Raw genomic sequence first — 113,489 nt, forward strand, 5'->3', positions numbered from 1 at the left:
AGCGCAGATCGGTCGCCGTGGAGACTGCCGTGACATGCGAGCCCTTGCTGCCGGTCCGTCTCGACGAACTGGTCGGAGCCCAACCGTGACGCCGGATTTCACGAAGATCGCCTGGTCGACGCCCGCTTCCGTGCCGCGCGCGCTGAACCGAGCGGCTTGGCAGACGCCGGAGGGCATCGCCGTCCGGCAGGCCTATGGCGACGCCGACTTGCGCGGGCTGCCCTACCTCGATACCTGGCCGGGTCTGGCGCCCTACATCCGCGGCCCCTATCCGACCATGTACGTCCAGCAGCCCTGGACGATCCGTCAGTATGCCGGCTTCTCGACGGCGGAGGAATCCAACGCCTTCTATCGCCGCAATCTCGCGGCGGGGCAGAAGGGCCTTTCGATCGCCTTCGACCTCGCCACGCACCGCGGCTATGACAGCGACCACCCGCGCGTGGCGGGCGACGTCGGCATGGCAGGCGTCGCGATCGATTCCATCCTCGACATGCGCCAGCTCTTCGACGGCATCCCGCTGGACCAGATGACCGTGTCGATGACCATGAACGGCGCCGTTCTGCCCATCATGGCGCTCTACATCGTCGCGGGCGAGGAGCAGGGCGTCGCGCAGAAAGATCTCGCTGGGACGATCCAGAACGACATCCTCAAGGAGTTCATGGTCCGCAACACCTACATCTATCCGCCGAAACCCTCGATGCGGATCGTGTCGGACATCATCGCCTACACGGCGAAGCACATGCCGAAGTTCAACTCCATTTCGATCTCCGGCTATCATATCCAGGAAGCGGGTGCGACCGTCGACCTGGAGCTCGCCTACACCATCGCCGACGGCATCGAGTATGCCCGCGCCGGCGTGGCCGCCGGGCTCGACATCGACAAATTCGCCCCGCGTCTCTCCTTCTTCTGGAACGCCGGGATGAATTTTTTCATGGAGGTGGCGAAACAGCGGGCGGCCCGCATGATCTGGGCGCAGCTTATGCAGAAGAATTTTCAGCCCAAGGATCCCCGCTCGCTCGCGTTGCGCGCCCACACGCAGACGTCCGGCTGGTCGCTGACCGCGCAGGACCCCTACAACAATATCGTGCGCACCATGATCGAGGCGATGGCGGCGACGCAGGGCCATACGCAGTCGCTGCACACCAACGCCTTCGACGAGGCGCTGGCGCTGCCCACCGACCACTCGGCGCGCATCGCCCGCAACACCCAGCTTATCCTGCAGAAAGAATCCGGCACGACGCGGGTGATCGACCCCTGGGGCGGTTCCGCCTTCGTCGAGCGGCTCACCCACGACCTCGCGGCCCGCGCGATGCAGCACATCGAGGAGGTCGAGGGCCTCGGCGGCATGGCTGCAGCGATCGAGAAGGGCATTCCGAAGATGCACATCGAGGAGGCTGCCGCCCGCACCCAGGCCCGCATCGATTCCGGCGAACAGGTGCTCGTCGGCGTCAACGGCTACAAGCCGGAACGAGATATCGAGGTGGACGTGCTGAAGGTCGACAACGCCACCGTGCGCGCCCGGCAACTGTCGAAGCTCCAGCAGCTCAAGGGCACGCGCGACGTCGGCGCTGTCGAAAGCGCGCTCGACGCCCTGCACAAGGCGGCCGAGGGCAAAGGCAACCTGCTCGAATTCGCTGTCCGCGCCGCCCGCGCCAATGCAACGGTCGGCGAGATTTCGCTGGCGCTGGAGAAGGCCTTCGGGCGACACGTGGCCTCCGTTCGGACCATCTCGGGCGTCTATCGCAAGGCACTGGGCGAGAACCCGACCGTCGAGGGGGTGCAAGAGAAGGTCGAGCTGTTCCGCAAGAAGACGGGCGCGAAGCCGTGCATCCTCGTCGCCAAGATGGGCCAGGACGGGCATGATCGCGGCCAGAAGGTGATCGCGACCGCATTCGCCGATCTCGGCTTCGACGTGATCGTCGGCGCCATGTTCCAGACGCCCGAGGAGGTCGCCAGGCTCGCGCTGGACCACGGGGTCCACGTCGTCGGCGCCTCGTCGCTGGCGGCCGGCCACCTGACGCTGATCCCGGAACTGAGGGAGGCGCTGGACAAGCACGGCCGCGAGGACATCTTGATCGTCGCCGGGGGCGTCATCCCGCCCGATGACTTCGACGCGGTGAGGGCGGCCGGCGCGGCGGAGATATTTCCGCCCGGAACCGTCATCCCGGAGGCGGCAGAGCGGTTACTGGAGGGCTTGTTACAACGCACGTAATAACAAAGATTGCTGCCGGGTCGTCAACATGTTATACGGAAAGTTATAACATGCCGGAGAGCAGCCATGAACGTCACCGTGCGCAAGATCGGGAATTCCGAGGGCGTCATCCTACCGAAGGACGTGCTGGAGCGGATGAATGTAAAGGCGGGCGACCAACTGCAGGTGGTCGACACCGGCAAGGGCATCGCTCTTGAGCCGGTGGACGACGATTTCGAGCGGCAGATGGAGGCCGCCCGGAAGGTAATGGACACGTATAAGGTCGCTCTTCAGAAGCTCGCGGAATGAGCTGGGAGTTTCTGTCCCGCCGCACGGTCGAGGCGATGCACGTGGGGCAGGTGCGCCGTCATGGAGGCGCGGCCGGCCTTCGGGACGAAAATGCCTTGGAGCATGCGCTCGCCCGCGCCGAGAACAAGGCCGTGTACGGTGAGCCGGACGTCTATGAACTCGCTGCCGCCTACGTTATCGGCATAGCGCGAAATCACGCCTTCGTGGACGGAAAAAAGCGGACGGCCATCGTCGTCGCCGGCGCCTTCCTCGTGATCAACGGCCACATGCTCACTGCTGATCAGGGCACGCTCTATGAATTCGTGATGTGTGTCGCCCGGGGCAAAATCGACGAAGCCGGGGCCGCATCCTTCTTTCGTGATTACACGGAGCGCCGCGGCTGAGGCATCACACCCTCAGCCCGACGATCTCCCACTCCTTCCCGTTTACCGCGGCAACGTCGCCGACGCCCTTGCCGAAGAGTGCGAGAGCCATGGGAGACACATGGGAGATCTTGCCCTTTGCCGCGTCGGCTTCGTCCTCGCCGACGATCGTCCAGACCTGTCGCTTCCCGTCCCCGTTCTCGAGCTCGACGGTCATGCCAAAACGGACGACCTTGCTGTCCCGTTCCGGGACAGACACCTCCGCCGTCTCGCGGCGGGACGACCAATAGCGCAGATCGCGTGAGACGAGCGCGATGCGTTCGCGATTGGTCTCCCGTTCGGCCTTGGCGAACTCCTCGCGCAGCCGAGCGACTTCGGCATCTATCGTAGCGAGCCCGGCTTCGGTGACCAGATTGCGATGCTGGCTGACAGGACGTTCGCCGATGTCGGCGATGGCGGCGTCAGTATCTTCTTCCTTCGTGAAGGCGCGGCTCATGTCGGGAATGTAAGCCTTAGCCGGCATTACACAAGCGATTTCGGCGGCGTCCGCCCGGCGAATGGCACGCTTCATGCTCAAGGGAAGACAAGACTTGAACATGTGCCAATGTTGAACAGACGCAAACTGATCGCCTCGCTTGCCGCGGTTCCCGCGCTGGGCTTCGCCGTGCCTGCAATCGCCGCGCCCCGCCAACCCGGAATGCAGCTTGCCTCGATGCGCGGATCGATCGACGCGATGGAGTTCGGCGTGCGTCCGGGCGCGGCCGACGACCAGAGCCGCGCGTTCGAGCGCATGCTGCAAAGCTCATCCGACACCGACACGCCCGTCTTCCTGCCGGCCGGCCTCTACGTGGTCTCCAACCTCACCCTTCCCCCGCGGGTGCGCCTGTCCGGCGTGCCTGGAGCCAGCCGCATCGTCTACCGGGGCGACGGCCACCTCTTCCTTGCCGACCGCGCCGAGCGCGTCGAACTCAGGGGCCTGGTCATCGACGGTGGCAATCGCTGGCTGGCGGACCATGCCCAGGGCCTCGTCGATCTGCGCAATGTCGACCGCCTCACGATCGACGAATGCGAGATCCTGGGCTCGGCGCGAAACGGCGTGGCGCTGGAGCGCACTAGCGGCCGGATCGAGCGCTCCACGATCTCCGGGGCTGCCGATGCAGCCATCTACGCCGTCGAAAGCCGCGGGCTCGCGATCGACGGCAACAGCATCCGCGACTGCGCCAATGGCGGCATCCTGGTCCATCGCTGGCAGGCGGCCGACGACGGCGCCCTCATCAGCGGCAACCGCATCGAACGGATCGCCGCCCGCAACGGCGGTACCGGCCAGTTCGGCAACGGCATCAACATTTTCCGCGCCAATGGCGTCATCGTGTCCGGAAACTCGGTCACCGACTGCGCATTCTCGGCAATCCGCGCCAACAGCGCCAGCAACCTGCAGGTACAAGGCAATACCTGCCTGCGGTCGGGCGAGACGGCGATCTACGCCGAGTTCGCCTTCGAAGGAGCCGTCATCGCCGGCAACATCGTCGACGGGGCCGCCAACGGCATCTCGATCGTCAATTCCAACGAAGGCGGCCGCATGGCGACCTGCTCGGGCAACATCGTGCGCAACCTTTCCGTGACGGGGCCCTACCCGGCCGATGCCCCCGGCTTCGGCGTCGGCATCAGCGCCGAGGCGGACACTTCCGTCACCGGAAACGTGATCGAGGGCGCGCCCCGCTACGGCATGTCGATCGGCTGGGGACCGTTCATGCGCAACGTGGTCGCGACGGGGAACTTCGTCCGCGGCTCGGGCACAGGCATCGCCGTGTCGGTCGTGCAGGGCGTCGGGTCCGCCGTCCTCACCGACAACATCTTTGACGATACGCCCAACGGCGCGATCGTCGGTCACGAATGGGCAAGGGCTGTGACCGGCGATCTCGCGCTGGAGGGCGCTTCCGGCCACAGCAACCTCACGGTCGATCGCAATCGCGTGACGTCGTGAGGGGAAGAGGCCGGGGGGCGGCGCAGGGGACAGTGTGAGATTTCCGTGTTCAGACGCGACCTTCGAGAGCCGCGCGGACGGAAAACCTGCTGTCTCCTGCGCTCACATCAAAACGTCCGACGGGCGGAGCGACCCGACCTCGATGCCGTTCCAGTTGCTGAGCGTCGGGCTGGCGAGTTGGCGCAGGCGCTCCGCCAGGGCGGCGTCGCCTGAAAGCAGCTTCGCGAGCACCGTTGCGACCGCAACCTCCGCCGCCCGTCCTGCGCCGTCGTCGCACTTCAGCGCAATCCCGAGACCGAGTTCCGGCAGCGCGGCGCAATAGACCCCCTCGGCCCCTGTCTTGACGAAGATGCGCCCTGGCGCCGCCTGCATCAGGCGCGTGTCCATGCGGCCCGAACCCGACGTGTAGAAAGGGTGCGCCATGCAGGCCGCCAGCAGGCGGCGTGCAGCCTTGGCCCGCTCGACGCCGAGGCCCCGGCCCGTCGCCATCCTGGCGAACCCATGCGCCAGCCGTGACAGCGGAACTGCATAGGTCGGGATGGAGCACCCGTCCGTGCCGCGGTTGGCTTCGCCGTGCGGGGCGCCGGTGACCTCTTCCATCGCCACGCGCACATTCTCCTGCAGCCAGTGATCCGGCCGGATGTAGCCGCGGGGATCGACCTGCGCATGGCAGCAGGTGCAGATGAAGCCGGCGTGCTTGCCGGAGCAATTGTTGTGGAGCGCGAGCGGATTTCGCCCATCCCGCGCCAGCGTGACCATGGCGTCCTGGTCGCTCGGCCAGTGCGCGCCGCATTCCAGCGCGGCATTGTCCAGACTGACCTTGCCGAGCATCCCGCGCGCCAACTCGGCGTGTTCTGGCTCGCCGGAGTGGGAAGCGCAGGCGAGCGCAAGCTCGCGGTCGTCGAAGCCCAACGCGTCGGCTGCGCCGCTCTCCACAAGCGGCAGCGCCTGGATCGCCTTCACCGCCGATCGGGGAAAGACCGGCATCTCGATCTCGCCGATCGCAAGCACAAGCTTGCCGTCCGCATCGCACACGGCAACCGCGCCACGGTGCCGGCTCTCGACCATGCCGCCACGCGTGACTTCGACGAGAACCGGATCCGTCATGCCTGCACCCGCAACTGCTTCCGCCGACTTTCCCGAGGCGTATCGCGCGAGGGCGGACAACGCAAAGAAAATCGTCTGGTCCTGGCCGGGGAGCCTGAGGGGCTGAGGAATTAAGAGCCTAAGGAGAAGGCGGGCTTGCCTACTCCTCGATCTCCACGTCCTCGCCGACATGCGACAGCGACTCGCGCAAACCGTCCTGGAAATCGTTCACGCCATAGAGGATGTCGTCGACCATCAGCTTGCCTTCAACGAGAGCCAGTTTGACGCGGTCGGTCCAGTTCGCCTCTGGATCGTCGAACTTGTACTCGATATCGACTTCCGTGCCGTCGGCGGAAACTTTTCCGGCCACGCACTCCTTGGCCACGTCCGGGTAGGACTGGAACGGCACGCCATCACCCAGCGGCGGCTTTTCGCCGGGATGGGCCGTCTCCCAGACATCGTTCTTCTTGACCGCCTCGTCCATCGCGGCCTTCAACGAGGGCGTGAGGAGCGCCATCGTCGCCAATTCGGCCTCGGCCGTGCCTGATCGGTGGGTGTCGCAGAATTTCTGAGCGACCTGTGCCGGGGTGTCGTCGGTGGCGTCGGCAACCGTCGCCGTCACTGCGAACGCCGCGGAGACCGCCAAGATCGCAAACCACCTGGATTTCATCGGACAATCCCCTGCTGCTGCCAAACCGCCAGCCCCTCAGTCGTTCAATTCGGTCCGGGCGGCAAGAGTATGGCGCATCACAAAAACGAATGCGGCGGCCATCTAGGCCGCCGCGGAACATTCGAGAACGTAGGCCGCTGCCGGCGGCCTTACTTGATCCTCTCCAGGATCGAGACGTAGTTGGCGACGGCAGCGCCGCCCATGTTGAAGATGCCGCCGAGCTTGGCGCCCTCGACCTGGATCCCGCCGGCTTCGCCGGTCAGCTGCATGGCAGTCAGAGCGTGCATGGAAACGCCGGTGGCGCCGATCGGATGGCCCTTGGCCTTGAGACCGCCCGAGGGGTTGACCGGCAGCCGGCCGCCCTTTGCGGTCTGTCCCTCCATCGCGATCTTCGCACCCTCGCCGGGCTTGGCCAGCCCCATCGCCTCGTATTCGATCAGTTCGGCGATGGTGAAGCAGTCGTGGGTTTCGACGAAGGAGAGGTCGTCTAAGGTCACGCCGGCGTTCTTCAGCGCGCGCGTCCATGCCTGCTCGCAGCCCTCGAACAGAAGGATGTCGCGCTTCGACATCGGCAGGAAGTCCTGCACGTGCTCGTTGGCGCGGAAGGCCACCGCTCGCTTCATCGACAGCGCCGTGCCCACGTCGGCCAGCACGATTGCCGCCGCGCCGTCCGAAACCAGCGAGCAATCGGTGCGCTTCAGCGGACCGGCGACAAATGGGTTTTTCTCGCTTTCCTGGCGGCAGAAATCGAAGCCGAAATCCTTGCGCATCTGGGCGTATGGATTGTCGACGCCGTTCTTGTGGTTCTTCGCCGCGATCATGGCGAGCGCATCGGACTGGTCGCCGTAGCGCTGGAAATAGCCGTGCGCGATCTTGCCGAAGACGCCGGCGAATCCGGCCGGCGTGTCGCCCTCCTCCGGCAGATAGGACGCGCGCAGGAGGTTCTTGCCGATCTCCGGCCCCGGCGTGGTGGTCATCTGCTCGGCGCCCACGACCAGGACAACGCGGGCAGCGCGCGCATCGATGGCGCGGATGCCCTGGCGCACTGCTGCCGAACCGGTGGCGCAGGCGTTCTCGACGCGGGTCGCCGGCTTGAAACGGAAGCGGTCGTCCGCCTGCAGCACGAGGCTGGCCGTGAAGTCCTGGGCCGAGAATCCTGCATTGAAGTGGCCGAGCACGATCTCGTCCACATCGTCCGGACCGATGCCCGCATGCTCCAGGGCATCGATCGCGACTTTCGTGATCATGCTTTCAAGCGTCTCGCCTTCAAGCTTGCCAAAGCGCGAATGCGCCCACCCCACGATGCATGCGGTCATGGTAATCTCCTTCCACCCAATGCGCGGCTGCGACCAGTATAGCATAGCCCCTTTCTGTTCAAGAATGAACAAAAACATTCCGCCGACAACGCAGGCCAAACGCGGTTCTTGATTGATCAGTCAATAAAAAATATAGGTGACGAGGAGGATCGTCATGCCAAAGCTTGGAATGCAGCCGGTTCGCCGGCGCGCCCTGATCGAGGCCGCCATTGAAGCGATCGGCGCCCGTGGGTCACTCGACGTCACCATGTCGGACATCGCCAGCCGCGCCGGTGTATCCTCGGCGCTTGCCCACCATTACTTCGGCGCGAAGGAGGATCTCCTCCAGGCGACGATGCGGCAGCTGCTCGCCGATCTTGGCCTGGACTTCCTGAAGGCGCTCAGGAACGCGACGACGCCGCGCGGGCGGATCTCGGCGGTCATCAGCGTGAACTTCTCCGCCAACCAGTTCCGCCAGGAAACCATCCAGGCCTGGCTGGCCTTCTATGTGGAGGCGCAGAAATCGCCGCCGCTGCGCCGCCTGCTTCGCGTCTACGCCCGCCGGCTGCACTCCAATCTCATGAGCGGTCTCTCGTCCCTGATGCCACGCGCGCAGGCCGAGCCCACCGCGGAGTCGATCGCCGCCATGATCGACGGACTCTACATCCGGCGCGCGCTCCGCGACGGGCTGCCAAATCCAGCGAGTGCGGCCGCGCTCATCGAGGACTACGTCGACACGAAGCTGCGGCGAGAACGGCCGGCGAACGACGAGGAAACAGCAACTTATCGGCAAAGCGGGGGAGATGAACGATGATCACTGTCTGGGGACGGGCCACATCGTCTAACGTGCAGATGGTCATGTGGGCCATCGGCGAACTCCGGCTGGAGCACAAGCGGCTCGATGTGGGCGGCGCGTTCGGCGGCAACGACACGCCGGAATATAGGGCAATGAATCCCAACGGCCTCGTCCCGGTGTTCCGCGACGGTGAAGGGCCGATCCTGTGGGAGAGCGCGGCAATCGTCCGCTATCTGGGCGCGACGTATGGGGACGAGCAGTTCTGGCCTTCTTCGCCCGCAGCCCGCGCCGATGTCGACAAGTGGGCCGAGTGGATCAAGACGACATTCGGCCCCGCCTTCCTGCCCACGATCTTCTGGACATTGCTCAAGCCGGCCGACAAGCGCGACCACGCCGCGTTCGCGGCCGCCGAAAAACGCGTCAAGACGCTTGCCATCATGCTGGACGCCCGCCTCGCTGAAGGCGACTACCTTGGCGGCAGCGACATCTGCTTCGCCGACATCATCGTCGGCACCCTGCTCTACCGCTATTTCACGCTCGACTTCGACCGCGCCGACGCGCCGCATCTGCGGGCCTACTACGACCGCCTCACGGCGCGTCCCGCCTATGCCACGCACGCCATGGTTTCCTACGAAAGCCTGCGCGAGAAATGATCCCTGACTACGTTCTTGTAACGCAACGCGTCCGGGCGAGGCGTCTCCCGCTCGCGTGTTCGCCCGGCCGCCGCCATGCTTGAAGCCGACTTCGTCATCATCGGCTCAGGCTCCGCCGGCTCGGCCATGGCCTATCGCCTGTCCGAAGACGGCAAGCACTCCGTCATCGTCATCGAACACGGCGGCACCGACTACGGGCCGTTGATCCAGATGCCGTCCGCACTGTCGATTCCGATGAACATGCGCCTTTACGACTGGGGATTCTCCAGCGAGCCGGAGCCCCATCTCGGCGGCCGAAAGCTGGCCACTCCGCGGGGCAAGGTGCTCGGCGGCTCGTCCTCGATCAACGGCATGGTCTACGTGCGCGGACACGCCTGCGACTTCGACCACTGGGAGGATCAGGGCGCGGCAGGCTGGGGCTTCGCCGACGTGCTTCCCTACTTCAGGCGCATGGAGAACACGCAGGATCCGGAAGGCGGCTGGCGCGGTACGGATGGCCCGCTCTACGTCCAGCGCGGCCAGCGCGCCAACCCGCTCTACGACGTCTTCATCGAGGCTGGCCGTCAGGCCGGCTTCGAGACCACGGCAGACTACAACGGGGCCAAACAGGAAGGCTTCGGCCCGATGGAGCAGACCATCCACCGGGGCCGCAGGTGGTCCGTCGCCAACGCCTATCTGCGGCCGGCGCTCAGGCGAAGAAACGTACGCGTTGTCAGTGCCTTCGCACGAAAAGTGATGATCGAGAATCAACGTGCGGTGGGCGTCGAGATCGAAGCTCGCAAAAAGATTCAGGTCGTTAAGGCAAGACGTGAAGTGATCGTCGCCGCCTCCGCGATCAACTCGCCCAAGATTCTCCTACTCTCGGGCATCGGGCCTGCCGCCGAGCTCGCCGCGCTCGGGATCGATGTCGTCGCCGACCGGCCAGGTGTCGGACGCAACCTGCAGGACCATCTCGAGCTCTACATCCAGCAGGAATCGGTGAAGCCCATCACCCTGCACTCGGTGCTCAACCCCTTCTCCAAGGCGCTGATCGGCGCCCGCTGGCTGTTCTTCAAGAGCGGGCTCGGCGCCACCAACCACTTCGAGGCCGCCGCGTTCGTGCGCTCGGCCGCGGGGGTTCCCTATCCCGACATCCAGTACCATTTCATCCCCGCCGCGGTGCGCTACGATGGCAAGGCGGCGGCGAAGTCGCACGGCTTCCAGGCGCATGTCGGCCCGATGCGGTCGAAGTCGCGCGGCACCGTCGCGTTGCGCTCGCCCGACGCCTGGGACGCGCCGGCGATCCGCTTCAACTACATGTCCCACCCCGACGACTGGTCGGACTTTCGCCACTGCATCCGCATCACGCGCGAGATCTTCAGCCAGCCGGCCTTCGACGAGTTCCGCGGGCGGGAAATCTCCCCCGGCGGACACGTGCAGTCGGACGCCGAGCTTGACGATTTCATCCGCGCCCATGTGGAAAGCGCCTATCATCCGTGCGGCAGCTGCCGGATGGGACGCGCCGACGATCCGCTCGCCGTGGTCGATCCCGAGTGTCGCGTCATAGGCGTCGAAGGCTTGCGCGTCGCCGACTCCTCCATCTTCCCGCGCATCACCAACGGCAATCTGAACGCACCCTCGATCATGACCGGCGAGAAGGCGGCCGACCACATTCTCGGCCGTACCCCACTGCCCCGCTCGAACCTCGAGCCATGGATCAATCCGCGCTGGCGCGAAAGCGATCGTTGAGCATGATAAAGCGCAGTCTGACCGAATCCTAAGGAGCATGGCCCCATGCGCGCCCAGCCCAAAGCCTCGCACTACGTCAATGGCAGCTACCTGGACGACGCCCAGGGCGCAGAGCTGGCCAGCATCCATCCCGCCACCGGCGAGCCCATCGCGCTGCTGCGCGCCGCAACGCCCAACGTCGTCGAACTTGCGATGGAGGCGGCGCGCGCCGCACAGCCGGCCTGGGCGCGGCTGAAACCGGTCGAGCGGGGCCGCATCCTGCGCCGCGCGGCCGACATCTTGCGCGCACGCAACGACGAGTTGTCGCAGCTGGAGACGCTCGACACGGGCAAGCCCATTCAGGAGACGACCGTTGCGGACGCCGCATCTGCTGCCGATGCGCTTGAATTCTTCGCCGGCGCGATCGCCGTCTACAATGGCGAGATGGTCGATCTCGGTGGGCCATTCGGCTACACGCGCCGCGAGCCGCTCGGCGTCTGCGTCGGCATCGGCGCCTGGAACTATCCGATCCAGGTCGCAGGCTGGAAGTCGGCCCCGGCGCTCGCCATGGGCAACGCCATGGTGTTCAAGCCGTCGGAGAACACGCCTCTTTCCGCGCTGGCGCTGGCCGAGGTCTACTCGGAGGCCGGCCTTCCGGACGGCCTCTTCAATGTCGTGCAAGGCTATGGCGATGTCGGCTCGGCCCTCGTCTCGCATCCACTCACCGCAAAGGTGTCCGTGACCGGCTCGGTGCCTACCGGGCGAAAGGTGCTGGGCCTCGCCGGCTCGCAGATGAAGCACGCGACGATGGAATTGGGGGGCAAGTCGCCGCTGATCGTCTTCGACGACGCCGATCTCGAAAACGCCATCGGCGGCGCCATGCTCGGCAATTTCTATTCCTCCGGCCAGGTCTGCTCCAACGGAACGCGCGTCTTCGTGCAGCGGGGGCTTCACGACCGTTTTCTGGAAAGACTGGCGGCGCGTACCAAGAACATCCGGATTGGCGACCCGTTCGATCCGGAAACGCAGATGGGTCCGCTGATCAGCAAAGCCCAGCACGAGAAGGTGCTCGCCTACATCGAAACCGGCAAATCCGAGGGCGCCACGCTCGTCTGCGGCGGCAACGTTCCCTCGCTGCAGGGTTTTGAAGGCGGTTTCTTCGTCGAACCCACTGTCTTCTCCGGCGTCACCGACACCATGACGATCGCGCGCGAGGAGATTTTTGGGCCGGTGATGAGCGTGCTCTCCTTCGACGAGGAAGACGAGGTTATCGCCCGCGCCAACGGCACCGAATTCGGGCTCGCCGCCGGCGTCTTCACCCGTGACCTCCCCCGCGCCCATCGTGTCGTACGCGAAATGCAGGCCGGCACCTGCTGGATCAACGCCTACAACCTGACGCCGGTCGAGCTACCCTTCGGCGGCTACAAGCAATCTGGAATCGGCCGGGAGAACGCACTCGCCGCGCTCGGGCATTACTCGCAGGTGAAGTCGGTCTATGTCGAGACCGGAGACGTCGAGAGCCCGTACTGAGGCTCTCCGCGACGGCAATCTGCGCAGCCGCCTTCTCCACCCTTGTGGGGGAGAATGCGATTTTGGCATCTTGGGGAGCAGCCAAAGATTGTCCGCGAGCCAGATGCGAGAAATCGTGAGCGCCTGGCGTCAGACACGCCCCTTCGCGTCCACCGGCTCCGTCGCATCCAGATACTGCGTCAGCGCGCAGACCAGATGGTAGAAGATGCTGGCCGGCACCTCGCGCGCCTGGCTGCGCCCGCGCTCGTCGATCTGGTCGATCCAAAGCCCCATCGGCGCCGGATCGATGTGCCAACGGAACAGTCGCCCCACCCGCGCCTCGATCTCCGGCCCGAGGTCCGGCCCGCCGGTGCCGTCCAGTGCAGTGGCCGCCTTGATCGCCTCGGTCTGCGGCCAGCTGCGCGACATCCGGTCGAGCGGCAGGCCCTGGCGGGTCACCGCTCCGTAGGCCAGGCCGGTCGCGCGGTTGAGGCCGTTGGCGACCGCGGACGCATAGAGCTTTCGGGCGAATGCGAGCATGTCCGTCTGGCCGCTGGCGCGAGCGAAGTCGACGAGCAGCGAGGCCCACTCGAAGTGGTGCCCGGGCTCCGTCCACTGGCCCGCCTCGCCCGGTGCGGGCTTCCAGTTGTCGTCGAAGAATTCGCCCAGCGTCCAGGTGTCGGGATCGAAGAAGCTTGAGCGGAAAAGATCGATGATGCGGGCGGCGCGGCGCAGATAGCTACGGTCTCCGGTCGCCGCGTGCCACGCAAGGAACGCCTCGAGCAGATGCATGTGGGGGTTCGACCGCCGCACCCCTTCTCCGTCCGCAGTCTCCAGGAAGCCGGTAAGCCGGTGGTCCTCCAGGTGCTCGTCGAGGAACGCGAAGGTTTCCTGTCCAAGTGTCAGAGCGTCCCCATTGCCGCTGATATGGGCATGGGCCAGCGCGAGCAGAACGCAGGAATGATCATAGGCGTCCTCCACCGGATCGGCCACCGAGCCGTCGACGTTGAGTGCGCGCACCCAGCCTCCCCTCTCGGTGCGACCCGTGCGCACCATGAAATCGATGCCGTGCTGGATCAACTCCGCGGCGGGACCGGACCAGCCGCGCTCCTTCGCAACCGCGAAGGCATAGATCTGGCGCGCCGTCGTACGCATGCGCTTCGGCTTGTGGATCGGCTTTCCGTGGAAATCGAGAGCTTCGAAGAAACCGCCGTTCTGCCGATCGACGCCCGCAACCGACCACAGTGGCAGCGTCTCGTCGAAGAGCCAGTGATGGACCCGCTTGCGCCAAGCTCCTGGCACCAGCACGCGGTCGTCGGACGGCGTGAACTTCGTCTCCAGCCGGCCGCTTTTCTCGAGCTGCTCGACGATCTTCTTGACGTTCTGGCTGCGGTCGACCGGCGCCACGAATGTCGCGTCGCTGGTGGACACGATGGCCATGTCCTTGAGACCGATGGCCGAGAGCAGCCTGCCCTCGCTGCGGATGTAGGAATTTTCGCAATCGATGGCGACCACGTCGCCAACAATCACGTTGCCCTTGTCGTCCGAAGGGCTGACGTCGAGCAGCGACTGCCAGGAGCCGAGATCGCTCCAGCGGAACGTCGCCGGCACCATGGCGATTCCCTCGGCGCGCTCCATCACGGCATAGTCGATGGAGTTCGAGGGAATCGCTTCGTAGAGGTCCAGCGGCATGTAGACGCCCGAAAGGTCCTCGGTGGCGGCATCGTGGGCCGCCTCCGCCGCGCGCCAGATCGCCGGCTCGAACCTCAGGAATGCCTCACGCATCGCATTCGCGCTGAACAGGAAGATGCCGGCGTTCCAGTAGAAATTACCTGCGTCCACATAGGCTTGCGCGGTCTCAAGGTCCGGCTTCTCCACGAAACGGCGCACGTCGCTGACATCGGCGACGGCAGCCGAGTCGGCCTCGATATAGCCGTAGCCGGTTTCCGGTTGGCTGGGGCTGATGCCGAACACGACAAGCCGCCCGTCGCGAGCCGCCGGTACGCCGCGCTCGACAGTGCTCCAGAACTCGTCCACGGTCGTGATCTCGTGGTCGGAGGGCACGACGAGCACAAGGGAATCGCCGAATTTCCGCAACGTCTGCAGCGTTGCGATGGCGACTGCCGCCGCCGTGTTGCGCCCCACCGGCTCGAAGATCGCGCCGCCTCCGGCGAAGTCGATGTTGGCCACATCCGACCGCACGCGGTCGGCGTGACGTTCGGAAGCGATGAGGTAGACCGGCGTCTCGCCCGTGCGGCGTCCGGCCATGCGGCGCAGGGTCTTCACGAGCATCGAGCCGTCGCCGGCCAGATCGTGGAACTGCTTCGGGTTGTCCTCGCGTGAAAGTGGCCAAAGCCGCGAGCCGACCCCGCCGCTCATGACGAAACTGACGATCCGTTCGCTCATTGGGGTCTACCTAGAATGTCTGGTTATAGTCGCCCACTTCCGGGCTCTTGCGTAGCACGGCATCCACCGCCTCGAACATCTCGCGCCGACGCTCCGATGAAACCGGGCTTTCCACCACGACGACGAGCTCGGGCTTGTTCGACGAAGCCCGCACCAGGCCCCATGTCCCGTCTTCGGCGACCACGCGCACCCCGTTGACGGTGATCAGGTCCACGATCTTCTGCCCGGCGAAGATCTCGTCAGCGGCCTTCATCGCAGTGAAGTCCGCGACGACGCGCTCGACCACGTCGTACTTCACCGTGTCCCCGCAGTGCGGCGACATGGTCGGCGTGCCGAAGGTCAGCGGCAGGTCGCGGTAGAGGTCGGCCATCGACTTCTGCGGGTTGCGGTCGAGCATCTCGCAGACGGCGATCGCCGTGATGAGGCCGTCGTCATAGCCGCGTCCGATCGGCGGGTTGAAGAAGAAGTGGCCCGACTTCTCGAAACCGGCGATGGCCCTGAGTTCGGAGACCCGGCGCTTGATGTAGGAATGCCCGGTCTTCCAGTAGTCGGTGGCGGCCCCCTGGCGCTTCAGCACCTCGTCGGTCTTGAAGAGGCCCGTGGATTTCACGTCCACCACGAACTTCGCGCCCGGATGCAGCGCCGAGATATCGCGGGCTAGCATGACGCCCACCTTGTCGGCGAAGATCTCGTTGCCCTCGTTGTCCACTACGCCGCAGCGGTCGCCGTCGCCATCGAAGCCGAGACCGACGTCGGCGCCAGTCTCAAGCACCTTGTCGCGGATTGCATGGAGCATCTCCATGTCCTCCGGATTGGGATTGTAGCGCGGAAACGTGTGGTCCAGGTCGACGTCGAGCGGAATCACCTCGCAACCGACCCGCTCCAGCGCCTCCGGCGCGAACGCGCCTGCTGTGCCGTTGCCGCAGGCCGCGACCACGCGCAGCTTGCGCGTCAACTTCTTGCCCCTGGTGAGATCGTCCAGATAGACGCTACGGAAATCCGCAACTTGCTCGTAAGAACCGCCGCCCGTGAGGTCGAAGTCGCCGGAAAGGACGATCTCCTTCAGCGCGCTCATCTCGTCCGGCCCGAAGGTCAGCGGCCGTTGCGCGCCCATCTTGACGCCGGTCCAGCCATTTTCGTTGTGCGATGCCGTGACCATGGCCACGGAAGGCGTGTCGAGCGCGAACTGCGCGAAATAGGCCATCGGCGACAGAGCCAGCCCGATATCCTTCACGCGCGCTCCGCCGGTCTGCAGGCCGGAGGCCAGCGCCAGCTTGATTCCCATGGAATAGCTGCGGAAGTCGTGGCCGATGACGATATCCGGCCCGACGCCGAGACGCCTGATCAGGGTCGCCAGCCCCATGCCCAGCGCCTGCACGCCGAGCAGGTTGAGCTCCGGAGCCTTGTTCGATCCCGGATGGCCGAACCACCAGCGCGCATCGTACTCGCGGAAGCCGGTAGGGTTCACCAGCGCGCTCGTCTCGAAGGCGAATGTGTTGGGCTTGGCGTCCGCCACTGGCTTGATGTTCACCTTTTCCGTCCCCCACAAGAATTTTTTTCTCGCCAACCTGCCCCCGCAATTCCGCGGCGGCAGCGCTGCCGGCCTTGTGAACGCAGAGGTTTGAGCGGTCAATGGGCCGCAGCTTCTTGCGTCACTTTGCAAATTGCTGGCTGGAGGCGCTTGCAGGATGAAATCGCGGCGGTTATATGACCGCCGTCTGGTCACGGAGTGTAGCGCAGCCTGGTAGCGCACATCGTTCGGGACGATGGGGTCGCAGGTTCAAATCCTGCCACTCCGACCAGAAGAATCAAAGACTTGGTCTTGATCTCCAATCCCGCCCGCTCATTCTTCGCCTCTCACTCGAAGCGCGGTAGATCGCGGATTGTGCAGCGCGGCCCAAAGTCCAGAAGCTCGCCGCACCTTCTTCCTCCCGCATTTTCGTCCTTCGTGACAGGCTCAACCCGATCTCGTGTTCGGTTTCGGTTTCCGAATCGGACGCGCGATCACCTCGGTGCTCGGTGTCCGCCGGCCTTGCCTGAGGCGGCAGCCGTCTGCAGTTGGCTCCGTTCGCTGGTCAGGATGCCGGCGCTGCGTGCAAAGTCGGCAAACGCCAATCGGGCGAGTTCTCCATCGACTTCCCCGGTCAAGGCCGCACGACACTTGCTCAGGGCGACCTCGTATTCCGGCCCACGCTGGCTCGGCGGCCAGTCGGCAAGAACCGCATACGCGCGCGCAGCGCTGCCGATGGTGCTCGGAAATCCCAAGCCGACAAGAATCGTCACCGGTTTCGTGAACTGCATAGGCCTCCTCCATTGCTCACGCCGCGCCTTGAGAGCGCAGGTCCAACTACAAAGTCGGCAGATTTATGAATCTAGGCGCGAATCGCCGCGCAGCAAGGATACGGGACACAGAAAAAACGCCCGCCAGGTCAGTGGCGGGCAAGGGAATCCGCGGCCAGAGCCATAGGGAGAGCCATTGCATGGCCTGGCCGGCGCCGCCAGAAAAGCAGACTGCCACGGTTTACGCAGTGGTATTTGTCACAACTCGATACGCGCGAAGAGCGCCCCAAGCGGCGGCAGCGCGACGGCGGGACTGGAGACCTCGGCTGCGCCTGTCGGGAAATCAAGCGCTTCGAGCGCGCCGAGGTCGGACGGAAACGGCCAAACGGCCTCTTCGTCGGAAAAATTGAACAGGCAGAGGATCGACTCGCCATTCAGCGTCCGAACGAATGACAGAACGTGCTCATCCGCCTCGAGGAAGCGGATGCTGCCGCCGACCAGCGCCGGATGCGCCGCGCGGAAGGCCAGCGCTTCTCGATACCGGTTCAGCACCGAAGAAGGCCCCGTCTGTGTGTCGACCGCTTTCGCCCGATGCGCCTCGGGCACCGGCAGCCAGGACGCGCCCGTCGAAAAGCCGGCGTTCGGCTCGGCCGCGCTCCAGGGCATGGGCGTGCGGCAGCCGTCCCTCCCCTTGAAGCCCGGCCAGAACCTGATGCCGTATGGATCGCGCAGCTGCTCGAAGGTGAGCTCCGCCTCCTCCAGCCCGAGCTCCTCGCCCTGGTACAGGCAGATCGAACCCCGCAGCGCGGCGAGGACGGCGATCGCCAGCTTCGCGACGTCCTCCGGATCCTGCCCGTCCTTCGCGAAGCGGGATACGTGCCGCATCACGTCGTGATTGGAGAAGGCCCAGCAGATCCAGCCGTCCGCGACCTTATCCTCGGACGCCTCGACACATCCCCGGATATGGGCGGGCGAGAAATCCGGTCCCAGCAGGTCGAAGGTGTAGCACATGTGGAGGCGTTCGCCGCCGCCGGTATAGGCTGCCACCGTCTCCAGCGAACGCCCCTCGTCACCCACCTCGCCGACCGAGGTGCGGTTCGGATACTGATTCAACAGATCCCGAAAATCCTTTAGGAACGCTAGGTTTTCCGGCCTGGACTTGTCGAACAGATGCCACTGGTAGAGGTAGGGGTTGGTGTCCAGCGCCAGCCCCGCCACGCGGCTGTCGGTCGGCGGATTGTCGCGCAACCACAGGTCGTGGAAGTAGTAGTTCACCGTGTCGAGCCGAAAGCCGTCGACGCCGCGCTCCAGCCAGAAACGCGCGGCGTCGAGCAGCGCCTCCCGCACATCGGGGTTGTGGAAATTCAGGTCCGGCTGTGCCGCGAGGAAGTTGTGCTGGTAGTACTGCCGGCGCGTACTGTCCCACTCCCATGCAGGCCCGCCGAAGACCGAGAGCCAGTTGGTCGGGGCGGTGCCGTCAGGCCTTGCGTCCGCCCACACGTACCAGTCCGCCTTGGGGTTGTCGCGCGAGGCGCGGCTCTCGACGAACCATGGATGACGGTCCGAGCTGTGCGAGACCACCAGGTCCATGATGACCTTTAGCCCTAGCCGATGTGCCTCCGCGAGCAGCGCGTCGAAATCGGCCAGCGTGCCGAACATCGAGTCGACGTCGAGATAGTCGGAGACGTCGTAGCCCATGTCGGCCATGGGCGACCTGCAGAAGGGCGAGAGCCAGACCGCATCGACGCTGAGGGACGCGATGTGCGGCAACCGCCGCGTCACGCCCTTCAGGTCGCCGACGCCGTCGCCCGTGGTGTCCTGATAGGAGCGCGGATAGACCTGATAGATGACGCAGCCGCGCCACCATTCCGATTCAGCACGTTCGCTCATCCAGATCGCTCCCGCGTCAGATTGGGCGTTCCTCGAAGAACACGACGGTCCTGCCCTGCAGCAGGAACGAATTGTCCGCCGTCTCGCGCGGCGGATCCTCGGGCGGCGGTAGCAGCACGGACCAGCGCAGCCCCTCGCCAGCCGGTAGGCTGAACACGCAGGCGCGGCGGTCGCCGTTCACCACGACGCCCAACCTCCGCTCGCCCTGCTCTCGGCTGTCAGCGAGAACCATGGTCAACCGATGGCGCGACGGGTCCTCCCATTCGCGATGGCTGAGCGGGCCGCCGCGTTCGTTCAGCCAGGCGACGTCCTGCCGGTGCTGGCCGGGCGCCGGGTTGCCGGTGAGGAACTCCACCTCCCGCAGGGCGGGAAAGCGGTCGCGGACAGTCGCCAGCCCGGCGACATATTCTTCCCGGACGAGGTCGCGGCCTGCCCAATCGAGCCAGTTCGTCTCGTTGTCCTGGGCATAGGCGTTGTTGTTGCCGCGTTGCGTGCGGCCGAACTCGTCGCCGGCGGTGAGCAACAGCGTACCGCGCGAGGTGAACAGCGTCGCCAGCAGTGCGTAGGCGTCGCGGCGGCGCGCATGGCCGATCCTCTGATCGTCCGACGGGCCCTCCACGCCGTTGTTCCACGAGAAATTCTCGGCATGGCCATCGCGGTTGCGCTCGCCATTGGGCTCGTTGTGCTTGCGCTCGTAGGAGACGAGATCGGCCAGCGTGAACCCGTCATGGGCGGCCACGAAGTTCACGCTTCGCGTCGTGCCCGCGCCCTCGCGCTGGAAGACGTCGGACGATCCGGCGAGCCTCGTCGCCATTTCTCCGATCGTGCCGCGATCGGACCGCCAGAAGCGGCGCACGCCGTCGCGAAACTTGTCGTTCCATTCGAGCATCGGCGGGCGGAAATTGCCGAGCTGGTAGCCGTGTATACCGATGTCCCACGGTTCGGCGATCATCACGCGGTCGAAGAGGACCGGATCGGCGCGGAGCGCCCTCAGCACATCCGAATCCGGATCGAAGCGGTCGCCGTCGCGGCCGAGGATCGGCGCGAGGTCGAAGCGGAAGCCGTCGACGCCGGCGTGCAGGACGAAATGCCGGAGGCTGTCGAGGATCATGTCCCGGACGACAGGGCGGTCGCAGGCGAGCGTGTTGCCCGTGCCGGTGTCGTTGACCAGCCGGCCGCCGTCGTGACGGTAGTAGGCCTGGCTGTCCAGACCACGCAGCGAGAGCGTCGGACCGAACTCGTCGCTTTCCCCGGTATGGTTGAACACCAGGTCGAGGATCGTCCCGATGCCGGCGTCGCGCAGCGCCGCCACCGTCTGCCACAACTCGTCGATGCCTCCTGGCGCCAGTCGCGGATCGAGCGCCATGAAGGTGACCGGGTTGTAGCCCCACGCGTTCATCAGCCCCAAAGGCGGCAGGTGGCTCTCGTCGATCCAGGCGGTCACCGGCATCAGCTCGACCGCCGATACGCCTAGCCTTTGCATGTGTTCGATGATCCGCGGATGCGCCAGCGCTGCGACCGTGCCCCGCAGCCCTTCCGGTATGTCCGGGTGGCGCATGGTGAAGGCGCCGACGTTTACCTCGTAGATCAGGCCGCCCGGCCGGAACAGCGGCTCCTGTCTCGGAACGGCTGTCGGCGCGCTGACGATGGCCTTCGGGACCAGGGGCGCGGTGTCGGTGCCCTCGCCCCGCGGCGCTGCAAGCGCCGGATCGTAGCGGTAGGGTTGGTCGAGGTGGATTGCGTAGGGATCGACCAGAAGCTTTTGGGGATCGAACCAGAACCCCGCCGGCGGATCGTAGCGTCCGTCGGCGCGGTAGCCATAGCGGGTGCCTGCCGCCAGTCCGGGCACGGTCAGTTCGTGGACGTCGCCCTCCCCTCGGCGCAGTTCGTGCCTCGCGACCTCGGCATTTCCGTCGGCATCAAAGACAGACACCCAGACCCGGTCGGCCGTCGCTGACCAGACGGCGAACCGGACGCCGTCCGGCGTGGGGGTCGCGCCAAGCTGTGGGCGTGTCATGCGAGCCGGCGGCGGGGCGCTCTACCCTCCCCCTTGTGGGGAGGGTCGACGAGCAATTGGAGCGCAGCGGAAATTGTGAGACGGGGTGGGGGTGGTGAAGCGAATGGCGTCCGGTCGTTGCACATACGACGCGGCACGCAAGAACGGAGGCTTTTACCCCCACCCCGCGTCACTCGCTTTGCTTCACAAAGCTCGCTCCGCGACCCTTCCCACAAGGGGGAGGGTAAAGGCGCGCGCGCCTCCCTCACGTGATCACCGTCGGCTTGTCGCGCCCCGTGTGGCGCTTGATGCCCGCAATGTCGTCGGCGGCTGCGATGAGGTCGGCCAGCGCCGCCTGCGTGTCGAGGCCGTGGCGAGCGGGATCGGGCTCGTAGCGCTCTACATAGAGGCGCAGCGTCGCGCCCGAGGTGCCGGTTCCAGAGAGCCGCAGCACCACGCGCGAGCCCCCCTCGAACAGGATGCGGATGCCCTGGTTCTTCGAGACGGAGCCGTCGACGGGATCGTGATAGGCGAAGTCGTCGGCCGCTGCGATCTTCATGCCGCGCGCTTCAGTGCCGGCCAGCGTCGACAGCTTTGCGCGCAGTTCCTCGACCAGCCCGTTGGCGCGTTCGGTTTCCACCTCCTCGTAGTCGTGGCGGGAGTAGTAGTTCCGCCCGTATTGCGCCCAATGCTTCTCGACGATTGCCTTGGCGCTTTCCTTGCGCACGGCGAGGATGTTCAGCCAAAGCAGCACGGCCCAGAGTCCGTCCTTCTCGCGCACGTGGTCGGAACCGGTGCCAGCACTCTCCTCGCCGCAGATGGTGGCCATGCCGGCGTCGAGCAGGTTGCCGAAGAACTTCCAGCCGGTGGGCGTCTCGTACATGCCGATGCCGAGCTTTTCGGCGACGCGATCCGCTGCGCCACTGGTCGGCATGGAGCGCGCGATCCCCTTCAGGCCCGCCTTGTAGCCGGGCGCGAGATGCGCGTTGGCCGCCAGCACCGCGAGTGAATCCGAAGGCGTGACGAAGATGCCCTTGCCTATGATCAGGTTGCGGTCGCCGTCGCCATCCGATGCGGCCCCGAAGTCCGGCGCATCCGGGCGCATCATCTCGTCGTAGAGATGCTTGGCATGGACGAGGTTCGGGTCCGGGTGATGCCCGCCGAAATCTTCCAGCGGAACGAAGTTCCGGGCCGTGCCCTTCGGCGCGCCGAGACGGTTCTCCAGGATCTCCTTCGCATAGGGACCGGTCACAGCGTGCATGGCGTCGAAGGCCATGCGGAAGCCGCCCTTGAACATCGCCCCGATCGCGTCGAAGTCGAACAGGCGCTCCATGAGTTCGGCATAGTCCGCCACCGGGTCGATCACCGACACCTTCATGCCGGCGACCTCGCCTTCCCCGATCGTATCGATGTCGGGCGCGGCGGCATCCGCGATCCTGAACTCGGCGATCGTCTTCGAGTTGGTGAAGATAGCATCGGTGATCTTCTCGGGCGCCGGCCCGCCATTGCCGATGTTGTACTTGATCCCGAAATCCTCGTGCGGCCCGCCGGGATTGTGGCTGGCCGACAGAACAATTCCGCCGAACGCCTTGTATTTCCGGATGATGTTCGACGCCGCGGGCGTCGAGAGGATGCCGCCCTTGCCGACGATGACCTTGCCGAAGCCGTTGGCGGCGGCCATGCGGATCGCCTTGTCGATCACCTCGCGATTGTAGAAGCGCCCGTCGCCGCCGATGACCAGCGCCCTCCCCTGGAAACCTTCCAGCGAGTTGAAGATCGACTGGATGAAATTCTCGGCATAGTGCTCCTGCTGGAACACGGGCACCTTCTTGCGCAACCCGGAAGTGCCGGGTTTCTGGTCGTCATAGGGCTTCGTCGCGATTGTGCGGATCATCTAATCATGTGCCTTTCCTTGCCAGCAGAGATTTGTAGAGGTCGACATATCGGTCGGCGCTGCGGCTCCACGATACGTCGGACTTCATCCCCTGCTTCTGGATACCGCTCCATATGGTCGGATTCGCGTAGGTGGCAACCGCCCGGCGGATCGTCTGCATAAAAGCGTCAGGCGTCAGCGGCGAGAACTGGAAGCCGGTCGCGGCTCCCGCGGCGATCGCCGCCTCGTTGGCGTCGATGATGGTATCGGCGAGCCCGCCGGTGCGCGCCACGATCGGCACGCAGCCGTAACGCAGCCCGTAGAGCTGGGTGAGGCCGCACGGCTCGAAACGCGACGGGATGAGGATGGCGTCGGCCCCGCCCTGCAGCAGGTGCGACAGCGCCTCGTCGTAGCCGATGACGGTCCCGATGCGGCCGCGGTGGCGGGCAGCGCCCGCGAGCAGCGCGCCCTCCAGTCCGGCGTCGCCCGTACCCAGCACCGCAAGCCGTGCGCCCGCAGCGACGATCGGGTCCAGAATCGCGGCAAGAACGTCGATGCCCTTCTGCCAAGTCAGGCGGCTGACGACACAGAGCAGCGGGCCGTCGTCCCGGTCGAGCGCGAAGCGCTCCTCCAGCGCCCGCTTGTTGGCGGCCCTCGCCTTCAGGGCCTTCGCGGAGTAGGCGGCCAGAAGATGCGCGTCCGCTGCCGGGTCCCAGATGGCCGTATCGATGCCGTTGACGATGCCGAGCAGTTCGCCCGTCCGCGCATTGAGCAGGCCGTCGAGGCCCATGCCGAACTCGGGCGAACGGATCTCCTGCGCATAGGTCGGGCTGACGGTGGTGATCGCCCAGGCCGCCTGCAGCCCGGCCTTCAGGTAGCCGACGCCGCCATAGTACTCGACGCCGTCCAGCGCCATCGCCTCGCCCGGCAGACCCAGGCTGCCGAAGATGCCGGCGCCGAACTGCCCCTGGAAGGCGAGGTTGTGCACGGTCATCACCGAAGGCGTGTCCGGCGCCTTGCCGTAGCGCGTGTAGGCTAGCGTCAGCGCCGCCTGCCAGTCATGCGCATGGACGATGTCGGGCCGCCATCCCTCGACCCCGCCGGCCGCAATGTCGCCGCCGACCTGGCTCAAGGCCGCAAAACGCCGCCAGTTGTCCGGCCAGTCGATGCCCGTCGCATCGCCGTAGGGACCGCCGACGCGGTCGAACAGGTGCGGCGCATCCAGCACGAAGAGATCGAGCCCTGCGATCTCCACGGCGTGCACCCTGGCCGGGCCGCCCTGCAGCGCGACATATTCCATCACCGGCTTCGTCGGCGTGAACTTCTCCATCACCACCGTGTACCCGGGCACCAGGGTCCTGACGGCAACACCCTTGGGGGCGAGGGCAAGCGGCAACGCGCCGGTCACATCCGCCAGCCCGCCGGTCTTGATGAGAGGAAAGATCTCGGGCGTAACGGCTAGGATCTGCATTCGCGAGCGCCCCGGAACCAAGAAAATGCCCCCTCTCCGTCTCGCCCTGCGGGCTCGACACCTCTCCCCCACTTCGTGAGGGGAGAGGATTGGCGCCAGCCCAGCGGACGGTCATCCTCTCCCCCGTCGATCGGGGGAGAGGTGTCGAGGCGAAGCCGAGACGGAGAGGGGGTCGATTGATCCGCCAAGTCACATCCCCAGCTTGTCGATCATGGGCTGGGTGATGAGGCAGATGCCTTTTTCCGACACTCGGAAGCGCTTGGCGTCGAGCACCGGGTCCTCGCCGACGATGAGCCCTTCCGGAATCCGCACGCCGCTGTCGATCACGACGCGCTTGAGCCGGGTCTTCCGGCCGACCGTGCAGTCGGGCAGCATCACCACTTCCTCGAGCGTGGAGTAGGAGTTGATGCGTGCGCCGGTGAACACCAGGCTGCGCTTCAGCGATGCGCCGGAGACGATGCAGTCGCCCGAGATCAGCGACGACACTGCCATGCCGCGCCGCCCAGCCTCGTCATGCACGAACTTTGCCGGCGGCTTCAGTTCCGCGTAGGTCCAGATCGGCCAGTCGCGGTCGTAGAGGTCGAGTTCAGGCGTCACATCGGTGAGGTCGATGTTGGCCTCCCAGTATGCGTCGATCGTGCCGACGTCCCGCCAGTACGGGCTGGTTTCCATGCTCGAGCGGACGCAGGACTTGGCGAAGCGATGCGCCACCGCCTTGCCCGACTTCACGATCGCCGGGATGATGTCCTTGCCGAAATCGCGGCTCGAGGCCGGGTCGGCGGCATCCTTGCGCAAGAGGTCCATCAGGAACTTGGTCTTGAAGACATAGATGCCCATCGAGGCCAGCGCGAAGTCGGGCTTGTCCGGAATTCCGGGCGGGTCCGCCGGCTTCTCGACGAAGGCGATGATCTTGTCCGCCTTGTCGACATGCATGACGCCGAAGCCGGTGGCCTCCATCCGCGGCACCTCGAGGCACCCCACGGTGACGTCGGCGCCTTGGTCGACGTGCTGGCGCAGCATCAGCTCGTAGTCCATCTTGTAGATGTGGTCGCCCGCCAGGACCACCATGAACTCAGGCCCGTAAGACTCTATGATGTCTATGTTCTGGTAAACCGCGTCTGCCGTTCCCTCATACCATTGCGTCTCGGACACACGCTGGCTCGCCGGCAGGATGTCAAAACTCTCGTTGCGCTCGGGGCGCAGGAAGTTCCACCCGCGCTGCAGGTGCCGGATCAGCGAATGCGCCTTGTACTGCGTCGCCACGGCGAGCCGGCGGATGCCGGAGTTGAGCGCGTTCGACAGCGCGAAGTCGATGATGCGGGTCTTGCCGCCGAAATGCACGGCCGGCTTGGCGCGCCGGTCGGTCAGCTCCTTGAGCCGGCTGCCGCGACCGCCCGCCAGCACATAGGCCATCGCATCGCGCGCCAGCGGCTGGTTTCTGTTGACCTGCATGGACCCCTCCCAACCTAGAGACTATCTGCGGTGGCCGTTCCCGATGTGTATTCGAGCATGATGGTGGACAGGCCGGGCAGCAGCATCGTTCCGGCGATGCCGCCCTTGCCCTTCGCGGCCTCGATCCAGCCGCCGTTCCCCTTGCCGGAGCCGCCGTAGATCGCCGCGTCGGAGTTGAATATCTCGCGCCAGCGTCCGGCTTGCGGCAGCGGCACCTCGTAGAAGTCGCGCTGCACCGGCGTGAAGTTGGAGATCACCGCAACCGGGTTTTCGCCCGGCGCCTTGCGCAGCCAGGCGAAGACGGAGTTCCGCTTGTCGTCGGCAATCAGCCAGGTGAAGCCTTCCGGCTCGCAGTCGCGGGCATGCAGCGCCGGACGCGTGCGATAGAGGCCATTGAGGTCGGTGACCAGCCGGCGCATGCCGTCATGCGGAAGATGATCCAGCAGATCCCAGTCGAGCGCGCGCGCCTCGCTCCACTCGCTGCGCTGGGCGAATTCCTGCCCCATGAAGAGCAGCTTCTTGCCCGGGTAGCCCCACATGAAGGCGTAGTAGGCGCGCAGGTTGGCGAACTTCTGCCAGTCGTCCCCCGACATCTTGCCGAGAAGCGTACCCTTGCCGTGCACCACCTCGTCATGGCTGAGCGGCAGGACGAAATTCTCGCTGAAGGCGTAGAGCAGCCCGAACGTCAGGTCGTTGTGATGATACTGCCGGTGGATCGACTCGCGCGCCATGTACTGCAGCGTGTCGTGCATGAAGCCCATGTTCCACTTCAGCCCGAAGCCCAGCCCGCCCTCGTGCACGGGCTGCGAGACCTTAGGCCACGCCGTCGACTCCTCGGCGATGGTCATCACTTCCGGATGCGCGCCATAGACCACCTGGTTCATGCGCTGCAGGAAGGCCACCGCGTCCAAATTCTCGCGGCCGCCCTTCTCGTTGGGGATCCACTCGCCCGCCTTGCGGGAGTAGTCGAGATAGAGCATCGAGGCGACCGCATCCACGCGCAGGCCGTCGACGTGGTACTTCTCCGCCCAGTACATGGCGTTGTTGACGAGGTAGGAACTGACCTCGCGGCGGCCGAAATTGTAGATCGCGGTGTGCCAGTCGGGATGGAAGCCCTGGCGCGGGTCGGCGTGCTCATAGAGTGCCGTGCCGTCGAAACGTGCCAGCCCGTGCTCGTCGGTGGGAAAATGTGCCGGCACCCAGTCAAGGATCACGCCGATGCCGGCCCTGTGGGCGCCGTCGACGAAGCGGGCAAATCCGTCCGGATCGCCGAAGCGGGCCGACGGCGCATAAAGACCCGTCGTCTGGTATCCCCACGACGGGTCGTAGGGATGCTCGCTGATCGGCAGGAACTCGATATGGGTGAAGCCGGTCTCCACCACATACGGGATCAGCCTGTCGGCAAGTTCGTCCCAGCTGAGGAACGAGCCGTCCTCATGCCGCTGCCAAGAGCCTGCGTGCACCTCGTAGATCGACACCGGCTGCCGGCGCGGGTCGGCTCCTCGCCAGAATTCGCGGTGCGCCTGGTCTCCCCACTCATGCGAGAGCGGCGCGGCCGTCACCGACGCGGTCGCGGGCCGCAGCTCCGAATGGAATGCGAAGGGGTCGGCCTTCAGCGGCAGCCGCACGCCGTCCGCGCCGATGATCTCGAACTTGTAGGCTCGCCCTGCGCCGATATCGGGCGCAAAAATCTCCCAGATGCCGGTGTCCTTGCGCAGCCGCATGACGTGGCGACGTCCGTCCCAGTCGTTGAAGTCGCCGACCACGGAGACGCGGCGCGCGTTCGGCGCCCAGACGGCGAAATGCACGCCGTCCGCCCCGTCGTGGCGGATCAGGTGTGCGCCGAGCTTGTCGAAAAGCCGGAGATGCGAGCCTTCGGCGATGTAATAATCGTCCATCGGCCCGAGCACCGGCCCGAACGAATACGGGTCGGTCAGCCACCAGTCGCCGCCGGCATTGTGCGCATGATACTTCAGCGGCTGGCGCGCCTTGATCGACAGCTCGCCCTCGAAGAAGCCGGCGTCGTGGCGGCGCGTCAGCTCGCCCACCGCCTCGCCGCCAAGGGTGAACGCCTCAACCGACTCCGCATGCGGGATGAAGCAGCGCGCGACGAAGCCCTGGCCGGCCGCCTGCACGCCCAGCACGGCAAACGGGTCGTTGTGGGAACCGGCGACGATCGCCTCGATGGCCGACGGCGCGAGATTGCCCGGGGACGCCTTGCGCCCGGTCGCGGCTCCGGGCTCGGCCACGGCCTTGGGCAGCTCCTTCGGGACGGCAGCAGCCTTGGTCTTCTTCATGCTCCGGCGCTTCCTCCCGACCTCCGGAACCCCTACTACACGCGATAGGACGCGGCCTGTCTAGTCAGCACATTAGGCCACATGCACCGGCCTCGCGAAGCGAGCGAACTACCGCTGCTCCGCAACGAGCAACCGGTCTAGACCGGCACGCCCCATATCTCCTCTGCATACTGGCGGATCGTGCGATCGGACGAGAACCAGCCCATGCGGGCGACATTGTGGATGGCCTTGGCAGTCCAGCCAGGACTGTTGCGCCACATCTCGTCGACCTGGCGCTGGGCGGCCGCGTAGGCGTCGAAGTCTCCCGCCACCTGGAACCAGTCATGGTCGTAGAGGCCGCCGATAAGATCGCGGTAGCGGTCCGGCGCATCCGGCGAGAAGACGCCCGACGAGATCGCCGAAAGCGCCTGCGCCAGTTCCGGCGAGGCCTCGATGACGGCGCGCGGGTTGTAGCCGTTGCGCCGCCGCTCGGCCACTTCCTCGGCGGTTAGGCCGAAGATGACGATGTTGTCGTCGCCCACCTTCTCCTTCATCTCGACATTGGCGCCGTCGAGCGTGCCGATGGTGATCGCCCCGTTCAGCGCGAACTTCATATTGCCCGTCCCGGAGGCCTCCATTCCGGCCGTCGAGATCTGCTCGGACAGATCGGCAGCCGGCATCATCACCTCGGCGAGGCTGACATTGTAGTTCGGCATGAAGACGATCTTCAGCAGCCCGCGCACGGCCGGGTCGCGGTTCACCACGCGGGCCACGTCGTTGGCCAGCTTGATGATCAGCTTGGCGTTGGCATAGCTCGGCGCCGCCTTGCCGCCGAAGAATTTCACGCGCGGCAGCCAGTCCTTTTCCGGGTGCGACCGGATCTGGTCGTAGAGCGCCACCGCCTCCACGATGTTCAGGAGCTGGCGCTTGTACTCGTGGATGCGCTTGATCTGCACGTCGAACAGGGCGGAGGGATCGACCTTGATGCCCAGGCGCTCGCCGACGATGTTGGCCAGCCGCACCTTGTTGTCGCGCTTGACCGCCGCGAACCTCTCGCGGAAGGCCGCGTCGGAAGCGAAGGCGTCGAGCCCTGCAAGTTCGCCGATGTCGTCGAGGAAGCCGTCGCCGATCGTCTCGCGCATCAGCCCGGTGAGGCCGGGATTGCACTGGAAGAGCCAGCGCCGCGGGGTAATGCCGTTGGTCTTGTTGTTGATGCGCTCCGGGTAGAGCTTGTGGAGATCGGCAAACACTGTCTGTTTCATCAGTTCCGTATGCAGCGCCGAGACGCCGTTGACGGAATGCGAGCCGAAGAAGGCGAGATTGCCCATGCGCACGCGCCGCTCGCCGTCCTCCTGGATCAGCGAGATGCGGCGTATCCCGTCGTCATTGAACTTGTCGGACGCCCGCGCCTCCAAAAGCACCTGCGCGTTGATGGCGTAGATGATCTGCATGTGCCGCGGCAGCAGCCTCTCCATCAGCGGCACCGGCCAGCTTTCCAATGCCTCCGGCAGCAGCGTGTGGTTCGTATAGGCGAAGGTGCGCTTGGTAAGGTCCCAGGCGGTGTCGAAATCGATTCCCTGGATGTCCATCAAGAGCCGCAGCAGCTCCGGCACGGCGATCGCCGGATGCGTGTCGTTCATGTGGATGGCTGCCTTGTCCGGCAGCGACATCAGATCCCCGTACTGGCTGAGATGGCGCTGCAGGATGTCCTGCAACGAAGCCGAGGAGAAGAAATACTCCTGCTTCAGCCTCAATTCCTGCCCGGCGCGATGCGAGTCCGCCGGATAGAGGACGCGCGACAGGGCGTCCGCCATGTTGCTCTCGGCCAGCGCGCCGATGTGGTCGCCGGCGTTGAAGCGGTCGAGCAGGATCGGATCGACCGGGAAACCGGACCACAGCCTCAGCGTGTTGACCCGGTTGCCGCGCCATCCGACGACCGGCGTGTCGTAGGGCACCGCCAGCACGTGCTCGTTCGGCGTCCAGACATGGCGCTCGAGGCGGCCGCCCTTGGCCGTGATGGACTCGACGCGTCCGCCGAAGCCAATCTCGAAGGCGCGCTCGCGCCGCTCGAATTCCCATGGATTGCCGTGGTCGAGCCACGTTTCGGGCAGCTCGACCTGCCAGCCGTCGGAGAGCTCCTGCCGGAACATGCCGTTGACGTAGCGGATGCCATAGCCGTGCGCCGGGATGTCCACGGTCGCCATGCTTTCCATGAAGCAGGCAGCCAGCCTGCCCAGGCCGCCATTGCCGAGCGCGGCGTCGGGCTCCAGCCCGGCGATGACGTCGAGGTCCACGCCAAGCGACGCCAGTGCGTCCCGCATAGCCTCCATCATGCCGAGGTTCGAGAATGCGTCCCGCATCAGGCGCCCCATCAGGAACTCGAGGGACAGGTAGTAGACGCGTTTTGCCCCCTCGTCATAGGCCTCCTTGGTGGAGTCGATCCAGTGCTCGATGATGCGGTCGCGGACCACCTTTATCGAGGCCGCCAGCCAGTCGTGGGGCGTGGCGACGGTGGCGTCCTTGCCAACGCGGTAGCGGAGGGACTTCAGTATCTCCGCCGCCAGGGATTTCGTGTCGAAATCATCCATGGCGGGCTTTGGGAGTTCGAAGGTCATGGCGCCTGTCATCTCGGCCTCGACAATTTTTGCGGGAAAGCGTCTGGCAGACCCGCATGACAAGCTCCTCCCTTCCCTGTTCTAACCGGTCCGGTCTCGGATTCAATCGATTACAAAGTACAATGCCGAACCGCGTCGGCCCCGATCGGCGAAGGCGGAGCCGACGCCTCGTCAGGCCGCGAGCGCCTCCTCGGGCGGTTTCTTCGCGCCGGTCATCAGTGCGACGGCGTCCGACATTGAGATCTGCTTCGGATCGACGACGCACAGCCTTCGTCCGAGCCGATGGATGTGGATGCGGTCCGCGACCTCGAAGACATGCGGCATGTTGTGCGAAATGAGCACGATCGGCAGGCCGCGCTTCTTCACGTCGAGGATCAGTTCCAGCACGCGGCGCGATTCCTTGACGCCGAGCGCCGCCGTCGGCTCGTCCATGATCACCACCTTGGAACCGAAGGCCGCGGCACGCGCCACGGCGACGCCCTGTCGCTGGCCGCCCGACAGCGTTTCGACCGGCTGGTGGATGTTCTGGATCGTCATCAATCCCAGTTCGGTGAGCTTCTGGCGCGCGATCTTGGCCATCGCCGAGCGGTCGAGTTGCCGGAACCACGAGCCCGCAACCCCCGGCCTGCGGATCTCACGCCCCATGAACATGTTGTCGGCGATGGAGAGCGCCGGTGACAGGGCCAAGTTCTGGTACACCGTCTCGATGCCCGCCTCGCGCGCCGCCATCGGCGTCGTGAAGTGGACCGGCTTTCCGTCCAGCACGATCTCGCCCTCATCCGGCGTGATTGCACCCGATATGGCCTTGATCAGCGAGGACTTTCCCGCGCCGTTGTCGCCGATCACCGCAAGGATCTCACCGGGATAGAGGTCGAAATCCGCGTGGTCGAGCGCGGTGACGCGGCCGTACCGCTTCACCAGCCCGCGCGTCGTGAGGAGAGGTTCGGTTGCCATCAGCCCGCGACCTTTCTGATCCATTGATCGACTGCAACTGCGATGATGATGAGCACGCCGATCATCATGTAGGTGTACTGGGGGTCCGTCCCCAGCAGGCGAAGCGCCAGCGAGAACAACCCGACGATGAGGGCGCCGAAAATCATGCCCAGGATCGATCCACGGCCGCCGAACAGCGAGATGCCGCCGATCACCACGGCCGTGATGGATTCGATGTTGGCGAATGCGCCCGAGGTCGGCGAGATGGCGCCGACGCGGCCAATCAGCACCCACGCCCCGAAGGCGCAGATGACGCCGGCAAGCGTATAGACCTGTATCAGCACGCGCTGGGTGCGAACGCCCGAAAGCTCGGCCGCCTCCGGATCGTCGCCGACCGCATAGACATGGCGGCCCCAGGCCGTGTGGTTGAGCACGTACCAGAGCAGGATCGCCAGAAGCACCATGGCGATCACGCCGTAGGTGAACACCGCGCCCCCTGCCCGCAGATCATTGGCGAAGAATTTCAGGATCGGCGCGGTGGCGTCCACATCCTGCGAGCGGATGGTCTCGTTTGCCGAATAGATGAAATTGATGGCGAGAATGATCTGCCACGTGCCCAGCGTCACGATGAAAGGCGGCAGCTTCATCTTGGAAACGAGCATGCCGTTGACCCAGCCGCAGAACGCGCCGACGGCGAAGCCGCACAGGATCGACAGCACCGGCGGCAGCCCGTAGCGGAAGGTGAACTGTCCCATCACGACCGAGCTCAACACCATGATGGCGCCAACCGAAAGGTCGATGCCGGCGGTAAGGATGACGAGGGTCTGCGCCGCGCCTATGATGCCCGTGATCGCGACCTGCTGGAGGATGAGCGTCAGCGTGAAGGCCGAGAACAGCTTGCCGCCCAGTAGCACGCCGAAACCGATCAGCGAGATGACCAGCACGATCAGCGGGACGGCCGCCGGATTGGTGTGCAGGTAGTTCTGTATTTTCCTGACGACGCTGTTGCCGTGTTCCTCGAAGGAGGCCACCGACGTGTCGCTCTGGCTAAGTACGCTCTCGACCGTGTGGCCGCCTTCCGATGTGCTCATCGCGCCTATCCCACCTTTTCCGTGGTGCGGAGTTGGCCCCACTCTTCATGCGTCATGCGAGCGCCGCAAATGATCGCTTGCGATTCCGGCGCCAGGCGAAGAGCGTCGCTTCCCTCCGTGCCAGGGCAATCAATTCAAGATGACGAGGCCGCGTATCCGTCGGCCAACGCCGCAGCGTGTGGGAGAGCGGACCTTGCCGCCCTCCCCACTACGCTCCTTCAGTGCGACGGCATCAGCCCCAGCACTTGTCCAGGCCGGCCTTGGTGTCGATCGAGTCGACGCCGGATGCCGGCTTGTCCGTGATGAGGGTGACGCCGGTGTCGAAGAAGTCCTTGCCTTCGGTTGCCTTCGGCTTTTCGCCGGAGTCGGCGAACTTCTTGATCGCCTCGATGCCCATCGCCGCCATCACCAGCGGGTACTGCTGCGAGGTCGCGCCGATGATGCCTTCCGCGACGTTCTTGACGCCCGGGCAGCCGCCGTCGACCGACACGATCAGCACGTCCTTCTCCTTGCCGACCGCCTTCAGCGCCTGGTAGGCGCCCGCCGCGGCAGGCTCGTTGATGGTGTGGATCACGTTGATGTTCGGGTTCACCTGCAGCAGGTTCTCCATCGCACGGAGACCGCCCTGCTCGTTGCCGTCGGTGTAGTCGTGGCCGGCAATGCGCGGATCGTCCTCGTCGCCGATCTTGTTCTCGTCCTTCACATCAATGCCGAAGCCCTGCATGAAGCCCTGGTCGCGCAGGACGTCCACGGTCACCTGCGACGGATTGATGTCGAGGAAGCCGATGACGGCGTCCTTGGCCTTGTCGCCGAGGGTGGCGGCCGCCCACTTGCCGATCAGGATGCCGGCCTGGCGGTTGTCGGTGGCGAACGTCATGTCGGCCTCGGAGATCGGCTCGAGCGGGGTGTCGAGCGCGATGACCAGGATGCCGGCCGCACGCGCCTTCTGAACCGAGGGAACGATCGCCTTCGTATCGGAAGGAGTTATCAGGATGCCCTTGGCGCCATCGGCGATGCATGTCTCGATGGCAGCCACCTGGCTTTCGTTGTCGCCGTCGATCTTGCCGGCATAGGACTTCAGCGAAACGCCGAGTTCCTGCGCCTTGGCGGTGGCGCCTTCCTTCATCTTCACGAAGAACGGATTGCTATCCGTCTTGGTGATCAGGCAGGCACCGACCTCCTGCGCGGAGGCCGGCATCGAGATGGCGGCCAACGCGACTGCGGTCGCCGCAAAGACAGTTGATTTGAGAAGCGTTTTCCTGCTCACGACTATCCTCCCAGAAGAACAAGAACTCACGCCGGTAGCGCCTCCCGCACCGCCCGGCCGGCCGACCTTGGCCCGTATTCACCAACACCATTCTGGATCGCCTGTCAATAAATAAATCACTCTTATTTAAGTATTGACTTGCGATCCCGTCCCCCGCATGGTTTAGCGGTGCGACGACGATAGACTGGAGGATTTTGTGGAGGTGGGCAACCCCAGGCAGGGACCGTCCGAGCTTTTGGATAGCCGTATCCGCGGGACCAACCAGAGCGGAATGCGTGACTACAACGAGCGCCTCGCGCTCTCGCTCGTGCGCCAGCACGGGCCGCTCGCCAAGTCCGACATCGCGCGCACGACCGGGCTCTCGGCCCAGACCGTCTCCGTCATCATGCGAGAGCTGGAGGCGGAAGGGTTGTTGGTGCGCCAGGAGCCGATCCGCGGCCGCATCGGCCAACCCTCGGTGCCGATGGCGCTCAACCCCGACGGCGCCTATTTCCTCGGCCTGAAAATCGGACGCCGCAGCGCCGAACTGGTACTCATCGACTTCCTCGGCAACGTCCGCTCGATGCAGCAGTTTCCGTACCGCTATCCGGTTCCGCAAGCCACGGTCGAGTTCGTCCGCAATGGCATCGCCCGGGCGCGGCGTGAATTGACCGATGAACAGGCCACGCGCATCGCGGGCCTCGGCATCGCAATGCCATTCGAACTCTGGAATTGGGCGGACGCCATTAACGCGCCACGGGAGGCGATGACCGAATGGCGCGACCGTAACATCCAGGCCGAGCTGCGCGCCGAGTTCGACTTTCCGGTCTACCTCCAGAATGACGCCACCGCCGCCTGCGGCGCCGAACTGGTCTTCGGTGAAAAGACCGGCGTGCGCGACTTCGTCTATTTCTACATCGGCGCCTTCGCCGGTGGCGGCGTGGTGCTCGACGGACGGCTCTTTGACGGGCCGTCGGGTAACGCCGGCGCGCTCGGCTCGATGCCGGTCCCGTGCCGCGACGGGCGTATGCGCCAACTCATCGACATCGCCTCCATCGCGATGCTGGAGAAGATGTTGAACAGGCGCGGCGTCGACGGCTCGCATCTGTGGACTTCGCCGGAAGACTGGGGAGATGTCGGCGACGATCTGGAGGCATGGCTCGACGAGGCGTCCGAAGCGCTCGCCTACGCGATCGTGTCGGCCGCCTCGGTGATCGACTTCGAGGCCGCGGTCATCGACGGCTGGATGCCTGCCGCGATCCGCGCCCGGCTGGTGGCGGCCGTGAGCGGCGCCATCGCGAAGATCGATGTGGAGGGGCTGCGTCTACCCGTAGTGCGCGAGGGCACCGTCGGCATCCACGCCCGCGCGCTCGGCGCGGCCAGCCTGCCGCTGTCCGAACGCTTCCTGATCGGCGCCGGCCTGCTTGCCAAGCGGAACTGACCGATGCCGGCCGACGCCCCTGCCCTGCCACCACGAGACCGTTGCAACCGGCAAGCCGCCGAACTATGCGCTCGGAGCATGATGCTCGGGAACTGACAGGGGCACCCCACCATGATCATCTGCTGCGGCGAAGCTCTGATCGACATGCTGCCACGCGTGAGCACCCAGGGCGAACCGTCCTTCGCGCCCTATGCGGGCGGCGCCGTGTTCAACAGCGCGATCGCGCTCGGTCGCCTCGGCGCACCGGTCGAGTTCTTTTCGGGCCTGTCATCCGATCTGTTCGGGGAGCAGCTCCGCGAGGTGCTGGCCGCAAGCAATGTCGGCTCGCGTTACGCGCCCGTCTCCGACCGTCCGACGACACTGGCATTCGTGCGTCTGGTCGACGGCCATGCAACCTACACCTTCTACGACGAGAACACCGCCGGCCGCATGCTTTCGGAGGCCGACCTGCCGAGCCTCACCGAGCCCGTGCACGCCATGCTCTTCGGCGCCATCAGCCTGATCCCCGAGCCCTGCGGCTCCGCCTACGAGGCGCTGATGCGGCGGGAGCACGAGGCGCGCGTGATGATGTTCGATCCGAACATCCGCCCGAACTTCATCACCGACAAGGAGAAGCATCTCGGCCGCATGCGGCGCATGATGGCCATGGCCGACATCGTGAAGCTCTCGGACGACGACCTCGTCTGGTTCGGCGAGACCGGCTCACCTGCGGAGATCGCGGCGCGCTGGCTGGACAGCGGGCCCAAGCTCGTCATCATCACCGGCGGCAGCAAGGGCGCCACCGCCTATACGAACCAGCATGTAGTGACGGTCGCCGCCAAACGGGTCGAGGTGGTCGACACGGTCGGCGCCGGGGACACCTTTAACGCCGGCGTGCTCGCCTCCTTGAACGAACAGGGACTGCTCTCCAAGGATGCGGTCGCCGGGCTCACCGAAGGTCAGATCCGTGCCGCCCTGTCGCTCGGCGCGGATGCTGCCGCCGTGACCGTCGCGCGCGCCGGCGCCAATCCGCCGTGGCGCAAGGAACTCGCCTGAAACGCGCTGCGTTAGCGCCGCCATCCGATCAATTTATGTTGCCGAATGCGTGCGACCGCACTGCCGCGCCGGCAGGCGCCGCGTAACTCTCTGCAATTGAACAATTTTTTGCGAAAGCCGGCTTATATGCCGGTAACAGACGCGGGAGCTGCCTCAGCGGTGACCAAGCCCGCCGACCTATCTCGCCTCGTCCAACTCTGGTATCTCCCGCGCCAAATCGGGCTAGGCTTAGGAAGATTTCATGCAGTTCATCGACCTCGGGGCACAACGCGACCGCATTCGGGAAAAGCTGCGCGCAGCGATCGACAACGTTGTGGACGACGGCCGCTACATCCTCGGGCCCCAGGTCGCCGAATTCGAGAAGCAGCTGGCCGCCTATGTGGGCGTGAAGCATGTCGTGGCCTGCGCCAACGGCACGGACGCGCTGCTGCTCCCCCTGCTCGCCGCCGGCATTGGCCCGGGCGACGCCGTCTTCGTGCCCAGCTTCACCTTCGCCGCCACGGCGGAAGTCGTCGCGCTGGCACATGCCGAGCCGGTGTTCATCGATATCGATCCTGACACCTACAACATCGACATCGCCAGCCTCGAGGCGGCGATCGCCGCCGTGAAGAAGGAAGGCAGGCTGCGGCCAAAGGCGATCATCCCGGTCGACCTATTCGGCCTTGCCGCGGACTACGACGCGATTACGAAGATTGCGGAGCGCGAAAACCTGCTGGTGATCGAGGACGCCGCCCAGTCGATCGGCGGCAAGGCGCACGGCAAGATGTGCGGGAGCATGGCCCATGTCGGCTCAACGAGCTTCTACCCGGCCAAGCCGCTCGGTTGCTACGGCGACGGCGGCGCGATGTTCACCAATGACGACGCATTGGCGGACCGCCTGCGCTCCTTCGCCTTCCACGGCAAGGGCGAGACCCAGTACGACAACGTCCATGTCGGCCTGAACTCCCGTCTCGACACGTTGCAGGCGGCGATCCTGATCGAGAAGCTCGCGATCCTCGAGGATGAGATGATCGCCCGGCAGGAAGTGGCCAAACGCTATGCCGAGGGCCTCGGCGACGTCGTCAAGGTCGCGCATGTTCCGGCCGGCCACCGCTCCGCATGGGCGCAGTACGCCATCGAGACGTCGCACCGCGACGCGCTGAAGGCTCATCTGCAGAGCAAGCAGATCCCGTCCGTCATCTACTACGTGAAGTCACTCCACGAGCAGGTCGCGTACAAGAAGTACCCGCAGACGCCGACCGGCCTGCAGGTTTCCGAAACCCTGCCGTCGCGCATCCTCTGCCTGCCGATGCATCCCTATCTGTCGACATCCGACCAGGATCGCATCACCGACACGATCCGCGGCTTCCTCGAGACCCAGGCAGCGCCGATCGCGGCGGAGTAGCGCTGGCGCCTCGAGCCGTCGGCGAAGGCGGTTTCGGTTACCGGGATCAGAGGGGCTACAACCTCAAAAGCCAGGCCTCTACCTGCCCCTTGCCCTTGACTTGGACGGGACCGCGCGCCTCGAACACGAACTGATCCTTGAGTTTTTCATAGACGGCGCGTGTCACCTGAACCGCGTCGGGGATGCTGCCTGATTCCATCCGGCTCGCGAGATTGACGGTATCGCCCCACAGGTCATAGATGTACTTGCTCTTGCCGATGACGCCGGCCACCACCGGCCCGCTGTTGATGCCCACCCTGATCTTCATCGAGACGTTGTGCTCCATGGCGTGCTCGCGGGTAATGTGGACCATGCGGATGGCCATGCGCACCATGCGCTCGGCGTGGTTGGCCACCGGAACGGGCAGGCCACACACCGCCATATAGGCGTCGCCCACAGTTTTGATCTTCTCGATCCCGAGGTCGCTGGCGGCGACATCGAATCGTGTGAACAACCCGTTGAGAAACGTCACGACTTCGGACGGCGGCATCTCCGATGACAGCGCCGTGAAGCCGACCAGGTCCGCGAAGGCTACCGTGACCTCGGCAAAGCCGTCGGCGATCCCTTCCTCTCCACCGCGCAACCGGTTGGCGATCGGAGCAGGCAGGACGTTGAGCAGCAGCTCCTCGTTCTCACGGTTCTTGTTCTCGATCACGACATTCTTTTCGCGCAGATCGTCGACCATGCCATTGAAGGCTAGACAGAGCTGGCCAATCTCGTCGCGCGTGCGGACCGGCACGCTGGCCCCGTAGTCGCCGGCAGCGAAGCGTTTGACGCCTGCGGTGAGTTCGCGCAGCGGTCCGAGCAGCGCACGCGACAGCCAGGCCGCCGTGGCGACCACCATCAGCAGCGCCAGTCCCCCGACGACGAGCAGATCCCTGCGGAGCTGGGCGATAGGAGCGAAGGCCTCGGCACTGTCGATCTTGGCGACGAGCGCCCATTTGACGCCGGGAATCGCAAGTGGGCCCCACGAAGCGAGTGTCGGGACGCCACGGTATCCAATGATCTCGCCAGTACCCTCGACACCGGCGAGCGCAGCCCGGGTAGCCTGAGTGTCGATGCGCTGGTGGAGAACTGGAGTACCATACCGTTGAATGTCACTGATCTCCTCGTCCGAGCTGCCAACGGACTTGAGTTCGGCGAAATAGTCCTCCCGGTTTTCGTAGAACGTCCGCGGGGCAGAGCGCACCAGGTGGTCGGGTCCGACAAGGTAGGCCTCGCCTGTGTCGCCGAATCCTTCCTGCCGCCAACGGCGGCCGCCGGTGACGACATTGTCGATCTCATCGTTAGACAATTGCGCAATCAGCACGCCGATGACGACGCCCTGGTCGATGACAGGAGCACCCATGAATGCAATCGGTGCGCCGCCCGACGGTGCATAAGGAGCGAAATCCTCGAGACAGATGGCCGAGCGGTCGGCGATCTCCGCGCAGCGGGCGACGGCCGAGGCGGCGCTGGAGCGGCGGTAGGGACCGAATTGGAGGGACGTGGTGAAGTCGACCTCCTTCTGGACAGTGTAGATCAGGCGCCCGGATTTAGGGTCGGCGATCATGAAATCGAAAAAACCGACCGTGGTAGCCGCAGCGCGCATCAGGGGATGAAATACAGCGTGCAGCCTGCTGTAGTCGCTTCCGTCGCCGGCGTCGTCGAGGAGCTTGCGCCGCTCCGCCGGTTGTGGATTTTCCACAATGTAGTGATACTGCAGATAGTAGGGAGCACCACCGACCGGCAGGTAGTCCGACAAAGCTGGTTCCCTGCCCAGGATGCGCGTCATCTGGGGGATGAAGTTCGCCGCGTACCAGTCGCTGACCTTCTGCTGCAGCTCAGGCGGTGCGCCTGCCCGGTCGAGCTGGTCGACCGCTATCCGGAACTCGCGCGTTGCATCGACCACCATCTTGGAGGTGGCAAGCAGGCGCAACTGCGCCTGGATCGTACGGAAGTAGGTTTCAACCTGGCGCGTCTTAGTCTGACGGGCGGTGGTGAGTTGGTCGAAAACGGCCTTTTCGAGGGCGTCGCGGGCGCGGAAGTAGCCGAGCACTCCCGTCACCACGACCGCTATCGCTCCAAGCAGGGCGAGGGTTGCAAAGAGCTTCGCGGCCAAGCCCCAGCGCGCAGGTCGGGATGAGCCGGTCATGTCCGCGGAAGACATGAATCAACTCCAGCCGACAAGGCGAAATGCGGGGCAGCAACGCCGATGGTCATCCGAGTTCCGACACAACCCCTGCTGTTGACGACCGTTCGGCCGGCACGGACGACAGATGCTACTGCATTCGCTTCCTGACGGGGAGCGCAATCTTCAATCCATCGCGGAGGCCATTTGAACCAGAGATCAGTCCGCCGCCCACCCTGGGGTAACACGCCGAACACCGATCAGCGCGCCCGCGACCCTGACCCTTACAGCGGCGACTTGGCCAGTCTCCCGCAGGAAATGAAAGGCGGGTTGGCGAAATTCGCCTCCGTCTTGCCGTAGTTCAGGGGCGCTCCGTCGAGTGTCACCGTCGCACCGCCCGCCGCGCGCAGAACTGCGTCGCCGGCGGCAGTATCCCATTCCATGGTGCGTCCGAAGCGCGGATAGAGGTCCGCTTCCGCCGCGGCAAGGAGACAGAACTTCAGGGACGATCCGACGGAGATGATCTCGGCGGCTTCGAAGCGGCCGAGATAGGCCAGCGTCTCCTCGTCGATGTGGGAGCGGCTGGCGACGATGGTGAGCGGCGTAGCGCCTTCCCTGACATGGATCCGATGCCGGTTGAGGACGTCCCCGTTTGCACCAACCTCTGCGGCCTCGGCATGGTCGGACCGGCCCGAAAACAGGCGTCCGCTCGCCGGCGCATAGACGACGCCCACGACGGGCACGCCCTGTCTGACGAGCGCGATATTGACGGTGAAGTCGGCGTTGCGCCGGACGAATTCGCGGGTGCCGTCGAGCGGGTCGACCAGGAAAAAGGTGTCTCCCAGTTCGGTAGGGAGCAGCCCGCACGAGGCTTCCTCCTCAGCAACGCAGGGGATGCCGGGGAACTCGGTCCGCAGGCCTTCCAGGATCAGCCGCTCGCTGGCGCGGTCCGCTTCGGTGACGGGCGAGGCGTCGGCCTTCTGCTCGACCGCCATCGCGCCGTTGAAGACTTCCATGACGAGGCGGCCGGCTTCCAGCGCCAGCCGCTCGAAGGTTGCGACGTACAGGCCCTCGTCAGATGCCCCCGCCGCTGTCGTACTGTTCGTCGGCAAGGTCTTTCTCGCGCAGCCAGTTTTCGATCGCTTCCACCATCTCTTCGGGCGATTTGCCAGCAGTTTCAAGATGAATGTCGGGATTGGCGGGCGCTTCGTAGGGCGAATCCACCCCGGTGAAGTTCCTCAGCTCTCCGGCCAGTGCCTTCCGATAGAGCCCCTTGGGGTCCCTGCGCGCGCAATCCTCGAAGGGCGTGTCGACGAACACCTCCACAAACTCCCCGGACGCCATGATTTCTCTCGCATATCCGCGCTCGGCCCGGAACGGCGAGATGAAGGAGACAATGACGATCAGGCCAGCGTCGGACATCAGCTTGGCGACCTCCGCGACGCGGCGGATGTTTTCCACGCGGTCCGCCTCGGTGAAGCCCAGGTCACGGTTCAACCCATGCCGCAAATTGTCGCCGTCGAGCACGAAGGTGTGGCGTCCGCTGGCGTTGAGCTTCTTGTCGAGCAGGTTGGCGATGGTCGACTTGCCGGAGCCCGAGAGCCCGGTGAACCACAGGACCTTCGCCTTCTGGTGCTTCTGCGCGGCGCGCGCGCTGCGGTCGACGTCGAGGGCCTGCCAGTGGATGTTGCCAGCGCGACGCAGCGGATGCTGGATCATGCCGGCGGCGACGGTCGCATTGGTCAGCCTGTCGATCAGGATGAACGCGCCCGTCGCCCGGTTGTCCCGGAACCCGTCGAAGGCGATTGCGCTCTGGGCCGAGATATTGGCGACACCCACCTCGTTCATCTTGAGCGCCTTGGCCGGGCCTTCGCTCATGTCCTCGATGTTGACGCGGCGCTTGATCTCCGTGACCGTGGCGCTGACCTGATCGGTCTCGGTGCGCAACACGTAGGATCGCCCCGCGACCAGCGGGCTTTCGTCGAACCAGACGAGGCTTGCGGCGAACTGGTCGGCGACATGCGGACGGGCGTCGGCGGCGACCAGCAGGTTGCCGCGCGACACGTCGACCTCGTCCTCCAGCACCAGCGTCACCGCCTGGCCTTCCACCGCCTCGGCAAGGTCGCCGCCCTGCGCCACGATGCGCCTGATGCGCGAGACGCGGCCGGACTTGGCCACCACCACCGCATCCCCCGTGGCGATGCGGCCCGCTGCCACCGTCCCGGCAAAGCCGCGGAAGTCGAGGTTCGGCCGGTTGACGTACTGCACCGGGAAGCGGAACGGCCGCGCCGCGCCGTCGTCGTCGATGGCCACCGTCTCCAGGTGCTCGAGCAGGCCCGGACCGGCATACCACGGCGTGTTTTGCGAGCGCGCCGTGACGTTGTCGCCGTAGCGCGCCGACAGCGGCACCGCCTGGATCGAGGCGAAGCCGAGCTCCGCCGCAAACTCCCGGTAGGTCGCCACGATCCGCTCGAACACCGCCTCGTCGAAACCGACCAGGTCGATCTTGTTGACCGCCAGCACGATGTGGCGGATGCCGAGCAGCGAGGCGATGACCGAATGCCGCCTGGTCTGCGCCAGCACCCCCTGGCGGGCGTCGACCAGGACGATGGCGAGGTCCGCCGTCGAGGCGCCGGTCGCCATGTTCCGCGTGTACTGCTCGTGGCCGGGCGTGTCGGCGACGATGAATTTGCGCCGCGGCGTGGCGAAGAAGCGGTAGGCGACGTCGATGGTGATGCCCTGCTCGCGCTCCGCCTCCAGCCCGTCGACCAACAGCGCGAAGTCGATGTCGGCGCCGGTGGTGCCGTGCTTTTTCGAGTCCCGCTCCAGCGCCGACAGCTGGTCCTCGAAGATCAGCTTGGTGTCGTAGAGCAGCCGCCCGATCAGCGTCGACTTGCCGTCGTCGACCGAGCCGCAAGTCAGGAAGCGCAAGAGCGTCTTCTTCTCCTGCAGCGCCAGATAGGAGCGGATGTCGCCGACGACGTCGTCGACCGGCACGATGTCGGTGGCCTTGAGGTGCTGCATCAGAAATACCCCTCGCGCTTCTTCTTCTCCATCGAGCCCGCCTCGTCGCGGTCGATCAGCCGGCCCTGCCGCTCCGACGTCGTCGCCGTCAGCATCTCCGCGACGATGCCCTCGAGATCAGTCGCCTCAGAATCGATCGCCCCGGTCAGCGGGTAGCAGCCCAGCGTTCGGAACCGCACCAGCCGGTTCTCCAGTACCTCGCCGGGCCTCAGCGTCATGCGCTCGTCGTCGCGCAAGATCAGCATGCCGTCGCGCTCAACCACCGGGCGGCGCTTGGCGAAATAGAGCGGCACGATGGGGATCTTTTCCTGCAGGATGTATTGCCAGATATCGAGCTCGGTCCAGTTCGACAGCGGGAACACCCGGATCGACTCGCCCGGGTTGATGCGGGTGTTGTAGATCCTCCACATCTCCGGCCGCTGGTTCTTCGGGTCCCAGGCATGGACCTGGTTGCGGAACGAGAAGATGCGCTCCTTGGCCCGGCTCTTCTCCTCGTCGCGCCGCGCCCCGCCGAAGGCGGCGTCGAAGCCGTGCGCGTCGAGCGCCTGCCTGAGCGCCACCGTCTTCATGATGTGGGTGTACTTGTTGGAGCCGTGGTTGAACGGGTTGATGCCCGCCGCCACCCCGTCCTGGTTGGTGTGCACGATCAGGTCGAAGCCCAGCGTCGCCGCCATGCGGTCGCGGAACGCGATCATCTCGCGGAACTTCCACGTCGTGTCGACGTGCAGGAACGGGAACGGCGGCTTGGCCGGATAGAACGCCTTCATCGCCAGATGCATCAGCACCGACGAATCCTTGCCAACCGAGTACAGCATCACCGGCTTCGAAAACGTCGCCGCAACCTCCCGGAAGATGTGGATCGCCTCGGCCTCAAGGCGCTCGAGATGGGTGAGATGGATGGTCATGCGAACCGAACCTGCGCAACGTTCACTTACCCGCGACGCCAAATCGGCGCGCAGGGCAGACGCGGATCGGATTTCGGAGAGGCCATCAGCCCCAAGCGTCAATCGCTGTCCGCGCTTGAGTTTCTAGCGGTGAGCGCACGGCGCAACAAAGCAGACGCTGGCGCGCGATGACGCCGTTGGGAATGTTTATTCCATCGGGTTCAGGGGCCACGCAAAAATCGCCCGCCGTCCGAAAACTGCGGGCAGCGACGGGCTTTACGCACTCCTCGCAGACGCATTCGGCACCGAGGAGAGAGGCGCTCCCTCCGAGGCGGCGATCAGGTAGAAGACCAGTATGGCGTAGAGGGACGCGGTGAGGCTGAGGTCCATGACCGCCTCGGTCAGCCCGAACATCGCATAGGCGACGCAAGTCACCACGCCAAGGAGCGGCGCCAGCGCCGTACGCCGGAACTTGAAAGGGTGCCGCTTCAAAAAGAACCACAGCGGCATCAGCAGCATGGCGAGACCGCCGAGTGCGCGCACCAAGCCGCCCTTGGCGAGATCGTTGGCGTATTGATTGTGCGGCTGGTTAAAGGGCATGTCGAGCGCCACTCCTGGCGGGCTGGTGCGGATCTGGTCCGCGACCGCCTTGTCCCATCCGGTGCTGCCGACGCCTACCCATGGATGCGCCGAGAACAGGTCGGCGGAGAGGCGCAGCATCTCCACCCGGTCGCGGGTCGAATGCTCGCTCACCCGTTTGCCGGACACCACCGATTCGACCACTGTCTTCATGTTGGAGAGGCCGTAGCGCAGGGTGCTGATCTGCCAGAGACCAAGCGCAATCGAGAATATGACGAACAGGCCGGCCGCAGCGATCGCCACCCGCCGCGACCTGCGCCAGATGCGGGGGATGAGCAGAAGCAGCATGACCGGCAACGCGAGAACCGCCCCGCGAGATCCCGACGCGAACACGGCGAAGATCCCCGACGCGGCGGCGCAGGCCATGAACATGCGCTGCCCAAGCGGGATGCGGCCGAAAATGGCGCCGATCCAGCTGAACATCGCCAGCAGCACGGCGATCATGCCGAACCGGATCGCATTGGTGGGGCCTTCGGCTCTCGGCAGGTCAAGCACGACGATGTCGTGCAAGGCGACGACGCCGGCAAGAACACAGCCGACGGCCGCCCCCCATAGTATGATCTCGGGCGGATAGCGCCGGATCGTCAGAAGCACCGCCAGCGCGGCGACATACTGCTTGAGCTGGTTTTCGAATTCGCCGGTGGAATCGCCGTGATAGTAGATGAGGGCGAGTTCCAGCAGCGTCACCGCAAGGATGAGCAGATTGAGCGCAAAGGCGTCGGAGCGCAGCCACCCGGTGAAATAGAGGCGCGTGGCGTCGACGACCAGCTTCAGCCGGCTCGCGGCAATGCTGTAGAGCGCGCCCAACGCGACGATGCCGATACCGCCGAAGGGAACCGCCAGGCACAGCGCCAGAGTCAGGAAGACGAAGGCGTTGCCTTCCCGCACACTCTGCCGAGCAGCGTCGAGTGGTCGGCGCCACGCAGTCGCAAAGTGAGTTGATGTCGAATGCAAGTGGAGAGCCGTAAACCGTTGCGCCGCGACCGGCCTTCCGGGCGTAAGCCGATCGCCTCGCGTCCCTCTAAAGCAAATGCGATTTCTATCAAGTCTCTGGACGGCGGCAAACACAAAGGCTATGGACGGCCCCGCTGCGCGTTGGGGCGTCGCCAAGCGGTAAGGCATCGGTTTTTGGTACCGACATTCCCAGGTTCGAATCCTGGCGCCCCAGCCACCCCTTCCTTGTTCTTTTCCTCAATAACGCCAGCCAAATCACCAGAGGCCGAAGCGTTGCGGCTTCACGAACGGCGGAACGATGATGCGGATTTAGTGCCGCATCAAGGTCCCCCTCTCAGCATAGAAAAACCCGCCGATGAGCACCGGCGGGTTCTCCTGAAACCGTAAATCGCGACGCTGCTTACTCGGTGATCGTGTATTCGCCGAGTTCGCAGAGGTCCTGGGTGTCGGTCGTCGTGTCGAGTTCGTCGCCCTGGAACTCGAACTTCATGTCGTAGTCGCAGACCGAGCGGCCATCGGCGATCGTGATCTCCATCGATTCACCCGGGCCAAGTGCCTGGCGGCCGAAAATGTCTTCCTCCCAGTTGTTGACCCCCACCGGCGACGCATGGAAATTGTTGAGGACGGAATTCGTGCCGTTCTTGAGCGTGAATACAAGGTCCTCTGCTTGGGCGGCGCCAGCGGAAATGACAAGGCTGGCAGAGAGGACGGCGTATTTCAAATACTTCATATTAAACAGTTCCTTGCGGCCCAAAATTGGGCGCCCCAACTAGTGCAAATCGAGCCTGAACGCAAAATGAATAACAAGACGAACACAGGCCCATCCCGCTAAAAATGGCGCGCGCCGGTACTGCGGGCAGCCTCGTATCATTTCGGTGAGAATAGGCGGCCGGCCGTCCTTCAAGCCCCCTGTCCATTCAGGTAAATGGTGCGGCGACGCGCCCCGCTGGAGCAGACTTCGCCATTCCGCCTCTCCTGTTTTGACGCCATCCCCGCTGTTTTTGCTTCCAAAGGATGCAGCGAACGGCTAGGCCGCCAGTCGTCCGAGCCAAGGATGCAAGACCGGAATGGAATTCGACATGACATTCGAGGCTGCCTACGGAGAGGCGATCCAGGTCGCGCCCTGCGTGTGCAGGCTGACGGCGCCGAACCCCAGCCCCTTCACCTTTCACGGCACCAACACATACGTCGTTGGCAAGGACACGCTGGCCGTTATCGATCCGGGCCCGGACGACGACGCCCATCTTGCCGCCATCCTGGCTGCCATCGGGGGCCGCCCCGTCAGCCACATCTTCGTCAGCCACACGCACCGCGACCATTCCCCGCTGGCGGCGCGGCTCAAGGCAGAGACAGGGGCCGTGGTCGCTGCAGAGGGGCCGCACCGCCCTGCCCGCCCCCTCCGGATCGACGAGGCGAACGCGCTGGACGCCAGTGGCGACAAGGATTTTCGGCCCGATCTTGCATTGGCGGACGACCAGGTGATCGACGGCGACGGGTGGGCGCTACGGACGGTGCTGACGCCCGGACACTGCGCCAACCATGCGGCCTTCGCATTGGAGGGAACCGGCGTGCTCTTCTCGGCCGATCACGTGATGGCCTGGTCGACGACGATCGTGGCGCCGCCGGATGGCGCCATGTCCGACTACATGGCTTCACTCGACAAGCTGCTGGCCCGCGACGACCGCATCTTCTTCCCCGGCCACGGCGGCCCAGTGACGGACCCGCAGCCCTTCCTGCGCGGGCTGAAGGCGCATCGCAGGATGCGCGAGCGGGCGATCCTCGAACGCATCGCGGGGGGTGACCGGCTGATCCCCGAGATGGTCCGGGCGATCTACCGCAATACCGATCCGCGCCTGCACGGCGCGGCCGCGCTGTCGGTGCTGGCGCATCTCGAGGATCTGGTCGCGGGCGGAGCCGTGATGGTCGACGGCGAGGTCGCAATCGACAGCGCGTTCCGGCCGGCCTGACCGCCTTTCCCCGAAAACCGTTGCGTTCCGGCCTGGGACGACTGCCGTCGGTGCAACCCATCGCGTCGCCGTAGTGCGGATCGCGCTGTCAAACGCCGTGTGAGCACCCGCCTCCGCCAACATCCCGCCCGGACAAAACCGGCCATGCGCGGAAAAACGGAGAATTGCCAGCAGCGGACGCCGCTGTAGTCTGGCGACCGTCACGACGCCTGGTCCGACCACTGGAAATCGGCGGGCGTGTGAAGCAGTATGCCACGATCAGGCAACGACGGGGACTGGGGACAAGAAAGGAACCATCGCAACGCATCGGACCGTCTGGCAGGACCAGGCGCAACAGGAGGAAACTCATGAAATACCGTATGCTGTTTGCAGTCGCCGCAGCTGGGCTGCTGATTTCGGGCGCCGCGCCCGCACAGGACAAGAAACAACTCGCATTCGTGGTCAATGCTTCTTCCGATTTCTGGAAACTGGCCGAAGCCGGCGTCAAGAAGGCGCAGGGCGAACTGGCGAACTACGAACTCCAGTTCCGCTATCCCGCACAGGGCACAGCAGCCGCGCAGAATGCGCTGATGGACGATCTGGTCACGGCCGGCGTCGATTCCATCATGATATCGTCCGCCGATCCCAAGAACTCGATCGACGCGTTCAACCGGATCGCCGGCCAGGTGCCGCTGTTCACCACCGACTCCGACGCCCCGGCCTCCAACCGCATCGCCTATCTCGGCTCGTCCAACACCGACGCCGGCGTGCAGGCCGGCGAGGAGATGGTGAAGGCGATGGCCGGCAAGGAAGGCAAGTGCATGGGCTTCGTCGGCTTCCTCGGCGCCGACAACGCCGTCGAGCGCATCAACGGCTTCAAGCAGGCGATCAATGGCAAGGGCATCGAACTGGTGGACGTGCGCGGCGACGACGTGGACTTCACGAAGGCCCGCACCAATGTCGACGACGTGCTCGTCGCCAACCCCGAGATCAACTGCATGGTCGGGTTCTATTCCTACAACTCGCCCAAGATCTACGAAGCGCTGCAGGCTTCCGGCAAGCTAGGCCAGATCACCGTCGTCGCCTTCGACGAGGATCCGGTGACGCTGGGTGCGGTCAAGGAAGGCTCGTTCGTCTCGACGATTGTCCAGCAGCCCTTCGAGTGGGGCTACCAGGGCATGAAACTGATGGCCCAGTATCTCGAGGGCGACAAGTCGGGCGTGCCCGAGAACAAGCTGATCATCGTGCCGACCAAGATCATCAACAAGGACAACGTCGACGCGTTCGAGACCGACCTGAAGGCCAAGATCGCAAGCGCCGGCTGATCCTGCATCACCGATCCGGGCCGGCGCGGGCGCTCCCCGCCGGTCCGACACTGGGAACGCTGGTCTTCATGGACGCATCCGCAGCACCGCAGCCGCCAACTTCGACCGAGGAGCCATTCCTGCGGCTGACCGGGGTGCGCAAGTCCTATCCCGGCGTGCTCGCACTGGCGGGACTCGACATGGAGGTTCGCCGCGGCGAGGTGATCGGGCTGGTCGGCGAGAACGGCGCCGGCAAGTCCACGCTCATGAAGATCCTGGGCGGCGTGATTGCGCCTGACCGCGGCACGATCGAGGTGGACGGGGTATCCCATGACGCGCTCACCGTCGCGGGGTCGATCGGTGCGGGAATCGCCTTCGTGCACCAGGAACTCAACCTGTTCGACAATCTCGACGTCGCCGCCAACGTCTTCATCGGCCGCGAGCCGCGCAAGTACGGCCTGTTCAACCTCGTCGATAACGAGCGGCAGCGGGCCGCGGTGGCGCCGCTGCTCAAGCGGCTGGGCGCCAATTTCGGGCCGGAGGCGCCCGTCCGCAAGCTTTCGCTGGCCCAGCAGCAGCTCGTCGAGATCGCCAAGGCGCTCAGCTACGACGCGCGGCTGGTCATCCTCGACGAGCCTACCTCGAGCTTGCCGCTGAAGGAGACAGAGAAGCTGCTGGAGGTCATCCGCAGCCTCAGGTCGGAAGGCATCGCGGTGATCTTCATCTCGCACAGGCTGCACGAGGTGGAGCGCGCCTGCGACCGCGTGGTGGTGCTGCGCGACGGAATGCTGGCGGGGCGGCTGGATCGCACCGAGGTGACCCATGAACGCCTGGTCCGGATGATGATCGGCCGCGACCTCAAGACGTCCTATTCACCGCCGGCGACGAAGCGGCGAGACGTTGCGCTCGCCATGCAGGGAGTGCGCACGGCCGCCTACCCGCGCGAGCAGGTGGATCTCGAGCTTCACGGCGGGGAGATACTAGGGCTGGCAGGGCTCGTCGGCTCCGGCCGCAGCGAACTCGCCCGCACGATCTTCGGCATCGACGCTATCTATGGCGGCTCGCTGATCTTCGACCGGTCGCCGATCACCATCCGTAACACCGGCGACGCCGCTGCGCGCGGGATCTTCCTTGTGCCCGAGGACCGCAAGAGCGAGGGCATCTTCCTCGACATGTCGATCGCGCAGAACATCACGCTGCCGAACCTCGAAGCCTATGCGCGGGCGGGCATCGTCTCGCCGGCCGCCGAAATCCGCCAGGCCGAGCAAAGCAAGACCGAGCTAGACATCCGCACGCCCAGCGTGCTCGTGCGCACCGGTTCGCTCTCGGGCGGCAACCAGCAGAAGGTCGCGCTCGCCAAGTGGCTGGCCATGAACCCGCGGGTGATGATCCTCGACGAGCCGACACGCGGCATCGACATCGGCGCGAAGTTCGAAATCTACAGGCTGATGCGCGGGCTCGCCGATGCGGGCGTGGCGGTGCTGATGATCTCGTCGGACATGGAAGAAGTCATCGGCGTCTCGGACCGCATCGCGGTCATGCATGAAGGACGGATCTCGGGCGTGCTTTCGCGCGACCGGTTCAGCGAAGAGAACGTCATGATGCTCGCGGTCGGCCGCAGCGCGAACGGTGGAGGAATGCCGGCGTGAACAAGAAGGACCTCGGGCTGCTCGTCCTCATCCTCGTGGTCGGGGTCGGCGTCTACCTGCGCAACCCGCTGTTCCTGTCGCCCAACAACCTCGCAAACACGGCCAACCTGATCGGGCTGTTCGGGCTGTTCTCCATCGCGCAGGGCTTCGTCATCATAACCGGAGGCATCGAGCTTTCGGTCGGTTCGATGATCGCGCTGCTCGGCGTGCTGTTCGTGGACATGGTGGGGCGGCTGGGCGTGCCCTGGCCGATCGCGGCGGCCATCGTGATGGCGCTGGGCCTGCTGCTCGGGCTGGCGCACGGCCTCCTGATCACCAAGCTCAGAATGCAGCCCTTCGTCGTGACGCTGTGCGGCCTGCTGATCTACCGCGGCGCATCGCGCGGCTATACGGCCGACGCAACCGCCGGCTTTCCGTTCGGCAGCACCTATCCGGGCCTCGACTTCTTCGTGGCGCGCCCCTGGGGCATCCCGACTTCGATCTTCGTGCTGGCGGCCGTGGCCGTCATTTCGTGGATAGTGCTGCACCGCTCGGTGTTCGGGCGATACCTCTACGCCGTCGGCAAGAACGAGGAGGCGGCGAAATTCTCCGGCATCCGAACGACCGTGGTCATCACTGCGGCCTATGTGATCTGCGCCGGGCTGACGGCGATCGCGGCGATCTTCTTCGCCATGTACACGCGCTCTGTGTCGCCGTCCTCGCACGCCAATTTCTACGAGCTTTACGCCATCGCGGCTGCGGTGCTCGGCGGCTTCTCCCTACGCGGCGGCGAAGGATCGATCATCGGGGTTATCCTCGGCACGATCCTGCTCCAGATCCTGCAGAACCTAGTCAACCTGCTCGGCATCCCGTCGTCGCTGAACTTCGCGGTGATGGGCACCGTCATCCTGGTGGGTGTGCTGGTCGACCAGCAATGGGGATACTTCCGGGAGCGGCGGCGCACGATGGAGGCGGCGCGGCTCACACCGGAGCGTCAACCGGCCGAATAGCCGGCAGAGCGCGCGTGCCAGCAACTCGAACTGACGGCCTCAGTCGTCGGGCCGCGGCTGGGGCGCGGGCACGTCGACATCCGGGGCCAGGCCCTCCTCCTCGCCGGAGGGCGTCTCCGCCTCCTCCGCCTGGCCGGCGGGCACGACCCCAACCTGCGACGACATCGCCGCGTCGAGTTCGCTCAGGAAGTTGACGATGCGCGCAGCGTTCTCACCGAGGTCGTGGCGGCCGTAGCGGGAGACGGAGCGCATGTCGACGAAGGTCGACGGCCCCTCGTCCGTGAGCCGGATCGCAACGTCGGCAGGAAATCCCAGGAGGGGCGAACGAGCCACCGCCTCGATGCTCGTCTCGAAGGGCATGCCGACGCTGTCCCGGCTCGCCGTGACCTGCCAGCCGCGGCCGGCCAAAATGACGTCCACCGCGGCATGCACGCGATCGACGGGCAGCTCGTAGCGACGTCCCTCGATGAGCGGATAGCTTTCCGCCTGCAGGATGATGCTCTCCGGCGTCGGAGCGACGATCGGGTTCATCCCCGCTCCGCGCAGGCCCGCGGCCTCGGCCATCGCCGGCGGCGATTCGAGGTCCGTCGAGATGTCCGTCAGCCTGGGATAGGTGACATACCAGTAGCCGATGACAAGAAACGGAACGAGCGTCGCCAGCGACCAGAAGATGCCCCAGAAGATGTGGCGACCGCCGCGATCTCCCCAGTACCAGTAGCGCCGATGGGCGATCAGGCCGGCGACGAGCCCGCACGCCGCAATCGCCATCACCACGACGGAGAGGTTGAACAGATCGGCCGTCGCGACGAAGCCGAAGCGATGTCCCACGGCGACGGTGACCAGCAGGACAAATGAGAATGCGCCGAGCCGCCGTGACCACAAGGCGCCCGGCGACATCGGCCGCTCGATCCTCGTCGTCCTCAATCCTGTCGTCAGTCCGGCGCCAAGGGCCATGGCCACCACTCAACTCCGCTGCCGCTATTCCGTCGGCAAGCGATACCCCTTGAAGCGCTCCCGCAACACCGTTTTCTGAATCTTTCCAGTGGCGGTATGCGGGATCTCATCGACGAAGGCGATGTCGTCGGGCATCCACCACTTGGCCACCTTGCCGGTCATGAAGGAGAGCAGCTCCTCCTTGTCGACCTCCTTGCCGGGCTTGCGCACGACGACGAGCAGTGGCCGCTCGTCCCACCTGGCATGCGCGACGCCGATGGCGGCGGCCTCCGCAACGTCCGGGTGGCCGACTGCGATGTTCTCGAGATCGATCGTGGAGATCCACTCGCCGCCCGACTTGATGACGTCCTTGGCGCGGTCGGTGATCTGCATGTAGCCGTGCTCGTCGATATGGGCGACGTCACCCGTGTCGAACCAGCCGTCCTCGTCGAACTGCTCCTTGCCGGCGCCGCCATAATACGCCCGGGCGATGGCAGGGCCCCGCACCTTGAGCCGGCCGAACGTCTTGCCGTCCCACGGACGCTCGGCATTCGCGTCGTCCGTCACCTTCATCTCCACGCCGAACGGCGCAAAACCCTGCTTCTCCTGCAGTTTGAGCCGCCCCTCGCCGGCGAGCCCCTCGAACTCCGGCTTCATGGTGCCCAGCGTTCCGAGGGGAGACATTTCGGTCATCCCCCACGCGTGGATGACCTCGACGTCATAGTTGTCCTGGAATTTCTGGGTGATGACGCGCGGACAGGCCGATCCGCCGATGACCACCTTCCTGAGGTGTGGAAGCTTCTTGCCGGTCTCCTCCAGATGCTGCAGCAGCATCAGCCAGACGGTCGGCACGGCAGCCGAGAAAGTGACCTTTTCCGAATCGAGCAATTCGTAGATCGACGCGCCGTCCATCTTGCCGCCGGGCATGACCATCTTGGCGCCGATCATCGGCGCGCTCTGGCCGAGGCCCCAGGCGTTTGCATGGAACATCGGCACGACCGGCAGGATGACGTCACGCGAGGAAATGCCCATCGCGTCGGGCATGCAGGCGATCATCGCGTGGAGCACGTTCGAGCGGTGGCTGTAGAGCACGCCCTTGGGCTCTCCCGTGGTGCCCGACGTGTAGCACATGCCGGCTGCGGTGTTCTCGTCGAAGCTCTTCCAGGAGAAGTCGCCGTCCGCCTCGGCCAGCCACTCCTCATAGGCGGCGACGTTCGGCAGCGCCGTCGCAGGCATGTGCGCGGCATCGGTCAGCACGACGATCTTCTTCAGCGAGGGAACCAGCGGCGCGATCTTCTCGACGATCGGCATGAAAGTGAGATCGACAAAGAGCGCTCGGTCTTCGGCATGGTTCATGATCCAGGCGATCTGGTCCGGGAACAAGCGCGGATTCAGCGTGTGGTAGACGGCGCCGATGCCCATCGTGCCGTACCAGGCCTCAAGATGCCGCGCGGTGTTCCAGCCGAGTGTCGCGATACGGTCGCCGAGCTTGAAGCCCTCGCGTTCGAGCCGTTGCGCCACCTGCAGCGAACGCCTCCTCAGCTCCGTGTAGGTCGTCCGGACGATGGGGCCTTCGATGGAGCGCGAGACGATCTCGCGATTGCCGTGCTGGCGCGCTGCATTGTCGAGGATCTTGTGGCACAGAAGCGGCCATTCCTGCATCAAGCCAAGCATCTCAATCCTCCCTTTTGCCTGCAGATTGTGCGGTCGGCGCCGCGCTTGTCCAGCCCATTCGAGCATCTGACGTCACAAAGACGCCACGGTCGCCTACCACTTTAGTCGGTCGGGGCGGGCGCATCATGAGGAGGAGTTCATGGATACGCCGGCTGAGGTCATTGATACAGGCGACCGCGACGAGCTCGATACGCTGGGGCTCGAACTCGCCTTGCGCGACAGACAAGCGCTCGACGGCGATTTCGCCGGCTGCATCGTCACGGCGCTGGAAACCGTCAAGGGAACGCTGCTGTTCCAGATGCAGATCGACGCGGAGCCGGCGAAACGCAAGGTCGCCGCCGTCAGCGTCGGCCACGGCGAGACACGCGAGTATGCGCTCATCATCCTGCCGCAAGGCGCGGACGGGGTGCGCGTCGAGCGCGCTGCGGACAGCGACGATCCGCTGGCCGCCATCGCGCCCTCCTTTGCCGGGCTGATCGACGTCCTCGACGTCGCCGCTTAAGGCATGCAGCCTGGACCACGCGCTCGTCCGGCGCAGGCGTTTGTGTTGGCATCTGCGAAGGCCTAGCTTGATCTTCACGACGCGGAGATCAAACGAATGAACACGCAACCACCCCTGAGCAACCTTCAGACGCGCGACGTCGAGGCACTGCTCCATCCATACACCCCCCTGCACCGGCTGCGCACGGACGGGCCGACCGTCATCGAACGCGGCAAGGGCGTGTTCGTCTACGACACACAGGGACGCGGCTACATCGAAGGCATGTCGGGGCTGTGGTGCGCGGGCCTTGGCTTCGGCGACGAGGAACTGGTCGAGGCTGCCGTGGAGCAGTTGCGCACCCTGCCCTACTACCATCTGTTCGGCGCCAAGGGCATGGAGCCGGCAATCGAACTCGCCGAAAAATTGAAGGAGATCGCCCCGGTGCCGATCTCCAAGGTGTTCTTCACCTCGTCCGGCTCGGAGGCCAACGATACGCAGGTCAAGCTCGCCTGGTACATCAACAATGCGCGCGGCAAGCCCAACAAGAAGAAGATCATCTCGCGCATGAAGGCCTACCACGGCGTGACGGTGATGGCGGCGTCGCTGACCGGCCTGCCCGGCAACCATAATGGCTGGGACCTGCCCGTGGATCGCGTCGTGCATGCGGAGTGCCCGCATTTCTACCGCTTCGGCAAGGACGGCGAGACCGAGGACGAGTTCGTCGCGCGGCTGGCGCAGTCGTTGCGCGAGCTGATCGAGCGCGAGGGACCGGACACGATTGCGGCCATGATCGCGGAGCCCGTGATGGGCGCCGGCGGCGTCATCGTGCCGCCGAAGGGCTATTTCCCCGCCATCCAGGCGGTGCTCGACGAGCACGACATCATGCTGATCGATGACGAGGTCATCAACGGCTTCGGCCGCACTGGCAACTGGTGGGGCTGCCAGACCTTCGGGATGACGCCGAAGACGATCTCGACGGCCAAGCAGCTCACCTCCGCCTATGCGCCGCTGGGGGCGGTGATGGTGCCGGAAGACGTCTACCAGGCCTGCGTCGACCAGTCGGCCGCGCTCGGCAGCTTCGGCCACGGCTTCACCTATGGCGGCCATCCGCTCGGCTGCGCGCTGGGCGTCAAGGCGATCGAGATCTACCAGAAGCGCGACATCGTCGGCCATGTGCGCAAGATCGCGCCCGCCTTCGAAGCGCGCATGAGAAAGGTGGCCGAACATCCGATGGTCGGCGAGACGCGCTTCGTCGGGCTGGTGGGAGGCGTCGAGCTGGTCGCCGACAAGAAGACCAGGCGGCCCTTCGATCCGAAGTCCAGCGTCGGCGCGCAACTCGCCCGCTCCGCCGAGCGCCATGGCGCGATCCTGCGCGCGCTGGGCGACACGATCGCCTTCTGCCCGCCGATGATCATCTCGGAAGCCGAGCTCAACGAGTTGTTCGACCGATTTGAGAAGGCGCTGGCCGACACGGAAGCCTGGGTGGCGAAGGAGGGCGTGGCGAAAGCCGCCTGAACGCTCCGCTTCTAGGCCGCCGAGGAACGTGGCGCCTGCCGCCGCGTTCCTCACATTCAGATGCAGGGACATCACGGCCAGAAAGGAGGCGTTCCCATGAACTTCGCAGTGAACCCGTCACCCGGCTTCAGGGACCATCCCGAGCACAGGATCAGCGTGGAGCCGTTCGACGGTGTCGTCGTCGTCAGCTTCGGCGACGCGATCATTGCCTCGTCCGATCGCGCTCTCCTGCTGCAGGAGAGCAGGCACCAACCGGTCTATTATGTCCCGTTCGAGGACGTCTATTTCGAGTTCCTCCATCGAACCGAGACCAGGACGCACTGCCCGTTCAAGGGCGATGCCTCCTATTGGGGCGTGTCGGCTTCGGGTGAGGCGATGGAAGACGTCATGTGGGCCTACCAGGCTCCCTATGACGAGATGATGGCGATCAAGGACTTCGCCGCCTTCTATCCCGACAAGGTCCGCATCGAGGCGACGCCCACCGGCGGCAGGACGCGGGATATTTGAGTGAAAGGGACTGTGGAGCAAGGAGTTTGCGAGGCCCGGAGCGCCGCAATCTCACGTGGCCCCAAAGATTTCCGGCGTGATGGACAGGTTGACCGCCTTCATCCTTGTCAGGGAGGTTTCAATAGCTTCGCGCCAGGCATGCCCTCGGGCGAGAGCCTCCTCAAAAGCTGCGAATAGATCATCGCGCCGGCCCGTTTCAGTGAGCGCCTTCACCAATTCATCGGCCTGGCCAAGATCCTTGAGTTCCTTACCGCTGCCGGGTTTGCGCCGTGCGCTGACGATCAGCTTGTGAACTGCATAGCGGCAGGGGTCCGGCACAAGGACCGGTATCCCGCCCTTGTGCAGCATGACCGTGCGCACGGGTTCGTGGATGAGAAAATCCAGGAAACGCAGAGGTTCCGCCGCAGCGCCACCGAGAGACGGCATCCTGGCAGGTTTGCCCGCAAACTCATCGCCGCCGCGGTTAGGCGTCAAAAACTCGACGCGCAATCCGCCCTTCCCCTCGAATCTGGTCGCGCCCAGATTATCGTTTAGAGCGGGCACGGCATGGAAACTCTCATCGACGGCTTGCAGCACGTCGAGCACCGGAGGAATGGAGTCCTCAACGGCAACGGAAATGGAATGAAACTGCGCAAGGTCGATGTCGCCCGTCTGCATCGCGGTCCCGCCCAAGCGGTAACCTAGAACAGCGCCGTAGGTCTGATAGGCGACGGTGCCGATGAGGCAAGCCCTCAGCCGAAATACACCTGCCTTCCAAAATGCTTCGACCAGATCGCCGACCCGCTGTTCAGGACTGAAGAGGCAAGCCTCCCGGACAAGCGTCGAAACAATCTTTCGGCGTGCCTGAAAATTATTTTTCAATGTCCTGAAATTCTCGACGCGCTTGGAGATCTGCTCGTCTTCGGCAGGTCCGACATATTGCCGCTTGTCCACTCGCCCGTTTCGCAAGGAAGGCTTGTAGTACCAATAATCTCTGCCCTTTGCGGTGACCTTGATGAAGGCGCCGGCCTCATCGAACTCCATGTCGAATTGCGCGTCCAGTGCCCTCTCAAGCAGTTCCGCAATTAAGGTCGTGTAGGCGATGTCGAGGCGCTTGGACATTGGGTTATACCCATTCTGCAATTTGGGTATAATTACAGGATCAGGGCTGATAGATCAAGTTATACCCTTTTTGCGAACTGGGTATAACCTGACTACTCCGCTGGTGCCTTTAGCCAATCGAAATCCTAAGGATCCGAAAATCGGCCGCCCCCAAGAAAGGTCACGCCACCCTCAATGCTCACCCTCGCACCATTCATGATGAGCGAGCGCGCCGATGACGTAGCAGTCGCGCACCGAAGACCCTTCGCAACCGGACACGATTCGCTCCAGTTCGGCTTCCAGCCGCCGCAGCCGTGCGATCTTGTCGCGCACCTGGGCTAGCCGTTCGGAGGCGATGCTGTCGGCCTTCGCACAGGGTTTGTCCGGATGCCCGCTGAGGTCGAGCAGATCGCGGATCGCGTCGATCGTCAATCCGAGGTCGCGTGCGTGCTTGATGAAGACCAGACGATCGAGTTCGGCCTTCTCGTAGCGCCGCTGGTTGCCTTCGGAACGTTCTGCCGCGTCGAGCAGACCCATCTGCTCATAGTAGCGGATGGTCGGGACCTTCACCCCGGATCGCCTCGCCATGTCGCCGATCGAAAGCATCGAAAAAGCCTCTTGAACCTCTAGTTACTAGAGATTGTAGGAAGCTTCCTGACACCAATCAAGGAGACTTCCGAATGAGCGCCAGTTGCGGCCACAATCACGCCTTTGACGGCATGTCGGCCGATTTCAAGCGACGGCTGTGGATCGTCATCGCAATCAACGCCGGCATGTTCGCCGTCGAGATGTCCGCCGGCTATCTGGCACGCAGCCAGGCGCTGCAGGCTGACGCCATGGACTTCTTCGCCGACGCGCTGACCTACGGCATCTCGCTCGCCGTGATCGGCGCCTCGCTGAAGGTGCGCGCCACCGCTGCGCTCGCAAAGGGTCTCAGCCTGTTCCTGATGGGCCTGTGGGTGTTCGGCTCGACCGGCTATCGCGTCATCGTGCAGGGGGTCCCAGAGGCCGAGACCATGGGCGTCATCGGCGTCATGGCGTTGGCCGCCAACCTGATCAGCGTTGCGCTCCTCGTCCGCTACAAGGACGGCGACGCCAATGTGCGCTCGGTCTGGCTGTGCTCGCGTAACGACGCCATCGGCAATCTGTTCGTCATGGCAGCCGCACTTGGCGTATGGGGAACGGCCACCGGATGGCCGGACCTGATCGTTGCCGCCGTCATGGCCGGCCTGTTCCTCACCTCTTCCTACCAGATCCTGCGGCAGGCCTGGGCGGAGTATCGCCTGGAGTCCTCCGCGCTGCCGCACGCCCCCGCGCACACTCACGGCGACGCCTCACACGGATGCTGCGCGCATGATCATGCACATGCGGAGGCGCGGCACTAGCGCAGCGTCCCCAGCCGAATATGCGGCCGGCTGACTGGGGTCGGCCGGCGTCGGGGTCGCCTCGACAAAATTGCACCGGGGCGGATTCCATGGGATAATATTCTTAGCGCGCACGAACACCCGCCGAGGAGTTCGACCACGATCGCGCGGTTTCCTCGTCGGGTGTCGCCTTGCGCTGGCAGCCTAAGGAGACACTCTCATGGCAACGACTTATGGAATGAAGCTCGCGGAGCATCGGCGCTGGGAGGATATCCTGGCCATGGCTCTCGGAGCACTGATCGTCCTGTCACCCTGGATCCTCGCTACGCCGATGTTCAGCGGCATGGCAGGCAGCACCCAGGTTGTGTTCAACGCGGTCCTCACCGGCGCGCTCATTATCGCCGCGGGAGGGCTGGAACTGTTCTCCCGGCAACGTTGGGAAGAGATGCTGGCGCTCATCTGCGGCGTATGGCTGATCGTTGCGCCATATGCCCTCGGCTATGTCGGCACGTTGCGCGGCTGGCACATGGCCCTTGGCGCAGCGGTCACGATCCTTGCCGTCTTCGAGCTCTGGCAAGACCAAGGCCGGTCGACCTGAGCATGGCAGCCTGACGCTCCCTGGGCGTGCAACGCCTTCCGGGATAAGCGCCAAGGGTCGGCGCGTGGCCGGCCCAGCCCTGAGCGGCGGCTAGCGCTTCCTGACCGCTGCCTGAGCCGCCGCCAGGCGGGCGATCGGCACGCGGAAAGGAGAGCACGATACGTAGTCCAGGCCGACCTCCTCGCAGAAGCGGATGGAAGCCGGGTCGCCGCCATGCTCGCCGCATATGCCGAGCTTGATCCCGGCGCGGGTGGCCCTGCCCTTCTCGGCCGCCATGCGGACCAGTTCGCCGACGCCGTCGATATCGAGAGATACGAACGGATCCTGCTCGATGACGTTCTTCTGACGGTAAGACTCCAGGAAGGACGCGGCATCGTCGCGCGATATGCCGAACGTGGTCTGGGTGAGATCGTTGGTGCCGAAGGAGAAGAACTCGGCGGATTCCGCGATGACGTGAGCGCGGATCGCAGCGCGCGGCAGCTCGATCATGGTGCCGACCAGATAGTCGATCTGGGCGCCGCTCTCGGCCATTACCTCGTCTGCAACGGCATCGATTCGCGCCTTGACGAAGTCGAGTTCCTTCTTGAGCCCGACCAGCGGCACCATGACCTCCGGCACGACCGGATTGCCGGTCTTCTGCGCGGCCTCGACGGCCGCCTCGAAGATGGCCCGCGCCTGCATCTCGGCGATCTCCGGATAGGTGACCGCCAGTCGGCAGCCGCGATGGCCGAGCATCGGGTTGAACTCGTGGAGCGCCTCGGTGCGCTGGCGCAGCTTGTCGTCGGCCACGTTCATAGCCGCGGCGACCTCGGCGATCTCCTCCTCGGTCTTGGGCAGGAACTCGTGCAGCGGTGGGTCGAGGAGGCGGATGGTGACCGGCAGGCCGGCCATGATCTCGAACAGCTCGGCGAAGTCGGAACGCTGCATCGGCAGCAGCTTTTCCAGCGCGCCCCGGCGACCTTCCTCGGTGTCCGCCAGGATCATCTCGCGCATGGCGACGATGCGGTCGTCGTCGAAGAACATGTGCTCGGTGCGGCAAAGCCCGATGCCCTCCGCGCCGAAGGATCGCGCCATGCGCGCATCCGCAGGCGTCTCGGCGTTGGTGCGTACCTTCATGCGACGGATCTTGTCCGCCCATTCCATGATCTTGGCGAAGTCGCCCGAGAGCTCCGGCTGCAGCATCGGCACGGCGCCCTTCAGCACCTGGCCGTTGCTGCCGTCGATGGTGATGACGTCGCCAGGCTTCAGCGTCACGCCCATGGCGAGCAGCGTGCCATTGCGGATGTCGACACGCAGCGATCCCGCGCCGGAGACGCAGGGCTTGCCCATGCCGCGCGCCACGACCGCCGCATGGCTGGTCATGCCGCCGCGCGTGGTGAGGATGCCCTCCGCTGCGTGCATGCCGTGGATGTCCTCGGGGCTGGTCTCGACCCGCACCAGGATGACCTTGCGGCCCTGTGCCCTGGCTTCCTCGGCGGCATCGGACGAGAAGACGATCTCGCCGGTGGCCGCGCCCGGAGATGCCGGCAGGCCCATGCCGATGACGTTGCGCTCGGCCTTCGGATCGATGGTCGGGTGCAGCAGCTGGTCGAGCGAGGCCGGATCGATGCGCGCGACGGCCTCCTCCTCGGTGATCAATCCCTCGGAGGCCATCTCGACGGCGATCTTCAGCGCAGCCTTGGCGGTGCGCTTGCCGGAACGCGTCTGCAGCATCCACAGCTTGCCTCGCTCGATCGTGAACTCGAGGTCCTGCATGTCGCGGTAGTGCTTTTCCAGGCGCTCCGAGATGTCGACGAAGGCCTGGAACGCCTCCGGCATCAGTTTTTGCAGCGACGGCTTGTCTGAACCGGCGTCGATGCGCGCGCGCTCGGTGATGTTCTGCGGCGTGCGAATGCCGGCCACCACGTCCTCGCCCTGCGCATTGACGAGGAATTCGCCATAGAGCGCCTTCTCGCCGGTCGACGGATTGCGGGTGAAGGCGACACCGGTGGCCGAGGTTTCGCCCATGTTGCCGAACACCATGGCCTGGACATTGACTGCCGTACCCCAGCTCTCAGGGATGTCGTGCAGGCGCCGGTAGGTGATGGCGCGGTTGTTCATCCAGCTCGAGAAGACCGCGCCGATGGCGCCCCAGAGTTGCTCCTGCGGGTCCTGCGGGAAGGGTCTGCCCAGTTCCTCCTCGACCTTCGCCTTGTAGAGCCCGATGACTTCCTGCCACTCTTCCGCGGTCAGGTCGGTGTCGAGCTCATGGCCAAGCTGCGCCTTCTGGTCTTCCAGGATCTCCTCAAAAACCTCATGGTCGAGACCCATGACCACGTCGGAATACATGGTGATGAAGCGGCGGTAGCTGTCGTAGGCAAAACGCGAATCGCCGGCGTCCGCGGCCAGCGCCTCGACCGTCTCGTCATTCAGGCCGAGATTGAGAACCGTGTCCATCATGCCGGGCATCGAGGCGCGCGCGCCGGAGCGCACCGACACGAGCAGCAGCCTTGCCGGATCCCCGAAGCGGCGGCCGGTGAGCTTGGCGATGTGGTCGAGCGCCGCCGTCACATCCGCCTTCAGTGTCTCCGGATAGGCGCGACCGTTGGCGTAGTACCAGTTGCAGGCCTCGGTGGTGATGGTGAATCCGGGCGGGACCGGCAGCCCCAGGCTGCACATCTCGGCGAGATTGGCGCCCTTGCCGCCGAGCAGATTCTTGTCGCCCGCCCGCCCTTCCGCCGCACCGTCACCGAAGGTGTAGACCCACTTCGTCATCCGCGCCTCCGACAGCCCGTCTCCTGCCTTCCACTCCTGGAAGGCCAATAATAGGGGCGAGCGTTATGTTGCTGCAGTGCGAAAGGCAACAGGATTCCGAGCCGGCGAACGTTTGAATCGATTAGCCATAGATTCGCCTCCCCTGCTTGCGCCAGAGATCACGACGATATAGAACATACCATGAACAGCGATCTGTACGGCGTGAGGTGAAACATGAAGAAGACCGGCAAGCTCGACTATCTCGAACTCCCTGCCCTGGGCGGCACGCTCGACAGCGTAAAGGCGTTCTACAGTGCCGCCTTCTCCTGGTCGTTCACCGACTATGGACCAAGCTACTCGGCCTTCGACGAAGGGCTCGAGGGAGGTTTTCACACCGACGCGGCAGAAGGGCCGAAACAGCCGTTGCCAGTGCTCTATTCCGAGAATCTGGAGGCGACTTTGGCAGCGGTGGAGAACGCAGGCGGAACCATCGTCCTGCAGATCTTTTCGTTCCCCGGCGGACGCCGCTTCCATTTCAAGGACCCCGCGGGCAACGAACTGGCCGTCTGGGGCGAGTGAACCGAGTGGCGGGCCGGCGGCGGCTCCAGCGCGAAACGTCGCTGATGTTGGCCGGCGTGGCAAACATGCCACCCCTCCTCCTTGTGGGGAGGGTTTAGAGGTGGCTAGAGCGTCGGGCGTTCTGACTGAATCTAAGAGATTCTAGCAGCTGGGTTTTCGTGATTCACTTCGGTTGGAGGTGATTTGCGATGACCCGATCCTATTCGCTTGATCTTCGTGAGCGTGTTGCGGGCTTTGTGGGGCGCGGCGGGACGTGCCATGCGGCTGCGGCCCATTTCAGCGTTTCGGTGTCGTTCGTCGTCAAGCTGATGGCGGCGTATCGTGCGAGCGGCAGCCTCAAGGCAAAGCCGGAGGGCGGCTGGCGCTACTCGAAACTCGATCCGCACCGGGATTTCCTGGTGCGCCGGATCGCCGAGCAAGACGACATCACCATGCCGGAGCTGGCTTCCGAACTGGCCGGGCGAGACACGGTCGTCGCGCCGTCCTCGATCTCGCGCTGGCTGATCCGCAACGGCTACCGCTTCAAAAAAAACGCTGTTGGCCAGCGAGCAGGACCGGCCCGACGTCGCAGCCGCGCGCCAGGAGTGGGTCGCCCGCCAGCCGAGGATGCGGCTTGAACCCCATCGCCTGGTGTTCATCGACGAGACCGGAACCACCACAAAGATGACGCGCCTGCGCGGCCGATGTCCAAAAGGCCAGCGGCTGCGCTCGAAGGCGCCGTTCGGGCACTGGAAGACCCAGACCTTCATTGCCGGGCTGAGATGCTTCGGCCTGACTGCGCCCTTCGTCGTCGACAGGCCGATGAACCGCTGCATCTTCGAAACCTATGTCGAGACCCAACTCGCACCGACGCTGTCCAAAGGCGACGTCGTCATCCTCGACAACCTCGCCGCCCACAAGAGCCCAAAGGCGCAGGCCGCCATCCGGGCGCGTGGCGCATGGATGCTGTTCCTGCCGCCCTACAGCCCCGATCTCAACCCCATCGAGATGGCCTTCTCAAAGCTGAAGGCTCACCTCAGGACGCGCGCCATCCGAACCATCGACCGCCTCTGGCAGGCCATCGGCGACATCTGCACCCTCTACCCATCAACCGAATGCCAGAACTACTTCAAGGCCGCCGGGTATGCCTGAATGCACGCCGCTCTAGTCTCTTCAAGGCGATTGCCTTTGCGGGCAGCGAAGACGCTTTGCACCCAGTCCGTGTGTAATTGTATGCTGCTCGCCGCGCCACCACTAGGCGCCGGCGAACGGGCTACATGGAACAATCTGCGCATCTCACCTGGCTGACATTCGGATCCCTGCTGATCCTGCAACTCTATTTCACGGTGCGTGCCCTGTTGCGGCCGCACCGCGAGCCCGCGTCGCGGCTCGCCTGGGTGGTCGTGATCATCGTCGCGCCGCTGGTCGGCATCGTCGCCTACCTGCTGTTTGGCGAGGCCAACATCGGGCGCCATCGCGTCGCGCGGTTCCGCCGGGCGCTCGGGCGTCTGCCGGCGATCGATGAACTCGGCGCCGACATCCGCGAGGCCTCGATCCCGGAGCGTTACGTCGTCCCCTTCAAGGTCGGGCATTCGATCAGCGGCTATGCGCCGACGGCCGGCAACAGCGCGACGCTGCTCCCTGATTCTGACGCGGCGATCGACGCCATGGTCGCCGACATCGATGCCGCGTCCGAGCACGTGCACCTGCTCTTCTACATCTGGCTGACGGACACCAACGGCTTGAAGATGATCGAGGCGGCCAAGCGCGCCGCCCGGCGCGGCGTGGACTGCCGCGTCATGGTGGACGACCTTGGCTCGCGCGCCCTGATCCGATCCCCTCACTGGCAGGATATGGGGGACGCCGGCGTCCGCCTGGCGCGCGCCCTGCCCATCGGCAACCCCCTGCTGCGGCCGTTCAGGGGGCGCATCGACATGCGCAACCATCGCAAGATCGCGGTGATCGACAACCGGGTGACCTATTGCGGCAGCCTGAATTGCGCCGACGCCGCATTCGCGATCAAGGCGCGCTTCGCGCCCTGGGTGGACATCATGCTGCGCTTCGAGGGCCCGGTCGTGCGACAGAACCAGCACCTGTTCGCAGGCGACTGGATGGCGCATGTCAAGGAAGACCTCGCCCCCTTGCTCTGGGAGCCGGCAAGGCATGTGAGCGACGGCTTCATCGCACAGGTGATAGGGACAGGCGCCATGGTGCGCTACTCCGCGATGCCCGAGGTGTTCGTGTCGCTGATGAACGCCGCCAAGCGCGAACTGGTCATCACCACGCCCTACTACGTGCCGGACGAGCCCATCCAGGCGGCGCTGTGCGCCGCCGCGCGGCGCGGGGTTGCGACCAGCATCATCTTTCCCCGGCGCAACGATTCCTGGATCGTGGCGGCCGCCAGCCGCAGCTACTACAAGGACCTCCTCGATGCAGGCGTGCGAATCCACGAGTTCGAGCCCGGGCTGCTCCACGCAAAGTCGCTGACGGTGGACGGCGAAGTGACGCTGATCGGCTCCGCGAACATCGACCGGCGCAGTTTCGAGCTCAACTCGGAGAACAGTATCCTCCTGATGGACGCCGGCGTCACCGGCGCAATCCGCGCGAGACAGCACAGCTACATCTGCCAGTCGGTGCGCATCGAGGTCGGCGCGGTGGCGCAATGGAGCACGCCGAGGCAACTCTGGAACAACACCGTCGCCATGCTGGGGCCGGTGTTGTGAGAGGGTCTCAGCTCGCCTCGCGCATCTGCTCTGCCGCCTGAAGGTCCACGGAGACCAGCTGGCTCACCCCCTGTTCGGCCATGGTGACGCCGAACAGGCGGTTCATGCGCGCCATGGTGATCGGGTTGTGGGTGATGATGACGAAGCGCGTCTCGGTGGTGCGCGCCATCTCGTCCATCAGGTTGCAGAAGCGCTCGACATTGTGGTCGTCGAGCGGGGCGTCGACCTCGTCCAGCACGCAGATCGGCGCGGGATTGGTGAGGAAGACCGCGAAGATCAACGCCATGGCCGTCAGCGCCTGCTCGCCGCCGGACAGCAGGGTCATGGTCTGCGGCTTCTTGCCGGGCGGACGCGCGAGGATCTCCAGGCCGGCCTCCAGAGGGTCCTCGGACTCGATCAGCTGGAGTTCGGCGGTGCCGCCTCCGAACAGATGCGTGAACAGGCGCTGGAAGTGGCCGTTGACCACATCGAAGGCCGCGAGCAGCCGGTCGCGGCCCTCGCGGTTGAGGCTCTGGATCGCCTGCCTGAGTTTTCGGATCGCCTCGATCACGTCCTCGCGCTCCGAAACGATGGTCTCGAGCCGCTCGGAGAGTTCGCGCTGCTCCTCTTCGGCGCGCAGGTTGACCGCGCCCAGACGCTCGCGCTCGACCTTCAGCCGGTCGAGGTGACGTTCGACATCGGCCACTTCGGGCATCGCATCGTCGGGCCCCAGCCCGGTGTGGCGGACGACCAGGTGTGGCGGCACGTTGAGCGCCTCCTGGATGCGCGCCTCCACCTCGCGCCGGCGCTCGTCGGCGGCGGTGAGCCGCTCCTCGGCGCGGGCGCGGCCCTCACGCGATTCCGACAGCGCCTGGATCGCCGCGGTGGCTGCCTTGTCGAGAGCCGACTGGCGCGTCTCCGCCTCCTGCAGCCTGTCGGCGGCTTCCTTGCGCAGGTTTTCCGCCTGGCCGAGCTGCGAAAGCAGCGCCCGCCGGCGTGCTTCGATCTCGTCCGGCGTGTCCTCAAGCGACTTGCGCTCGGCCTCGGCCTCCGCCTTGCGCTCCGAAAGCGCCGCCATCTGCCGATCCGCATTCTCCGCGCGGCGCACCCAGGTCTCGCGTTCCTCCAGAATATGCTTGAGACGACGCTCGCGCGCCTCGGTGTCTCGCTTCAGCCCATCATGGGCGGCGCGCGCGTCTGCGACTGCCGCCCGGTCGCGGGCGACCTCGGCGGCGAGTTGTTCGAGATGCGCCTGCAACTCGGTGACATCCGGCGCGGCTGAGAACTGCTTCTGCGCGTCCTCGTGGGCGGCGGCGGCCTCGCGCTCGCTCTCCACGATGCGCGCCCGCGCTTCGTCGAGGGCGGCGCGGCGGCTGACCAATTCGCCAGCGGCGCGCTCGGCCCTGGCAAGCGCGTCGCGCGCAGCACTCACGGCGTGCTGGGCGTCGCGCCAGGCCTGGCGCGCAACGCGTTCGGCCTCCACCCGTTCGCGCACCGCCGCTTCAGCGGTCGAAAAACTCTCCTCGGCCGTGCGCAATCGGCTGCCCGCTCCGACCGCCTCGGCCTCCAGCTCGGCCAGCCTGTTTTTCTGCGCCAGGCGAAGCGCGGCCGCCGTCGGCGCATCGGCGCTGGCAGTCAGGCCATCCCAGCGCCAGAGTGCGCCGTCGCGCGTGACCAGACGCTGCCCCGGCGAAAGCAGCTTCTGCAGCCGCGGTCCTTCGGCGGCGTCGACGATGCCGACCTGCGCCAGTCGGCGGGCTAGCTCGGCCGGCGCGCGGACGACACTGGCGAGGCTGCGGACACCCTCCGGCAGGGCCGGATCGTTTGTCGCCGCACCGCTCTCGCCCCAGTGGACAGGCGCGGAGCGGTCGAGCGGCACCTCGAGGTCGTCGCCGAGCGCGGCGCCCAGAGCGGTCTCAAAACCGCGGTCGACGGAGATTTTTTCCAGCGCGGAAGCGAAGCCGTCCGCGCTCGTCGCGGAAAGAAGCTTCGCCAAGGTCCGGGCCTCGGTCTCGATGCCGGCGAGTTCGGCCTTGGCCTCCTGCACGGGCGGTCTCGCGGCCGTTTCCCGGGCTCGCGCCTCGGCGACCGCCTTCTCGGCCGCCGTCGCCGCTGTCTCGGCATCGGCTAGCGCCTGTTCGGCGGCATCGACCAGGAGCTTCTTTTCCGCTGGATCGGCGAGAGCTGCGATGCGCGCGGCGATGTCGCCCGCCTCGCGATCGACCTCGGCGAGCTGCCTCACGAAGCGGTCCCGGCGCTCGGCGGTGTCGCGCATCTGGCGATCGAGCTGCGCGCGCTGGGCGACGGCCTCGGCCCGCTCGGAGGTGAGTTTCGCGAGCGCCGATTCGCTGGCGGCCAGCGTCACTGCCGCCGCCTCCAGCGCAATGCGGGCGGCCGCCGCGCGCCCATCAGCGCCGGCGTTCTCTTCGGTCAGCCTGGCCTCCTCGGAGAGGAGCCGCTGCAGGACATCCGCATTGTCCTTCAGCATCTGGTCCTCGCGGACGAAATCGGCCTCGAGCTGCTGTAGGCGGCGGTCGAGTTCGGCCTGCCGCTGACGCATGCGGTTTGCCTCATCCTCGATCTGCGCTTTAGCGATCGAGAGGCGCTGCAAGGCTGCGGCCGCACTCGCCTCGGCCTCGCGCAAAGCCGGCAGATGGTGGGCGCCGACCGCCTGGTCCTTTGCGGCGTTCATCTGTTGCTGCGCCCGCTCTCCGACCAGACTGGTCGCGGACGAAAGAGCCGATTGCGCTTCGGCCTCCTGGGCTTTCGCAAGCGTCCAGCGCAGGTGGAGCAGCGTCGCTTCCGCCTTGCGGATATCGGCGGAAAGGTTCTTGAAGCGCGACGCCTGCCGGGCCTGACGACGCAGGTTGTCGATCTGCTGCTGCAGCTCGCCGACGACGTCGTCGAGGCGTTCGAGGTTCTGTTCGGCGCCGCGCAGTCTAAGCTCGGCCTCATGGCGGCGCGTGTGCAGACCGGAAATGCCGGCTGCTTCCTCGAGCAGCGCGCGGCGGGCCTGAGGCTTCGCCTGGATCAGCTCGCCGATGCGCCCCTGCCCGACCATCGACGGAGAGCGCGCGCCGGTCGACTGGTCGGCAAAGAGAAGTTGCACGTCCTTGGCCCGCGCCTCCTTGCCGTTGATGCGGTAGGTGGAGCCCGCCTCGCGCTCGATGCGGCGTGAGACCTGGAGTTCGTCGGCGTCATTGAACGCGGAGGGCGCGGTGCGGTCCTGGTTGTCCAGGAAAAGCGTGACTTCCGCCGTGTTGCGCGCCGGGCGCGCGCCGGAACCCGAGAAGATGACGTCGTCCATGCCGGACGCGCGCATGTTCTTGTAGGAGCTTTCGCCCATGACCCAGCGCAGCGCCTCGACGAGGTTCGACTTGCCGCACCCGTTCGGTCCGACAATGCCCGTCAGGCCTCGCTCGATGATGAACTCGCCGGGTTCTACAAAGGACTTGAAGCCGAGCAGTCGCAGACGGGAGAATCTCATGCCCGGCGCCCTTTTGCCTTCGCCCCTCGCGATGCCTGAAGCAAGGGCGAGACGACTGGCTCGTCCCAGGCGAAGCGTCGACCCGAATCCGGGACGACTCCGAGGCGTCGGCCGGAGCGCAACGCCTCGTATCTCGCCTCGTTTTTCATCGATCGCCTGGTCCCGGCCCTGCTGCACAAGGCCGAAGGCGACGCCTTCTCCCGCAAGGGGAGAAGGAACGCAGCATCACAGCATGCTGTCGATGACTGCCGATATCTCCGCAATCGACAAGGCTCCCTTGTATTGCTGCCCGTTGATGAAGAAGGTCGGCGTCGAGTCGACCTTGAACTCGTTCGAACCCCGCGTGCGCACAGCCCTGATGTCGTCGAGAAGCTTCTGGTCCGTCAAGCATTCCTCGAATTTCTGCTGTGAAAAACCGGCAAGCTTGGCGATCTGCAGCAGCGCATCGCGAGCATTTTCGACGGCGGCCCAAGTTCCCTGCTGCTTGAACAGCACGTCGATCATCGGGAAATAGTTGTCGCCTGCGCAACGCGCCAGCATGAAGCCCGCCTCGGCGCGTGGGTCGAAGGGAAACTCCCTGAAAATCAGCCTCACCTTGCCGGTGTCGATGTACTTCGTCTTCAGCTCCGGCAGCGTCTTTTCATGGAACGTCGCGCAGTGCGGGCAGGTCATCGAGGCATATTCGACGATGGTGACCGGCGCGTCTTCCTTGCCCAGCGTCATTTCCGGCAGCGAACCCGGCTCGATGAGCTTGGCGACGTCCGCCGAACCCTGCGCCGGCGGCGCGTCCACCTTGGCGGGGGTAGTCGAGGCGGTCGAGGTCGGAGCCGCTTCGGCCGGCGTCGCGGTCTCGGCCTTGGGCTGCTCGGCAGTGTCGCTGCAGCCGGCGAGTACGGCCGCCGAGGACACGGCGGCGAGCGAGACGATCATCTGTCGGCGCGATATGGAACGAAGCATCGAATCACCTGAATTCTTCTGGATGTTGCAACGGGAAGCCACACAAAGGCGAGATGTCGCGCGAATTAAGGCATCTGCGCACCCAATCCAATCACCCGAATGGTGAAAATCGTTCACGAAACGGGGAATTTTTCAGTGCTTGCGACGCCTTTCCCCAAGAACGGAGCGGCCGAGCCGCTCCAGTGACGCCCGCAATTCCTCGTTTTCGATGGCAGACACCTTGCCGCTCAGCTTCGCCGCCTCGGCTTCGCTCAACGGCTTGAGACGCGGTCGGGGAGGAATGGCTGCCGTCCGCACCGGCTTCTGGACGATCCTGATGCGGCCGATCGCGTTGTAGCCGAGGAAGGCGTTGACGCGACCGATGATCTCGGAGGTCTCGTGCTGTATGTGCAGCGCCGCCATGCCCTCGCAGGCAATGACCAGCACCGCCGGCTCGAAGGCGTCTTCGTCGTGCCGGTTCGGCCACTGGATCTTCTGCGGCCGGGAGATCACTGCGAGGCGCGGGCCGACGACCTCCTCCCAGGACTGCACGAGGCCGACCGAAATGCCGGCGCGCTTGCGCAGCACCGGATCGAGGAGATCGGAAACGAGGTCGCTGACCGGAACCGGGCGATTTGGCGTGAACTTGGCCATGGGGGTTGCTTACACCACCAGGATTGAAAGCGGCAAATCAAACGGACCAGGCGCATCGATTGATGCCTCATAGAGCATATGTTATGAAGGACATATGCCAAAACGCGCAAGGCTCCTCAGGCGACGGAAGTTCGATCTGGGGAGAGGTTACATTGCGCAGGTCACGATCTGGGAGTTGCCTCTCAGAACCGAAGAACGCCCACACGGGCTAAAATACTCGCTCTTTTTCGGGCGGTATGGCGAGCGTATTATCGGCTACGACAATGAAGCAGGCAAGGGCGACCACCGGCACTACCGCGAACGGGAAGAGCCCTACCGATTTCATTCTATGAAGCAACTCCTAGCCGACTTTTTTGCCGATGTGAGAAAGGAACTCGACAGTGAATGAGGTAAGGCTTTACGTCGATACCTTTGAAGGTTTCGTCAAAGACACTCTCCGCATGGCGGAGAAGCTGGATGCTGGCGATCGAACAGTCGAGCCCGCCTCTTTCGGCTTCGCCAAGGCGGAGATGCTGTTCGCACTGCTTACGCCCAAGCGGTGGGAGCTGCTGAGAGCATTGAGGGCAAGCGGCCGCTCATCCATCCGCGCCCTGGCGAAGGCCCTTGGGCGCGATTATCGCGGCGTGCACGCAGACGTGACCGCGTTGATCCATGCCGGGCTAATCGAGCGCGACGACAACCGCCTCATCCGCGTGCCCTGGTCGAAGATCACCGCCGAAATGGACGTTGAAGCGGCGGCCTGAACTCGCTAGTGCGGCGGGCATGGCCACCTGCCGTTCGCTCCCGTCCCGCCTGCTCGCCTGGTACGACCGCCACCACCGCTATCTCCCGTGGCGCGTCCCGCCTGACCGGATCGCCGCCGGCGTAAGGCCCGACCCCTACCGTGTCTGGCTTTCGGAGGTCATGCTCCAGCAGACGACCGTCGAGGCGGTGAAGCCCTATTTTCGGACCTTCGTCGAGACCTGGCCGACAGTCGGCACGCTGGCCGCATCCGAGCAGGAAGACGTGATGAAGGCCTGGGCCGGCCTCGGCTACTATTCACGGGCGCGGAACCTCAAGAAATGCGCCGAAGCAGTCGCGACCACCCATGCTGGGTTATTTCCGTCGAGCGAGGAAGGGCTGCGCACACTCCCGGGCATCGGTCCCTACACGGCGGCCGCGATCGCGGCGATCGCCTTCGGCCGCCCCGCCGCGGTGGTGGACGGCAATGTCGAGCGGGTGATGTCGCGGGTCTTCGCCATCGATCGCCCGGTGAGCGAGAGCAAGCCGCAGATCCGCGCGCTCGTGGAAACGCTCGTGCCGGTGGACAGGCCTGGAGACTTCGCGCAGGCGATGATGGACCTCGGCGCGACGATCTGCTCGCCGAAGCGGCCGGCCTGCATGATGTGCCCGATCCGCGACGACTGCGCGGCGCTGGCAGGCGGGGACCCGGAGAGATTCCCGGTGAAGACGGTCAAGGCCGAGCGGCCGACACGCCGGGGCGCAGCCTTCGTGGCGGTGCGGGCGGACGGCGCGGTGCTGCTCCGGAAGCGAGCGGAAAGCGGGTTGCTCGGCGGCATGACGGAGGTGCCCGGCACTGGCTGGACGGCACGCGCGGACGGCGAGACCACCGCAAAAGCTGCGCCTTTTGCGGGAAATTGGACCTTTGCGGGACAAATTGTCCACGTTTTCACGCATTTTTCACTGGAACTGGACGTCTTTCGTTCCGATATGGACGGCCACACCCCTCCGCCCGGGACATGGTGGTCTGCACCATCTGATCTTCCCGGCGAGGCTTTGCCGACCGTGATGAAAAAGGCTATCGAGGCAGTTCTTCCCGGCGCAACGCGCAAGAACTCCGGCCCGAGACACAGATGACCGACATCCGCCATATCGTCTTCGACATCGGCATGGTGCTGATCCACTACGATCCGAACCTCCCGTTCCTTCGCTTCATCCCCGATCCGGCGGAACGCAAGTGGTTCTTCGAGAATGTCTGCACGCACGACTGGAACATAGAACAGGACCGCGGGCGGACGTGGGAGGAAGCCGAGGCGCTGCTGATCGCCGACTACCCGGAGCACGAAGAGAACATCCGCAACTTCCGCCGCTACTGGCACGAGATGCTTCCCCATCCGATCGACGGTTCCGTCGCGCTGATGGACAGGCTGATCGATGCCGGCCACGACGTGACGATGCTCACCAACTGGGCTGCGGATACCTTCGTCGAGGCGCGCGGACGCTTTGCGTTCCTCGATCGGCCACGGGGCGTGACGGTGTCCGGCATGATCAAGCTGATCAAGCCGGAGCCGGCGATCTACGAGCATCACGCCAAGGCGTTCGACCTGGACCCTGCCGCAACACTGTTCATCGACGACAATCCTAAAAACGTCGATGCCGCACGGGATGCGGGCTGGCGGGCAATCCGGTTCACCAACCCCGCCGCGCTCGAGGACGCGCTGGCAGAACATGGAATAAGAGCATGAGCATTTCCGCAACCATGCGGGCGGCCGAGCCCGGCATCGTCGACATCGTCGCGCGCTACCACGCAGCACTTGCGGCGCAGGACTTCGAAGCGATCGAGACCTTCCTGACGGACACCGTCGTCTACATTTCCGACGGGATCGGCGTGCACGAAGGCCGCGAAGCGGTGCTGAGCGGCATCCGCACCTATTTCGCCGAGTTCGGCGACCATGCCGCAGAGGACTTCGAGATCGAGGCCATCTCGGATCGCGCCGTCCGGTCCGTCTGGAAGGTGACCGCGACGAGCGCCAGGAACGGCCGGAAGATCGAGCGCCACGGAGAGAAGACCGCCTTCCTCGACCGCGACGGTTTCATCGAGAAGATCATCGTCAGGGACCGGACGCCGGACACCGCGGCATAGTCGCGACCGGCTTTCCGGGCTCCGCGAACCTCTCCCGAAAGCCCTTGCATCCGATAGCGCCGTCCGTATTCCTCTCACCCATGCGAGAGGACAGGGTATTCCACACCGCCTGGATCAGCAGTGACGGCAGCGAGGGCTTCTCGGGCTCACCTGCCGGCCTGTTCCCGTGGTGGAGTTTTACCAAGACGGCGCTGGCGATATGCGCGCTGCGCCTCGTGGAGGACAAGCGCCTCGACCTGGATACGCCAAGGCCCGGGAAAACCTTTACCCTAAGGCAACTTCTGCAGCATCGGGCCGGAGTGCCGGACTACGGCTCCCTGAACGCCTACCATGACGCTGTCGCCCGGAACGACGCAGCCTGGTCTCGGGCGCATCTCCTGGAGGCCGCGGGTGCAGACCGGCTCGACTTCTCACCCGGAACGGGCTGGGCCTACAGCAACATAGGCTATCTGTTCGTTGGCGACGCCATTGAGGACGCCAGCGGACTCGACCTTGCGACAGCTCTCCGCGTTTTCGTGCTTGAGCCGTCAGAGGCCGTTTCAGCAAGTCTCGCGACAAAACCTGCCGACTTCCGACAGATTTTCTGGCCCGCCCTTCGCACATATGACCCTAGATGGGTCTACCACGGCTGCCTGATCGGCACTCCGATGGATGCGGCCAGGGTGCTTCACGCCTGCCTCGGCGAACGGATCCTGCGGCCCGACACGTTACACACAATGGTCGCGGCACATGAATTGGGCGATGCGCCGCCCGGCAGGCCATGGACCGGCACCGGTTACGGGCTGGGCCTGATGTCGGGCAGGATGGGCGCTGCGGGCCGCGCGATCGGACATTCGGGCGGCGGCCCGGGCTGCGTCAACGCTGTCTATCACTTCCCCGACGCGGCGGATCCGATCGTGGTCGCGGCCTTCACCGATGGCGACGATGAAGGACTGGCCGAATTCGAAACCGTATCGATTGCTCGGCGCGCACCTGCCGCCCGATGATGATGTCCGGCGGGCGGCCCGGCTCAGGCCCCTGCCCGCTCCATGCCGAGCCGCGCGATCCGGCGCAACTCGTCGATCGCGGTCAGGCCGCCATTGCGCTCGTAGTGCCAGAAGGTCCAGCCGTTGCAGGCCTCGAGGCCCTGCACTTGGGCGCCGAGACGATGGATCGAGCCAGCCGAGGTGCCGGTCGCGAGCGTGCCGTCGGCGCGAACCTTGGCCGCCCAGCGCTTGCGCGAATCGTAGAGTGTCGTGCCCGGCGCGATCAGGCCTGAATCCACTAGGCTGCCGAACGCCACGCGCGGTTCGGCGCGCTTGCCCGACATGACGCTCAGTTCAGCCGCACCGAGCGGCTGTACTGCCGCAATGCGTGCGGTGGCGGCGTCGATATAAGCCTGCTCGCGCTCGACGCCGATGAAGTGGCGGCCCAGGCGCTTGGCGACGGCGCCCGTGGTGCCGGAACCAAAGAATGGATCGAGGATCACGTCGCCGGGCTTGCTGGAGGCGAGCATCACGCGCGCCAGCAGCGCCTCCGGCTTCTGGGTCGGGTGCAGCTTGTCGCCATTGGCGTCACGCAGGCGCTCGCCCCCCGTGCATATCGGGAACAGCCAGTCCGAACGCATCTGCACGTCGTCATTGGCCGCCTTCATGGCGTCGTAGTTGAAGGTGTATCCCTTGGCGTCGCGGTCGCGCGAAGCCCAGATCATCGTCTCGTGCGCGTTCTGGAAGCGACGCCCGCGAAAATTCGGCATCGGATTGGTCTTGCGCCAGACCACGTCGTTGAGGATCCAGTAGCCGAGATCCTGCATGATCGCGCCAACGCGGAAGATGTTGTGGTACGAGCCGATCACCCAGATGGTGCCGTTCGGCTTCAGCACGCGGCGGGCGGCGAGCAGCCAGGCGCGAGTGAACGCATCATAGGCCTGGAAACTATCGAACTGGTCCCAGTGGTCGTCGACCGCGTCGACCTTGGACTGGTCGGGGCGGTGCAGATCGCCATCGAGCTGCAGATTGTAGGGCGGGTCGGCGAAGACGATGTCTACCGACTTTTCCGGAAGCCGGTTGAGGGCCGCGACGCAGTCCCCTTTCAGGATGGTATCCATCCACTCGGCTTTTGGAGACACAAGGAAATCGTCGTCGGCGAGACGCAAGGCAGACATGGCACAACCCGGAGCACGCGTTACTGTTTACGAGCCGTTATGGTTACCGATCAGCGTAAACAATCGGTGAAGCCGGCCTGAAATTTGCGGTTCGGGTGCCGATGGTGTAATGGGCCGGCCTTGTTTCCCGCGGCAACTCCTCCCCGAGGCCGCCAATCTTCACCGGATTTCCATGGACGACATCGATCTCGTTATTTTCGACTGCGACGGCGTGCTCGTCGATTCAGAGGTTATCGCCGCGCGGGTCGAGGCCGACCTGATCACCAAGGCGGGCTATCCCATTAGTGCTGCCGAGATCTCGGAGACCTATGCCGGCCTGACCTTCCGCGACATCCTGCTGCGCGTGGAGAAGGAAGCGGACATGCCCTTCCAGGCCACGCTGATCGAACAGGCCAGAACCGAGATGGAGCGCGAGCTGCGTCGCAGCGTGCAGGCGATCGAAGGCGTCCACGAGGCCGTCGCCGCCGTCGAGACCAAGCGCTGCATCTGCTCGAATTCACGCAGCGACATGCTCGACATGATGCTGACCAAGACCGGCATCAAGCCGCTCTTCGGCGCCGACATCTTCGCCGCGCTGGAGACACCGACGGCCAAGCCGAAGCCCGCGCCCGACGTGTTCCTCTTCGCCGCCGAGAAGATGAAGGCAGACCCGCGCCGCACCTTCGCGATCGAGGATTCAGTACATGGCATCCACGGCGCCAAGGCCGCTGGCATGCGCGTCATCGGCTTCACGGGCGGCTCGCACAGCTACCCGGGCCACGGCGACCTCCTGATGGAGGCCGGGGCCGAAACCGTCATCCGCCGCTGGGCGGAACTCAAGGGCGTGCTCGGCGCGCTCGCGAGCTGGTCGGAGATTGCCTGAGCACCGTGCGGGACGGCGCTCGCCTCAACGGAGCGATGCCGGCGTCACTGACGCTTCGGCGGCCCCTCGTCGTAGCCGGCGAAGACCTGGACGCGCCGGTCCGCGGGCAGCACGAACGAGACGTTCGGATCGTTGAAGACGAACTGGGTGGCCGCCGAGCCGTCGGACACGCTGACCTGATGCCTGTGCAACTGCGAGTAAAGGACGTCGTCGCCGTGCGTCACCACGATGCGGATCGGCATGTTGATGGAACCCGGCGAGAAGGCCGGACCGGGCACGACCCTGCCGGCGACGGCGACGTTCATCGTCATGGCGCCGTCAGCGCTCGTCGTGCAGGTGCGCGTCACCTCGCCGATCGAAGCCTGATGGACGACCTTCGTGGCGTCCCCGTCCCCGCCTTTCGCGTAGTTGTTGAAGTAGGCGGTGCCGTCGCGCAAGGTGACGCGCGGGCAATAGGCGCGCAACTCGGCCTCGGTGACCTTCTGCTCGGCGGGCTTGGCGCCGTCGCCGACGGCCAGTGCACCGGCGCTGTCGCCGGACTGGCAGCCCGCAACGCCCAAGATAATGCCCGAAAGAGCAGCGAGCGGCAGAAAACGGCGATCGGGCAAGCGTGACCTCATGAACCTCAAGCTGAAAAATCCCCCCTTGGCAACGAAGGCGCTCTATAGCAACCGGGCGGCAAAAATGCGACTGACTGACCCGCGTTTTCCACGAACTGGCCACAAGTCTGTCGCCTAAGCCCATGAAAGACCAATGATACGTTACGTCAGCACACGGGGCGAAGCCCCCGCCCTCGGCTTCTCGGACGCAGTGCTTGCGGGTCTCGCGCGCGACGGCGGGCTCTACGTCCCTGAAGAATGGCCCACGTTCAGCGCCGCCGACATACGCGGCTTGCGCGGTCTCTCCTATGCCGACGCCGCGATCCGCATCCTGACGCCCTTTCTCGGCGGCGAGGTTTCCGCTTCGGTGTTCGAACGCCTCGTCCGCGAGGCCTACGCCACGTTCCGCCATGACGCCGTCTGCCCCCTGGTGCAGATCGACGCGAACCGCTTCGTTCTCGAGCTCTTCCACGGGCCGACGCTCGCCTTCAAGGACGTCGCCATGCAGCTGCTGGCGAGGCTGATGGACCACATCCTGGCCGAACGCGGCGAGCGGGCGACCATTGTCGGTGCGACCTCGGGCGACACCGGCGGGGCGGCGATCGAGGCCTTCGCCGGGCGCGACCGCACCGATATCTTCATCCTGTTTCCGCACGGGCGCGTATCGCCGGTGCAGCAGCGCCAGATGACCACGCAAGCGGCGGGCAACGTTCACGCACTGGCGATCGAAGGCAACTTCGACGACTGCCAAAGCCTCGTGAAGGACATGTTCAACGATCATCGCTTCCGCGATCGCATGTCGCTGTCGGGCGTGAATTCGATCAACTGGGCGCGGATCATGGCCCAGATCGTCTACTACTTCACCTCGGCTGTCTCGCTCGGCGCGCCGGACCGGCCGGTGTCGTTCACCGTGCCCACCGGCAATTTCGGCGACATCTTCGCCGGCTACGCGGCCAAGCGCATGGGATTGCCGATCGAGCGGCTGGCGATCGCCACCAACGACAACGACATCCTGGCGCGCACGCTGGCGACCGGCGAGTACCGGATGGAGGGCGTGGTCGCGACGACTTCCCCGTCGATGGACATCCAGATCTCGTCCAACTTCGAGCGGCTGCTGTTCGAGGCGTCGAAGCGGGACGCGGCGACTGTGCGGCGCTACATGGCCGGGCTCAAGCAGTCGGGCGGCTTCCGCATCGAAGACGGCGCGGTCGAGACCATCCGGCGCGAATTCGACGCCGGGCGTGCGACCATGGCGGAAACGGCCGCGACCATCGCGACGACGCTGAAATCCAGCGGCTACCTGCTCGACCCGCATACCGCGACCGCCGTGCATGTATCCGAAGCGGCCGACCAAAGAACGCCCATGATCGTGCTCGGAACTGCGCACCCCGCGAAGTTTCCCGACGCGGTGGAGGCAGCAAGCGGCGTGAAACCCCGACTGCCCGAATGGTTGGCGGACTTGATGGAACGTCACGAAAAGTTCACAGTGCTCCCCTCCGACCTCCAAAAGGTCGAAGAGTACATTGGCCGCCTGTCGCGCGCGGCGCTCTAAGGAGAAGTAGCTAGATGGGTGTAGAGGTAAGCCGTCTGTCGAACGGCCTGACGGTCGCCACTGAAACCCTGCCCAGCGTTGAATCCGTCGCCCTCGGCGTGTGGGTCAAGTCGGGCGCGCGCAACGAGCGCGACGACGAACACGGGATCGCGCATCTCCTCGAGCACATGGCGTTCAAGGGGACCGGCAGCCGCACCGCATTCCAGATCGCCTCGCAGATCGAGAATGTCGGCGGGGAGATCAACGCGGCGACGAGCGTGGAGACGACGTCGTTCTTCGCCCGCGTACTGAGCAAGGACCTGCCGCTGGCGATCGACCTGCTGGCCGACATCCTCACCGATTCGAATTTCGACCCCGCCGAACTCGAGCGCGAGCAGCACGTCATCCTCCAGGAGATCGGCGCAGCGCACGACACTCCTGACGACATCGTCTTCGACCGTTTCACCGAAACGGCCTTCAGGCACCAGCCGATCGGGCGCTCGATCCTGGGCACGCCGGAAACCGTGCGCTCGTTTACGTCGCGACAGCTGCATTCCTATATGGAGCGGCAGTACGGGGCCGATCGCATGGTGGTGGTGGCCGCCGGCGATGTCGACCATGACACCTTCGTGCGGGAGGTCGAGAAGCGGCTCGGCGGCTTCCGCGCCACCTCCGACAACGTCGCGCCACAGCCGGCAAGCTATTTCGGCGGCGACTTCCGCGAGGACCGCGACCTGATGGACGCGCAGATCGTGCTCGGCTTCGAAGGCCGCGCCTACCACGTGCGGGACTTCTATGCCTCGCAGGTGCTGTCGATGATCCTCGGAGGCGGCATGTCGTCCCGCCTGTTCCAGGAAATCCGTGAAAAGCGCGGCCTGTGCTACTCGGTCTACGCCTTCCACTGGGGTTTTTCGGACACCGGCATCTTCGGCGTCCATGCAGCCACCGGCGAGAGCGACATCGGCAAGCTGGTGCCGGTGATCGTAGAGGAACTGCGCCGCTCCGGCGAGACGATCCTTCCGGAGGAACTCGACCGCGCCCGTGCGCAGTACCATGCGGGACTGGTGATGTCGGCCGAAAGCCCGGCCAGCCGCGCATCGCAGATCGCCAGGCAGCTGCTGCTGTTCGGCCGCCCGATCCCCCGTGAAGAGCTGGTCGACCGGCTTTCGAAGCTGACGACCGAACGGCTGACGGATCTCTCGCAGCGTCTTTTCTCCACCACGCCCACGATCGCGGCCATCGGCCCCGTCGGCTCGCTTGCCTCCTACGACCGCATCAGCGCGTCGTTGCCGCAATACGCGCCCGCCGAGCAGAAGCTGGCGGTCTAAGCCCAGGGCAGCGGCGCGGCCATGCTGGCGCTCCCCTTTGTCAGGCGGGATGCTCCATGCCTGCGCGGAGAGCGCGTCACGCTGCGCCTCCCGGTCCGCGGGGACTATCAGGAATGGGCAGCCCTACGCGCCGAAAGCCGGGCTTTCCTGGAGCCCTGGGAACCGCGCTGGGCGCCGGACGAGCTGGAACGCGCCGCCTGGCGCCACCGCCTCAACAAGTACCGCGAGGATTTTGCGCGCGGGTATGCCGTACCCTTCTTCCTCATCGAGAACTTCGGTGGAAAACTGGTCGGCGGGATAACCCTCGGCAACATCCGCCACGGAGTGTCGCAGAGCGGCCAGATCGGCTATTGGATCGGCGAGCGCTATGCTGGACAAGGCCTCATGCTTGAGGGCCTGCGGCTTCTGACGCGGCATGCGTTCGAGACGCTTCGGTTGCATCGCGTCGAGGCAGCCTGTATCCCCGACAATACGCGATCTGTTCGCGTGCTTGAAAAAGCCGGATTTCAGCGCGAAGGACTGCTCCGATCCTATCTACGCATCAACGGGGCCTGGCAGGATCACTACCTTTACTCGCTGATCGCGACCGATGCTCGCGGGAGATGAAAGAGACCCTTTCTTGACGCCGCACAAACGACCCGCACTCGTCTCCCTCTTTCTCCTGACGCTGCTCGCCATGATCTTGACGGCCGGCGGGGCCTCAGCCGTCGAGGCGATCAAGATCTCGCGGGACGACGTTGCGCTCGACCTTTCCGGCGCCCTCGAGATCCACCGGAACCAGGGCGAGAACTTCCAGGTGTCCACCGCGCCCGGCCCCGACGGCATCGTGCGCCGCATCGAGGTGGAAGCGAACAAGGATCGTTCGAGCGGCGACTGGGCGGTATTCGCCCTGGCCAACACCACGGACCAGCAGCTCGACCGGCTGATCGTCACTCCGCACTTCCGGCTGGTAGGATCCGGCCTCTTCTGGCCCGACCTCGGCGCCAGCCGCATCGCGGCGATCACGCCCAGCGAGGGCTTTGCGCTCGACCGCCAGGCGAGCCCGGATTCCGACGTCTTCCTGGTCACGCTCAACCCGGGCACGGTGATCACGTTCGTCGCCGAACTCGCGTCGCCTAAGCTGCCGCAGGTCTACCTGTGGGACCCGGAATCCTACAAGGACACGGTCAACTCCTATACGCTGTACCGCGGCATCGTCATCGGCATCGCCGGCCTGCTGGCGCTGTTCCTGACCATCCTTTTCGTCGTCAAGGGCACCTCGATGTTCCCGGCAACGGCGGCACTCGCCTGGGCGGTGCTGGCGTATATCAGCGTCGACTTCGGCTTCCTCAACAAGTTGATCGCCATTTCGCCCGGCAGCGAGCAGATCTGGCGGGCTGGCACGGAGGTGGCGCTTGCGGGATCGCTAGTGGTGTTCCTGTTCGCCTATCTCAATCTCAATCGATGGCACGGCCATTTCAGCTACGGCGCGGTGGTCTGGGTGCTCGGTCTCCTGGCCATCGCCGGCGTGGCCGTCATCGATCCGGCCGTGGCGGCGGGATTGGCGCGCGTCTCGTTCGCGGGCACCGCCGTCATCGGCCTGATGCTCATCGTCTATCTCGGCATCCGCAGCTACGACCGCGCCGTGATGCTCATCCCCAGCTGGATGATGGTCATGGTCTGGGTGCTCGGGTCGTGGCTCGCCATCACGGGCTCGCTCGACAACGACATCGTCCAGCCGGCGCTGGGCGGCGGCCTGGTTCTGATTATCCTTTTGATCGGCTTCACCGTGATGCAGCACGCCTTTGCCGGCGGCGCGCTCAACCACGGCCTGTTCAGCGATCTCGAACGCCAGGCGCTGGCGATCGTCGGCTCCGGAGACACCGTGTGGGACTGGGACGTGGTGCGCGACCGCGTCGTCACCCGGCCGGACATCAGCGTGCAGCTGGGCTTGGCGCCGAACAGTCTGGGCGGCCCGGCGCGCAACTGGCTGCCGGTCCTCCACACGGACGACCGCGACACCTTCCGCACCACCCTCGACGTCGTGCTCGAACACAGGCGCGGCAAGGTCGCCCAGAACTTCCGGCTGCGCGGCTCCGACGGGCATTACCACTGGTTCGCGCTGCGGGCGCGGCCAGTCGTCGGCTCCGACGGCGAGGTCATCCGCTGCGTCGGCACGCTGGTCGACGTCACCGAGCAGAAGAAGGCCGAGGAGCGTCTGCTGCACGATGCCGTGCACGACAACTTGACCGGTCTGCCGAGCCGCGAGCTGTTCATGAACCGGCTTGACGCGGTGGTCTCCATCGCCAGGTCGGAAGACACGGTCCGGCCGACGATCTTCGTCATCGACATCGACCGCTTCAAACAGGTCAATGACGGCCTTGGCATCTCGGCTGGCGACACCATCCTGCTTACCATCGCCCGGCGCCTGCACCGGCTGCTGAAGCCGCGTGATTCACTGTGCCGGATGGGCGGCGACCAGTTCGCTCTGATGCTGCTCTCCGAGCAGGATCCGGCCCGCATCGCCAGCGTCGCCGAGGCGGTCAAGAAGGCGATCCAGACCCCGATCACCTTTGCCAAGCGCGAGATCGTCCTCACCGCCTCGATCGGCCTGATCAGCTGGACCGCTGCAGGCTCGACGGCGGAGGAGCTGGTGAAGGACGCCGAGCTCGCCATGCACCAGGCGAAGCGCTTCGGCGGCGACAGGATCGAGCCGTTCCGGCCGGCGTTCCGCACCGTCGGCACCGACCGGCTGCAGCTCGAATCCGACCTGCGCCGGGCCGTGGAGCGCAAGGAGATCACGCTGGCCTACCAGCCGATCGTCCGGCTCGAGGACCGGACCGTCGCCGGCTTCGAGGCGCTGCTGCGCTGGGAGCATCCGCGCCGCGGCATGATCCCGCCGTCAGACTTCATTCCCGTGGCGGAGAACTGCGGTCTCATCGTTCAGCTCGGCCTCTTCGCCATGCAGCAGGGGGCTGAGGACCTGGCCCTCTGGCAGAAGCAGACGACCGACGTGCCGCTGTTCCTCTCCGTCAACCTGTCCAGCCGGCAACTGCTGCGCCGCGACCTCGTCAGCGACGTCCGCTCGGTCGTGGCGCGCGCCAACCTGAAGCCGCGGAGCTTCCGCCTTGAGCTAACCGAGTCTTTGGTGATGGAGAACCCGGAGCAGGCGACACACGTACTCAACCGCCTCAAGAAGCTCGGGATCGGCCTCTCCCTCGACGATTTCGGGACCGGCTATTCGTCGCTCTCCTACCTGACCCGCTTCCCCTTCGACACGATCAAGATCGACAAGAGCTTTCTGGACGACAAGACGCCCAAGCGCACCGTGCTGGTGCGGTCCATGGTGAACATGGCGCATGAACTCGGCCTATCCGTGGTCGTTGAGGGCGTCGCCGACGAGAACGATGCGCTCGAACTCAGGCAGATGGGCTGCGAATACGGCCAGAGCTTCCTGTTCGGCGCGCCGATCAACGCCGACGCAGCATTGAAGCTGCTGAAAGACCAGTATCAGCCGGCAGATACATGAGGACGGTTGAGGTCAGGCGTGGCCGGCGGAAACGCTGAGATGCGCCAGATCGATGCCGATCGAAGCGAGGATGCGGTCGTATTTGCGCTCGATGTCTGCGTCGAACAGCATGCCCATGTCGGCGGGGCACGTCAGCCAGCCGTTCTCGGCGATCTCGCTCTCAAGCTGCCCGGCGCCCCAACCGGCATAGCCCAGAGCCATCAGCGCGTGACGCGGGCCGCGCCCGGTCGAGATGGCCCGCAAAATGTCCACGGTGGCGGTGAGGCAGATCTCCTCGGATACGGGCAGCGAGGATTCCACGCGATAATCGTCGGAGTGAAGGACAAAACCGCGGCTGCGGTCGACAGGGCCGCCGTTTCGCACGACGAAATCGCGCGCCGTGGCCGGGAGCCGGATCACCTCGTGCTCTTTCATGATGCCGAGTTGCACGATGAGATCGGGGAACCGCATCTTCTGGGCCTGGTTGATGATCAGCCCCATGGCGCCTTCTTCACTATGCGCGCAGACGTAGATCACAGAGCGAGCGAAGCGGTCATCCTTCATGCCGGGCATGGCGATGAGGAAGTGGTCGTCCAGAAAACCCCGGGCGCCCGCCGAGGTCTTTCGCCGCAACAGATCCATGACGCAAACGTAACGCGTTTCCGTCGGCGTTTGAAGGCCGCGAGCGACGAAACTTCCTGCCTGAGGCGTGATTTGTGCATGCACTTTGGTGACGACTCACGCAGTTATGATGGCAGGAGTCGCTTCGTGCGTTGCAAAAGCGCTCCTTTCCACACAAAGAGGCTCGCATGCGCCTGCCGCTCCTCTCCATTTCGCTGACCCTGCTGGCCGGCTCGCCGGTGCTGGCGTCTTCAAGCGCGTGGCACGAAGCCGAGGGTGTGCGCCTTCGCCTTGTCACCAGCGGGCAGGCGGATGCGAGCGGAACGCTCAAGGGCGCGCTGCAGATCGACCTCCACCGGGAGTGGAAGACCTATTGGCGGGATCCAGGCGGATCCGGCGTTCCACCCAGCATCGACATCTCCGGTAGCGCGAACATCGCGTCGCTGGACATCGGATATCCTGCGCCGACGCGCTTCAACGACGAATCCGGCCCGTGGGTGGGCTACAAGCACTCCCTTGCATTGCCGGTGACGTTCCGTCTCGCAGCGCCCACTGAGCCCGCCAGGATCGTCGCCGAGGTCTTCATTGGCGTCTGTGAAACCATCTGTATCCCGGTGCAGGCTCGCTTCGAGGTCGACCCGGCGAGCGACCCCGGCAACCCTGAGGACGCAGCCCTGGTCGAACGGGCGGGAGCCGCGCTGCCGAGCGCCCCGCAGGAAGATTTCGGCGTGGAGCTGTTGTCGGCCGGCGAGGACCAACTCGTGGTGGAAGCGGCATTCCCCGGCGACGCCGCGGCCGTGGATCTCTTCCTCGCCGGAACCGAGGGCTACTCCCTCGGCCGACCCCACAAGGAGATCAGGGACGGCAAGGTCACCTTTGCGGTGCCGATCATAGATCGCCCGGCCGAGAAACCGGTTGGCGCGGGGCTTCCGTACACGCTCGTCACGCAGGCGGGCGCGGTCGCCGGCTCCATTCCCTTTCCATGAACGGCGGGCGCGCGCCTAGGCCGAATTCGCTGATGCCAGTCGATGCCGCCCCTTGCCGCCGGGGGACGGGCACTCTAACTCGGCAGGGACTGACGTAGCCAACATCCGAGAGGCAAGCATGACGATTTCCGTAGGCGAGAAACTGCCGGACGCCACCTTCAAGACCATCACGCCTGATGGCGCCAAGGACCTGACGACGGCCGACATCTTCGCCGGCAAGAAAGTGGTGCTGTTCGGCGTACCGGGCGCATTTACGCCGACCTGCAACAACAACCACCTGCCCGGCTATCTTGAGAACCACGAGGCGCTCCTCGCACGCGGCGTCGACACCATCGCCGTGGTGGCGACGAACGACCATCACGTGATGGGCGCCTGGGCACGCTTCACCGGCGGCGAAGGCAAGATCCTCTACCTCGCCGACGGCAATGGCGACTTCATCACGAAGGTCGGGCTGGACGCTGATTTCACCGCCCATGGCATGGGCCTTCGCTCCAAGCGCTTCTCGATGATCGTCGACGACGGAAAGGTCGTTGCCGTCAATGTCGAGACCAAGCCCGGCGTCAACGAATCCGGCGCGGCGCACATGCTGGAGCAGCTGGGAGCCTAGCTCCCGGCGCGAAGACGGCGCAGCGATGCTCGACATCGGCTGCGCCCTCTATCGGAGGCCGGACGGCAGTTCACAACTGAAGTCGTCACCTCGCGGCGCGCGGATCAGTTGCCCGGCGCGCCATTCCGCCCCTTCTTGAACGGCGCCATGCCCAGGCGCGCAAGCTCGTCGGCGCGCTCGTTCTCGATATGGCCGGCGTGGCCCTTGACCCAGTTCCAGGTGACCTTGTGACGCCGGTTGGCCTCGTCCAGCGCCTGCCAGAGCTCGCCGTTCTTCACCGGCTTCCTGTCGGCGGTTTTCCAGCCGTTCTTCTTCCAGCCATGGATCCACTTCGAGATACCGTCCATGACGTATTTGCTGTCGGTGTGAAGGTCGACCGTCACCGGCTCCTTCAGCGCTGACAGCGCCTGGATGGCGGCCATCAGCTCCATGCGGTTATTGGTCGTCACGGCCTCGCCGCCGGAAAGCTCCTTGGTCGTGCCGTTGAAGCGCAGGATGGCGCCCCAGCCGCCCGGCCCCGGATTGCCCGAGCACGCTCCGTCGGTAAAGATTTCAACTTTCTTCATGCCAGTCCGTACTCTGCCGCCGAGCGGATGCTGCGATGGAAACGAAGCTTGCGCACGAACTCCATCGGATCGCGCTTCTGGACCAGGGCGCCGTCGGGAATCGTCAGCCAGTCGTAGAGGCGGGTCAGCGTGAAGCGCAGCGCCGAGCCGCGCGCCAGAACCGGCAGCGCCGCCGCCTCCTCAGCCGTCAGCGGACGCACGGATTGATAGCCCGCGAGCAGTGCCTGCCCCTTGGTCAGGTTGAAGGATCCGTCCTTCTCGAAGCACCACGCGTTGAGACAAGTCGCCAGGTCATAGGCGTAGAGATCGTTGCAGGCGAAGTAGAAATCGATCAGACCCGAAAGCCGGTCGCCGAGGAAGAATACATTGTCCGGGAAGAGATCGGCATGGATGACGCCCGACGGCAGGTCCGCCGGCCAGCTCTGCGCCAGCACGCGAAAGTCCTCGTCCATCTCGCCCTGAAGGCTGGGCTCCACTTCATGCGCACGTTCGCGCGCCCCATCCCACAGCGCGCGCCAGCCCTCGAAGGCAAGCGCATTGGGCCGGGAGAGAGGGAAATCGCGGCCGGCAATGTGCAGTCCGGCGAGCGCGCTGCCGACCTCGCCGCAATGCCTGGCCGTCGGCCGACGAAGCCACATGCCTTCCAGGAACGTGATCAGCGCGGCCGGACGGCCGGCCAGCGTGCCGATAACCTGTCCGTCACGGCGATGCACGGGAAGCGGGCAGGAGATGCCCTTCTTCGCCAGATGCTCCATCAGTCCGAGGAAGAAGGGAAGGTCGTTCTTCTCGACCCGCTTCTCGTAGAGCGTCAGGATGAAAGAGGCTTTCGACGTGTGAAGGAGGAAGTTGGAATTTTCCGAACCCTCGGCGATGCCCTTGTAGGAGAGCAGGTCGCCGACCTCGTACTGCCGGAGGAACTCGCCGAGTTCGACCTCGGTGATGTCGGTGTAGACGGCCACGCTCACCTCGTCCCGTTCACGAACGCCATATCGGCGGAGGTCAGTTCCACGTCGCGCAGGACGCGCATGACCGGAAACTCCTCCGTCTCGGTGGCCGTGACGGCGAGATCGACGGAAACGTCGAAGCGGCTGCGGAACGCGTCGATGATCTCGTCGACGATGATCTCCGGCGCGGATGCCCCGGCGGAGAGGCCGAGGACGCGGATGTCGCCGATGTCGTCCCACGGGATCTCTGATGCGCGCTGAACCAGCAGGGACATCTTGGCCCCTGCCCGCTCGGCAACCTCGACCAGGCGGCGCGAGTTGGAGGAGTTGGGCGCGCCCACGACCAGGAACAGGTCGGCCCCGCAGGCCGTCTCCTTCACCGCCTCCTGGCGGTTGGTCGTCGCGTAGCAGATCGATTCCGCCGCGGCCGCCTGCATCTCAGGGAACCGTTCCTGCAGGACGCGTATGATGCCTGCCGTATCCTCGACCGAAAGCGTGGTCTGGGTGACGAAACCGAGCGCCGTGGCATCGGCGGGCGCGAAGCTGCGGGCGTCGGCTTCCGTCTCGATCAGCGTGACCGCGCCCTCCGGCAACTGTCCCATGGTGCCTATCACCTCGGGATGACCGGCGTGGCCGACCAGCAGGACGTGACGGCCTAGCCGCTGATGACGCATCGCCTGCTTGTGGACCTTCGAGACTAGCGGGCAGGTCGCGTCGAGGTAGAAGAGCTGGCGTGCCTGCGCGTCAGCCGGCACGGATTTCGGAACGCCATGGGCGGAGAACACGACCGGGCACTCGCGGTGGTCGGCCGGGATCTCGTGCAGTTCCTCGATGAACACCGCCCCGAGATTCTGCAGCCCTTCGACCACATAGCGGTTGTGCACGATCTCGTGGCGCACATAGACGGGCGCGCCGTACTTCTTTAGCGCAAGCACGACAATCTGGATCGCGCGGTCGACGCCGGCGCAGAAGCCGCGCGGCTGGCAGAGCCTGATCGTCAGGGGAGGTTTGGGAGCGAGCATGGAATCCTGAGCCTTCGACGCAGCCGACATGCGCATCGCCGCGGGCGGTGTCAAGGGCGCGCCGCCGCGCGACGCCGCCACGCCAGCACACCGAACACCGCGACCAGCGCGCCGGCCAGCCCGTACCAGGTCACCGCGTACTGCAGGTGATTGTTCGGAAGATCGAACATGGTGACACCGCCTTCGGGCAGCCCACCGGGATTGGGCGTGGCGTCAGCATCGATGAAGAATGGAACAACCTTGGTCGGATCGAGCCCGGCATTCGCAGCCATGGCGGTCAGATCCTTCCAGTAAAACACGTTCTTTGCAGGCTCGTTGTCGGGCACCAGCGACGACGGCTTGCCGGAGAGAGGATTGCGGGCCAATCCCGTGACCGTCACCTCTCCCGCAACCTGCCCCTCGGTGCGTGTCGCCGCTTCCTTCCGGTCGTAGGGCACGAACCCGCGATTGACCAGCGCGACGTGGCCGTCCGCCAACTCGAGCGGCGTGTAGACGTAGAAGCCCGCACCTCCCTTCCAGGTGGCAAGAAAATGCTGTTCCCGATCATGGAGGAACGCCCCGGCGACGCGAACCGGCTGGTAGTCGACGTCCGCCGTTTCGGCGAACCGCGCCTCGACCTCGGGCAGCGACAAAGGTTCGGAGGTGCGACGCGTCTCTATCGTCGCCAGCAGACCTTCCTTCCATTGCAGGCGCTCGACCTGCCAGGTGCCGAGTGCAAGGAGGATGGCCAGGCAAACCGCGGCGACTGCATAGCTGCGCCAGCCAAGCGGCTGACTGGCCTTCTCGGCTTCCGAGCCGCCCCTACCTGTCATGGCCGCGATCCAGCCGCCCCTCGGCGGCCTTGTTGGCATATTGCAGCGTGATGAGGACGCCTTTCATGAGGCGCAGCGGCACCAGGCAAAGGACAATCGCCAGAGGTATCCAGAGCAGGAAATGCAGCCAGAGGGGCGGCGCGTAGCTGAGTTCCAGCCACAAGGCGAGTCCGACCACGACGAAGCCCATGATCAGCATGACGAAGACCGCCGGCCCGTCGCCGGCGTCCGCAAAATCGTTCTCCAGGCCGCAGACCCCGCAACGCTTGGCAACCGTCAGGAAGCCCGAGAACAGACGGCCCTCCCCGCAGCGCGGACAACGGCCCTTCAGGCCAGCCGCGATCGGCTCCACGGGTGGCCAGGTCGCTTTGTCGTCCATCAGTCTGCTCCAAACGCAACGGGCGGCCGCGTCACCACGGCCGCCCGCAATACTACCACTCGAAACGGTCAGTGACCGGCCGCAATCGTCGCGCCAGAGGAAGCCCAGACGTAGATAGCGGCGAACAGGAACAGCCACACCACGTCGACGAAGTGCCAGTACCAGGCGGCGGCCTCGAAGCCGAAGTGCTGCTTCGGCGTGAAATCGCCAGCCATCGCCCGCAGCAGGCAGACCAGCAGGAAGATGGTGCCGACGAAGACGTGGAAGCCGTGGAAGCCGGTCGCCATGAAGAAGGTGGCGCCGTAGATGGAGTCCTTGAAGGCGAACGGAGCGTATACGTACTCGTAGGCCTGCACGAACGAGAAGAGCACGCCGAGCGCCACGGTGATCGCGAGGCCCCAGACCAGCCCCTTACGGTCGTTGTGCAGCAGCGCATGGTGCGCCCAGGTCACGGTGGTGCCCGACAGCAGCAGGATGATCGTGTTGTAGAGCGGCAGATGGAAGGGATCGAGAACCTCGATGCCCTTCGGAGGCCAGACGCCGCCGGTGTAGGCAGTACGAGCAACCTGCTCGGCATCGCCGGGGAACAGGCTGGCGTCGAAGAAAGCCCAGAACCAGGCCACGAAGAACATCACCTCGGAGGCGATGAACATGATCATGCCGTAGCGCAGGTGCAGCGACACGACGCGGGTATGGTGTCCCTGATGAGCTTCCTTGATCGTATCCGACCACCAGCCGAACATCGTGTAGAGCACGAGCAGGATGCCGATGACGAAGATCCAGGGGCTGGCGATGTTGACCCCGAAGAGGTTGAACTCGTTCCCCTTCAGATACTGCATGTAGGCGACGCCGCCGAGCGCCATGACGAACGCGCCCAGGGAGCCAAGGAAGGGCCAAGGGCTCGGATCGATGATGTGGTAGTCGTGATTCTTGGCGTGTGTGTCTGCCATTTTAGCCCCCGATGCTCTTACCGGCCTTGATTGCGTCCCCCCCTTCCACCGCCGCAGGCGCGTCGGCGACGGGCTTGGCGCCGTCGATCGGGAAGAATGTGTAGGACAGTGTGATTGTCTTGATGTTCTTCAGGTCCGGCAAATCGACGATGTCCGGATCGACGTAGAACACGACCGGCATGTCCATCGTCTCGCCGGGCTTCAGCGTCGTGTCCGTGAAACAGAAGCACTCGACCTTGTTGAAGTATGCGCCCGCCAGCTGCGGGGTCACATTGAATGTCGCGCGGCCGGCTGACGGCGTGCTGAAGACGTTCTTGGCCTCGTAGGCGATCTGCGCCGTCTCGCCGATCTTGACCGTCACGTCGCGCTGAACCGGCTTGAACTCCCAAGGCAGGCCACCCGAAACGTTGGCGTCGAAGCGGATCGTGATGTCCCGATCCAGGATGCGGTCGGAATACTGGTCGACGCGCTGCGTTGTGCCGCCATAGCCGGTAACCCGGCAGAACAGGTCGTAGAGCGGCACCGCCGCGTAGGCCATGCCGACCATGCCGGCGAAGAACGCGACGCATGCGCCCGCCATGACGCGGTTCGACTGGCGCGTCTTTGGATCGGTAACGGGGGTCGGATTGTTCATCGCCCCCTCACATCGCCCGGTCGAGAATGGACGGGCCGAGCTTCACGATGCTGACGATGTAGACCATGACCACGAAGATGATCAGCGCGACAGCGATCGCCACGGAGCGGCTGCGCTGCGCCTTCTTCTGCGCGTCGGTCGGCTTGACTGTCTCGATATCCACCGTGCTCACGCTCCACCCATGGCAAAGGCCCGTTCGAACACTGCGTCAGCCATGTAGGCAGCGAAGATCGCAAACAGGTAGAGCAGCGAATAGGCGAACAGCGCCTTGGCAGGCTTCATCTCACGGTCACCGTCCTGCATGCGCAGAACCTTCCACGAATACCAGACGAAGCCGGCGCCCAGACCCACGGCCACCACGCCATAGCCGGCGCTCGTGTAGCCGAGTGTCCAGGGGAGCACGCCGACCACAGCCACCACGACGGCATAGGCGAATATCTGCCGACGCGTCGATGCCTCGCCGGCCACATTCGGCATCATCGGGATGCCGACGCGGGCATAGTCGTCCGACTTGAACAGCGCCAGCGCCCAGAAATGGGGCGGCGTCCAGAGGAAGATGATCAGGAACAGGATGACGCTCTCGAGGCTGACAGCGCCCGTCACGGCCGCCCAGCCGATAACCGGTGGGAATGCCCCTGCCGCGCCGCCGATGACGATGTTCTGCGGCGTCAGGCGCTTCAGCCACATCGTGTAGACGACGGCGTAGAAAAAGATGGTGAAGGCGAGCAGCGCCGCCGACAGCCAGTTGACGAAGACGCCGAGCGTCATCGTCGAAAGTGCAGAAAGCACAAGACCGAAGCCGAGCGCCTCGCCGGGTTGGACACGGCCCGCCGGGATCGGACGGCTCCGGGTTCGCGTCATGACCGCGTCGATCTCCGCGTCATACCACATGTTGAGCGCGCCGGACGCGCCAGCTCCGACCGCGATGCACGCGATGGCTACGATGGCGATGAAGGGGTTCACCGTTCCCGGGGCTGCGACCAGCCCCACGAACGCCGTGAAGACGACCAGCGACATGACCCGCGGCTTCAGAAGCTGGATGAAATCGCCAGCGGTCGCCTCGGAGAGGCGATAGCCTGCGCTTTCAAATTGCTTGTTGTCGGCCATAGCCATTGCGTCAGTAATCCAGTCCATTTCGCCGAGGCCGCCGCTTGGGCGGCGACCTCTGTTTCAATCCACTGCCTACTTGATCTTCGGCAGCTGTTCCCACTGGTGGAACGGCGGCGGCGAAGGCAGCTGCCACTCCAGCGTCGTTGCGCCCTCGCCCCACGGATTCGCACCCGCCAAGCGCTTCTTCGAGAAGGCCTCGAAGACACCATAGAGGAACACGAACACGCCGAAGAAGGATAGGTACGAGCCGTAGGAGGACACCAGGTTCCAGCCGGCGAACGCATCCGGATAGTCAATGTAGCGGCGCGGCATTCCGGCGAGGCCGAGGAAGTGCTGCGGGAAGAAGATGATGTTCACGCCGATGAAGGTGATCCAGAAGTGCGTACGGGCGATGAGCGGCGAGTACATGTAGCCGGTCATCTTCGGGAACCAATAGTACCAGGCCGCGAAGATGGCGAACACGGCGCCCAGCGACAGCACGTAGTGGAAGTGCGCCACAACGTAATAGGTGTCGTGCAGCGAGCGGTCGAGGCCCGCATTGGCGAGCTGAACGCCCGTCACGCCGCCCACGGTGAACAGGAAGATGAAGCCGATCGACCACAGCATCGGTGTGCGCATGGAGATCGAGCCGCCCCACATGGTGGCGATCCACGAGAAGATCTTCACGCCCGTCGGCACCGCGATGACCATCGTCGCGAAGACGAAGTAGCGCTGCGTGTCGACCGAGATGCCGCTGGTATACATGTGGTGCGCCCACACGATGAAGCCCACGACGCCGATCGCGACCATCGCATAGGCCATGCCCAGATAACCGAAGATCGGCTTGCGCGAGAAGGTCGAGACGATGTGGCTGACAATGCCGAAGCCCGGCAGGATCAGGATGTACACCTCGGGGTGACCGAAGAACCAGAACAGGTGCTGGTAGAGGATCGGATCGCCGCCGCCTTCCGGCGCAAAGAATGCGGTGCTGAAGTTGCGATCGGTGAGCAGCATGGTGATGCCGCCAGCGAGGACCGGCAGAGACAGCAGGAGCAGGAAGGCGGTGATCAGCACCGACCATGCGAACAGCGGCATCTTGTGCAGGGTCATGCCCGGCGCGCGCATGTTGAAGATGGTGGTGATGAAGTTGATGGCGCCGAGGATGGACGACGCGCCGGCGATGTGCACCGAGAGAATCGCGAGATCCATGGCGGGACCAGGCTGACCCGAGGTCGCGAACGGCGGGTACATGGTCCAGCCGCCACCGGTGCCCCAGCCGCCGGCGGGACCCGGCACAAACAGCGACATCAGCAGAAGCAGGAACGCCGGCACCAGCAGCCAGAAAGAAATGTTGTTCATGCGCGGGAACGCCATGTCGGGCGCGCCGATCATCAGCGGCACCATCCAGTTGGCGAAGCCGCCGATCAGCGCCGGCATCACCATGAAGAAGATCATGATGAGGGCATGCATCGTGGTGAACACGTTGAACATGTGCTTGCCGGCGTCGAGAGCGGCATCGCCCTCCACGCCGTAGGTCATGGCGGCGAGACCATGGAAAATCTGAATGCCCGGCTCAGCCAGCTCCCAGCGCATCATGACGGACATGAGTCCGCCGATGATGCCCGCCATGATCGCGAAGATCAGATAGAGCGTGCCGATGTCCTTGTGGTTGGTCGAATACACCCAACGAACCCAGCCCCGCGGCTTGTGGTCGTGATGGTCATGAGCTGCAGCGCCTGCCATGTTCCCGCTCCGTAATCCTTATTCTACTCTCGTCGGCATCAATTGCCGGCGGCCGCAACTTTGCTCGTAGCTTCGATTTCAGCCATCAACGCCTTGTTGGCGCCAGGCAGGTCCGCCTTCGCGGCAGCGAACCAGGTGTCGTACTGGGGCTGAGACACGACCCGTATGGCGATGGGCATGAAGGCATGGTCCTTGCCGCAGAGCTCGGAGCACTGGCCGTAGTAGAGGCCCTCCTTCTCGGCATTGAACCAGATCTCGTTGATGCGCCCGGGCACCGCGTCGGTCTTGACGCCAAACGCCGGCATGGCGAAGGCGTGGATGACATCGGACGCCGTGACCAGCACGCGCACCTGCGTATTCACCGGAACGACCATCTCGTTGTCGACGGCGAGCAGACGCGGATAGGCGGCGCGATCTTCCTTGCCCGCCGCGGCGCGATCGGCGTCGGCCAGCATGGCGGAGTTGAAGGAGAGCGGGTCCTCGACCTGGTATTCGTAGTCCCAGTTCCACTGGTTGCCGGTCGCCTTCAGCGTCAGCTTGGCGTCCTCCGGCGGGCTATACTGAGCCGTCAGCAGCTGGAACGAGGGAATGGCGATCGCCAGCAGCGCCACGACGGGCGCAACCGTCCAGATCACCTCGATCATGGTGTTGTGGCTGGTTCGCGACGGAACGGGGTTAGCGCTCGCGCGAAACCTGATGATGCAATAGGCGAGCAGCACCAGCACGAGAAGCGTGATCGGGATGACGAACCAGAGGGTGTAAACCTCGAACCATTCGATCCCTTCCATGATCTTGGTCGCAGCAGGCTGAAAGCGCCACTGCCAGGGTTCCGGCTGCGCGCCAAAGGCGGCGGCAGTGGAGAGGAAGGTGGCAACGGCCGCGCCGCCCGCAACTAATTTTCTCATCGCCCTCGTGATCTCCCGAATTCTCCGGCGCGCCGCGAAATCAGCAGCCGCTTGCAGGCCAAAGAACAGAATCCCCAAGCCTTGCAGCGCGTTCAAACCATACTCTTTTACCGACCGCAAGAAAGGACGCCCGGCCCTCATGCGGCATTTTTGCGCGCGCACGGCATCTTGCACAACGTACGCACGTCGGCTTCCCCGAGAGCTTTCACCGACGGTGGCCTGCAACCCAATCGCCGCCCGGCGGCTCGCCCATGCAAGGCGCAGTCGCAATTCGGGCCAAATTCGGGGCAATTGTCCTTGAAATTGACGAATTCGACTGGTCCGGCAGGCGTTCATGACATCTACTAACAGCCTGACGGCTTCGCGCGCCGTGATTCGCTAAGGAATGGTAATGGGCTTGGGACTTTCGAAATCCTTGTTTGCAACGGCGCTGGCGGCCGCGGTTCTCGCTTCGCCGCAGGCAGGCGCCCAACAGACCGGCAAGGTGCGTTCGACCCATGGCGCATGGTCGATCATCTGTGACACGCCGGCCGGCGCCACTGCCGAACAATGCGCGATGATGCAGAATGTCGTCGCCGACGACCGGCCCGAAATCGGCCTTTCGGTGGTGGTGCTGCGCACTGCCGACAACAAGGCGGAGATCCTGCGCGTGCTGGCCCCGCTCGGCGTGCTCCTGCCCAACGGTCTCGGCCTCAATGTGGACGGCAAGGACATCGGCCGCGCCTATTTCGTGCGCTGCTTCCAGGACGGCTGCTATGCCGAGGTGATTCTCGAAAAGACCCTGCTCGACACTCTCTCCACCGGCAAGGCGGCTACCTTCATCGTCTTCCAGACGCCGGAAGAAGGCATCGGCATACCCGTCGACCTGAAGGGCTTTGGCGAGGGTTTTGCGGCCCTGCCGAAGTAAGCGACCGACCCGCACCGAGGCAGCGCTTTCGCGAGCGCCTTTCGAGGACAGGCCCTGCCCCCGATCTCTCCCGATGGCGGCTGCCAATGGTGATGGCCGGGGTCGCATTTTCCGCAACTGCGCCTGCACTGACGATCAGCCGAGGACGGCGGCGCGATTTTTCAGCTCGACCATGACCTACGCTGCCTCGAACAGCTCCACGACGTTGCCGGACGGATCCTCGCAGAGAATCTGGCGGCCACCGGGTCCCTCGACAATGTCATTCCTGAAGGGCACGCCATTGGCGCGTAGCGCCTCGACCACAGAGGGCAGATCGTCGACCTCGATGACGAATCGGTTCCACCCGCCGGGCTCGGGACGGCGTCCGTTTGGCATGGGGCGCGAGGCCGATGCCTGCGGCCCTGCAAGCCACAGCGTCATGCCCTCTCTCTCCAGGATGGCGATGACAGCTCCGAACTGCTGTTTCACCTTGAAGTCCAGGTGGCGCGTGTAGAATTCGATCGCTGTCGCGACATCATGAGCGAAGTAGCGGACTGTCGTCATGGTTCGGCCTCCTCTCCTTGCCGATCTAGTCCACGGCGGAACGTTTCCAAGTGGAAACCGCGAGGCAAAGCGCCTAGATCAGCAGCGATCAACACGAGACGCGCCATGCCCTCTTCCCTCATCCAGCAGTTCGACATTTCCGAAAACCGGCTGAAGGACCTCGTTGCCGACACGCTGCGCGGCGCCGATGACGGTGAGTTGTTCCTTGAATACAGCGAGGCGGAATCGCTGGTCTTCGACAACGGACGGCTGAAGACGGCCAACTTCAACACCGACCAGGGTTTTGGACTGCGCACCGTCGCCGGCGAGGCGACCGGCTATGCGCATTCGAGCGAACTGTCGGAGGCCGCCCTGCTGAGGGCGGCGGATGCGGTCTCGGCCGTCAAGGACGGCTATTCCGGCACGCTCGCTCACGCTCCGGCTCGCACCAACACGCATCTCTACGGCGAGGACAATCCGATTGCGGCGCCGGGCTTCGAGGCCAAGGCCAAGCTGCTGCAGGAGATCGACGCTTTCGTGCGCAACAAGGATCCGCGCGTGCGACAGGTCACCGCCTCGCTCGCCGCCTCGTGGCAGCATGTCGAGATCGTGCGCGGCGACGGCCAGATGGTGCGCGACATCCGTCCGCTTGTGCGCATGAACGTATCGGTGGTCGTCGGCGATGGAGACCGCCAGGAAACCGGCTCCTACGGCACCGGCGGACGCAAGAGCTTTGGCGAATTCCTCGCCGAGAGCAGCTGGCAGTTCGTCGCCGACGAGGCGCTGCGACAGGCGCTGGTCAACCTGCAGGCGGTGCCCGCCCCTGCCGGGACGTTCGACATCGTTTTGTCGGCCGGATGGCCGGGAATCATGCTGCACGAGGCCGTCGGCCACGGGCTGGAGGGTGACATCAATCGCAAGAAGACTTCTGCCTTCGCGGGCCTGCTCGGCCAGCAGGTGGCCGCCAAGGGCGTCACCGTCGTCGACGACGGCACCATTCCCGAGCGCCGCGGGTCTATCACGGTCGACGACGAGGGCACGCCGTCTGCGCGCAACGTGCTGATCGAGGACGGCAAGCTCGTCGGCTATATGCAGGACCGGCAGAACGCACGCCTGATGGGCATGAAGGCGACCGGCAACGGCCGCCGCGAAGGCTACGCGCACCAGCCGATGCCCCGCATGACCAACACCTATATGACCGGCGGCGACATAACGCCCGAAGAGATCATCGCCTCGGTCGACAAGGGCATCTACGCCGTCTCCTTCGGCGGCGGCCAGGTGGACATCACCAGCGGCAAGTTCGTGTTCGGCTGCACCGAGGCCTACATGATCGAAAACGGCAAGGTCACGCAGCCGATCAAGGGCGCCATGCTGATCGGCAACGGGCCGGACGCCATGCATCGCGTGTCTATGATCGGCAACGACATGAAGCTCGACCCCGGCATCGGCACCTGCGGCAAGGCCGGCCAGGGCGTGCCGGTCGGCGTCGGCCAGCCGCATCTCAGGATGAACCAGATGACTGTCGGCGGCACGCAGGCTTGACCTGCGCAGCAGCATGATCGGTCCTTTCTCCATCGTCGTGCTCACCGGCGCCGGCATCTCCGCCGAATCCGGCGTCGACACGTTCCGCGACACGGACGGCATCTGGTCGAAGGTGAACATCGAGGATGTCGCGACGCCGGAAGGATACGTCCGTGACCCCGAACGCGTGCACGCGTTCTACAACGACCGCCGGCGCGGCTTGCCGGGTGTTGTGCCGAACGCGGCCCATTTCGCTCTGGCGAAGCTCGAGCGGGAGTTTCAGGGCGAGTTCCTGCTGGTGACGCAGAACATTGACGACCTGCACGAGCGGGCCGGTTCGGCCAAGCTCATCCACATGCATGGCGAGCTTGTGAAGGCATTCTGCGACCGCTGCGGGCACAAGCTGGAATGGCGCGCCGATTTGTCGACCGGCGACGCATGTCCCGCCTGCCACGGCCATGGACGGCTGCGGCCGGACGTCGTGTGGTTCGGGGAAATGCCGTACCAGATGGACCGTATCTACGACGCGCTCGCGAAATGCGACCTGTTCGTCTCGATCGGCACCAGCGGCAACGTCTACCCTGCGGCCGGCTTCGTCGCGGAAGCGCGGGCGGCAGGTGCGCGCACCGTCGAACTCAATCTGGAGCCTTCGGAAGGCGCAAACCTGTTCCACCATGCGGTGCACGGCCCGGCGACGAAGATCGTGCCGGACTTCGTGGAGAGCGTGCTGCGCGGATAGGCGGCGCGGCCGATCCGACCCGGCCGCCCGCTTGACCCTTCACCTTCTCCGCTTGGGCTTCTCCAGCAGCGCCACCGCCTCGACGTGCGGCGACCACAAGAACTGGTCGACCGGCGTGACGGCCTTCAACTGGTAGCCGCCGGAAAGAAGGATCTCCAGGTCGCGGGCGAGCGTCGTCGGGTTGCAGGAGACCGCCGCCACTTTCGGCACCTCCGATTTCGCGATCTGCTTCGACTGATCCTCGGCGCCTGCGCGCGGCGGGTCGAACACGACGGCGTCGAAGGCGTTCAGTTCCTTGAAGGTCAGCGGGCGCCGAAACAGATCGCGCTTCTCTGGCGTAACGCGTTTCAGGCCGGTCGCCGAACGAAAGCCGCGGTCGAGCGCGGCAAGCGCCGGCGCGTCGCCCTCCACGGCGTGGACTTCGGACTGGCGGGCGAGGCGCAGGGCAAATGCCCCGCTGCCGGCAAACAGATCCGCCACACGCTTGGCCTTCGCAAGATGTGCGAGCACCAGCCCGGCCATGGCGTCCTCGGCGGCAGCAACCGCCTGGAGGAACCCGCCGGGCGGGGGCGTCACCACCGCACCGCCGAAATCCACCTGGGGCTTCCGCGGCTCCACGATGATCTCGCCATCGGTCGAGAGTCGAGCGCCGCCCTCGCGGATGATGAAGTCGGCCGCCGTGCGCCGCGCCGCCTCGGAGAGCTTCCCGCTGCCTTCGGCTGCGATGTCGAGGCCCGAGGCGGTGGCCGTGACCGTCATGTGAAAGGCCTGCGGCGTCGCGGCGATCAGCTTGGCAAGTTGGCGCAGCATCGGCAGCGCCGCCTCGATGGCTGGCACGGCGATCGGGCATTCGGCGATGTCGACGATCTCGTGCGAGAGCGCGCGGTTGTATCCAAGGAGCATCCCGGCTTCCGTGCGCCGCGCCGACAGCACCACCCGGCGGCGGGAGCGTTCCGGGCATGCAACCGTTTCCGCCACCGGCGCGTCGATGCCGCGCGACTTGAGCGCCTCGACCACCTTCGCGCGCTTCCAGGCGAGATAGGCCGAATGGTCCATGTGCTGCAGGGCGCAGCCGCCACAGACGGTGAAATGCCGGCATGCCGGCGGAACCCTCAAGGGCGAAGGCTCGATGACCGAGATCAGTTCTGCCCGGTCTTTTATACGCGCGGCGGTCACCACCTCGTTCGGCAGCACGAAAGGTATGAAGACGGGCTGGCGCTCGACATGGGCAATGCCGTCGCCCTGGGAGCCGAGGCGGTCGATCCGGTAGCGTGTCGTCACTGGTCTTTCACCCCTGCCAGCAGGAATTCGCGATTTCCGTCGCCACCTTCGATCGGCGACGGGCACCACCCGACGGCGCGCCAGCCTGGCTGGGCATCGAGCCAGGCGCTCAAGTCTTCGGCGATGCGCGGCGCGTCGTCTGGGTCGCGCAGCAAGCCACCCTTCCCGATCGCCTCGCGCCCGGCCTCGAATTGCGGCTTCACCAGAAACAGGCCGCGCGCGCCGGAGGCTGCCAGCACGAGCGCGTTTGGCAGCGCGAGTTTCAGGGAGATAAAGCTGACGTCGCAGACGAGGAAATCGGGAGCTTCCGGTACATGCTCGGCGCCAAGGTCACGGGCGTTCAGCCCTTCGAGCAGGGTCACGCGCGGATCGTCCGCAAGCACCTTCTCAAGTTGGCCGTGGCCGACGTCGATCGCCGTCACCTGCGCTGCGCCGCGCTCAAGCAGCACCTGCGTGAAGCCGCCGGTGGAAGCCCCGATATCGATCGCCCGGCAGCCGGCAGGGTCGAAGCCGAAATGGTCCAGACCGGCGATCAGCTTGAGCGCCGCGCGCGAGACATAGCGCTGCGCGGGATCGTCGATCGCAATCACGACTGTTTCGGGAACTCGAAGGCCGGGTTTGCCGGCAGGCCGTCCATCCACTGTCACGGTGCCGCGTTCGATGGCGTCACGGGCCCGCGAGCGTGTCGCGAAGTCGCCGCGGCTGACGAGCAGTTCGTCCAGGCGCGGGCGCGCTGTCGAGGGCGTGTCGGGATTCATCGGCCCTCATTGGCGAAAGCCGGTGCGGAACGCAAGCGGCAGCATCGGCAGGCCACCCGCCAAGGAACAGGAACGGGCGCGGCCGCGATCAGAAGATCCGGCGCGTCGCCCTGCGCTCGGTTGCAAGCGACAGCGTCCCACCTGCTCCGCTGTCGATGCTTTCCGGTTCTGCAGTCGCTACCGACGCGGGGAACTCCGCCTCGGGCAACCGCAAGAACACGGCTGCCTGACCGTGGTCGAAGCCGGCGCGGATCGCGCCGATCCTTGCCGCGACCTTCGCCTTCACGGCCGCCTCGAGCTTCCTGTCGTAGCGCATCTCGGCAACAGCCGAGGTCGCGAACGCGGCGAAAAGCGCCGCGCAAGCCAACATGGTCTTCATTTTCCCGCAGTCTCCCTGCCCACGGCGGGTTCTAGACGGGGCGGGCTAAAAAAGGCGCAAGGGAGACGGTAAGCAAACGCCCAAAGGAGAGCGTAAACAGGCAGTTAGCGAGCGCGGCCGAAATCTTGATTCAAGCCGGACGGCTCGCTTTCACCGACACAATATGCGCCAGTCCGAGTGGCGTCAGTCGACGCAAGCGGCGCACGTGGCGAGCCGCCACAGCGCTGACAGCAAAGGTTCGAAGTGCAACCAGATCCCGTCGGGGGAACGCGGCCAAGGTCAGGCGCGCGCGGCCGTGACTTCCTGGCCGAGGGCCGCGAACACCGTCGTCACGATGCCGGAAGCGTCGAGGCCGGCGTCGGCATACATCTTCTCGGGCTTGGCGTGATCGGTGAACTCGTCAGGCAGCACCAGCGGACGGACCTTGAGGCCACTTTCGAGCAGCCCTTCGCGCGCCAGGAAATGCAGCACATGCGTGGAGAAGCCTCCGATGGCCCCCTCCTCCACCGTTACCAGCACCTCGTGCGAGCGCGCGACGCGGCGGATCAGATCCTCGTCGAGCGGCTTTGCGAAGCGCGCATCGACGACGGTGGTAGAGAGCCCTGCGGCGCCCAGTTCCTCCGCAGCTGCGAGGCAATCCTGCAGACGCGTCCCGAACGAGAGCAAGGCGACCTTGCTGCCTTCGCACATGACCCGCGCCTTGCCGATCTCCAGCACGGAGCCGCGGTCTGGCATGTCAACGCCGACGCCATTGCCGCGCGGATAGCGGAAAGCGATCGGACCTTCGTCGTAGGCCGCTGCGGTCCGCACCATGTGCCGCAACTCCGCCTCGTCGGCCGCAGCCATCACCACGAAGCCGGGCAACGAGGCCAGGTAGGTGGTGTCGAACGCGCCGCAATGCGTCGCGCCATCGGCGCCGACATAGCCGGCCCGGTCGATCGGGAAGCGGACAGGCAAATTCTGGATGGCGACGTCATGCACCACCTGGTCGTAGGCGCGCTGCAGGAACGTCGAGTAGATCGCGCAGAACGGCTTCAGCCCCTCGGTCGCCATGCCGGCGGCGAAAGTCACCGCATGCTGCTCGGCGATGCCCACGTCGAAGATGCGGCTTGGAAACGCCTCGCCGAACAGGTCGAGGCCGGTCCCTGACGGCATGGCCGCGGTGATGGCGACGATCTTGTCGTCCGCGCGCGCCTCCTGGATCAGGCTGTCGGCAAAGACGCGCGTATAGGCCGGCGCGTTCGCAGGCGCCTTGGCCTGCGCACCGGTGATCACGTCGAACTTGTTGACGCCGTGATACTTGTCGCTGGCTTCCTCGGCCGGACCGTAGCCCTTGCCCTTCTTGGTGACGACATGGATCAGCACCGGACCGTCGTAGTTGTCGCGGACGTTCTTCAGCACCGGTATCAGATGCTCGAGATTGTGCCCGTCGATCGGCCCGATGTGATAAAAGCCCAGTTCCTCGAACAAGGTGCCGCCGGTGACATAGCCGCGCGCATGCTCGACGGCGCGGGTGATGGCGCGGTCGACACGGGTTCCGAGATAGGAGGTGAGCTTCTTGCCGAAGTCGCGCAGGCCCAGATAAGCGCGGCCCGAGGCCAGGCGCGCCAGATAGGCGCTCATTGCGCCGGTCGGCGGCGCAATCGACATGTCGTTGTCGTTGAGGATGACGATCAGCCGCGCATCCAGCGCACCGGCGTTGTTCATCGCCTCATAGGCCATGCCGGCGGACATGGCGCCATCTCCGATGACGGCAATCACATTGTTTCTGCCACCGGCGAGGTCGCGCGCAGCCGCCATGCCAAGGCCTGCCGAGATCGACGTCGACGAATGGGCCGCGCCGAACGGATCGTACTCGCTCTCGGCCCGTCTGGTGAAGCCGGAGAGACCGCCCTCCTGCCTGAGCGTGCGGATGCGGTCGCGACGACCGGTGAGTATCTTGTGCGGATAGGCCTGGTGGCCGACGTCCCAGATCAGGCGGTCGTCCGGCGTATCGAAGATATAGTGCAACGCGACCGTCAGCTCGACCACGCCGAGCCCTGCGCCGAGGTGCCCCCCGGTCTGCGAAACAGCATCGATGAGCTCGGCGCGCAGTTCGGCGGCGAGTTGCGGCAGTTCGCTCTCGTTCAGCGCGCGAAGGTCCGCAGGTATGCGGACGCGGTCGAGCAAGGGGGTCTTGGGAGCGGAGGGCACTGTTCTGGCGAACGATCCAATTGAAAGATTGATTCCGAGATAGTGGGCAAGCCCATGAAAGTAAATGCGCTGCCGTGACGCGCTGCCGTGCGGCGCTGCGAATTCAAGCCTGCGGGAGGGGAACGAACTCCTCTTCATCGCCGGGCACGATGTCGAAGCGGCCGGTGCGCCACTCTTCCTTGGCCTGCTCGATGCGCTCCTTGGAGGATGACACGAAGTTCCACCAGATATAGCGCTTCGAACCCAGGGATGCGCCGCCGAACAGCATGAAATGCGCGCCCTCTTCCGATGACACGACGATCTCGTCGCCCGGCCGGAAGACGAGAAGCCGGTCCGACGGAAAGCGGTCGCCGGCGATCACCACGTGGCCGGAGAGAACATAGATCGCGCGTTCTTCCGCATTCGCAGGAATCTGGACACTGCCGCCCGCATCCAGACGGACATCTGCATAAAGGGTGTCGGAGTACCCCTTCACTGGCGAGGCGAGCCCCTGGAAAGCGCCCATCACGAGCCGGCCTGAGGCGCCGTCGCCGTCGAACACCGGCAGGTCGCCGCGAACGGTATGCTCGAAGACGGGCGCCATTTCTTCCTTGCTGTCCGGCAGGGCAAGCCAGGTCTGCAGCCCGGAAATGGACATAGGATGGCCGCGCAGCTCCTCGGGCGAGCGCTCCGAATGGACGATCCCGCGGCCGGCCGTCATCAGGTTCACGTCGCCCGGCTCGATCACCATCTCCGTTCCCAGGGAATCGCGGTGCCTTATCTTGCCGTCGAACAGATAGGTGACGGTGGCGAGACCGATGTGCGGGTGCGGGCGCACGTCGAGCGCCTGGTCGGCGCGCAGGATCGCAGGCCCCATGCGGTCGAAGAAGATGAAAGGACCGACGAGCCGACGCCGCGCCGTCGGCAGCGCGCGCCGGACCTCAAAGCCGCCAATGTCCCTGGCGTTTGGAATGACCATCAGTTCGATGGCGTCGCACGAGAATGCGTCACCGGGCTCGGGATCACGGGCGGGGAAGAAACTCATTCGAACACGATGACCGGTTGTCTGGCGAAGCGCAATGCCGAACGTGCGCGGGCTTTTGCCGCGACTTCGTCGCGGTCTTTCGGCGGCTGATCGGTTTCCAGCGAGCCGAGCAGCAGGGAGGCTGCGGCCGCGACCTGATCCACGGCGCGATCGAACGACTTCCGGTTGCGTTGCGACGGCGCGTTGAAGCCCGAAAGCTTGCGCACGAACTGCAGGGCGGCGTCACGGATCTCCGCGTCCGTCGCCGGCGGCTCGAAATTGAACAACGGCTTGATGTTGCGGCACATGGGCGGACCTCCCCTGCCAGCTATCCTGCTTCCGGATCGCGCCCGATCCTCAACGTCGCCCCATCTGAACGGGTGACTTCGATGATGGTTTCAAGGCGGACCAGCCGGCGGTCGTGAGCGTCGACTTGCCCCGTGAGTCTGTCGACATTCCGCTCCAACCTTTCGACCTTGCCGGTCAGTTCCACGACTGTCTTGAGGCCAGCCATGATGTCGCCAAGGGCACTCATGCGCGCCGCCGCGCGGAAAGCTCCTGCAGCGTTTTCTCAATCTTTGCGTTGGTGCGGTCGACGGCGCGTGATGCTCTTTCCGCGCTGAGCCTGAACTCACGCGCCAGAACAGCGAGTTCCTCGAGCTGGCGCATCTCTTCCGGATCGTAAGCCTCCACCGATCGGCGAACGACTTCACCGACCGAGAGCCCGGCCTTGCGGGCCTTTGCCTCGAGATTGGACTTTTCGCCGGGGGTCATCAGCGTAACCACCCGCGCAGTCGCGGCTTCACGGCCAACATCCATGCCAGCCTCCTATGCACATGACATTATCATAGTCATCTGCGGGTCGGCATGCAAATTCACGGTGCGCCGGTTTGTGGCCAACGCCAGCGGCTCTCACTCCCCGTCGAGCGGCTCCACCCCGACCGGCTTGCCATCGCGGGAAAGGCGAATCTTTTCAACCTTGTCCTCGGCTGCCTTCAATAAACGGTCGCAATGCGCCTTCAGCGCCTCGCCGCGCTCATAGATGCGGATGGACTGGTCGAGCGGGACATCGCCGCGCTCCAGATCGTCGACGATCCGCTCCAGCGCATCGAGCGCCTGCTCGAAGCTCATCGCCTTGATATCTTCATTCACGGCTTCCGCCATCTGTCATCCTCTCAACAGCCGGCTCACATGCGCCGACACCGAATCCGAAAGTCCCTGCAGGTCGTAGCCGCCTTCAAGGATGCTCACCAGCCGGTTGTTCGAATAGCTGCCCGCGCACTCCATCAACCTGCCCGTCGCCCAGTCGAAATCGTCTTCCGTCAGATTGATCTCGGCCAGCGGATCGCGGTGATGCGCGTCGAAGCCGGCGGAGATGATGACCAGGTCCGGCCTGAAGTCATCGATCTTCGGAAGGACCCGCGACAGGAAGGCGTCGCGGAACAAGTCGCTGCCGGTATTGGGGCTCAGCGGGGCGTTGACGATGTTGCCGACGCCTGTTTCGGTCTTGGCGCCGGTGCCTGGATAGAGCGGCATCTGATGCGTAGAGCAGTAGAGCACCGACGGGTCTTCCCAGAAAATGTCCTGCGTGCCGTTGCCGTGATGGACGTCCCAGTCGACGATGGCGACGCGCTCCGCGCCGTGCCTCTTCTGGGCATGGCGCGCCGCGATGGCCGCTATGTTGAACAGGCAAAAACCCATGGCCGTCGTCTTCTCGGCGTGATGGCCGGGCGGGCGGGCGGCGATGAACACGTTGTCGGCTGCGCCCGTGAAGACGTCGTCGACGGCAGCGTTCGCCGCGCCGATGGCGTGGATCATAGCTTCCCAACTCCTCGGGCTGGCGGTGGTGTCGGCATCGATGCGGGCAATGCCCGTTTCGGGAACAGCGGCCCTCACCCGATCGACGAAGCTCTCCGGATGGGCATAGAGGATCGTCGCCTCGTCGCCGGCCGGCGCCTCCTTGCGGTCCAGCCGCGCAAAGGCCTCGTCGTCGAGAATGCGCTCGATCGCTCTCAGCCGGTCCGGCCGTTCCGGATGGCCGGGAGGCGTGATGTGTTCGAGAAAGATCGGGTGATGGTAGAGGCGCGTAACCATGTCCCGATATAGGCGCGTCGGTATCGTTTGACCATGCCGCGCGTCTTCAACTTCAACAGCCGAGGCAGTCAGGCGGCGGCAGCAAGTGCCTGGGCCAGATCGGCGACGAGGTCGTCGGGATGCTCCACCCCGATCGACAGGCGGATGGTCGTTTCAAGCACGCCGATGCGCTGGCGCACCTCCAACGGCACACCGGAGTGGGTCATGGCCGCTGGATGGCTGGCAAGCGACTCGGTGCCGCCGAGGCTGACCGCGAGCTTGAAGATCTGCAACGCATTGAGAAAGGCGAATGCGGCCTTCTCGCCGCCGCGGATATCGAAGGAGAAGGTGGAGCCGGCGCCCGTGCACTGCCTCGCGAAGACCTTGGCCGCAGGGGAGCCGGTGTCGAGGAATGGCGGATAGTGGACATGCGCGACACGCGCATGCTCGCGCAAGAACTCCGCGACCACCCTGGCATTGGCGTTGGCTTTCTCCATGCGGATGGACAGCGTCTCCAGCGATCGCCCGAGCATCCAGCAGGAATGCGGGTCGAGTTGGGTGCCGATGGCTCCGCGCAGAGCCTTGATCGGCATGGTGGCCTCCCGGCTGCCGAGCACGGCGCCAGCTATGAGGTCGGAATGGCCGCCCACATATTTCGTGAGGGAGTAAAGCGAGAGGTCCGCACCGTGATCCAGCGGACGCTGGAAGACCGGGCCGAGCAAGGTGTTGTCGCAGGCAACGACCGGGCGGAAACCCTGCCGTTCGGCAATCCTCTCCGCGACGCGGCGCATCATGACGACATCCACCAGGCTGTTGGTGGGATTGGCCGGAGTCTCCACAAGGATGACCGACACCCGGCCCCTAGCCATCGCGGCTTCGGCAGCGGCCGTCACCGCAGCCTCGTCGACCCCGTCCGAAAACCCGACCGCCCCGACGTTCAGCCCCGCGAAGGTGCGCGCGAGCAGCGTTTCCGTGCCGCCGTAGAGCGGCTGCGAGTGCAGGATCACGTCGCCCGGTCGCACGAGCGCCAGCAGCGTCGTCGCAATCGCCGCCATGCCCGAAGAGAAAAGCACGCCGGCTTCCGCACCTTCGTACACAGCCAGGCGATCCTCGACGATCTCGCTGTTGGGATGGTTAAAGCGCGAATAGACCAGGCCGGCGCCCGCACCCTCCGGCGCCTCCCTGCGCCCCGACACGAAGTCGAAGAAGTCGCGCCCCTCCTCCGCCGTCTTGAACACGAACGTCGATGTGAGGAACACCGGCGGCTTGACCGCGCCTTCTGAAAGCTCCGGATCGAATCCGTAGCCGAGCATCAGCGTCTCGGGATGGAGCCTGTGGTTGCCGATGTGGGTCTTGGAAGGGCGCGGTGCGGTCACGGCCATTCTCCTCGTGCGAGCGGACAATTTTCGGGAGGGGAGCGTCGCGCCACCGCGCGGGCCGCGCAAGCCCCAATGGGAGCCGCCACCGCTCCAGGCTCAGGCCCGCAGGCCCTCCATCATCGCCTTGAATGCGGTCACGGCACACCTGGACGTGGCTTCCGGATCCTCCGAGTTCGCGATCCATTGGGCCGCGTAGAGCGAGGCGCCGCTCAGCAGGCGGGCCGCCGCCTCCGGATCGATGTCCGCCCGGACCACGCCGTCCTCCCTCAGCCGCACCAGATTGCGGGAGATCGAGGACACGCAGGCGCTGGCGTTCGGCCATCGCGACGGATCGCCAAGGACGGCCGGACCGTCGCAGTGGACGATGCGCTGGATCTCCGGCTCGAGCGCCATCTCCACATAGGCGACGTTCTCGTCGACGAACCCCTGCCAGCGCGTCGGCGCACTCGCAGAGATGCCGTTCAGCTTCTGCGCCATCTCGGCATCGATCTGCATGATCACGGCCTCGAGCAGACCCTTCTTGTCGCCGAAGTGGTGATAGAGCGCGCCACGCGTCAGCCCGCAGGCGGCGGTGAAATCGTCCATGGAGGCATCCGCATAGCCAACCTTGCCGAACGCCTCCCGGCCAGCGGCGATCAGCTTGGCTCGGGTTTCCGCGATCATTTCCTTGCGTGGCCGATGCGCCATCAGTGCACTGCTCCAATCACATACGTCACGTACGCCAATTGACATACGCCCCGTATGAATTTATCTCGACAGACATACGTCGCGTATGTGAATGATGTAGTCGACCGCCGACGATTTGTCGAGGAGCGTGCCATGACCAACCCATACAGAGAAATCTTCAGGGCCAAGGGAGCCAAGGGCTTTGCGGCCGCTGGCTTCGTCGCGAGACTTCCCATCGCCATGTCCACGATCGGCATCGTCGCGATGCTGTCGCAGACACATGGCGAATACTGGCTCGCCGGCGCAGTGTCGGCGACATTCGCGCTGACGAACGCGGTCGTGGCGCCAAACGTATCCCGGCTGGTCGACCGCTACGGCCAGACCCGGGTGCTCATTCCCGCCACCACGCTTTCAGTCGCCGCTTTCGTGCTGCTGCTCCTCGCCGCAAACCAGCGCTGGCCCACGGCTGCGCTGTTCGCCTTCGCGTTCCTCGCCGCCAGCATGCCAAGCATGCCGGCGATGGTTCGGGCGCGCTGGACCGAGCTCTTCCGCAACACGCCGCAGCTCAACACCGCCTTCGCTTTCGAATCGGTGGCCGACGAGCTGGTCTATATCGCGGGGGCGTCGCTGTCGGTGGCGCTCAGCGTCACCCTGTTCCCCGAAGCCGGCCTGCTCGCCTCGACGCTGGCGCTCACGCTGGGATCGGCCGCGTTCATCGCGCAGACCTCGACCGAGCCGTCGGTCAAGCCGGCAGAAAGCGGCGGCGGCGGATCGGCCATACGGCTACGCGCAGTCCAGATCATCACATTCGCATTGATCGCCATCGGCGCCATCTTCGGGGCGGCGGAAGTGACGGTGATCGCATTCACCAAGGAACTCGGCCAGCCGAAGGCGGCGAGCCTCGTGCTCGGCGGCTATGCAGCCGGCTCCTTCGTCGTCGGACTGGTTCTCGGAGCAATGCAGCTGAAGGCGCCGCTCGCGCGGCAGTTGGCCGTCGCCGTCGCGATCACGGCGCTGGGCACGATCCCCCTCATCATGGTCGACACAGTGCCAGCCCTGGCGGTGGCGCTGTTCGTCAGCGGCCTGGCGATCTCGCCGACATTCATCACCGCCTTCGGCCTGATCGAACAGCGGGTGCCGGTCGCCAAGCTCACGGAAGGCATCACCTGGGTGATGACGGGCATCGGGATCGGCATGGCGGTCGGCTCGGCAGCTTCGGGCTGGATGATCGACCAGCACGGCGCGAGCGCCGGCTTCTGGGTGTCGATCACGGCGGGCGCCGTCGCCCTGTCGACGGTGCTGCTCGGCCAGGGCGTGCTGGGCAGTCGTGCGGTTTTGTTTCGGCAAGGATCGGAGATGGCGCCGGCCGCAGCGGAATGACGAACGCTTGAAAGGACCGCACCGTATCAAACCTCCGCGCCAACTAGTGGCTGCGCGGAGGCCACCGCTGCGCCCCATGCAGGACGCGCATGATCTGAACGGTCGAGTTCTGGACGCGATAAATGACCACGAAAGGTGTTCCGACCACCGGAAACTCTCGCGTGCCTTTCTGCCGACCCAGGCGACCGCTGTGCGCAAATTCCTGCAGCCGAACGACGGCCGAGCGGATCGTCAACAAGACATCTATCGCCGCTGCTGGATTGCGGTCGGCGATGTAATCAATCTGCCGGTTGAGATCGCTGTCTGCCTTGGGAAGCCATTTGAGCTTCATGCGGCATCGTCAGAGGTGCGCTGCCTTAGTTCAGCAATCCGCGCTTCCCACTTCGCCATCACTTCTTCATGCGGAATCCAGGCGGTGTTCGGATCATCAGCCTCCCGAATCGCCTGTTCCACTTCGCTGCGAAACCACGCATCGTGATCGCGCACGGCCTGATCGCGCTCCACGGCCTCGCGCATGAGCACGCGCAGGAACTGAGCGGCAGTGCGATCTTGCGCTTTCGCCACCTCGGCGAACGCGGCCTTGAGATCCTCATCAACCCGGAAGGTGAAAGTGCTTTCAGCCATGCCAGAACCGTATGTTACACGCGAATGGCAGAGTAACACATCGGCAAGACAGCGCCAGCCCGCCGGTCAGAGGATCTCGGTCTTGGCGATGCGGATGCCAAAACCCTGCAGCCCGACATAGTGCCGCTCGCGCGATGCGATCAGGTTGATCGAGCTGATGCCGAGATCCTTCAGGATCTGCGCGCCGAGGCCGATTTCTCGCCACTCGTTCTCGCGCTGGAGGGCCTCCTCATGCGCTTCGCCCTGCGTCGGCCTGTTTCGCGCCGAATGCGCCACGCCGACGGAGCCCTCGCGGAGATAGACGATCACGCCGCGCTTGGCCTCGCCCATCTGCCGCATGACCTCTCGGAGGCGCTCGCCGTTGCCGAACACATCGGTGACCACGTCCTCGGAGTGCAGTCGCACCGGCACATTCTCTCCGTCGCGGATGTCGCCGAAGACGATCGCCAGATGATGCATGACGTCCCAGGGCAGCGTGTAGATAAACGCCTTCGCCTTGCCACCCGGCGTCTCAATGTCGAAGCATTCGACGCGCTCGACCAATGTCTCCTGGCGCTGGCGGTAGGCGATCAGGTCCGCGACCGAAACCTGCTTCAGACCGTGCTTCTCGGCGAATGCGACCACCTGCGGCCCTCGCGTCACGGTGCCATCGTCATTGACCAGTTCGCAGATGACGCCAACCGGCGGCAGTCCAGCCAGCTTGCACAGATCGACGGCGGCCTCGGTATGGCCCGAGCGCATGAGCACGCCCCCTTCGCGGGCGATCAGCGGGAAGATGTGGCCCGGCCGCACGAAATCTCCGGCGCCCACATTGCCGTTGGCGAGATTGCGCACCGTCAGCGTACGGTCTTCGGCGGAAATGCCGGTGGTGGTGCCGTGCCTGAAGTCGACGCTGACAGTGAAGGCGGTGGTGTGGGCGGAGTCGTTGTCGGCCACCATCGGCGCGAGATTGAGCCGGCGGGCATCCTCACGCGGCATCGGCGTGCAAACGATGCCCGACGTGTGGCGCACGATGAACGCCATCTTCTCCGGCGTGCAGTGCACGGCCGCAACGATCAGATCGCCCTCGTTCTCGCGTCCGTCATCGTCGGTGACGACGACGATTTCGCCGCGCTCAAAGGCGCGGATGGCTTCAACGATGCGTGTCTGATCGTAGGGCATTAGGGCTCGCTTCGCTCGCAGGGCAATAGGGGACTAGGGCAGTGGGGCAATAGGGGAACCAGGGAATAGGCGAGCGCGTGATCGCGGAGCACAAGTGTGGCAACGGAGCAGCCATGAACGTGTCGAAGCATCTCTACTGCCCTACTGACTTTCTGCCCTATTCCCCTCCTGCCCTGCCGGTTTGTCCGCGATGACGCAGATAGTGATCGGCGATCGCGCAGGCAACCATCGCCTCGCCGATCGGCACGGCGCGGATGCCCACGCATGGATCGTGGCGGCCCTTGGTCATGACATCGACATTGTTGCCGTCGCGGTCGATCGACTGGCGCGGCGTTAGGATCGAGGAGGTCGGCTTGACCGCAAAGCGCGCGACAACCGGCTGGCCGGTGGAGATGCCGCCAAGGATGCCGCCGGCGCGGTTGGACAGGAAGATCGGCTTGCCGTCGTTGCCCATGCGCATCTCGTCGGCGTTTTCTTCGCCGGTGATGCGCGCAGCCTGAAAACCTTCGCCGATCTCGACGCCTTTCACCGCGTTGATCGACATCAGGCCCGACGCGATGTCCTGGTCGAGTTTTGCGTAGATCGGCGCGCCGAGCCCCGCGGGCACACCCTCGGCAACGACCTCGATGACGGCGCCGACGGAGGAGCCCGCCTTGCGGATGCCGTCCAGATATGCCGCGAACACAGGCACCGACGCGCGGTCCGGCGTAAAGAAGGGATTCTCAGCGTCGCCGATGAAATCCCAGTCCCAGTTGGCACGATCGATCGCCTTCTCGCCCATCGAGATCAGTGCGCCGCGCACCACGAGACCGGGCACAACCTTGCGCGCCAGCGCGCCGGCAGCGACACGGGCAGCCGTCTCGCGGGCCGAGGAACGGCCGCCGCCACGGTGGTCGCGCAATCCGTATTTAACGTCATAGGCATAGTCGGCGTGGCCCGGACGATACTGCCTGGCAATATCGCCATAATCCTTGGAGCGCTGGTCGACGTTCCTGATCATCATCGACACCGGCGTTCCGGTGGTCACCAGGGTCTCGCCATCGTCGTCCAGCACGAAGCCGGAAAGGATCTCCACCTCGTCCGGCTCTCGGCGCTGCGTTACGAAGCGCGATTGCCCGGGCTTGCGTTTGTCGAGTTCTGCCTGGATCTCGGCCTGGCGGAAGCGAATGCCGGGCGGGCAGCCGTCGACGACGCAGCCGAGCGCCGCGCCATGGCTCTCGCCCCAGGTGGTCACGCGAAAGAGATGGCCGAACGTGTTGTGTGACATCTTTTACAACTTCCTGCGGCCGAGCCTGCCGTTGCGGGCCTTCTATTGGCGTTTTCGGCGATGGTCAAACTTTGACCAACGGCGTAAGTTTTGACACATTCGGCATGTTACTCATCCACACCAACGCCCCCCAAGAGCCAGCCTGCACGGGCCACACAAGAGGACGATCATGCGCAGCTTCCTTGGCGTTCTCGCCGCAGCCTTCCTGTTCTCGTTCGCGGCCTACGCAGCCGAAGCCGAGGGATTGATCAAGTCGATCGACAAGGAAAATTCCATCATCACGCTCGACGATGGGAAATCCTACAAGCTGCCGGGCGAATTCGACGTCGACACGCTGAAGGAAGGGATGGACATCCTTCTGGCCTACGACAAGGTGGGCGGCGAAAACCTGATCACCGACATGAACGTGTCGGAGTAGATCCGCTCAGGCCTGCAGCGCCATTGGCGGGCGCCGCTTGAGAGGCGGCGACGGCCGGAAACACCCGGCGCAGCTTCATCGACCCTCGATGGAAATTCGGCGTAACTTTTCCGCCGGCGTGACCAGAGGAGATCCAGCATGGACCGATTCACCGGCGGTTGCCTGTGCGGCAACGTCCGCTTCGTTGCGTCGGGACGTCCGTATCGGGTCGGCCTTTGCCATTGCCTCGACTGTCGGAAGCACCACGGCGCGCTTTTTCACGCCTCCGCCATATTCCCCAAGGACGCGGTGACGATCGAGGGCGAAGTACGCGACTACGCCGGGCGATTCTTCTGTCCCCGCTGCGGCTCGTCCGTTTTTGCAATCACCGCCGACGAAATCGAAGTGAACCTGGGCTCCCTGGACGCCCCTGATCAACTGACGCCAACCTACGAAC

General features: G+C 65.1%; 105 protein-coding genes and 2 tRNA genes (2 of these 107 cut by a window edge). 45 read left to right on the top strand and 62 right to left on the bottom strand.

Features of this window, described 5'->3' with window-relative positions:
* The 4 genes from PD284_RS19055 to PD284_RS19070 form a co-directional block, all read left to right on the top strand.
* On the top strand, positions 1–89 hold the 3' portion of the coding sequence (locus tag PD284_RS19055; RefSeq protein ID WP_274629715.1) for a methylmalonyl-CoA mutase family protein. The gene continues 1,351 nt to the left of window position 1, outside the view; only the last 89 of its 1,440 coding nucleotides appear in the window; its start codon lies off the left edge, out of view; its stop codon occupies positions 87–89.
* A complete protein-coding gene (scpA, locus tag PD284_RS19060; RefSeq protein ID WP_274629716.1) occupies positions 86–2,212 on the top strand; it encodes a methylmalonyl-CoA mutase in 2,127 nt (708 codons plus the stop codon). Before PD284_RS19055 ends, scpA begins: the two co-directional genes overlap by 4 nt.
* 66 nt (positions 2,213–2,278) lie before the next feature.
* Entirely contained in the window at positions 2,279–2,500 is a 222-nt protein-coding gene (locus PD284_RS19065) for an AbrB/MazE/SpoVT family DNA-binding domain-containing protein (RefSeq protein WP_274629717.1), read from the top strand.
* The gene (locus tag PD284_RS19070) at positions 2,497–2,883 is read left to right on the top strand and encodes a type II toxin-antitoxin system death-on-curing family toxin (RefSeq protein ID WP_274629718.1); all 387 of its coding nucleotides are present in this window, start codon (positions 2,497–2,499) and stop codon (positions 2,881–2,883) included. Before PD284_RS19065 ends, PD284_RS19070 begins: the two co-directional genes overlap by 4 nt.
* Positions 2,884–2,887: 4 nt before the next feature.
* On the opposite strand, the gene greA is transcribed toward PD284_RS19070, so the two are convergent.
* Positions 2,888–3,358, bottom strand: coding sequence for a transcription elongation factor GreA (greA, locus tag PD284_RS19075; protein WP_274630701.1), 471 nt, complete (start codon positions 3,356–3,358; stop codon positions 2,888–2,890).
* Positions 3,359–3,466: 108 nt separating this feature from the next.
* On the opposite strand from greA, the gene PD284_RS19080 reads away from it, so the two are divergent.
* Positions 3,467–4,846 carry a TIGR03808 family TAT-translocated repetitive protein gene (locus PD284_RS19080; RefSeq protein ID WP_274629719.1) on the top strand — a complete coding sequence of 460 codons (1,380 nt, stop codon included), beginning with the start codon at positions 3,467–3,469 and terminating at the stop codon, positions 4,844–4,846.
* Between the two features lie 102 nt (positions 4,847–4,948).
* On the opposite strand, the gene PD284_RS19085 is transcribed toward PD284_RS19080, so the two are convergent.
* The 3 genes from PD284_RS19085 to PD284_RS19095 all read right to left on the bottom strand — a co-directional run bounded on the left by PD284_RS19085 (position 4,949) and on the right by PD284_RS19095 (position 7,918).
* On the bottom strand, positions 4,949–5,953 hold the full coding sequence (locus tag PD284_RS19085) for an asparaginase (RefSeq protein WP_274629720.1): 1,005 nt from the start codon (positions 5,951–5,953) through the stop codon (positions 4,949–4,951).
* A gap of 139 nt (positions 5,954–6,092) precedes the next feature.
* Complete coding sequence (locus PD284_RS19090) at positions 6,093–6,602, bottom strand: hypothetical protein (protein WP_274629721.1); 510 nt, start codon at positions 6,600–6,602, stop codon at positions 6,093–6,095.
* Between the two features lie 149 nt (positions 6,603–6,751).
* Positions 6,752–7,918, bottom strand: coding sequence for an acetyl-CoA acetyltransferase (locus tag PD284_RS19095; RefSeq protein ID WP_274629722.1), 1,167 nt, complete (start codon positions 7,916–7,918; stop codon positions 6,752–6,754).
* A gap of 154 nt (positions 7,919–8,072) precedes the next feature.
* Here PD284_RS19095 and betI point away from each other — a divergent pair, with 154 nt between their 5' ends.
* The 4 genes from betI to betB all read left to right on the top strand — a co-directional run bounded on the left by betI (position 8,073) and on the right by betB (position 12,583).
* Positions 8,073–8,711: a choline-binding transcriptional repressor BetI gene (gene betI, locus PD284_RS19100; RefSeq protein WP_274629723.1), complete on the top strand. Its 639-nt coding sequence runs from the start codon at positions 8,073–8,075 to the stop codon at positions 8,709–8,711.
* The gene (locus PD284_RS19105) at positions 8,708–9,346 is read left to right on the top strand and encodes a glutathione S-transferase family protein (RefSeq protein WP_274629724.1); all 639 of its coding nucleotides are present in this window, start codon (positions 8,708–8,710) and stop codon (positions 9,344–9,346) included. Before betI ends, PD284_RS19105 begins: the two co-directional genes overlap by 4 nt.
* Positions 9,347–9,421: 75 nt before the next feature.
* Positions 9,422–11,074 (top strand): choline dehydrogenase, encoded by a 1,653-nt coding sequence (betA, locus tag PD284_RS19110; protein ID WP_274629725.1) that lies wholly within the window; start codon positions 9,422–9,424, stop codon positions 11,072–11,074.
* Positions 11,075–11,119: 45 nt separating this feature from the next.
* The gene (gene betB, locus PD284_RS19115; RefSeq protein WP_274629726.1) at positions 11,120–12,583 is read left to right on the top strand and encodes a betaine-aldehyde dehydrogenase; all 1,464 of its coding nucleotides are present in this window, start codon (positions 11,120–11,122) and stop codon (positions 12,581–12,583) included.
* Between the two features lie 129 nt (positions 12,584–12,712).
* Here the strand turns inward: betB and PD284_RS19120 are convergent, their stop codons facing one another.
* Positions 12,713–14,968: a mannose-1-phosphate guanylyltransferase/mannose-6-phosphate isomerase gene (locus tag PD284_RS19120; protein WP_274629727.1), complete on the bottom strand. Its 2,256-nt coding sequence runs from the start codon at positions 14,966–14,968 to the stop codon at positions 12,713–12,715.
* A 10-nt stretch (positions 14,969–14,978) separates the two neighbouring features.
* A complete protein-coding gene (locus PD284_RS19125; protein WP_274629728.1) occupies positions 14,979–16,499 on the bottom strand; it encodes a phosphomannomutase/phosphoglucomutase in 1,521 nt (506 codons plus the stop codon).
* A gap of 194 nt (positions 16,500–16,693) precedes the next feature.
* Here PD284_RS19125 and PD284_RS19130 point away from each other — a divergent pair.
* A tRNA-Pro gene (locus PD284_RS19130) sits at positions 16,694–16,770 on the top strand.
* Positions 16,771–16,972: 202 nt separating this feature from the next.
* On the opposite strand, the gene PD284_RS19135 is transcribed toward PD284_RS19130, so the two are convergent.
* From PD284_RS19135 to PD284_RS19185, 11 genes are all read right to left on the bottom strand, one after another.
* Positions 16,973–17,269 (bottom strand): DUF982 domain-containing protein, encoded by a 297-nt coding sequence (locus PD284_RS19135; RefSeq protein ID WP_274629729.1) that lies wholly within the window; start codon positions 17,267–17,269, stop codon positions 16,973–16,975.
* 237 nt (positions 17,270–17,506) lie between these two features.
* The gene (bglA, locus tag PD284_RS19140) at positions 17,507–19,138 is read right to left on the bottom strand and encodes a beta-galactosidase BglA (protein WP_274629730.1); all 1,632 of its coding nucleotides are present in this window, start codon (positions 19,136–19,138) and stop codon (positions 17,507–17,509) included.
* Positions 19,139–19,154: 16 nt separating this feature from the next.
* Positions 19,155–21,155, bottom strand: a complete 2,001-nt coding sequence (gene glgX / locus PD284_RS19145; RefSeq protein WP_274629731.1) for a glycogen debranching protein GlgX — start codon at positions 21,153–21,155, stop codon at positions 19,155–19,157.
* A gap of 244 nt (positions 21,156–21,399) precedes the next feature.
* Positions 21,400–23,028, bottom strand: a complete 1,629-nt coding sequence (locus PD284_RS19150; RefSeq protein ID WP_274629732.1) for an alpha-D-glucose phosphate-specific phosphoglucomutase — start codon at positions 23,026–23,028, stop codon at positions 21,400–21,402.
* A 4-nt stretch (positions 23,029–23,032) separates the two neighbouring features.
* Positions 23,033–24,478, bottom strand: a complete 1,446-nt coding sequence (glgA, locus tag PD284_RS19155; RefSeq protein ID WP_274629733.1) for a glycogen synthase GlgA — start codon at positions 24,476–24,478, stop codon at positions 23,033–23,035.
* 189 nt (positions 24,479–24,667) lie between these two features.
* A complete protein-coding gene (glgC, locus tag PD284_RS19160) occupies positions 24,668–25,930 on the bottom strand; it encodes a glucose-1-phosphate adenylyltransferase (RefSeq protein ID WP_274629734.1) in 1,263 nt (420 codons plus the stop codon).
* Positions 25,931–25,944: 14 nt separating this feature from the next.
* Positions 25,945–28,227 carry a 1,4-alpha-glucan branching protein GlgB gene (gene glgB, locus PD284_RS19165; RefSeq protein ID WP_274629735.1) on the bottom strand — a complete coding sequence of 761 codons (2,283 nt, stop codon included), beginning with the start codon at positions 28,225–28,227 and terminating at the stop codon, positions 25,945–25,947.
* 137 nt (positions 28,228–28,364) lie between these two features.
* A complete protein-coding gene (locus tag PD284_RS19170; protein WP_274629736.1) occupies positions 28,365–30,833 on the bottom strand; it encodes a glycogen/starch/alpha-glucan phosphorylase in 2,469 nt (822 codons plus the stop codon).
* A 159-nt stretch (positions 30,834–30,992) separates the two neighbouring features.
* Positions 30,993–31,775, bottom strand: coding sequence for an ATP-binding cassette domain-containing protein (locus PD284_RS19175; RefSeq protein ID WP_274629737.1), 783 nt, complete (start codon positions 31,773–31,775; stop codon positions 30,993–30,995).
* Complete coding sequence (locus PD284_RS19180; protein WP_274629738.1) at positions 31,775–32,845, bottom strand: ABC transporter permease; 1,071 nt, start codon at positions 32,843–32,845, stop codon at positions 31,775–31,777. Before PD284_RS19180 ends, PD284_RS19175 begins: the two co-directional genes overlap by 1 nt.
* Positions 32,846–33,077: 232 nt before the next feature.
* Positions 33,078–34,043, bottom strand: coding sequence for a sugar ABC transporter substrate-binding protein (locus tag PD284_RS19185; protein ID WP_274630702.1), 966 nt, complete (start codon positions 34,041–34,043; stop codon positions 33,078–33,080).
* A 265-nt stretch (positions 34,044–34,308) separates the two neighbouring features.
* Here PD284_RS19185 and PD284_RS19190 point away from each other — a divergent pair, with 265 nt between their 5' ends.
* From PD284_RS19190 to PD284_RS19200, 3 genes are all read left to right on the top strand, one after another.
* The gene (locus PD284_RS19190; RefSeq protein WP_411956233.1) at positions 34,309–35,532 is read left to right on the top strand and encodes an ROK family transcriptional regulator; all 1,224 of its coding nucleotides are present in this window, start codon (positions 34,309–34,311) and stop codon (positions 35,530–35,532) included.
* 111 nt (positions 35,533–35,643) lie between these two features.
* Positions 35,644–36,567: a carbohydrate kinase family protein gene (locus PD284_RS19195; RefSeq protein WP_274629740.1), complete on the top strand. Its 924-nt coding sequence runs from the start codon at positions 35,644–35,646 to the stop codon at positions 36,565–36,567.
* Positions 36,568–36,808: 241 nt separating this feature from the next.
* Positions 36,809–37,951: a DegT/DnrJ/EryC1/StrS family aminotransferase gene (locus PD284_RS19200; protein ID WP_274629741.1), complete on the top strand. Its 1,143-nt coding sequence runs from the start codon at positions 36,809–36,811 to the stop codon at positions 37,949–37,951.
* 55 nt (positions 37,952–38,006) lie between these two features.
* Here PD284_RS19200 and PD284_RS19205 read toward each other — a convergent pair whose 3' ends face one another.
* The 5 genes from PD284_RS19205 to PD284_RS19225 all read right to left on the bottom strand — a co-directional run bounded on the left by PD284_RS19205 (position 38,007) and on the right by PD284_RS19225 (position 45,535).
* Entirely contained in the window at positions 38,007–40,139 is a 2,133-nt protein-coding gene (locus tag PD284_RS19205) for an adenylate/guanylate cyclase domain-containing protein (protein ID WP_274629742.1), read from the bottom strand.
* 245 nt (positions 40,140–40,384) lie between these two features.
* A complete protein-coding gene (gene cysQ, locus PD284_RS19210; protein WP_274629743.1) occupies positions 40,385–41,212 on the bottom strand; it encodes a 3'(2'),5'-bisphosphate nucleotidase CysQ in 828 nt (275 codons plus the stop codon).
* Positions 41,175–43,124 carry a sulfate adenylyltransferase subunit CysN gene (gene cysN / locus PD284_RS19215; RefSeq protein ID WP_274629744.1) on the bottom strand — a complete coding sequence of 650 codons (1,950 nt, stop codon included), beginning with the start codon at positions 43,122–43,124 and terminating at the stop codon, positions 41,175–41,177. The genes cysQ and cysN overlap by 38 nt, the downstream gene beginning before the upstream one ends.
* Positions 43,124–44,029, bottom strand: coding sequence for a sulfate adenylyltransferase subunit CysD (cysD, locus tag PD284_RS19220; RefSeq protein WP_274629745.1), 906 nt, complete (start codon positions 44,027–44,029; stop codon positions 43,124–43,126). Before cysD ends, cysN begins: the two co-directional genes overlap by 1 nt.
* 255 nt (positions 44,030–44,284) lie before the next feature.
* Positions 44,285–45,535, bottom strand: a complete 1,251-nt coding sequence (locus PD284_RS19225) for an O-antigen ligase family protein (protein ID WP_274629746.1) — start codon at positions 45,533–45,535, stop codon at positions 44,285–44,287.
* A gap of 208 nt (positions 45,536–45,743) precedes the next feature.
* On the opposite strand from PD284_RS19225, the gene PD284_RS19230 reads away from it, so the two are divergent.
* A tRNA-Gln gene (locus PD284_RS19230) sits at positions 45,744–45,818 on the top strand.
* Positions 45,819–46,001: 183 nt separating this feature from the next.
* Here PD284_RS19230 and PD284_RS19235 read toward each other — a convergent pair.
* Complete coding sequence (locus PD284_RS19235) at positions 46,002–46,331, bottom strand: hypothetical protein (protein ID WP_274629747.1); 330 nt, start codon at positions 46,329–46,331, stop codon at positions 46,002–46,004.
* Positions 46,332–46,680: 349 nt separating this feature from the next.
* Here PD284_RS19235 and PD284_RS19240 point away from each other — a divergent pair, with 349 nt between their 5' ends.
* The 4 genes from PD284_RS19240 (at position 46,681) to PD284_RS19255 (ending at position 51,489) form a co-directional block, all read left to right on the top strand.
* Entirely contained in the window at positions 46,681–47,568 is an 888-nt protein-coding gene (locus PD284_RS19240) for an MBL fold metallo-hydrolase (RefSeq protein WP_274629748.1), read from the top strand.
* Between the two features lie 347 nt (positions 47,569–47,915).
* The gene (locus PD284_RS19245; protein WP_274629749.1) at positions 47,916–48,872 is read left to right on the top strand and encodes a sugar-binding protein; all 957 of its coding nucleotides are present in this window, start codon (positions 47,916–47,918) and stop codon (positions 48,870–48,872) included.
* A 68-nt stretch (positions 48,873–48,940) separates the two neighbouring features.
* Positions 48,941–50,500 carry a sugar ABC transporter ATP-binding protein gene (locus tag PD284_RS19250; protein WP_274629750.1) on the top strand — a complete coding sequence of 520 codons (1,560 nt, stop codon included), beginning with the start codon at positions 48,941–48,943 and terminating at the stop codon, positions 50,498–50,500.
* Positions 50,497–51,489, top strand: coding sequence for an ABC transporter permease (locus PD284_RS19255; protein WP_274629751.1), 993 nt, complete (start codon positions 50,497–50,499; stop codon positions 51,487–51,489). Before PD284_RS19250 ends, PD284_RS19255 begins: the two co-directional genes overlap by 4 nt.
* A 39-nt stretch (positions 51,490–51,528) precedes the next feature.
* On the opposite strand, the gene PD284_RS19260 is transcribed toward PD284_RS19255, so the two are convergent.
* On the bottom strand, positions 51,529–52,443 hold the full coding sequence (locus PD284_RS19260; RefSeq protein ID WP_274630703.1) for a DUF1499 domain-containing protein: 915 nt from the start codon (positions 52,441–52,443) through the stop codon (positions 51,529–51,531).
* Positions 52,444–52,467: 24 nt separating this feature from the next.
* The gene (locus PD284_RS19265) at positions 52,468–54,096 is read right to left on the bottom strand and encodes a fatty-acid--CoA ligase (RefSeq protein WP_274629752.1); all 1,629 of its coding nucleotides are present in this window, start codon (positions 54,094–54,096) and stop codon (positions 52,468–52,470) included.
* Positions 54,097–54,235: 139 nt separating this feature from the next.
* Here PD284_RS19265 and PD284_RS19270 point away from each other — a divergent pair, with 139 nt between their 5' ends.
* The 3 genes from PD284_RS19270 to PD284_RS19280 all read left to right on the top strand — a co-directional run bounded on the left by PD284_RS19270 (position 54,236) and on the right by PD284_RS19280 (position 56,599).
* A complete protein-coding gene (locus PD284_RS19270; protein ID WP_274629753.1) occupies positions 54,236–54,598 on the top strand; it encodes a hypothetical protein in 363 nt (120 codons plus the stop codon).
* Between the two features lie 96 nt (positions 54,599–54,694).
* Positions 54,695–56,092, top strand: coding sequence for an aminotransferase (locus PD284_RS19275; RefSeq protein WP_274629754.1), 1,398 nt, complete (start codon positions 54,695–54,697; stop codon positions 56,090–56,092).
* A gap of 96 nt (positions 56,093–56,188) precedes the next feature.
* On the top strand, positions 56,189–56,599 hold the full coding sequence (locus PD284_RS19280) for a DUF427 domain-containing protein (RefSeq protein ID WP_274629755.1): 411 nt from the start codon (positions 56,189–56,191) through the stop codon (positions 56,597–56,599).
* Between the two features lie 51 nt (positions 56,600–56,650).
* On the opposite strand, the gene PD284_RS19285 is transcribed toward PD284_RS19280, so the two are convergent.
* Entirely contained in the window at positions 56,651–57,700 is a 1,050-nt protein-coding gene (locus PD284_RS19285) for a nucleotidyltransferase family protein (RefSeq protein ID WP_274629756.1), read from the bottom strand.
* A gap of 171 nt (positions 57,701–57,871) precedes the next feature.
* Positions 57,872–58,285 (bottom strand): MerR family transcriptional regulator, encoded by a 414-nt coding sequence (locus PD284_RS19290; RefSeq protein ID WP_274629757.1) that lies wholly within the window; start codon positions 58,283–58,285, stop codon positions 57,872–57,874.
* A 74-nt stretch (positions 58,286–58,359) separates the two neighbouring features.
* Between PD284_RS19290 and PD284_RS19295 the strand changes: the two genes are divergently transcribed.
* Both PD284_RS19295 and PD284_RS19300 read left to right on the top strand, forming a co-directional pair.
* A complete protein-coding gene (locus tag PD284_RS19295) occupies positions 58,360–59,064 on the top strand; it encodes a cation efflux transmembrane domain-containing protein (protein WP_274629758.1) in 705 nt (234 codons plus the stop codon).
* A 199-nt stretch (positions 59,065–59,263) separates the two neighbouring features.
* A complete protein-coding gene (locus PD284_RS19300; protein WP_274629759.1) occupies positions 59,264–59,641 on the top strand; it encodes an SPW repeat domain-containing protein in 378 nt (125 codons plus the stop codon).
* Between the two features lie 90 nt (positions 59,642–59,731).
* On the opposite strand, the gene ppdK is transcribed toward PD284_RS19300, so the two are convergent.
* Complete coding sequence (gene ppdK, locus PD284_RS19305; protein ID WP_274629760.1) at positions 59,732–62,395, bottom strand: pyruvate, phosphate dikinase; 2,664 nt, start codon at positions 62,393–62,395, stop codon at positions 59,732–59,734.
* Positions 62,396–62,608: 213 nt separating this feature from the next.
* Here ppdK and PD284_RS19310 point away from each other — a divergent pair, with 213 nt between their 5' ends.
* The 3 genes from PD284_RS19310 to cls all read left to right on the top strand — a co-directional run bounded on the left by PD284_RS19310 (position 62,609) and on the right by cls (position 65,655).
* Positions 62,609–62,953, top strand: a complete 345-nt coding sequence (locus tag PD284_RS19310; RefSeq protein ID WP_274629761.1) for a VOC family protein — start codon at positions 62,609–62,611, stop codon at positions 62,951–62,953.
* Between the two features lie 188 nt (positions 62,954–63,141).
* Positions 63,142–64,084, top strand: a protein-coding gene (locus PD284_RS19315) for an IS630 family transposase (protein ID WP_274627599.1) whose coding sequence is annotated in 2 segments (ribosomal slippage) — positions 63,142–63,477 and positions 63,479–64,084 — 942 coding nt in all. Because the reading frame shifts where the segments join, the coding sequence is not laid out codon by codon here.
* A 125-nt stretch (positions 64,085–64,209) separates the two neighbouring features.
* Complete coding sequence (gene cls / locus PD284_RS19320; protein WP_274629762.1) at positions 64,210–65,655, top strand: cardiolipin synthase; 1,446 nt, start codon at positions 64,210–64,212, stop codon at positions 65,653–65,655.
* Between the two features lie 7 nt (positions 65,656–65,662).
* Here cls and smc read toward each other — a convergent pair whose 3' ends face one another.
* From smc to PD284_RS19335, 3 genes are all read right to left on the bottom strand, one after another.
* Positions 65,663–69,121: a chromosome segregation protein SMC gene (gene smc / locus PD284_RS19325; protein WP_274629763.1), complete on the bottom strand. Its 3,459-nt coding sequence runs from the start codon at positions 69,119–69,121 to the stop codon at positions 65,663–65,665.
* Between the two features lie 225 nt (positions 69,122–69,346).
* On the bottom strand, positions 69,347–70,078 hold the full coding sequence (locus PD284_RS19330; protein ID WP_274629764.1) for a DsbA family protein: 732 nt from the start codon (positions 70,076–70,078) through the stop codon (positions 69,347–69,349).
* Positions 70,079–70,210: 132 nt separating this feature from the next.
* Complete coding sequence (locus PD284_RS19335; protein ID WP_274629765.1) at positions 70,211–70,711, bottom strand: DUF721 domain-containing protein; 501 nt, start codon at positions 70,709–70,711, stop codon at positions 70,211–70,213.
* Between the two features lie 94 nt (positions 70,712–70,805).
* Between PD284_RS19335 and PD284_RS19340 the strand changes: the two genes are divergently transcribed.
* Genes PD284_RS19340 through PD284_RS19365 form a run of 6 tightly spaced genes read left to right on the top strand, consistent with a single transcriptional unit; the run spans position 70,806 to position 74,560 of the window.
* Positions 70,806–71,099, top strand: coding sequence for a toxin-antitoxin system TumE family protein (locus tag PD284_RS19340; RefSeq protein ID WP_274629766.1), 294 nt, complete (start codon positions 70,806–70,808; stop codon positions 71,097–71,099).
* Positions 71,092–71,454 carry an HVO_A0114 family putative DNA-binding protein gene (locus PD284_RS19345; RefSeq protein WP_274629767.1) on the top strand — a complete coding sequence of 121 codons (363 nt, stop codon included), beginning with the start codon at positions 71,092–71,094 and terminating at the stop codon, positions 71,452–71,454. Before PD284_RS19340 ends, PD284_RS19345 begins: the two co-directional genes overlap by 8 nt.
* Before the next feature lie 19 nt (positions 71,455–71,473).
* Complete coding sequence (mutY, locus tag PD284_RS19350) at positions 71,474–72,568, top strand: A/G-specific adenine glycosylase (protein ID WP_274629768.1); 1,095 nt, start codon at positions 71,474–71,476, stop codon at positions 72,566–72,568.
* Positions 72,565–73,176, top strand: a complete 612-nt coding sequence (locus tag PD284_RS19355) for an HAD family hydrolase (RefSeq protein ID WP_274629769.1) — start codon at positions 72,565–72,567, stop codon at positions 73,174–73,176. The genes mutY and PD284_RS19355 overlap by 4 nt, the downstream gene beginning before the upstream one ends.
* Entirely contained in the window at positions 73,173–73,574 is a 402-nt protein-coding gene (locus tag PD284_RS19360) for a nuclear transport factor 2 family protein (RefSeq protein WP_274629770.1), read from the top strand. The genes PD284_RS19355 and PD284_RS19360 overlap by 4 nt, the downstream gene beginning before the upstream one ends.
* 44 nt (positions 73,575–73,618) lie before the next feature.
* Positions 73,619–74,560 carry a serine hydrolase domain-containing protein gene (locus PD284_RS19365; protein ID WP_274629771.1) on the top strand — a complete coding sequence of 314 codons (942 nt, stop codon included), beginning with the start codon at positions 73,619–73,621 and terminating at the stop codon, positions 74,558–74,560.
* Positions 74,561–74,583: 23 nt separating this feature from the next.
* On the opposite strand, the gene PD284_RS19370 is transcribed toward PD284_RS19365, so the two are convergent.
* Positions 74,584–75,717: a site-specific DNA-methyltransferase gene (locus PD284_RS19370; protein WP_274629772.1), complete on the bottom strand. Its 1,134-nt coding sequence runs from the start codon at positions 75,715–75,717 to the stop codon at positions 74,584–74,586.
* A 172-nt stretch (positions 75,718–75,889) separates the two neighbouring features.
* Here PD284_RS19370 and PD284_RS19375 point away from each other — a divergent pair, with 172 nt between their 5' ends.
* Positions 75,890–76,579, top strand: coding sequence for an HAD family hydrolase (locus PD284_RS19375; protein ID WP_274629773.1), 690 nt, complete (start codon positions 75,890–75,892; stop codon positions 76,577–76,579).
* A 44-nt stretch (positions 76,580–76,623) separates the two neighbouring features.
* On the opposite strand, the gene PD284_RS19380 is transcribed toward PD284_RS19375, so the two are convergent.
* On the bottom strand, positions 76,624–77,187 hold the full coding sequence (locus PD284_RS19380) for a hypothetical protein (RefSeq protein WP_338036667.1): 564 nt from the start codon (positions 77,185–77,187) through the stop codon (positions 76,624–76,626).
* Between the two features lie 148 nt (positions 77,188–77,335).
* On the opposite strand from PD284_RS19380, the gene thrC reads away from it, so the two are divergent.
* From thrC to PD284_RS19400, 4 genes are all read left to right on the top strand, one after another.
* Positions 77,336–78,730 carry a threonine synthase gene (thrC, locus tag PD284_RS19385; RefSeq protein ID WP_274630704.1) on the top strand — a complete coding sequence of 465 codons (1,395 nt, stop codon included), beginning with the start codon at positions 77,336–77,338 and terminating at the stop codon, positions 78,728–78,730.
* 14 nt (positions 78,731–78,744) lie between these two features.
* Complete coding sequence (locus PD284_RS19390; protein WP_274629775.1) at positions 78,745–80,037, top strand: M16 family metallopeptidase; 1,293 nt, start codon at positions 78,745–78,747, stop codon at positions 80,035–80,037.
* 21 nt (positions 80,038–80,058) lie between these two features.
* The gene (locus tag PD284_RS19395; RefSeq protein WP_274629776.1) at positions 80,059–80,643 is read left to right on the top strand and encodes a GNAT family N-acetyltransferase; all 585 of its coding nucleotides are present in this window, start codon (positions 80,059–80,061) and stop codon (positions 80,641–80,643) included.
* A gap of 70 nt (positions 80,644–80,713) precedes the next feature.
* Entirely contained in the window at positions 80,714–83,545 is a 2,832-nt protein-coding gene (locus PD284_RS19400; protein ID WP_274630705.1) for an EAL domain-containing protein, read from the top strand.
* A 12-nt stretch (positions 83,546–83,557) separates the two neighbouring features.
* Here PD284_RS19400 and PD284_RS19405 read toward each other — a convergent pair whose 3' ends face one another.
* Complete coding sequence (locus tag PD284_RS19405) at positions 83,558–84,166, bottom strand: YqgE/AlgH family protein (RefSeq protein WP_274629777.1); 609 nt, start codon at positions 84,164–84,166, stop codon at positions 83,558–83,560.
* Between the two features lie 167 nt (positions 84,167–84,333).
* Between PD284_RS19405 and PD284_RS19410 the strand changes: the two genes are divergently transcribed.
* Together PD284_RS19410 and PD284_RS19415 are read left to right on the top strand one after the other, a co-directional pair.
* Positions 84,334–85,131, top strand: coding sequence for a protein-disulfide reductase DsbD domain-containing protein (locus tag PD284_RS19410; protein WP_274629778.1), 798 nt, complete (start codon positions 84,334–84,336; stop codon positions 85,129–85,131).
* Between the two features lie 118 nt (positions 85,132–85,249).
* Positions 85,250–85,738, top strand: a complete 489-nt coding sequence (locus PD284_RS19415; RefSeq protein WP_274629779.1) for a peroxiredoxin — start codon at positions 85,250–85,252, stop codon at positions 85,736–85,738.
* A gap of 104 nt (positions 85,739–85,842) precedes the next feature.
* Here the strand turns inward: PD284_RS19415 and rnhA are convergent, their stop codons facing one another.
* The 11 genes from rnhA to coxB form a co-directional block, all read right to left on the bottom strand.
* Positions 85,843–86,304, bottom strand: a complete 462-nt coding sequence (rnhA, locus tag PD284_RS19420) for a ribonuclease HI (protein WP_274629780.1) — start codon at positions 86,302–86,304, stop codon at positions 85,843–85,845.
* Positions 86,301–87,263, bottom strand: coding sequence for a homoserine kinase (locus PD284_RS19425; protein ID WP_274629781.1), 963 nt, complete (start codon positions 87,261–87,263; stop codon positions 86,301–86,303). Before PD284_RS19425 ends, rnhA begins: the two co-directional genes overlap by 4 nt.
* Positions 87,264–87,265: 2 nt before the next feature.
* Positions 87,266–88,270 carry a 4-hydroxy-3-methylbut-2-enyl diphosphate reductase gene (gene ispH / locus PD284_RS19430; protein ID WP_274630706.1) on the bottom strand — a complete coding sequence of 335 codons (1,005 nt, stop codon included), beginning with the start codon at positions 88,268–88,270 and terminating at the stop codon, positions 87,266–87,268.
* A gap of 50 nt (positions 88,271–88,320) precedes the next feature.
* Positions 88,321–89,082: an SURF1 family protein gene (locus PD284_RS19435; protein WP_274629782.1), complete on the bottom strand. Its 762-nt coding sequence runs from the start codon at positions 89,080–89,082 to the stop codon at positions 88,321–88,323.
* The gene (locus PD284_RS19440; RefSeq protein ID WP_274630707.1) at positions 89,072–89,464 is read right to left on the bottom strand and encodes a DUF983 domain-containing protein; all 393 of its coding nucleotides are present in this window, start codon (positions 89,462–89,464) and stop codon (positions 89,072–89,074) included. Before PD284_RS19440 ends, PD284_RS19435 begins: the two co-directional genes overlap by 11 nt.
* Positions 89,465–89,529: 65 nt before the next feature.
* The gene (locus PD284_RS19445; RefSeq protein WP_274629783.1) at positions 89,530–90,411 is read right to left on the bottom strand and encodes a cytochrome c oxidase subunit 3; all 882 of its coding nucleotides are present in this window, start codon (positions 90,409–90,411) and stop codon (positions 89,530–89,532) included.
* A 1-nt stretch (position 90,412) separates the two neighbouring features.
* Positions 90,413–91,045: a cytochrome c oxidase assembly protein gene (locus PD284_RS19450; protein WP_274629784.1), complete on the bottom strand. Its 633-nt coding sequence runs from the start codon at positions 91,043–91,045 to the stop codon at positions 90,413–90,415.
* A gap of 7 nt (positions 91,046–91,052) precedes the next feature.
* Complete coding sequence (locus PD284_RS19455) at positions 91,053–91,208, bottom strand: hypothetical protein (RefSeq protein WP_274629785.1); 156 nt, start codon at positions 91,206–91,208, stop codon at positions 91,053–91,055.
* A 5-nt stretch (positions 91,209–91,213) separates the two neighbouring features.
* Positions 91,214–92,158, bottom strand: a complete 945-nt coding sequence (locus PD284_RS19460; RefSeq protein ID WP_274629786.1) for a heme o synthase — start codon at positions 92,156–92,158, stop codon at positions 91,214–91,216.
* 69 nt (positions 92,159–92,227) lie between these two features.
* Positions 92,228–93,877 carry a cytochrome c oxidase subunit I gene (ctaD, locus tag PD284_RS19465; protein ID WP_274629787.1) on the bottom strand — a complete coding sequence of 550 codons (1,650 nt, stop codon included), beginning with the start codon at positions 93,875–93,877 and terminating at the stop codon, positions 92,228–92,230.
* Positions 93,878–93,915: 38 nt separating this feature from the next.
* On the bottom strand, positions 93,916–94,782 hold the full coding sequence (gene coxB / locus PD284_RS19470) for a cytochrome c oxidase subunit II (protein ID WP_274629788.1): 867 nt from the start codon (positions 94,780–94,782) through the stop codon (positions 93,916–93,918).
* A 391-nt stretch (positions 94,783–95,173) separates the two neighbouring features.
* On the opposite strand from coxB, the gene PD284_RS19475 reads away from it, so the two are divergent.
* Positions 95,174–95,689 carry an invasion associated locus B family protein gene (locus PD284_RS19475; protein ID WP_274629789.1) on the top strand — a complete coding sequence of 172 codons (516 nt, stop codon included), beginning with the start codon at positions 95,174–95,176 and terminating at the stop codon, positions 95,687–95,689.
* Between the two features lie 177 nt (positions 95,690–95,866).
* Here PD284_RS19475 and PD284_RS19480 read toward each other — a convergent pair whose 3' ends face one another.
* Positions 95,867–96,232, bottom strand: a complete 366-nt coding sequence (locus PD284_RS19480; protein WP_274629790.1) for a VOC family protein — start codon at positions 96,230–96,232, stop codon at positions 95,867–95,869.
* A gap of 105 nt (positions 96,233–96,337) precedes the next feature.
* Between PD284_RS19480 and tldD the strand changes: the two genes are divergently transcribed.
* Together tldD and cobB are read left to right on the top strand one after the other, a co-directional pair.
* The gene (gene tldD / locus PD284_RS19485; RefSeq protein ID WP_274629791.1) at positions 96,338–97,753 is read left to right on the top strand and encodes a metalloprotease TldD; all 1,416 of its coding nucleotides are present in this window, start codon (positions 96,338–96,340) and stop codon (positions 97,751–97,753) included.
* 13 nt (positions 97,754–97,766) lie between these two features.
* On the top strand, positions 97,767–98,471 hold the full coding sequence (cobB, locus tag PD284_RS19490; RefSeq protein ID WP_274629792.1) for a Sir2 family NAD+-dependent deacetylase: 705 nt from the start codon (positions 97,767–97,769) through the stop codon (positions 98,469–98,471).
* 39 nt (positions 98,472–98,510) lie between these two features.
* Here the strand turns inward: cobB and PD284_RS19495 are convergent, their stop codons facing one another.
* The 12 genes from PD284_RS19495 to PD284_RS19550 all read right to left on the bottom strand — a co-directional run bounded on the left by PD284_RS19495 (position 98,511) and on the right by PD284_RS19550 (position 108,224).
* Positions 98,511–99,752 carry a class I SAM-dependent RNA methyltransferase gene (locus PD284_RS19495; protein ID WP_274629793.1) on the bottom strand — a complete coding sequence of 414 codons (1,242 nt, stop codon included), beginning with the start codon at positions 99,750–99,752 and terminating at the stop codon, positions 98,511–98,513.
* Positions 99,749–100,510, bottom strand: coding sequence for a TlyA family RNA methyltransferase (locus PD284_RS19500; RefSeq protein WP_274629794.1), 762 nt, complete (start codon positions 100,508–100,510; stop codon positions 99,749–99,751). The genes PD284_RS19495 and PD284_RS19500 overlap by 4 nt, the downstream gene beginning before the upstream one ends.
* 88 nt (positions 100,511–100,598) lie before the next feature.
* Positions 100,599–100,889 (bottom strand): hypothetical protein, encoded by a 291-nt coding sequence (locus PD284_RS19505; protein WP_274629795.1) that lies wholly within the window; start codon positions 100,887–100,889, stop codon positions 100,599–100,601.
* A gap of 279 nt (positions 100,890–101,168) precedes the next feature.
* On the bottom strand, positions 101,169–103,082 hold the full coding sequence (gene dxs / locus PD284_RS19510) for a 1-deoxy-D-xylulose-5-phosphate synthase (RefSeq protein WP_274629796.1): 1,914 nt from the start codon (positions 103,080–103,082) through the stop codon (positions 101,169–101,171).
* A gap of 103 nt (positions 103,083–103,185) precedes the next feature.
* Positions 103,186–104,106: a pirin family protein gene (locus PD284_RS19515; protein WP_274629797.1), complete on the bottom strand. Its 921-nt coding sequence runs from the start codon at positions 104,104–104,106 to the stop codon at positions 103,186–103,188.
* On the bottom strand, positions 104,103–104,393 hold the full coding sequence (locus PD284_RS19520; RefSeq protein ID WP_274629798.1) for a DUF2277 domain-containing protein: 291 nt from the start codon (positions 104,391–104,393) through the stop codon (positions 104,103–104,105). The genes PD284_RS19515 and PD284_RS19520 overlap by 4 nt, the downstream gene beginning before the upstream one ends.
* A 20-nt stretch (positions 104,394–104,413) precedes the next feature.
* A complete protein-coding gene (locus tag PD284_RS19525; RefSeq protein WP_274629799.1) occupies positions 104,414–104,620 on the bottom strand; it encodes a hypothetical protein in 207 nt (68 codons plus the stop codon).
* Complete coding sequence (locus tag PD284_RS19530; protein WP_274629800.1) at positions 104,617–104,904, bottom strand: hypothetical protein; 288 nt, start codon at positions 104,902–104,904, stop codon at positions 104,617–104,619. Before PD284_RS19530 ends, PD284_RS19525 begins: the two co-directional genes overlap by 4 nt.
* Before the next feature lie 93 nt (positions 104,905–104,997).
* Complete coding sequence (locus tag PD284_RS19535) at positions 104,998–105,249, bottom strand: exodeoxyribonuclease VII small subunit (protein WP_274629801.1); 252 nt, start codon at positions 105,247–105,249, stop codon at positions 104,998–105,000.
* 3 nt (positions 105,250–105,252) lie between these two features.
* Positions 105,253–106,179 carry a histone deacetylase family protein gene (locus PD284_RS19540; protein ID WP_274629802.1) on the bottom strand — a complete coding sequence of 309 codons (927 nt, stop codon included), beginning with the start codon at positions 106,177–106,179 and terminating at the stop codon, positions 105,253–105,255.
* A 68-nt stretch (positions 106,180–106,247) separates the two neighbouring features.
* The gene (locus tag PD284_RS19545) at positions 106,248–107,534 is read right to left on the bottom strand and encodes a cystathionine gamma-synthase family protein (protein WP_274629803.1); all 1,287 of its coding nucleotides are present in this window, start codon (positions 107,532–107,534) and stop codon (positions 106,248–106,250) included.
* Between the two features lie 99 nt (positions 107,535–107,633).
* Positions 107,634–108,224, bottom strand: a complete 591-nt coding sequence (locus PD284_RS19550; RefSeq protein WP_274629804.1) for a TetR/AcrR family transcriptional regulator — start codon at positions 108,222–108,224, stop codon at positions 107,634–107,636.
* 132 nt (positions 108,225–108,356) lie between these two features.
* On the opposite strand from PD284_RS19550, the gene PD284_RS19555 reads away from it, so the two are divergent.
* On the top strand, positions 108,357–109,583 hold the full coding sequence (locus PD284_RS19555; RefSeq protein ID WP_274629805.1) for an MFS transporter: 1,227 nt from the start codon (positions 108,357–108,359) through the stop codon (positions 109,581–109,583).
* Between the two features lie 43 nt (positions 109,584–109,626).
* Here the strand turns inward: PD284_RS19555 and PD284_RS19560 are convergent, their stop codons facing one another.
* From PD284_RS19560 to aroC, 4 genes are all read right to left on the bottom strand, one after another.
* Positions 109,627–109,914: a type II toxin-antitoxin system RelE/ParE family toxin gene (locus PD284_RS19560; RefSeq protein ID WP_274629806.1), complete on the bottom strand. Its 288-nt coding sequence runs from the start codon at positions 109,912–109,914 to the stop codon at positions 109,627–109,629.
* Complete coding sequence (locus PD284_RS19565; protein WP_274629807.1) at positions 109,911–110,207, bottom strand: hypothetical protein; 297 nt, start codon at positions 110,205–110,207, stop codon at positions 109,911–109,913. The genes PD284_RS19560 and PD284_RS19565 overlap by 4 nt, the downstream gene beginning before the upstream one ends.
* A 66-nt stretch (positions 110,208–110,273) precedes the next feature.
* Complete coding sequence (gene ribB / locus PD284_RS19570; protein WP_274629808.1) at positions 110,274–111,368, bottom strand: 3,4-dihydroxy-2-butanone-4-phosphate synthase; 1,095 nt, start codon at positions 111,366–111,368, stop codon at positions 110,274–110,276.
* Positions 111,369–111,525: 157 nt separating this feature from the next.
* Positions 111,526–112,635, bottom strand: coding sequence for a chorismate synthase (aroC, locus tag PD284_RS19575; protein ID WP_274629809.1), 1,110 nt, complete (start codon positions 112,633–112,635; stop codon positions 111,526–111,528).
* 169 nt (positions 112,636–112,804) lie between these two features.
* Here aroC and PD284_RS19580 point away from each other — a divergent pair, with 169 nt between their 5' ends.
* Positions 112,805–113,053: a DUF1344 domain-containing protein gene (locus PD284_RS19580; protein ID WP_274629810.1), complete on the top strand. Its 249-nt coding sequence runs from the start codon at positions 112,805–112,807 to the stop codon at positions 113,051–113,053.
* A gap of 138 nt (positions 113,054–113,191) precedes the next feature.
* Positions 113,192–113,489 carry the 5' portion of a GFA family protein gene (locus PD284_RS19585; protein WP_274629811.1) on the top strand. The gene runs 95 nt beyond the window's last position, so 298 of the gene's 393 nt are visible here — the first part of the coding sequence; the start codon lies at positions 113,192–113,194; its stop codon lies beyond the right edge, outside the window.

The organism is Mesorhizobium shangrilense (genome assembly GCF_028826155.1).
Classification (GTDB): Bacteria; Pseudomonadota; Alphaproteobacteria; order Rhizobiales; family Rhizobiaceae; genus Arvimicrobium; species Arvimicrobium flavum.

Excerpts from the sequence above, each read along its gene's own strand:
- PD284_RS19395 (WP_274629776.1), top strand. The coding sequence starts at position 80,059 with ATGCTGGCGCTCCCCTTTGTCAGGCGGGATGCTCCATGCCTGCGCGGA.
- PD284_RS19135 (WP_274629729.1), bottom strand. The coding sequence starts at position 17,269 with ATGCAGTTCACGAAACCGGTGACGATTCTTGTCGGCTTGGGATTTCCG.
- PD284_RS19205 (WP_274629742.1), bottom strand. The coding sequence starts at position 40,139 with ATGTCTTCCGCGGACATGACCGGCTCATCCCGACCTGCGCGCTGGGGC.
- PD284_RS19460 (WP_274629786.1), bottom strand. The coding sequence starts at position 92,158 with ATGGCTATGGCCGACAACAAGCAATTTGAAAGCGCAGGCTATCGCCTC.
- tldD (WP_274629791.1), top strand. The coding sequence starts at position 96,338 with ATGCCCTCTTCCCTCATCCAGCAGTTCGACATTTCCGAAAACCGGCTG.
- PD284_RS19475 (WP_274629789.1), top strand. The coding sequence starts at position 95,174 with ATGGGCTTGGGACTTTCGAAATCCTTGTTTGCAACGGCGCTGGCGGCC.
- PD284_RS19535 (WP_274629801.1), bottom strand. The coding sequence starts at position 105,249 with ATGGCGGAAGCCGTGAATGAAGATATCAAGGCGATGAGCTTCGAGCAG.
- PD284_RS19360 (WP_274629770.1), top strand. The coding sequence starts at position 73,173 with ATGAGCATTTCCGCAACCATGCGGGCGGCCGAGCCCGGCATCGTCGAC.
- glgA (WP_274629733.1), bottom strand. The coding sequence starts at position 24,478 with ATGCAGATCCTAGCCGTTACGCCCGAGATCTTTCCTCTCATCAAGACC.
- PD284_RS19240 (WP_274629748.1), top strand. The coding sequence starts at position 46,681 with ATGACATTCGAGGCTGCCTACGGAGAGGCGATCCAGGTCGCGCCCTGC.
- PD284_RS19565 (WP_274629807.1), bottom strand. The coding sequence starts at position 110,207 with ATGGCTGAAAGCACTTTCACCTTCCGGGTTGATGAGGATCTCAAGGCC.
- PD284_RS19340 (WP_274629766.1), top strand. The coding sequence starts at position 70,806 with ATGCCAAAACGCGCAAGGCTCCTCAGGCGACGGAAGTTCGATCTGGGG.
- bglA (WP_274629730.1), bottom strand. The coding sequence starts at position 19,138 with ATGAGCGAACGTGCTGAATCGGAATGGTGGCGCGGCTGCGTCATCTAT.
- PD284_RS19435 (WP_274629782.1), bottom strand. The coding sequence starts at position 89,082 with ATGACAGGTAGGGGCGGCTCGGAAGCCGAGAAGGCCAGTCAGCCGCTT.
- PD284_RS19375 (WP_274629773.1), top strand. The coding sequence starts at position 75,890 with ATGGACGACATCGATCTCGTTATTTTCGACTGCGACGGCGTGCTCGTC.
- PD284_RS19555 (WP_274629805.1), top strand. The coding sequence starts at position 108,357 with ATGACCAACCCATACAGAGAAATCTTCAGGGCCAAGGGAGCCAAGGGC.
- PD284_RS19525 (WP_274629799.1), bottom strand. The coding sequence starts at position 104,620 with ATGAGTGCCCTTGGCGACATCATGGCTGGCCTCAAGACAGTCGTGGAA.
- mutY (WP_274629768.1), top strand. The coding sequence starts at position 71,474 with ATGGCCACCTGCCGTTCGCTCCCGTCCCGCCTGCTCGCCTGGTACGAC.
- cobB (WP_274629792.1), top strand. The coding sequence starts at position 97,767 with ATGATCGGTCCTTTCTCCATCGTCGTGCTCACCGGCGCCGGCATCTCC.
- PD284_RS19080 (WP_274629719.1), top strand. The coding sequence starts at position 3,467 with ATGTTGAACAGACGCAAACTGATCGCCTCGCTTGCCGCGGTTCCCGCG.
- PD284_RS19410 (WP_274629778.1), top strand. The coding sequence starts at position 84,334 with ATGCGCCTGCCGCTCCTCTCCATTTCGCTGACCCTGCTGGCCGGCTCG.
- PD284_RS19300 (WP_274629759.1), top strand. The coding sequence starts at position 59,264 with ATGGCAACGACTTATGGAATGAAGCTCGCGGAGCATCGGCGCTGGGAG.
- PD284_RS19480 (WP_274629790.1), bottom strand. The coding sequence starts at position 96,232 with ATGACGACAGTCCGCTACTTCGCTCATGATGTCGCGACAGCGATCGAA.
- PD284_RS19280 (WP_274629755.1), top strand. The coding sequence starts at position 56,189 with ATGAACTTCGCAGTGAACCCGTCACCCGGCTTCAGGGACCATCCCGAG.
- ribB (WP_274629808.1), bottom strand. The coding sequence starts at position 111,368 with ATGCCCTACGATCAGACACGCATCGTTGAAGCCATCCGCGCCTTTGAG.
- PD284_RS19550 (WP_274629804.1), bottom strand. The coding sequence starts at position 108,224 with ATGGCGCATCGGCCACGCAAGGAAATGATCGCGGAAACCCGAGCCAAG.
- PD284_RS19290 (WP_274629757.1), bottom strand. The coding sequence starts at position 58,285 with ATGCTTTCGATCGGCGACATGGCGAGGCGATCCGGGGTGAAGGTCCCG.
- PD284_RS19400 (WP_274630705.1), top strand. The coding sequence starts at position 80,714 with ATGATCTTGACGGCCGGCGGGGCCTCAGCCGTCGAGGCGATCAAGATC.
- betB (WP_274629726.1), top strand. The coding sequence starts at position 11,120 with ATGCGCGCCCAGCCCAAAGCCTCGCACTACGTCAATGGCAGCTACCTG.
- PD284_RS19275 (WP_274629754.1), top strand. The coding sequence starts at position 54,695 with ATGAACACGCAACCACCCCTGAGCAACCTTCAGACGCGCGACGTCGAG.
- glgB (WP_274629735.1), bottom strand. The coding sequence starts at position 28,227 with ATGAAGAAGACCAAGGCTGCTGCCGTCCCGAAGGAGCTGCCCAAGGCC.
- PD284_RS19560 (WP_274629806.1), bottom strand. The coding sequence starts at position 109,914 with ATGAAGCTCAAATGGCTTCCCAAGGCAGACAGCGATCTCAACCGGCAG.
- PD284_RS19580 (WP_274629810.1), top strand. The coding sequence starts at position 112,805 with ATGCGCAGCTTCCTTGGCGTTCTCGCCGCAGCCTTCCTGTTCTCGTTC.
- aroC (WP_274629809.1), bottom strand. The coding sequence starts at position 112,635 with ATGTCACACAACACGTTCGGCCATCTCTTTCGCGTGACCACCTGGGGC.
- PD284_RS19185 (WP_274630702.1), bottom strand. The coding sequence starts at position 34,043 with ATGCCGGCCTCCGCGCAGGAGGTCGGTGCCTGCCTGATCACCAAGACG.
- PD284_RS19090 (WP_274629721.1), bottom strand. The coding sequence starts at position 6,602 with ATGAAATCCAGGTGGTTTGCGATCTTGGCGGTCTCCGCGGCGTTCGCA.
- PD284_RS19390 (WP_274629775.1), top strand. The coding sequence starts at position 78,745 with ATGGGTGTAGAGGTAAGCCGTCTGTCGAACGGCCTGACGGTCGCCACT.
- PD284_RS19250 (WP_274629750.1), top strand. The coding sequence starts at position 48,941 with ATGGACGCATCCGCAGCACCGCAGCCGCCAACTTCGACCGAGGAGCCA.
- ppdK (WP_274629760.1), bottom strand. The coding sequence starts at position 62,395 with ATGACGAAGTGGGTCTACACCTTCGGTGACGGTGCGGCGGAAGGGCGG.
- PD284_RS19450 (WP_274629784.1), bottom strand. The coding sequence starts at position 91,045 with ATGAACAATCCGACCCCCGTTACCGATCCAAAGACGCGCCAGTCGAAC.
- PD284_RS19370 (WP_274629772.1), bottom strand. The coding sequence starts at position 75,717 with ATGTCTGCCTTGCGTCTCGCCGACGACGATTTCCTTGTGTCTCCAAAA.
- cls (WP_274629762.1), top strand. The coding sequence starts at position 64,210 with ATGGAACAATCTGCGCATCTCACCTGGCTGACATTCGGATCCCTGCTG.
- rnhA (WP_274629780.1), bottom strand. The coding sequence starts at position 86,304 with ATGAAGAAAGTTGAAATCTTTACCGACGGAGCGTGCTCGGGCAATCCG.
- smc (WP_274629763.1), bottom strand. The coding sequence starts at position 69,121 with ATGAGATTCTCCCGTCTGCGACTGCTCGGCTTCAAGTCCTTTGTAGAA.
- PD284_RS19200 (WP_274629741.1), top strand. The coding sequence starts at position 36,809 with ATGCAGTTCATCGACCTCGGGGCACAACGCGACCGCATTCGGGAAAAG.
- PD284_RS19310 (WP_274629761.1), top strand. The coding sequence starts at position 62,609 with ATGAAGAAGACCGGCAAGCTCGACTATCTCGAACTCCCTGCCCTGGGC.
- PD284_RS19245 (WP_274629749.1), top strand. The coding sequence starts at position 47,916 with ATGAAATACCGTATGCTGTTTGCAGTCGCCGCAGCTGGGCTGCTGATT.
- coxB (WP_274629788.1), bottom strand. The coding sequence starts at position 94,782 with ATGAGAAAATTAGTTGCGGGCGGCGCGGCCGTTGCCACCTTCCTCTCC.
- PD284_RS19405 (WP_274629777.1), bottom strand. The coding sequence starts at position 84,166 with ATGGATCTGTTGCGGCGAAAGACCTCGGCGGGCGCCCGGGGTTTTCTG.
- PD284_RS19295 (WP_274629758.1), top strand. The coding sequence starts at position 58,360 with ATGAGCGCCAGTTGCGGCCACAATCACGCCTTTGACGGCATGTCGGCC.
- PD284_RS19270 (WP_274629753.1), top strand. The coding sequence starts at position 54,236 with ATGGATACGCCGGCTGAGGTCATTGATACAGGCGACCGCGACGAGCTC.
- PD284_RS19415 (WP_274629779.1), top strand. The coding sequence starts at position 85,250 with ATGACGATTTCCGTAGGCGAGAAACTGCCGGACGCCACCTTCAAGACC.
- PD284_RS19070 (WP_274629718.1), top strand. The coding sequence starts at position 2,497 with ATGAGCTGGGAGTTTCTGTCCCGCCGCACGGTCGAGGCGATGCACGTG.
- PD284_RS19335 (WP_274629765.1), bottom strand. The coding sequence starts at position 70,711 with ATGGCCAAGTTCACGCCAAATCGCCCGGTTCCGGTCAGCGACCTCGTT.
- PD284_RS19515 (WP_274629797.1), bottom strand. The coding sequence starts at position 104,106 with ATGAGTTTCTTCCCCGCCCGTGATCCCGAGCCCGGTGACGCATTCTCG.
- PD284_RS19445 (WP_274629783.1), bottom strand. The coding sequence starts at position 90,411 with ATGGCAGACACACACGCCAAGAATCACGACTACCACATCATCGATCCG.
- PD284_RS19150 (WP_274629732.1), bottom strand. The coding sequence starts at position 23,028 with ATGATCCGCACAATCGCGACGAAGCCCTATGACGACCAGAAACCCGGC.
- PD284_RS19260 (WP_274630703.1), bottom strand. The coding sequence starts at position 52,443 with ATGGCCCTTGGCGCCGGACTGACGACAGGATTGAGGACGACGAGGATC.
- PD284_RS19285 (WP_274629756.1), bottom strand. The coding sequence starts at position 57,700 with ATGTCCAAGCGCCTCGACATCGCCTACACGACCTTAATTGCGGAACTG.
- PD284_RS19530 (WP_274629800.1), bottom strand. The coding sequence starts at position 104,904 with ATGGATGTTGGCCGTGAAGCCGCGACTGCGCGGGTGGTTACGCTGATG.
- PD284_RS19170 (WP_274629736.1), bottom strand. The coding sequence starts at position 30,833 with ATGACAGGCGCCATGACCTTCGAACTCCCAAAGCCCGCCATGGATGAT.
- ctaD (WP_274629787.1), bottom strand. The coding sequence starts at position 93,877 with ATGGCAGGCGCTGCAGCTCATGACCATCACGACCACAAGCCGCGGGGC.
- PD284_RS19500 (WP_274629794.1), bottom strand. The coding sequence starts at position 100,510 with ATGAATCCCGACACGCCCTCGACAGCGCGCCCGCGCCTGGACGAACTG.
- PD284_RS19265 (WP_274629752.1), bottom strand. The coding sequence starts at position 54,096 with ATGCTTGGCTTGATGCAGGAATGGCCGCTTCTGTGCCACAAGATCCTC.
- glgX (WP_274629731.1), bottom strand. The coding sequence starts at position 21,155 with ATGACACGCCCACAGCTTGGCGCGACCCCCACGCCGGACGGCGTCCGG.
- cysD (WP_274629745.1), bottom strand. The coding sequence starts at position 44,029 with ATGACCATCCATCTCACCCATCTCGAGCGCCTTGAGGCCGAGGCGATC.
- PD284_RS19235 (WP_274629747.1), bottom strand. The coding sequence starts at position 46,331 with ATGAAGTATTTGAAATACGCCGTCCTCTCTGCCAGCCTTGTCATTTCC.
- PD284_RS19355 (WP_274629769.1), top strand. The coding sequence starts at position 72,565 with ATGACCGACATCCGCCATATCGTCTTCGACATCGGCATGGTGCTGATC.
- PD284_RS19180 (WP_274629738.1), bottom strand. The coding sequence starts at position 32,845 with ATGAGCACATCGGAAGGCGGCCACACGGTCGAGAGCGTACTTAGCCAG.
- cysN (WP_274629744.1), bottom strand. The coding sequence starts at position 43,124 with ATGCAGCACCTCAAGGCCACCGACATCGTGCCGGTCGACGACGTCGTC.
- PD284_RS19085 (WP_274629720.1), bottom strand. The coding sequence starts at position 5,953 with ATGACGGATCCGGTTCTCGTCGAAGTCACGCGTGGCGGCATGGTCGAG.
- greA (WP_274630701.1), bottom strand. The coding sequence starts at position 3,358 with ATGAGCCGCGCCTTCACGAAGGAAGAAGATACTGACGCCGCCATCGCC.
- PD284_RS19065 (WP_274629717.1), top strand. The coding sequence starts at position 2,279 with ATGAACGTCACCGTGCGCAAGATCGGGAATTCCGAGGGCGTCATCCTA.
- PD284_RS19120 (WP_274629727.1), bottom strand. The coding sequence starts at position 14,968 with ATGAGCGAACGGATCGTCAGTTTCGTCATGAGCGGCGGGGTCGGCTCG.
- PD284_RS19195 (WP_274629740.1), top strand. The coding sequence starts at position 35,644 with ATGATCATCTGCTGCGGCGAAGCTCTGATCGACATGCTGCCACGCGTG.
- betA (WP_274629725.1), top strand. The coding sequence starts at position 9,422 with ATGCTTGAAGCCGACTTCGTCATCATCGGCTCAGGCTCCGCCGGCTCG.
- PD284_RS19095 (WP_274629722.1), bottom strand. The coding sequence starts at position 7,918 with ATGACCGCATGCATCGTGGGGTGGGCGCATTCGCGCTTTGGCAAGCTT.
- ispH (WP_274630706.1), bottom strand. The coding sequence starts at position 88,270 with ATGCTCGCTCCCAAACCTCCCCTGACGATCAGGCTCTGCCAGCCGCGC.
- betI (WP_274629723.1), top strand. The coding sequence starts at position 8,073 with ATGCCAAAGCTTGGAATGCAGCCGGTTCGCCGGCGCGCCCTGATCGAG.
- PD284_RS19520 (WP_274629798.1), bottom strand. The coding sequence starts at position 104,393 with ATGTGCCGCAACATCAAGCCGTTGTTCAATTTCGAGCCGCCGGCGACG.
- glgC (WP_274629734.1), bottom strand. The coding sequence starts at position 25,930 with ATGCAGGTCAACAGAAACCAGCCGCTGGCGCGCGATGCGATGGCCTAT.
- PD284_RS19175 (WP_274629737.1), bottom strand. The coding sequence starts at position 31,775 with ATGGCAACCGAACCTCTCCTCACGACGCGCGGGCTGGTGAAGCGGTAC.
- PD284_RS19540 (WP_274629802.1), bottom strand. The coding sequence starts at position 106,179 with ATGGTTACGCGCCTCTACCATCACCCGATCTTTCTCGAACACATCACG.
- PD284_RS19105 (WP_274629724.1), top strand. The coding sequence starts at position 8,708 with ATGATCACTGTCTGGGGACGGGCCACATCGTCTAACGTGCAGATGGTC.
- PD284_RS19505 (WP_274629795.1), bottom strand. The coding sequence starts at position 100,889 with ATGAAGACCATGTTGGCTTGCGCGGCGCTTTTCGCCGCGTTCGCGACC.
- PD284_RS19330 (WP_274629764.1), bottom strand. The coding sequence starts at position 70,078 with ATGCTTCGTTCCATATCGCGCCGACAGATGATCGTCTCGCTCGCCGCC.